General features: G+C 43.5%; 91 protein-coding genes, 10 tRNA genes, 1 pseudogene and 1 riboswitch (2 of these 103 only partly in view). Of the genes and pseudogenes, 64 read left to right on the top strand and 38 right to left on the bottom strand.

From position 1 onward, the window contains the following. The 10 genes and pseudogenes from AB3F25_RS06125 to rpsO form a co-directional block, all read left to right on the top strand. Positions 1-355: the 3' end of a TIGR01619 family protein gene (locus tag AB3F25_RS06125; protein ID WP_373602986.1), read on the top strand. 419 nt of this gene lie to the left of the window's left edge; 355 of the gene's 774 nt are visible here — the last part of the coding sequence; its start codon lies beyond the left edge, outside the window; it ends in the stop codon at positions 353-355. Positions 356-743: 388 nt separating this feature from the next. Further along, a pseudogene (gene modA, locus AB3F25_RS06120) lies at positions 744-1480 on the top strand (molybdate ABC transporter substrate-binding protein). Next, positions 1455-2267 (top strand): ABC transporter permease, encoded by an 813-nt coding sequence (locus AB3F25_RS06115; RefSeq protein WP_373602985.1) that lies wholly within the window; start codon positions 1455-1457, stop codon positions 2265-2267. The pseudogene modA and the gene AB3F25_RS06115 overlap by 26 nt, the downstream one beginning before the upstream one ends. After that, positions 2254-2853, top strand: coding sequence for an ATP-binding cassette domain-containing protein (locus tag AB3F25_RS06110; protein ID WP_373602984.1), 600 nt, complete (start codon positions 2254-2256; stop codon positions 2851-2853). Before AB3F25_RS06115 ends, AB3F25_RS06110 begins: the two co-directional genes overlap by 14 nt. 9 nt (positions 2854-2862) lie before the next feature. Continuing rightward, positions 2863-3708, top strand: coding sequence for a ModD protein (modD, locus tag AB3F25_RS06105; RefSeq protein WP_373602983.1), 846 nt, complete (start codon positions 2863-2865; stop codon positions 3706-3708). 67 nt (positions 3709-3775) lie between these two features. After that, positions 3776-4831 (top strand): ABC transporter substrate-binding protein, encoded by a 1056-nt coding sequence (locus tag AB3F25_RS06100; protein WP_373602982.1) that lies wholly within the window; start codon positions 3776-3778, stop codon positions 4829-4831. Further along, on the top strand, positions 4818-5831 hold the full coding sequence (molB, locus tag AB3F25_RS06095) for a molybdate ABC transporter permease MolB (protein ID WP_373602981.1): 1014 nt from the start codon (positions 4818-4820) through the stop codon (positions 5829-5831). Before AB3F25_RS06100 ends, molB begins: the two co-directional genes overlap by 14 nt. Next, positions 5824-6594 carry an ABC transporter ATP-binding protein gene (locus tag AB3F25_RS06090; protein ID WP_373602980.1) on the top strand — a complete coding sequence of 257 codons (771 nt, stop codon included), beginning with the start codon at positions 5824-5826 and terminating at the stop codon, positions 6592-6594. Before molB ends, AB3F25_RS06090 begins: the two co-directional genes overlap by 8 nt. Continuing rightward, positions 6594-7313 (top strand): substrate-binding domain-containing protein, encoded by a 720-nt coding sequence (locus tag AB3F25_RS06085; protein WP_373602979.1) that lies wholly within the window; start codon positions 6594-6596, stop codon positions 7311-7313. The genes AB3F25_RS06090 and AB3F25_RS06085 overlap by 1 nt, the downstream gene beginning before the upstream one ends. A 106-nt stretch (positions 7314-7419) precedes the next feature. Continuing rightward, positions 7420-7689 (top strand): 30S ribosomal protein S15, encoded by a 270-nt coding sequence (rpsO, locus tag AB3F25_RS06080; RefSeq protein WP_005628925.1) that lies wholly within the window; start codon positions 7420-7422, stop codon positions 7687-7689. A gap of 185 nt (positions 7690-7874) precedes the next feature. Here the strand turns inward: rpsO and AB3F25_RS06075 are convergent, their stop codons facing one another. The 4 genes from AB3F25_RS06075 to grpE form a co-directional block, all read right to left on the bottom strand. Next, the gene (locus AB3F25_RS06075) at positions 7875-8732 is read right to left on the bottom strand and encodes a ferritin-like domain-containing protein (protein WP_373602978.1); all 858 of its coding nucleotides are present in this window, start codon (positions 8730-8732) and stop codon (positions 7875-7877) included. Between the two features lie 20 nt (positions 8733-8752). Further along, positions 8753-9613, bottom strand: coding sequence for an acyl-CoA thioesterase II (gene tesB / locus AB3F25_RS06070; RefSeq protein WP_373602977.1), 861 nt, complete (start codon positions 9611-9613; stop codon positions 8753-8755). Between the two features lie 323 nt (positions 9614-9936). Further along, the gene (gene nrdD / locus AB3F25_RS06065; RefSeq protein ID WP_373602976.1) at positions 9937-12060 is read right to left on the bottom strand and encodes an anaerobic ribonucleoside-triphosphate reductase; all 2124 of its coding nucleotides are present in this window, start codon (positions 12058-12060) and stop codon (positions 9937-9939) included. A 402-nt stretch (positions 12061-12462) separates the two neighbouring features. Next, the gene (gene grpE / locus AB3F25_RS06060) at positions 12463-13041 is read right to left on the bottom strand and encodes a nucleotide exchange factor GrpE (protein ID WP_373602975.1); all 579 of its coding nucleotides are present in this window, start codon (positions 13039-13041) and stop codon (positions 12463-12465) included. A gap of 114 nt (positions 13042-13155) precedes the next feature. Between grpE and AB3F25_RS06055 the strand changes: the two genes are divergently transcribed. Both AB3F25_RS06055 and recN read left to right on the top strand, forming a co-directional pair. Continuing rightward, on the top strand, positions 13156-14046 hold the full coding sequence (locus AB3F25_RS06055; protein WP_373602974.1) for an NAD(+) kinase: 891 nt from the start codon (positions 13156-13158) through the stop codon (positions 14044-14046). A 74-nt stretch (positions 14047-14120) separates the two neighbouring features. Next, positions 14121-15797: a DNA repair protein RecN gene (recN, locus tag AB3F25_RS06050; protein ID WP_373602973.1), complete on the top strand. Its 1677-nt coding sequence runs from the start codon at positions 14121-14123 to the stop codon at positions 15795-15797. A 94-nt stretch (positions 15798-15891) separates the two neighbouring features. Here recN and AB3F25_RS06045 read toward each other — a convergent pair whose 3' ends face one another. Continuing rightward, on the bottom strand, positions 15892-17796 hold the full coding sequence (locus AB3F25_RS06045) for a monovalent cation:proton antiporter-2 (CPA2) family protein (RefSeq protein WP_373602972.1): 1905 nt from the start codon (positions 17794-17796) through the stop codon (positions 15892-15894). Positions 17797-18136: 340 nt separating this feature from the next. On the opposite strand from AB3F25_RS06045, the gene AB3F25_RS06040 reads away from it, so the two are divergent. From AB3F25_RS06040 to hrpA, 3 genes are read left to right on the top strand one after another with little or no spacing between them, the layout of a single operon-like run. Next, positions 18137-18589 carry a DUF441 domain-containing protein gene (locus AB3F25_RS06040; RefSeq protein ID WP_373602971.1) on the top strand — a complete coding sequence of 151 codons (453 nt, stop codon included), beginning with the start codon at positions 18137-18139 and terminating at the stop codon, positions 18587-18589. Next, positions 18590-18964, top strand: a complete 375-nt coding sequence (locus tag AB3F25_RS06035) for a DUF423 domain-containing protein (RefSeq protein ID WP_373602970.1) — start codon at positions 18590-18592, stop codon at positions 18962-18964. Further along, the gene (gene hrpA, locus AB3F25_RS06030) at positions 18961-22872 is read left to right on the top strand and encodes an ATP-dependent RNA helicase HrpA (protein ID WP_373602969.1); all 3912 of its coding nucleotides are present in this window, start codon (positions 18961-18963) and stop codon (positions 22870-22872) included. The genes AB3F25_RS06035 and hrpA overlap by 4 nt, the downstream gene beginning before the upstream one ends. A 585-nt stretch (positions 22873-23457) precedes the next feature. Here the strand turns inward: hrpA and AB3F25_RS06025 are convergent. Next, complete coding sequence (locus AB3F25_RS06025) at positions 23458-26136, bottom strand: MlaD family protein (protein ID WP_373602968.1); 2679 nt, start codon at positions 26134-26136, stop codon at positions 23458-23460. Next, positions 26111-27367, bottom strand: a complete 1257-nt coding sequence (locus AB3F25_RS06020) for a PqiA/YebS family transporter subunit (RefSeq protein WP_373602967.1) — start codon at positions 27365-27367, stop codon at positions 26111-26113. The genes AB3F25_RS06025 and AB3F25_RS06020 overlap by 26 nt, the downstream gene beginning before the upstream one ends. A gap of 205 nt (positions 27368-27572) precedes the next feature. On the opposite strand from AB3F25_RS06020, the gene proQ reads away from it, so the two are divergent. The 5 genes from proQ (at position 27573) to AB3F25_RS05995 (ending at position 33142) form a co-directional block, all read left to right on the top strand. Continuing rightward, a complete protein-coding gene (gene proQ, locus AB3F25_RS06015; protein ID WP_373602966.1) occupies positions 27573-28211 on the top strand; it encodes an RNA chaperone ProQ in 639 nt (212 codons plus the stop codon). Positions 28212-28289: 78 nt separating this feature from the next. Further along, positions 28290-30317, top strand: coding sequence for a carboxy terminal-processing peptidase (prc, locus tag AB3F25_RS06010; protein WP_373602965.1), 2028 nt, complete (start codon positions 28290-28292; stop codon positions 30315-30317). Positions 30318-30375: 58 nt separating this feature from the next. Then, a complete protein-coding gene (locus tag AB3F25_RS06005) occupies positions 30376-31830 on the top strand; it encodes a L,D-transpeptidase family protein (protein ID WP_373602964.1) in 1455 nt (484 codons plus the stop codon). Between the two features lie 70 nt (positions 31831-31900). Beyond that, positions 31901-32461, top strand: a complete 561-nt coding sequence (locus tag AB3F25_RS06000; RefSeq protein ID WP_373602963.1) for a DUF882 domain-containing protein — start codon at positions 31901-31903, stop codon at positions 32459-32461. A gap of 54 nt (positions 32462-32515) precedes the next feature. Continuing rightward, positions 32516-33142: an MBL fold metallo-hydrolase gene (locus AB3F25_RS05995; RefSeq protein ID WP_373602962.1), complete on the top strand. Its 627-nt coding sequence runs from the start codon at positions 32516-32518 to the stop codon at positions 33140-33142. A gap of 179 nt (positions 33143-33321) precedes the next feature. Here the strand turns inward: AB3F25_RS05995 and fbp are convergent, their stop codons facing one another. Further along, entirely contained in the window at positions 33322-34323 is a 1002-nt protein-coding gene (gene fbp / locus AB3F25_RS05990; RefSeq protein ID WP_373604343.1) for a class 1 fructose-bisphosphatase, read from the bottom strand. 283 nt (positions 34324-34606) lie between these two features. Between fbp and AB3F25_RS05985 the strand changes: the two genes are divergently transcribed. Then, complete coding sequence (locus AB3F25_RS05985; protein ID WP_373602961.1) at positions 34607-35752, top strand: 5-methyltetrahydropteroyltriglutamate--homocysteine S-methyltransferase; 1146 nt, start codon at positions 34607-34609, stop codon at positions 35750-35752. A gap of 60 nt (positions 35753-35812) precedes the next feature. On the opposite strand, the gene AB3F25_RS05980 is transcribed toward AB3F25_RS05985, so the two are convergent. The 4 genes from AB3F25_RS05980 to AB3F25_RS05965 all read right to left on the bottom strand — a co-directional run bounded on the left by AB3F25_RS05980 (position 35813) and on the right by AB3F25_RS05965 (position 40193). Beyond that, positions 35813-36487 (bottom strand): DUF484 family protein, encoded by a 675-nt coding sequence (locus AB3F25_RS05980; RefSeq protein ID WP_373602960.1) that lies wholly within the window; start codon positions 36485-36487, stop codon positions 35813-35815. Between the two features lie 61 nt (positions 36488-36548). Continuing rightward, entirely contained in the window at positions 36549-37847 is a 1299-nt protein-coding gene (gene purA, locus AB3F25_RS05975) for an adenylosuccinate synthase (RefSeq protein ID WP_373602959.1), read from the bottom strand. Between the two features lie 136 nt (positions 37848-37983). Then, positions 37984-39336, bottom strand: coding sequence for a lysine-sensitive aspartokinase 3 (gene lysC, locus AB3F25_RS05970; RefSeq protein WP_373602958.1), 1353 nt, complete (start codon positions 39334-39336; stop codon positions 37984-37986). 152 nt (positions 39337-39488) lie between these two features. Further along, a complete protein-coding gene (locus AB3F25_RS05965; RefSeq protein WP_373602957.1) occupies positions 39489-40193 on the bottom strand; it encodes a vancomycin high temperature exclusion protein in 705 nt (234 codons plus the stop codon). 158 nt (positions 40194-40351) lie between these two features. Between AB3F25_RS05965 and AB3F25_RS05960 the strand changes: the two genes are divergently transcribed. Continuing rightward, positions 40352-41449, top strand: coding sequence for a homoserine O-acetyltransferase (locus AB3F25_RS05960; RefSeq protein ID WP_373602956.1), 1098 nt, complete (start codon positions 40352-40354; stop codon positions 41447-41449). Positions 41450-41687: 238 nt separating this feature from the next. Here AB3F25_RS05960 and aspS read toward each other — a convergent pair whose 3' ends face one another. Next, complete coding sequence (gene aspS, locus AB3F25_RS05955) at positions 41688-43457, bottom strand: aspartate--tRNA ligase (RefSeq protein WP_373602955.1); 1770 nt, start codon at positions 43455-43457, stop codon at positions 41688-41690. A 151-nt stretch (positions 43458-43608) separates the two neighbouring features. On the opposite strand from aspS, the gene cmoA reads away from it, so the two are divergent. Next, positions 43609-44334: a carboxy-S-adenosyl-L-methionine synthase CmoA gene (gene cmoA / locus AB3F25_RS05950; RefSeq protein ID WP_373602954.1), complete on the top strand. Its 726-nt coding sequence runs from the start codon at positions 43609-43611 to the stop codon at positions 44332-44334. Between the two features lie 211 nt (positions 44335-44545). On the opposite strand, the gene AB3F25_RS05945 is transcribed toward cmoA, so the two are convergent. Together AB3F25_RS05945 and AB3F25_RS05940 are read right to left on the bottom strand one after the other, a co-directional pair. After that, the gene (locus AB3F25_RS05945; protein WP_373602953.1) at positions 44546-47107 is read right to left on the bottom strand and encodes a GDYXXLXY domain-containing protein; all 2562 of its coding nucleotides are present in this window, start codon (positions 47105-47107) and stop codon (positions 44546-44548) included. Between the two features lie 233 nt (positions 47108-47340). Further along, positions 47341-48399, bottom strand: coding sequence for a branched-chain amino acid aminotransferase (locus AB3F25_RS05940; RefSeq protein WP_373604342.1), 1059 nt, complete (start codon positions 48397-48399; stop codon positions 47341-47343). Between the two features lie 439 nt (positions 48400-48838). Between AB3F25_RS05940 and AB3F25_RS05935 the strand changes: the two genes are divergently transcribed. Beyond that, a complete protein-coding gene (locus AB3F25_RS05935) occupies positions 48839-49732 on the top strand; it encodes a transcriptional regulator GcvA (protein ID WP_373602952.1) in 894 nt (297 codons plus the stop codon). Then, positions 49725-50825, top strand: a complete 1101-nt coding sequence (gene rlmM, locus AB3F25_RS05930; protein ID WP_373602951.1) for a 23S rRNA (cytidine(2498)-2'-O)-methyltransferase RlmM — start codon at positions 49725-49727, stop codon at positions 50823-50825. Before AB3F25_RS05935 ends, rlmM begins: the two co-directional genes overlap by 8 nt. Positions 50826-50926: 101 nt before the next feature. Here rlmM and AB3F25_RS05925 read toward each other — a convergent pair. After that, positions 50927-51003 (bottom strand) — tRNA-Met (locus AB3F25_RS05925). A 193-nt stretch (positions 51004-51196) separates the two neighbouring features. On the opposite strand from AB3F25_RS05925, the gene mltA reads away from it, so the two are divergent. Further along, complete coding sequence (gene mltA, locus AB3F25_RS05920; protein WP_373602950.1) at positions 51197-52321, top strand: murein transglycosylase A; 1125 nt, start codon at positions 51197-51199, stop codon at positions 52319-52321. Then, positions 52321-53109, top strand: coding sequence for a tRNA cyclic N6-threonylcarbamoyladenosine(37) synthase TcdA (gene tcdA / locus AB3F25_RS05915; RefSeq protein WP_373602949.1), 789 nt, complete (start codon positions 52321-52323; stop codon positions 53107-53109). The genes mltA and tcdA overlap by 1 nt, the downstream gene beginning before the upstream one ends. A 77-nt stretch (positions 53110-53186) precedes the next feature. Here tcdA and AB3F25_RS05910 read toward each other — a convergent pair whose 3' ends face one another. Genes AB3F25_RS05910 through AB3F25_RS05895 form a run of 4 tightly spaced genes read right to left on the bottom strand, consistent with a single transcriptional unit; the run spans position 53187 to position 56785 of the window. Then, complete coding sequence (locus AB3F25_RS05910; protein ID WP_373602948.1) at positions 53187-53987, bottom strand: class I SAM-dependent methyltransferase; 801 nt, start codon at positions 53985-53987, stop codon at positions 53187-53189. A 22-nt stretch (positions 53988-54009) separates the two neighbouring features. Continuing rightward, positions 54010-54771 (bottom strand): ABC transporter ATP-binding protein, encoded by a 762-nt coding sequence (locus tag AB3F25_RS05905; RefSeq protein ID WP_373602947.1) that lies wholly within the window; start codon positions 54769-54771, stop codon positions 54010-54012. Continuing rightward, entirely contained in the window at positions 54768-55781 is a 1014-nt protein-coding gene (locus AB3F25_RS05900; RefSeq protein ID WP_373602946.1) for a FecCD family ABC transporter permease, read from the bottom strand. The genes AB3F25_RS05905 and AB3F25_RS05900 overlap by 4 nt, the downstream gene beginning before the upstream one ends. Beyond that, positions 55781-56785, bottom strand: coding sequence for an iron ABC transporter substrate-binding protein (locus AB3F25_RS05895; RefSeq protein WP_373602945.1), 1005 nt, complete (start codon positions 56783-56785; stop codon positions 55781-55783). The genes AB3F25_RS05900 and AB3F25_RS05895 overlap by 1 nt, the downstream gene beginning before the upstream one ends. Before the next feature lie 150 nt (positions 56786-56935). Between AB3F25_RS05895 and AB3F25_RS05890 the strand changes: the two genes are divergently transcribed. Together AB3F25_RS05890 and AB3F25_RS05885 are read left to right on the top strand one after the other, a co-directional pair. Beyond that, complete coding sequence (locus tag AB3F25_RS05890) at positions 56936-57409, top strand: hypothetical protein (protein ID WP_373602944.1); 474 nt, start codon at positions 56936-56938, stop codon at positions 57407-57409. Between the two features lie 23 nt (positions 57410-57432). Beyond that, positions 57433-59424, top strand: a complete 1992-nt coding sequence (locus AB3F25_RS05885; RefSeq protein ID WP_373602943.1) for a TonB-dependent receptor plug domain-containing protein — start codon at positions 57433-57435, stop codon at positions 59422-59424. 58 nt (positions 59425-59482) lie between these two features. Here AB3F25_RS05885 and ycaO read toward each other — a convergent pair whose 3' ends face one another. Both ycaO and AB3F25_RS05875 read right to left on the bottom strand, forming a co-directional pair. Continuing rightward, positions 59483-61246, bottom strand: a complete 1764-nt coding sequence (gene ycaO, locus AB3F25_RS05880) for a 30S ribosomal protein S12 methylthiotransferase accessory factor YcaO (RefSeq protein ID WP_373602942.1) — start codon at positions 61244-61246, stop codon at positions 59483-59485. A gap of 68 nt (positions 61247-61314) precedes the next feature. Continuing rightward, entirely contained in the window at positions 61315-62022 is a 708-nt protein-coding gene (locus tag AB3F25_RS05875) for a class I SAM-dependent methyltransferase (RefSeq protein WP_373602941.1), read from the bottom strand. A 25-nt stretch (positions 62023-62047) separates the two neighbouring features. Here AB3F25_RS05875 and gloB point away from each other — a divergent pair, with 25 nt between their 5' ends. From gloB to AB3F25_RS05840, 7 genes are all read left to right on the top strand, one after another. Continuing rightward, on the top strand, positions 62048-62749 hold the full coding sequence (gene gloB, locus AB3F25_RS05870; RefSeq protein WP_373602940.1) for a hydroxyacylglutathione hydrolase: 702 nt from the start codon (positions 62048-62050) through the stop codon (positions 62747-62749). 131 nt (positions 62750-62880) lie between these two features. Continuing rightward, positions 62881-64203 carry a glutamyl-tRNA reductase gene (hemA, locus tag AB3F25_RS05865; RefSeq protein WP_373602939.1) on the top strand — a complete coding sequence of 441 codons (1323 nt, stop codon included), beginning with the start codon at positions 62881-62883 and terminating at the stop codon, positions 64201-64203. A gap of 15 nt (positions 64204-64218) precedes the next feature. After that, positions 64219-64908, top strand: coding sequence for a phosphodiester glycosidase family protein (locus AB3F25_RS05860; RefSeq protein WP_373602938.1), 690 nt, complete (start codon positions 64219-64221; stop codon positions 64906-64908). 131 nt (positions 64909-65039) lie between these two features. Beyond that, positions 65040-65116 (top strand) — tRNA-Met (locus tag AB3F25_RS05855). Between the two features lie 3 nt (positions 65117-65119). Further along, positions 65120-65204: transfer RNA gene (locus tag AB3F25_RS05850), tRNA-Leu, on the top strand. A gap of 25 nt (positions 65205-65229) precedes the next feature. Then, positions 65230-65304 (top strand) — tRNA-Gln (locus AB3F25_RS05845). 46 nt (positions 65305-65350) lie between these two features. Continuing rightward, positions 65351-65425 (top strand) — tRNA-Gln (locus AB3F25_RS05840). A gap of 222 nt (positions 65426-65647) precedes the next feature. On the opposite strand, the gene hisC is transcribed toward AB3F25_RS05840, so the two are convergent. Both hisC and serC read right to left on the bottom strand, forming a co-directional pair. Then, positions 65648-66757, bottom strand: a complete 1110-nt coding sequence (gene hisC / locus AB3F25_RS05835; RefSeq protein ID WP_373602937.1) for a histidinol-phosphate transaminase — start codon at positions 66755-66757, stop codon at positions 65648-65650. Positions 66758-66814: 57 nt separating this feature from the next. Continuing rightward, a complete protein-coding gene (gene serC / locus AB3F25_RS05830) occupies positions 66815-67897 on the bottom strand; it encodes a 3-phosphoserine/phosphohydroxythreonine transaminase (RefSeq protein ID WP_373602936.1) in 1083 nt (360 codons plus the stop codon). Between the two features lie 185 nt (positions 67898-68082). On the opposite strand from serC, the gene AB3F25_RS05825 reads away from it, so the two are divergent. Beyond that, positions 68083-68436, top strand: a complete 354-nt coding sequence (locus AB3F25_RS05825; RefSeq protein ID WP_373602935.1) for a DUF496 family protein — start codon at positions 68083-68085, stop codon at positions 68434-68436. A 318-nt stretch (positions 68437-68754) separates the two neighbouring features. On the opposite strand, the gene AB3F25_RS05820 is transcribed toward AB3F25_RS05825, so the two are convergent. Next, positions 68755-69360: a TetR/AcrR family transcriptional regulator gene (locus AB3F25_RS05820; RefSeq protein ID WP_373602934.1), complete on the bottom strand. Its 606-nt coding sequence runs from the start codon at positions 69358-69360 to the stop codon at positions 68755-68757. Positions 69361-69515: 155 nt separating this feature from the next. Here AB3F25_RS05820 and AB3F25_RS05815 point away from each other — a divergent pair, with 155 nt between their 5' ends. The 4 genes from AB3F25_RS05815 to AB3F25_RS05800 are packed head-to-tail and all read left to right on the top strand — an operon-like array spanning position 69516 to position 76280. Next, on the top strand, positions 69516-71579 hold the full coding sequence (locus AB3F25_RS05815) for a TonB-dependent receptor (RefSeq protein WP_373602933.1): 2064 nt from the start codon (positions 69516-69518) through the stop codon (positions 71577-71579). A gap of 3 nt (positions 71580-71582) precedes the next feature. Further along, on the top strand, positions 71583-73307 hold the full coding sequence (locus tag AB3F25_RS05810; protein WP_373602932.1) for an ABC transporter ATP-binding protein: 1725 nt from the start codon (positions 71583-71585) through the stop codon (positions 73305-73307). Between the two features lie 8 nt (positions 73308-73315). After that, entirely contained in the window at positions 73316-75088 is a 1773-nt protein-coding gene (locus AB3F25_RS05805; RefSeq protein ID WP_373602931.1) for an ABC transporter ATP-binding protein, read from the top strand. Then, positions 75045-76280, top strand: coding sequence for an MFS transporter (locus AB3F25_RS05800; RefSeq protein WP_373602930.1), 1236 nt, complete (start codon positions 75045-75047; stop codon positions 76278-76280). The genes AB3F25_RS05805 and AB3F25_RS05800 overlap by 44 nt, the downstream gene beginning before the upstream one ends. Positions 76281-76410: 130 nt before the next feature. Here the strand turns inward: AB3F25_RS05800 and AB3F25_RS05795 are convergent, their stop codons facing one another. Continuing rightward, positions 76411-77886, bottom strand: a complete 1476-nt coding sequence (locus tag AB3F25_RS05795; RefSeq protein ID WP_373602929.1) for a leucyl aminopeptidase — start codon at positions 77884-77886, stop codon at positions 76411-76413. 108 nt (positions 77887-77994) lie between these two features. Here AB3F25_RS05795 and lptF point away from each other — a divergent pair, with 108 nt between their 5' ends. Next, positions 77995-79089 carry an LPS export ABC transporter permease LptF gene (gene lptF / locus AB3F25_RS05790; protein ID WP_373602928.1) on the top strand — a complete coding sequence of 365 codons (1095 nt, stop codon included), beginning with the start codon at positions 77995-77997 and terminating at the stop codon, positions 79087-79089. A 3-nt stretch (positions 79090-79092) separates the two neighbouring features. Further along, a complete protein-coding gene (lptG, locus tag AB3F25_RS05785; protein ID WP_373602927.1) occupies positions 79093-80169 on the top strand; it encodes an LPS export ABC transporter permease LptG in 1077 nt (358 codons plus the stop codon). A gap of 45 nt (positions 80170-80214) precedes the next feature. Here lptG and AB3F25_RS05780 read toward each other — a convergent pair whose 3' ends face one another. The 3 genes from AB3F25_RS05780 to ettA all read right to left on the bottom strand — a co-directional run bounded on the left by AB3F25_RS05780 (position 80215) and on the right by ettA (position 83251). After that, positions 80215-80556, bottom strand: coding sequence for a SirB2 family protein (locus AB3F25_RS05780; RefSeq protein ID WP_373602926.1), 342 nt, complete (start codon positions 80554-80556; stop codon positions 80215-80217). 132 nt (positions 80557-80688) lie between these two features. After that, positions 80689-81483: an FkbM family methyltransferase gene (locus AB3F25_RS05775; RefSeq protein ID WP_373602925.1), complete on the bottom strand. Its 795-nt coding sequence runs from the start codon at positions 81481-81483 to the stop codon at positions 80689-80691. A gap of 97 nt (positions 81484-81580) precedes the next feature. Then, positions 81581-83251, bottom strand: a complete 1671-nt coding sequence (ettA, locus tag AB3F25_RS05770; protein ID WP_373602924.1) for an energy-dependent translational throttle protein EttA — start codon at positions 83249-83251, stop codon at positions 81581-81583. A 354-nt stretch (positions 83252-83605) separates the two neighbouring features. Here ettA and zevA point away from each other — a divergent pair, with 354 nt between their 5' ends. Next, positions 83606-84232 (top strand): zinc transporter binding subunit ZevA, encoded by a 627-nt coding sequence (zevA, locus tag AB3F25_RS05765; protein WP_373602923.1) that lies wholly within the window; start codon positions 83606-83608, stop codon positions 84230-84232. 3 nt (positions 84233-84235) lie between these two features. Next, positions 84236-85207 (top strand): zinc transporter permease subunit ZevB, encoded by a 972-nt coding sequence (gene zevB, locus AB3F25_RS05760; protein WP_373602922.1) that lies wholly within the window; start codon positions 84236-84238, stop codon positions 85205-85207. Positions 85208-85320: 113 nt separating this feature from the next. Here the strand turns inward: zevB and AB3F25_RS05755 are convergent. Further along, positions 85321-85396, bottom strand: a tRNA-Asn gene (locus AB3F25_RS05755). Positions 85397-85807: 411 nt separating this feature from the next. On the opposite strand from AB3F25_RS05755, the gene uvrB reads away from it, so the two are divergent. Then, positions 85808-87844, top strand: coding sequence for an excinuclease ABC subunit UvrB (uvrB, locus tag AB3F25_RS05750; RefSeq protein WP_373602921.1), 2037 nt, complete (start codon positions 85808-85810; stop codon positions 87842-87844). 325 nt (positions 87845-88169) lie between these two features. Here the strand turns inward: uvrB and AB3F25_RS05745 are convergent. Next, a tRNA-Val gene (locus AB3F25_RS05745) sits at positions 88170-88246 on the bottom strand. Between the two features lie 226 nt (positions 88247-88472). Between AB3F25_RS05745 and pyk the strand changes: the two genes are divergently transcribed. The 5 genes from pyk (at position 88473) to pgi (ending at position 94544) form a co-directional block, all read left to right on the top strand. Further along, positions 88473-89909: a pyruvate kinase gene (gene pyk, locus AB3F25_RS05740; protein ID WP_373602920.1), complete on the top strand. Its 1437-nt coding sequence runs from the start codon at positions 88473-88475 to the stop codon at positions 89907-89909. 166 nt (positions 89910-90075) lie between these two features. Next, positions 90076-91479 (top strand): replicative DNA helicase, encoded by a 1404-nt coding sequence (locus AB3F25_RS05735; RefSeq protein WP_373602919.1) that lies wholly within the window; start codon positions 90076-90078, stop codon positions 91477-91479. 9 nt (positions 91480-91488) lie between these two features. Continuing rightward, positions 91489-92571 carry an alanine racemase gene (gene alr, locus AB3F25_RS05730; protein ID WP_373602918.1) on the top strand — a complete coding sequence of 361 codons (1083 nt, stop codon included), beginning with the start codon at positions 91489-91491 and terminating at the stop codon, positions 92569-92571. Between the two features lie 71 nt (positions 92572-92642). Then, the gene (locus AB3F25_RS05725) at positions 92643-92846 is read left to right on the top strand and encodes a hypothetical protein (RefSeq protein WP_373602917.1); all 204 of its coding nucleotides are present in this window, start codon (positions 92643-92645) and stop codon (positions 92844-92846) included. Between the two features lie 48 nt (positions 92847-92894). Beyond that, entirely contained in the window at positions 92895-94544 is a 1650-nt protein-coding gene (gene pgi / locus AB3F25_RS05720) for a glucose-6-phosphate isomerase (RefSeq protein WP_373602916.1), read from the top strand. A gap of 41 nt (positions 94545-94585) precedes the next feature. Here the strand turns inward: pgi and AB3F25_RS05715 are convergent, their stop codons facing one another. Further along, positions 94586-95749 carry an MFS transporter gene (locus AB3F25_RS05715; protein ID WP_373602915.1) on the bottom strand — a complete coding sequence of 388 codons (1164 nt, stop codon included), beginning with the start codon at positions 95747-95749 and terminating at the stop codon, positions 94586-94588. Between the two features lie 138 nt (positions 95750-95887). Then, positions 95888-98983 (bottom strand): FAD-binding and (Fe-S)-binding domain-containing protein, encoded by a 3096-nt coding sequence (locus tag AB3F25_RS05710; RefSeq protein WP_373602914.1) that lies wholly within the window; start codon positions 98981-98983, stop codon positions 95888-95890. A 385-nt stretch (positions 98984-99368) separates the two neighbouring features. Between AB3F25_RS05710 and ompA the strand changes: the two genes are divergently transcribed. The 6 genes from ompA (at position 99369) to bioB (ending at position 105542) form a co-directional block, all read left to right on the top strand. Beyond that, a complete protein-coding gene (ompA, locus tag AB3F25_RS05705) occupies positions 99369-100466 on the top strand; it encodes a porin OmpA (RefSeq protein WP_373602913.1) in 1098 nt (365 codons plus the stop codon). Between the two features lie 252 nt (positions 100467-100718). Next, positions 100719-101045 (top strand): Grx4 family monothiol glutaredoxin, encoded by a 327-nt coding sequence (gene grxD, locus AB3F25_RS05700; RefSeq protein WP_373602912.1) that lies wholly within the window; start codon positions 100719-100721, stop codon positions 101043-101045. A gap of 114 nt (positions 101046-101159) precedes the next feature. Further along, positions 101160-101258, top strand: a riboswitch (TPP riboswitch). A gap of 30 nt (positions 101259-101288) precedes the next feature. After that, the gene (gene thiB, locus AB3F25_RS05695) at positions 101289-102287 is read left to right on the top strand and encodes a thiamine ABC transporter substrate binding subunit (RefSeq protein ID WP_373602911.1); all 999 of its coding nucleotides are present in this window, start codon (positions 101289-101291) and stop codon (positions 102285-102287) included. Positions 102288-102293: 6 nt separating this feature from the next. Further along, entirely contained in the window at positions 102294-103898 is a 1605-nt protein-coding gene (gene thiP, locus AB3F25_RS05690; protein WP_373604341.1) for a thiamine/thiamine pyrophosphate ABC transporter permease ThiP, read from the top strand. Further along, positions 103891-104520, top strand: a complete 630-nt coding sequence (thiQ, locus tag AB3F25_RS05685; RefSeq protein WP_373602910.1) for a thiamine ABC transporter ATP-binding protein — start codon at positions 103891-103893, stop codon at positions 104518-104520. Before thiP ends, thiQ begins: the two co-directional genes overlap by 8 nt. A gap of 8 nt (positions 104521-104528) precedes the next feature. Then, the gene (gene bioB, locus AB3F25_RS05680) at positions 104529-105542 is read left to right on the top strand and encodes a biotin synthase BioB (RefSeq protein WP_373602909.1); all 1014 of its coding nucleotides are present in this window, start codon (positions 104529-104531) and stop codon (positions 105540-105542) included. 202 nt (positions 105543-105744) lie between these two features. Here the strand turns inward: bioB and trxA are convergent, their stop codons facing one another. From trxA to AB3F25_RS05665, 3 genes are all read right to left on the bottom strand, one after another. After that, the gene (trxA, locus tag AB3F25_RS05675; protein ID WP_373602908.1) at positions 105745-106068 is read right to left on the bottom strand and encodes a thioredoxin TrxA; all 324 of its coding nucleotides are present in this window, start codon (positions 106066-106068) and stop codon (positions 105745-105747) included. 118 nt (positions 106069-106186) lie between these two features. Next, complete coding sequence (locus AB3F25_RS05670; RefSeq protein WP_373602907.1) at positions 106187-107182, bottom strand: 2-hydroxyacid dehydrogenase; 996 nt, start codon at positions 107180-107182, stop codon at positions 106187-106189. 13 nt (positions 107183-107195) lie between these two features. Continuing rightward, positions 107196-108308, bottom strand: coding sequence for a methionine biosynthesis PLP-dependent protein (locus AB3F25_RS05665; RefSeq protein WP_373602906.1), 1113 nt, complete (start codon positions 108306-108308; stop codon positions 107196-107198). A 247-nt stretch (positions 108309-108555) separates the two neighbouring features. On the opposite strand from AB3F25_RS05665, the gene AB3F25_RS05660 reads away from it, so the two are divergent. From AB3F25_RS05660 to znuA, 4 genes are all read left to right on the top strand, one after another. Beyond that, a tRNA-Gly gene (locus tag AB3F25_RS05660) sits at positions 108556-108631 on the top strand. Between the two features lie 6 nt (positions 108632-108637). Beyond that, positions 108638-108711: transfer RNA gene (locus tag AB3F25_RS05655), tRNA-Cys, on the top strand. A 19-nt stretch (positions 108712-108730) separates the two neighbouring features. Continuing rightward, a tRNA-Leu gene (locus tag AB3F25_RS05650) sits at positions 108731-108817 on the top strand. A gap of 295 nt (positions 108818-109112) precedes the next feature. Continuing rightward, positions 109113-110078, top strand: a complete 966-nt coding sequence (gene znuA / locus AB3F25_RS05645; RefSeq protein ID WP_373602905.1) for a zinc ABC transporter substrate-binding protein ZnuA — start codon at positions 109113-109115, stop codon at positions 110076-110078. Here znuA and AB3F25_RS05640 read toward each other — a convergent pair. Then, positions 110067-110336, bottom strand: a complete 270-nt coding sequence (locus AB3F25_RS05640) for a hypothetical protein (RefSeq protein ID WP_373602904.1) — start codon at positions 110334-110336, stop codon at positions 110067-110069. The genes znuA and AB3F25_RS05640 overlap by 12 nt on opposite strands. Here AB3F25_RS05640 and AB3F25_RS05635 point away from each other — a divergent pair. From AB3F25_RS05635 to pntB, 3 genes are all read left to right on the top strand, one after another. Then, positions 110335-111117 carry an MmcQ/YjbR family DNA-binding protein gene (locus tag AB3F25_RS05635; protein WP_373602903.1) on the top strand — a complete coding sequence of 261 codons (783 nt, stop codon included), beginning with the start codon at positions 110335-110337 and terminating at the stop codon, positions 111115-111117. The genes AB3F25_RS05640 and AB3F25_RS05635 overlap by 2 nt on opposite strands. Before the next feature lie 369 nt (positions 111118-111486). Then, positions 111487-113019 carry a Re/Si-specific NAD(P)(+) transhydrogenase subunit alpha gene (pntA, locus tag AB3F25_RS05630; RefSeq protein ID WP_373602902.1) on the top strand — a complete coding sequence of 511 codons (1533 nt, stop codon included), beginning with the start codon at positions 111487-111489 and terminating at the stop codon, positions 113017-113019. A gap of 10 nt (positions 113020-113029) precedes the next feature. Continuing rightward, positions 113030-114454 (top strand): Re/Si-specific NAD(P)(+) transhydrogenase subunit beta, encoded by a 1425-nt coding sequence (gene pntB, locus AB3F25_RS05625; RefSeq protein ID WP_373602901.1) that lies wholly within the window; start codon positions 113030-113032, stop codon positions 114452-114454. 243 nt (positions 114455-114697) lie between these two features. Here the strand turns inward: pntB and AB3F25_RS05620 are convergent, their stop codons facing one another. Then, positions 114698-115343 carry the 3' portion of a trimeric intracellular cation channel family protein gene (locus AB3F25_RS05620; protein WP_373602900.1) on the bottom strand. It continues 17 nt past the right edge of the window, so the window shows 646 of its 663 coding nt (coding positions 18-663); its start codon lies off the right edge, out of view — the gene reads right to left on this strand; the stop codon is at positions 114698-114700.

Raw genomic sequence — 115343 nt, 5'->3', positions numbered from 1 at the left:
CGCCACCGAGGAGTTGCTGGGGCTGTTGCAAAGTAAAGGATGCGATTTAAGCCAGACTTATACGGTGGAACACAGTTTTCATTTTAATGACGAAGAAGACATGTTGCCTTTTATGGATGAGTTGAGTTTAGGCGATTATTTTTTCACCACGTTACAATATTCCGTGCAACCGGTTCAATTTGACGAAGAAGGCGACTTTTATTATTTAGTGAAACTTGAGCAGGAGATTTCTCTTGATAACGGTGAAATTTTCGAACAAGTGGAAAGATTTGAAAAATTGGCGAATCGATTTATGGGCGAGTATATCGGCTGGGAATGTGATGATTTAATGGGAGAAAGTAAGCAGTTAAATTAATTGAAGGCAAAAATGATGTGGTGTAGAAATGTACAAGCAGAAAAATTACTCTCATAAAATAGCACCGCATTGGAGTCAGTTCCAATGCGGTGCTATTTTTATCATTTAAAATTCTTTTGAGCATTGTATTTGTCTGGGCATCGTTGTTCAGTGTAAACGTAAGTTTATTCAATTCCATACCTCCACTTTTACGATAAAAATTCTGCACGTTGTAATTTTTGCCATGATATTGCTTCAACATATAAATTTGCCGAATTCCTAACAGACTTGGATTTTTAATTCTGTTTATTTTGCGCCTAGTAAAAGCTACAGAATGAAATTGAATAAAATTATTAAATCGTTCATTATATTGGACTCTATATAACCATCTCTTAAAAAAGGAAGAAAGATGAAAAAACTAGCAATTTTAACAACATTGACGTTTGCGGCATTTTCAGCGCAAGCTGCGGATTTATATCTTTATGCCGGAGCCGGATTAAAAGATCCGGTGGAAAAAATTATTCATCAATTTGAACAAGAAACCGGCAATAAAGTGACGGTAGAATATGGCGGGTCCGGCAAATTTTGGCACGTTATAACACGGTAAAAACCGGCGATCTTTTTTTATCGGGTTCTGAAGATTACGTCGAAAAATTACAAAAAACTAATGATGTGAAAGATGTTGGACATATTGTGTTACATATTCCGGTTTTAGCGGTACGTAAAGATAAAGCGCAAGGTATTGATTCCTTTAAAGCTTTAGCGGAAAGTTCACTTCGTTTAGGTATCGGTGATAGCAAAGCGATGGCGCTTGGCAAAGGCGCGGAGAAAATGTTTGAGCTTTCAGGCTATGGACAACAACTAAATGAAAAAGTCGTGGTGAAAGCTGCAACAGTGAAGCAATTAATGCTGTATTTGCTTAATGGTGATGTGGATGCCGCAGTGGTAGGACGCTCCGGCGCGTGGAAAGTACGAGACAAAGTCATATTATTGGAAAATCCTAAAGGCACACCGGAAGAAAAGGTAACAATTGGTTTGCTTTCTTCTTCAAAATCTCCTAAAGAAGCCCAGCAACTATTGGATTTCTTTAAATCTCCACAAGGCGTGAAGTATTTTACCGATGAAGGCTTTTTACCTATTAAATAAAAGTCTAAGTTTAAAGCTGGCACTGATTCCTTTGTTTATTTTGTTGTTGATCGTGGTAGGAACAGTGCTTTCTTTAATCATGAAATTGGATGCCTATTTTTTCCGAAAAGTGTTGTTCGATCCTGAATTGCATTTTGCTTTATGGATGTCTTTAGGTACGTCTATTCTTTCGCTATTTTTGGCATTGTGTATTGCCATTCCTTCCGCATGGGTTATGAGTCAAGTGCAGTTGCCTTTTCAAAAGATCTTTGACACTTTACTTGATTTGCCGATGGTATTGCCACCGCTTGTCACAGGATTGAGCCTACTATTATTGTTTAATTCGCAGGGCATATTAAGCCAGTTGATTCCTTCTATTGGAAAATGGGTTTTTAGTCCTGTCGGCATTATTGTTGCGCAAACTTATATCGCCGGTGCAATTCTACTACGTAGTGCGAAGGGAATATTTTCTGCCTTTGATGGTGGCTATCGGTTAGCCGCTTATAATTTAGGTTTATCACCTTTTCAAACGCTATTAAAAATTGAATTACCAATGTGTTGGAAACCGTTATTAGCCGGTACAATTTTGGCGTGGTCACGTGCTATCGGAGAGTTTGGCGCAACCTTAATGCTTGCCGGCGCCACACGATTTAAAACAGAAACTTTACCAATGGCGGTATATTTGAATATCGCTAGTGGTGATTTTGAAATTGCCATTGGTGCATCATTATGGTTGTTGTTTATTTCAGCCTGTTTGTTATTTGTGTTAAGAATAATGAATCGGAAACATGAAGATGTTGCAAATTGAACAGTTACAAGTAGGTATTTTAAAAAACATTTCTTTCTCGCTTGAAGAAGGCGAGTGTCTTGCCGTAATTGGGCACTCGGGAAGTGGAAAAACCACTTTACTCAATGCCATTGCCGGCTACACGGATTATGACGGTTCCATTTTATTAAACGAACAAAATTTGGCGTTATTACCACCTTGGAAACGAAATTGTCGTTATTTGAATCAGCGACTTTACTTATTTCCCCACAAAACGGTAGATGGTAATTTGAATTTGGCTAATTCCAAGGCAACGATGGAAGAAAAACGCCAATTATTGACCGCACTTCATATTGAACATTTAATTAAACGCTACCCTCATCAGCTTTCCGGCGGTGAGCAACAACGCGCAGCTTTGGCAAGAGCATTAATTCATTTGCCGGATTTGTTATTACTGGATGAACCTTTTTCGTCATTGGATTGGCAATCACGTGAAGCTATTTGGAAAGTATTGAAAAATTTTATTCAACGCTATCAAGTCACCACAATTTTAGTAACTCATGAACCGAGAGAAGCAGATTATTTTTCCGATAAACAAATTCGGCTACATCAAGGACAATTAATTTAAGGAGGCATTATGATCTATTTTTCCGACAAAGAATTAGATGATTTTTTACTGGAAGATATTTATCGCGGCGATTTAACTACGCATGCTCTTGGCATTGAAAGCGTGCCGGCAAAGATTCTGTTTAAACGCAAAAATGCCGGCATTGTGGCTGGAATTTCTGTAGCAGAGAAATTGCTAAAAAAGCTTAATCTTCAACCGCACTTATATGTAAAAGAAGGGGAGCAGGTTGAAACTGGTGCATTACTATTAAGTGCGGAGGGCCAGGCGGATAAACTTCATCAAGCTTGGAAAGTGGTGCAGCTAGTGCTGGAATGGTCGTGCGGTGTGGCTCAATATACATCGGATATGATTGTGAATGCAAAAGCCATTAACCCAAATGCGGTGGTGGCTTGTACGCGTAAAAGTATCCCTAATACACGCAAACTTGCCACCAATGCGGTGCTGGCTGCAGGGGGACATATTCATCGCCAAGGTCTTAGTGAAACTCTTTTAGTATTTACGAATCATCGTAATTTACTTTCTGATCCTAATGATTGGAAACATATCGTCGCAACATTACGCCGAGAAGCACCGGAAAATAAAATTACGCTGGAAGCGGATAATTTCCAACAATTTGAACAGATGATCGAAGCAGAGCCGGATATTATTCAGCTTGATAAGTGGTCGCCGGAACAGGTGAAACAAGCACTAGAATTAGTTGAGTTACAACAAAAAAGTATTTTGCTTTCCGTAGCAGGAGGCGTGAATAAAAACAATGTGGCGGATTATGCAAAATTGGGTATTCGTTTATTCATCACGTCCGCGCCTTACTATGCGCAACCGGAGGATATTAAAGTGCTAATCGAAAAAATCTAATATTATATTCTTGCTTTATATAACTTAATGTATAATGCAGGCTTCTTTTTTTAAGAAGGATATCAAAATGAAATTTAAATCACTCATTCTTGCCGGTTTACTCGGCACCCTTTCTTTTTCAGCTTTAGCTGATCGCGTAATTACCGACCAACTTGATCGCAAAGTTACCATTCCTGATCACATTAATCGCGCGGTGGTATTGCAGCACCAAACTCTAAATATCGCCGTACAATTAGATGCTACAAAACAAGTTGTAGGCGTGCTTTCTAACTGGAAAAAACAGCTAGGCAAAAATTATGTTCGTCTTGCGCCGGAATTAGAAAAAATGGCAATGCCGGGTGATTTAAATTCCGTAAATATTGAAAGCCTGTTGGCATTAAAACCGGATGTCGTGTTTGTGACTAACTACGCACCACCGGAAATGATTAAACAAATCACTGACGTGAATATTCCGGTAGTAGCAATTTCGTTGCGTACCGGCGAAGCGGGCGAAAAAGGCAAACTTAACCCAACCTTAAGCGATGAAGATAAAGCCTATAATGACGGCTTAAAACAGGGCATTGAACTGATCGCGGAAGTGTTTGAGAAAAAACAACAAGGTGATGAATTAGTGAAAGCTGCCTTTGCTAATCGTAAATTATTGGCAGATCGTCTAAGCGATATCCCTGCCGATAAACGCGTACGTACTTATATGGCAAATCCGGATTTAAATACTTATGGTTCAGGCAAATATACCGGTCTCATGTTAGAACACGCGGGCGCTTATAACGTCGCAGCAGCAACCATCAAAGGTTTCAAGCAGGTTTCTTTGGAAAATGTGTTGGAATGGAATCCTGCGGTAATTTTGGTGCAGGATCGTTATCCTGATGTGGTACCGCAAATTTTGAATGATCAGGGCTGGGCGAATATTCAGGCGGTAAAAGATAAAAAAGTTTTATTGATGCCGGAATACGCCAAAGCTTGGGGGTATCCAATGCCGGAAGCCTTAGCATTGGGTGAAGTGTGGTTGGCAAAAGCCCTTTATCCGCAACGTTTCCAAGACGTAGATTTAGATAAAATGGTGAACGATTATTATCAAAAATTCTACCGCACGTCTTACAAAGCCGACAATGCAGCTAAGTAACTATTCAAAAATCCTTATCGGTTTAACTTTATTGCTTGTGATTACCGCCTTGATTTCTTTGGGAATCGGGCGGTATTCCTTGTCTGTATCACAAATTGGACAAATTCTGTGGGCAAAAGCCACCGCACTTGAGATTGACCCGGTGCAACAGCAAGTGATTTTTCAAGTGCGTTTACCTCGAATTTTCACCGCACTTTGCGTGGGCGCCGGTTTGGCGTTGAGTGGAGTGGTATTACAAGGCATTTTTCGTAACCCATTGGTCGATCCGCATATTATCGGTGTGACCTCCGGTTCTGCTTTTGGTGGTACGTTGGCGATTTTTTTCGGGTTTAGTTTGTATGGCTTATTTGCTACCACGATTTTATTTGGCTTCGGCACACTTGCCTTAGTTTTTCTATTTAGTTTCAAATTTAATCAACGTAGCCTGTTGATGTTGATTCTCATCGGTATGATTTTAAGCGGGCTTTTTTCTGCGCTCGTTAGTTTATTGCAATACATTTCCGACACAGAAGAAAAATTGCCGAGCATTGTGTTTTGGTTAATGGGCAGCTTTGCTACCTCTAACTGGGAAAAATTCACTTTTTTCTTTGTCCCGTTTTTAGCGTGTAGCTCGATTTTGCTGGGCTTAAGCTGGCGCTTGAATTTACTGTCGTTAGACGACAAAGAAGCCAAAGCTTTAGGTGTGAAAGTGGCGCCATTACGTTGGTTAGTGATCTTTTTAAGCGGTTCGTTAGTGGCGTGTCAGGTGGCAATTAGTGGCAGTATTGGCTGGGTCGGACTCATTATTCCTCATCTTAGCCGTATGTTGGTCGGTGCCAATCATCAACGTTTATTGCCTTGCACTATGCTTGTCGGCGCGGTTTATATGTTGCTGGTGGACAATGTTGCGCGTTCGCTGTCCGATGCCGAAATTCCAATCAGTATTTTGACCGCACTTATCGGTGCGCCGTTGTTTGGCGTATTAGTGTATAAGCTAAAACGCGGAGGCATGAATGAATAACGCGCTTTTGGTGGAAAATCTGGGCTTTTATTACCAAGCAGAAAACTTTCTGTTTAAACAACTCAATTTTGCGCTGAAACAAGGCGATATTCTCGCGATTTTAGGGCAAAACGGTTGTGGCAAAAGTACCTTATTGGATTTGCTACTTGGTATTCATCGCCCGATTCAGGGCAAGATTGAGGTGCATCAATCCATCGGTTTTGTACCTCAATTTTTTTCTTCGCCTTTTGCTTATTCCGTGTTGGATATCGTGCTGATGGGGCGTTCTACCCACATTAATACGTTTGCCAAACCAAAATTGCATGATTACCAAATCGCTATGCAGGCGCTGGATTATTTGAACTTGAGTCATTTAGCAAATCGTGAATTTGCTTCACTTTCAGGCGGGCAGCGACAGCTGATTTTAATTGCCCGCGCCATTGCTTCCGAATGCAAATTAATGTTGTTGGATGAACCGACATCGGCACTGGATCTCGCCAATCAAGATGTGGTGTTGACTTTGTTAAAAGATCTTGTCAAAACGCGACAAATGACCATCGCTTTTACCACGCACCAACCTAATCATGCCGTCGCGGTAGCAAATAAAACCTTATTGATGATTAAACAGAATATTCAATTTGGTGAAACGAAAAAGGTGTTAACAACCAAAAATTTAACTGCACTTTTTCATTTGCCGATGTTAGAGCAGCCGGCACAATATCAACAATCCGCTTTTACACATTTTGTGCCTTTGTATAAAACCTTGCTTAATCAGGAGCCTTGATGGAATCCATCCGAATTTTTAGCGCCGGCAGTTTTCGGTATGCGTTGCAAGAATTGGCGGAAGTTTTTAAACAAACTTATTCGGTTAAAATTGAACTGATTTTGGGGCCGGCCGGATTATTGCGTCAACGTATCGAACAAGGCGAAACTTGCGATGTATTTATCAGCGCCAATCGTAACAACATAGAGATATTGGCGCGAAACAAAAGGCTTTATCAACAGGCTGTAACGGCCTTTAATCGGCTTGTTTTAACGACCTCCAATGCGGTGCTATTTCGTAACTCCGTTTTCAAGCTACTATTCGACCGTACTTTGCGGTTGGCTACTTCTACGCCGGTTTGCGATCCTTGCGGTGATTACACCTGGCAATTGTTTGACAAAATCGAAACGCTTTTTCCAACGCAAGGCGAATCTTTAAAACAACGGGCGTTACAGTTGGTGGGGGGCGATAAGCCAAGTGTTGTGCCGGCGGGGCAAATCGCATCTCATTATTTATTATCGAACGGTTATGCGGACATGATGATTGGCTACGCACATTATAAAACTCAATCAAAAACCGGCGAATTTTTAGTCTATGAATTTCCGCCTGAACTCGAGGTGAAAGCGGAATATGTCAGTGCCTTATTAAATCCAACAAAAAGTGCGATCGAATTTTTCCAACTTTTACATTCACAACGAGCTAAACAAGTCATTCAAAATCACGGCTTTTTACCGGAATAAATCTTGCATTTGGGCGTATTCACCGCTAGAATGCGGGCCTCTTGTCATCGCTGAGTTAGAGATCGGCGAATGATGTATCAACAACCCTACCTTTTAGGAGTAAAACATGTCTCTAAGTACTGAAAAAAAAGCAGCAATCGTTGCTGAATTTGGTCGTGATGCGAAAGATACCGGTTCATCTGAAGTTCAAATCGCATTATTAACCGCACAAATCAACCACTTACAAGCTCACTTTGCAGAGCACAAAAAAGACCACCATGGTCGCCGTGGTTTATTACGTATGGTTTCTCGTCGTCGTAAACTTTTAGACTACTTAAAACGCACTGATCTGGCTTTATACCAAAGCACCATCGCTCGTTTAGGTTTACGTCGTTAATTTTTATTACGATAAAAAATCAAGCCCTCGAAATTCGAGGGCTTTTTTGTGTCTGTTATTTGGAAAATAAAATCGTGCTCGACATTTGCAGGATGTTCTATTGCCGCCCAACACTAAAATGACCCCATAAAACAGCACCGCATCGGAGCCGGTTTCAATGCGGTGCTGTTTTGAGATCAGGACTTTTATTTTTTTATATAAGATTTTAAGGTCTGTTCCACTTCATAAATCCAATCGAGTTCGTGTTGGGTGAAGCCCGCTTGAATTCGTGCGTCCGTGTTAATCACGCCTTTAAAAATTACAATGCGATATTTGTGCAAAAGTTCGGTGAAACATTGCATCGCGTCGAGTCCGCATTTGGCCGAAAGGGCGTGATACCAATGATTACCGATGTACACATGGCCGATTTCGTCACGCAAAATGACATCCAAAATGCGCACCGCATTGAAATCTTTTCGTTGGGCGATTTTTTCTTGCAGTATGGGCGTGGCGTCCAGCCCGCGCGCTTCTAATACGCGCGGCACCAATGCCATACGTTCCCAAATATCATGGGCAGTGGCTTGCGCCATTTCCCAAAGCCCGGCGTGCGCTTCAAAGTCGCCGTATTGATAACCGAGGGTTTTTAAGTGTTCGTTCACCAAGGCAAAATGTGTGCTTTCTTCACGTGCCACGCGTAACCAATCTTTTACGAACATCATACCGTCTTCCAATTCGTTTTGCGCATTGCGTCCAAATCGCCAAGCGGCATCCAGACCTAAATTGATCGCGTTAAATTCGATATGGGCAATGGCGTGCAGCGTGGCGGCATAGCCTTCTGTCGTGGCAAAAGCGCGTTTCGGCACATCTTTCGGCGCGACTAAATGCGGTTTGGCGGGAAAGCCCGCAATATTTTCATGCGCCGCGACAATGGGGAAATCGTCGGGGCAGGTTAAATTGATGGTAGGCAAAACATCGTCGTAAAGCGTATTCACTAATGCGCATTTCTTTTGCGGATCGGTTTCCTGCAAGGCTTGCATGACTTTTTGCCAAAATTCGGTTTGCATATTTTTTCCTTAAAAGGCGATTATGATTGATAACGAATTAAACCTTCTTGTTGCGTAGTGGCAATCAGTTTGCCGTCTTGCGAGAAAATTTGCCCGCGCGCCAAACCGCGACCACCAAAGGCGTTATTGCTTTCGATGGCGTGTAAATGCCAGTGATTCAAATCGAACGGGCGGTGGAACCAAATGTTGTGATCGATGGTGGCCACTTTCATACCTTGCTGCAGGAAGCCTTTTTTGTGCGGGTGCAATGCAGTTAAGATACAGTGAAAATCGGAAAAATAGGCAAGTAAACATTGCTGAATTTTTTGTTCAAGAGGCGCCGTGCCGTGGGTTTTAAACCACGAATATTGTTGCGGCGGCAATGCGGTGCCGTTGAACGGGTTGTTTAGATATTTGGTGCGAATCTCGTAAGGACGTTCCGCCGCAAATTTTTCTTTTAATGGCGAAGGCAAACTTTGTGCGACTTTTTGCAGCATCGCATTTTCATCAATAAAACTTTCCGGCTGCCCGACATCAGGCATCACACTTTGATGCTCAAAGCCGTCCTCCGGCATTTGGAAGGATGCCGTTACATGGCAAATCGGATTTTTATGCTGAATTGCTTTCACGCGCAAGGCGGAGAAATTTCTGCCTTCGCGCAAAGTTTCTACATCGTAAATAATCGGATATTGGCTGTCGCCGGGCGCAAGAAAATAGGCATGACAAGAATGCAAAATGCGTTCCGTCGGCGCTACTTGCATGGCGGCGGATAAGGCTTGGGCGACGACTTGACCGCCGAAAACTTGGCGAAATCCTAAATCTTGGCTGGCGCCGCGGAAAATTAAATCGTCGATTTTTTCTAATTTTAACAATTCGATTAAATGGCTGAGTGTGTTTGACATGGCGTTCCTTAATTGGAGAAAAAATGCGGGTTATTTTAGCGGAATTTTAGTGATGCGCCAAAATGATGGCATGTTTTGGCATGCTGAGAGCATAACAAGCGCGGTATATTTTCAAAAACTTTCGGTGTGACCAAATGGAAAAACCATCTGAGCGATATATGCATTCGCATCCAAAAATAGCACCGCATTGAAGAGGCTTCCAATGCGGTGCTGTTTGGTGAGGTCATTTTAGCGTTGTGTCATCGCGACATAATTTCGAAAATTTTTTAAAAATGTACCGCACTTTTATTTGGGGTAGGATTTAGAACAAAGAATTTAGGAAATTAAAGATGTTTCACTCTCCGTTTAACTTCTTCCTGTTTTCCGGCATTGAACGGGCGGGCGTCCGGGCTGCCTAAATATCCGCACACACGGCGCGTAACGGACACTTTGGTGCTGTCGTGATTGCCGCATTTCGGGCAAACGAAGCCTTTGCTGGTGCATTCGAATTCGCCGGTGAAACCGCATTCGTAGCATTCGTCAATTGGCGTGTTGGTACCGTAGTAAGGGACGCGGTCGTAGCTGTAATCCCACACGTCTTCCAAGGCTTTTAAATTATGTTGAATGTTCGGATATTCGCCGTAGCAAATAAAACCGCCGCAAGCCAATGGTGGGTATGCCATTTCAAAATCCAGTTTGTCATAAGGATTGACTTTCTTTTCCACGTCTAAATGGTAGCTGTTGGTGTAATAACCTTTGTCGGTTACGCCTTCGATGATGCCAAATCGTTTGGTGTCGAGGCGGCAGAATCGGTCGCATAGGTTTTCACTTGGGGTGGAGTAAAGACTGAATGCGTAGCCGGTTTCTTTTTGCCAACGTTTTACTGCTTGGTTTAAATGGCGCACGATGGCGATGCCTTTTTCGCGCAGTTGTTCGTCGTCAAAAATGTGACCTCGGTGATAAAGCGCGTTAATCGTTTCGTGGATTCCGATGTAACCGAGGGAAATGGAAGCGCGGCCGTTTTTAAAAATCTGTGCGATCTTGTCGTCAGCCTTCAAGCGTACGCCACACGCGCCTTCCATATAAAGAATCGGCGCTACGCGCGCTTTCGTATTTTCTAGACGGGCAATACGAGTCATTAAGGCTTTTTTAGCAAGATTTAAACGTTCGTCTAAAATGCGGTAGAAATCAGCTTCGTTTTTAGATTCCAGAGCGATACGCGGAAGATTCAAACTTACTACACCTAAATTATTGCGTCCGTCATGAATTTCTTCACCGTTTTCTTCATAAGCCCCTAAGAAACTGCGACAGCCCATCGGTGCTTTGAAAGAACCGGTGACTTTCAGCACTTGGTCGTAATTGAGAATATCCGGATACATACGTTTAGATGCACATTCCAAAGCGAGTTGTTTGATGTCGTAATTCGGCTCGCCTTCTGCTTGGTTTAAGCCTTTTTTAATCGTGAACACGAGTTTTGGGAACACCGGTGTTTTGTGATTTTTACCCAAGCCGCGAATGCGATTTTTCAAAATGGCTTGTTGAATTAAGCGCGCTTGCCAACTCGTGCCTAGGCCGAAACCGAAGGTTACAAAAGGCGTTTGACCGTTGGATGTATGCAATGTATTGACTTCATATTCTAAAGATTGAAAGGCATCAAAACATTCTTTTTCAATGAGCGCTTTGGCGTAGCCCTCGGCATCGGGCACTTTCCAATCTTGTGCATTTTTTAAATGTTTTTCGTAGCTGATTTGCACGTAAGGTTCGAGCACTTCATCAATGCGGTTAATGGTGGTACCGCCGTAAATATGGCTTGCCACTTGTGCGATAATTTGCGCCGTAACCGCCGTTGCTGTGCCAATTGATTTCGGCGGTTCGATTTCCGCATTACCCATTTTGAAACCGCGAGAAAGCATGCCTTTTAGATCTACCAACATACAGTTAAACATTGGGAAAAACGGCGCGTAATCTAAATCGTGATAGTGAATTTCCCCTTTTTCGTGGGCTTCCACTACATCGCGCGGCAGAATGTAATGTTTGGCATAATGTTTCGCCACGATGCCGGCGAGCAAATCGCGCTGAGTTGGAATGACTTTGGCGTCTTTATTGGCATTTTCATTAAGTAATTCCACATTGCTTTGTTCAATCAAGCCCTCGATTTCTTTGGTGAGTTGGCTGCGTTTTTCGCGGGCCAAATCGCGGTCATGACGATATTCGATATAAGCGCGCGCTATCTGCGGATAGCAACTCGCCATGAGTTTATCTTCGACGATTTTTTGGATCTGATTGATATCGATTTCGCCTTGATAATGAGTAAAAATTTCGTTGCCGACATCTTGCCCGATTTGATGGCAATAAAATTCATCGGAAATATTGACCGCATTTGCGGCTTTTTTGACGGCGTTAATGATGCGTTGAATTTCAAAATCTGCACGTGAACCGTCACGCTTGATAATAGAAAATGTACTCATTGTATGCTCCCGATATATTGTGTTTTTGAAATATGGCAAACACTATATATAGATCAAAATGAATAATCAACACACAATATGTAGTGTTTTTGTGATGATTTTAAGATGAAAATAAGGCTGGATGATTGATATTATTGATGGGAGTAAAATTTATTGATGAGAATTAATCTCAAATAAAATATTATTTTTGTGATCTTGATCAAGGTTTTTATGAAAATAAAGAAAGTTGAAAATTTAGTGTCATGGCGCGAATGCATGGAACAATTGCTGAGTTGACACATAAATCGGCCTCATAAAATAGCACCGCATTGGAATGGGCTCCAATGCGGTGCTATTTTGTGAGGGTAATTTCGCTTTTTATAACGCTTTAATTTTGAAAAAATTGACCGGCTTTGTTCGGTATTATGCTGCAACCATTACCATCGCCGGACGAATTACGCGACCGTTCAAAATGTAGCCTTTTTGCAAAACGGCGGTAATATGATTGGATTCGACGCCTTCCGCCGGTTGCATGGAAATCGCTTGGTGCAAATCAGGATTAAAGATTTCGCCTACCGCACCGACTGGTTCCACTCCAAAATGGGCTACGGTGGAAAGCAATTCTTTTAAAGTCAGCTGCACGCCGTCAAATAATGCTTTTACACTTTCGTCTTCAGTATTCGCCGGGGTCGCAAGGGCGCGTTCTAAATTGTCGATGGTATTTAAAATATCTTTCGAGAATTTTTCTAAAGCGAATTTGTGGGCTTTTTCTATGTCTTGTTCAGTACGACGACGAATATTGTCGATTTCCGCACGCGTGCGAAGTAGCAAATCTTGCTCTTTTTTAGCGGTTTCTTCCACTTGCGCTTTAAGTTGTTCTTCTAATTCTTGAACCCGCGCAATAGCTTCTTCTAACGGATCCGCCGATTGTGGCTCATTTTCTTGCTGAATTTCTTCAACAGCTTTTTCATTTACGTTCGTTTTTTGCTCTTGTTCAGACATTTTGTTCTCCATTAATTTAAAAATTGGCGGCAATTTAGCAAAACTAAACTGCTCTGTAATATAATGGCGAAAATTTTGAATTCAAGGCGGCGGAATCCCGCTTATTTTACAAAGATGAACGAGTTATATCATTCCTTTAAAACCATTGGACTGGCGGGAAAACCGCGTAACGATGTGAATTTGCAAATGCATAAGAATGTGTATCACTGGCTGACCGAGCGCGGTTATCAAGTGCTGGTGGAAAAAGAGGGCACGGAAACGCTTGAACTCCCAAGCACCGCATTGGCAACGCTAGATGACATCGGGCAACGGGCGCAACTTGTGATTGTGATCGGGGGCGACGGAAATATGCTTGGGCGCGCTCGCATTCTGGCCAAATACAATATTCCGCTCGTCGGCATTAATCGAGGTAATCTTGGTTTTTTGACGGATATTGATCCGAAAAATGCTTATGCGCAGCTTGAAGCTTGTCTTGAGCGCGGAGAGTTTTTCGTGGAAGAACGTTTTCTGTTGGAAGCGAAAATCGAGCGAAACAATGAAATTATTGCACAAGGCATTGCCATCAACGAAGCGGTAATTCATCCGGCAAAAATCGCACATATGATTGATTTCCATGTGTATATTAACGATAAACTCGCATTTTCGCAGCGTTCCGATGGGCTAATTGTGGCTACGCCAACGGGGTCTACCGCCTATTCTCTTTCTGCCGGTGGGCCGATTTTAACGCCGAATTTGAACGCCATCGCTTTGGTGCCGATGTTTCCTCATACACTTTCTTCTCGTCCTTTGGTTGTGGATGGCGACAGTAAAATTTCTATCCGTTTTGCCGAACACAATACCTCTCAACTAGAAGTGGGCTGCGATAGCCAAATTGCTTTAAGTTTCTCGCCCGACGATGTTGTGCATATCGAAAAAAGCATGGATAAGTTGCGCTTACTTCATCTCAAAACCTACAATTATTACAATGTGTTAAGTGCCAAATTAGGCTGGTTAAAAAATTTCTGATAAATCATAAAAAATACTTTACTGTATATGAAATCAGTATTAATATAAAAATATACAGTAATAAAGGATTTTTTATGCTTACTCAACTTACCATTAATAATTTTGCCATTGTCCGCCAATTGGAAATTGAACTTGCTAAAGGAATGTCGGTGATCACAGGTGAAACCGGCGCGGGGAAATCTATTGCGATTGATGCGTTGGGATTATGTTTAGGACAACGTGTTGAAAGCTCAATGGTAAGGGATGGGCAGGAGCGCGCGGAAATTTGTGCGAGTTTTTATATTGAGCCGCATAATCCCGCTTACCAGTGGTTGCAAGAGCAAGAATTGCAAGATCCCGATAATCCTTCTGACTGTATTTTACGCCGCCTGATTAACGCGGATGGCCGTTCGAAAGCTTTTATTAATAGTACGCCTGTTTCTGCCGCGCAACTTAAAGAAATTGGGCAATACCTTATCCACATTAACGGGCAGCACGCCTCTCAGTTATTACTCAAAAACGACTATCAACTTCAACTCGTCGATAGCTTCGCGCAGCATTCAGACTTGTTAAATCAAATGCGTGAAGATTATCGCGCATGGAGAAATCTTCAAACCCAAGTCAAAACTTTCCGACAAAAAGTGACTGAGAATGAAGCAAAGAAACAGCTTTTACAGTATCAAGTGGAAGAGTTAGACGAATTTAATTTACGTCCGAATGAATATCTTGAATTGGAAGAAGATCAGCGTCGTTTATCCAATAGCGAGCAGTTAACCCAGCTTTCGCAATCGGCATTGCAGATTCTAAGCGAAAATGAAACGGTTAATGTCGACACGATGCTATATCGTGCAACGCAATATATTAATGAGCTTGTAGAGCTTGATCCACATTATGCAGGAGCGCAAGCCCTTCTTAATGACGCATTAATTCAAGTGCAAGAAGCAACAAATGAGATACAGAATTTATCTTCCGGTATCGAACAAGATCCGATGTTATTACAAGAAATCGAACAACGCATGGGACAGGCTTTACAGCTTGCCAAAAAGCATAATGTTAAACCGCAAGATTTGGTTGAATGCCATCACAAATTAAAAGCGGAATTGGCGACGCTTGTCGATTTTTCCGAAAGTGAAGAGACCTTGATCGCTCAAGAAAAAGTGGCTTTTACTCAAATGTTAGCGACGGCAACCGCATTAAGCGCAAGTCGTAAGAAGGCGGCGGATAAACTGGCGCAGCAGGTCACTAAATACATTAAGCAACTTGCTATGGAAAATGCGGAATTTTATATAGAAGTCGATGCCGATAATGACAATGTATCCGCAAATGGCGTGGATGCGGTGCTGTTTACTTTACGCAGTAACTTGGGACAACCCGCTCAGCCGTTAGCAAAAGTGGCGTCCGGCGGTGAACTTTCTCGTATTTCATTGGCTATTCAAGTGTTAACTTCGGATCAATCCGCTATTCCAACATTAATTTTCGATGAAGTAGATGTAGGGATTAGTGGCTCTACGGCGAGCGTTGTGGGTAAATTGCTACGCCAATTAGGTGATAAACGTCAAGTGCTGTGCGTAACGCATTTACCGCAAGTTGCATGCTGCGGACATAATCAATTCAACGTTGAAAAATTTATCATTGATAAAAAAACTGAGACAAAAATGACTGCTCTTTCACAAGAGGAACGCGTTCCTGCATTGGCACGTTTACTTGGCGGTAGTCAAATTACGGAGTTGGCATTAGCCAATGCAAGAGAAATGTTGGAGTCGGTTATTTAATAATTTCTCGGATAATTAAATCATCCGAGAAGTGACAGTTATTTATATTGTTCGCTAGACGGGTTGCTTGTTAGCATTATTGGCGGGGAAGAACTTACGAATCTTGTTTATTTTCTTCTTCTAAGCGAGGTTCGTTTATTTCTTGGCTCTTTTGTTTCTGGCTTTTTTGTTCTTCATCATTTGCCAGAATTTCAGCCGCTTCATCATTTAAGGCTTCGGCATTTAGATGCGGTTTAATAAAAGGTTGCGGTGTCCAATAACGACGAACGATATCCATTGAGAATCCATGTAACACTTCTTCGTTTAAGCGTTCTTGATCAAGACGACGAACTTCGGTAATCACTTCATCAGCTTCCATTTTGTTGACGCCTAGGCGCATTAAAGTGGCGTGGCCAAGGGTTAGTGCGGATTCAAAGGTTTCGCGAACGATATAGTCTACATCTTGTTTGATTAAATTAACGGTAGTTTGGCGATCATAAGTACGAGTTAAAATCGGCAAATCCGGATAAGCATGCTTAAGTTGCGTTACAATGCTTTCAATGCGGTCGGTATCGTTAATTCCGATTACTATGCATTTAGCTTTATTAATACCGGCGGCGTGTAACACGTCTAAGCGCACACCGTCACCATAATATACTTTAAAACCGAACTTCGCGGCGGCACGGATATTTTCAATATTACGATCAATAACTGATACGTTAATACCTCGGACAAGTAGGGTTTGGCATACGATTTGGCTGAAACGTCCGAAACCTAATACCAAAACGGAATCTTCTAAATTCGTTATCGAATCAAGATCCGAGATATCTTCCGTCGTAGGGTTTTTAACGGCTCGACGTTGGAGAATTTTGCGCACAGCTAAAGTAATTAACGGTGAGAAAAGCATTGAAATGATCACCGCGGCGGTAAGGGCTGCGCTTTGCTCTTTATTTAACACGCCGGCAGCTAATGCGGCGGAGAATAAGACGAAAGCAAATTCACCACCATGCGCCATCATGGCCATGCGACCGATAGATTCGGGACGACTTAATCTTGTTAAGCGTGCGACCAGATAAATGGAAATGGCTTTGCCAATCACATAAATACATACGATACCAAGCAACCAAAACGCATGATGGAACACAAGACTTAAATCTAGCGACATGCCAACGCCCATAAAGAATAAACCGAGCAACAAACCTCGGAAAGGCTCAATATCGGCTTCTAATTGATGGCGGAAAGCTGACTCCGACAGCATCACGCCGGCGACGAAAGCGCCCATTGCCATGGAAAGTCCACCGGCTTCCATTGCTAATGCAGCGCCCAGTACTACAAGCAAAGCCGCGGCGGTCATCATTTCGCGAATATGTACTTTGGAAATTAAACGGAAAATTGGGTTCATCAACCATTTACCGGCAACAATTAAACCAATCACAGCAGAAAGCGCAATGCCGATAGACGTCCAGTTTGTATTGTGTTCAATGTGTTTGGTTTCCGGCATTAAAAAAGCAATAGAGGCTAATAACGGCACGATGGAGAGATCTTCAAAAATCAACGTGGAAATGACCCGTTGGCCTTTCGGAGTATTGCTAATGCCTCGTTCTTCCAACACTTGCATAACGATAGCGGTGGACGAAAGTGTGAAACCCATTCCCGCAATAAATGCCACTTCCTTCGATAAATCTAAAACATAGATACCGGCAAGGGTGAGTAGCGTGCCGCACAGACCGACTTGCAGCAAGCCTCGACCGAAAATTGCTTTGCGCATTGCCCATAAGCGTTCGGGGTGCATTTCAAGTCCGATGATAAATAAGAACATCACCACACCTAATTCTGCCATGTGAACCACAGAAGAGGGATCTTCAATCACACCGAATACGAAAGGCCCGATTAAACAGCCGGCAACCAAATAACCTAATACGCTACCAAGCCCTAGACGTTTGAAAAGCGGCACGATGGTCACGCTGGTGGCAAGCAATACGACGGTTTTGATTAATTCGGGGCTGATAACATTCGACATTGGAAACCTATAAAAGATAAGTGAATTTGTCTTTTTCAACGAAATTTAGTGATTGTGCAAGGCTGAAGTTATGATTACGAAATTATTTCGGCGTTTATTAGGGTGTCGCCACGGCACCGCATTGGAAACGGTTTCAATGCGGTGCTGTAAACTGATGCTAAATTCCGCTTGATTCATGGTTAGATATGTTCGTCAATTGTTTTGTGCGCTTGTACCGTAACGCTGTTATTCTAGCTTTTTTCTATTAAATAAAAAACACAGAAAAGGCATAAATTGCTATAATTTAACGCACTTTAATTCTCAAAATCGTCATTTTTATGGCTGTACTTTAAGGCTTTTTATGTCATTGCAACTGAATATGATCGCCTTGTTATTGGTGGTTCTGATCATGCTCGGGCTACTCAGCCACAATAGCGCCATCACCATTTCTGCTGCTGTGTTACTGATCATGCAGCAGACGTTTCTCGCTCAATATATTCCCTATTTGGAAAAATACGGCTTGAGTATTGGTATCGTGATTTTAACGATTGGCGTTTTGAGCCCCTTGGTTTCCGGCAAAATTCAGCTGCCGGGCTTGTCGGCCTTTGTCAGTTGGAAAATGTTCGTTGCCATTGCAGTGGGTGTATTGGTCGCCTGGCTTGCGGGCAAAGGCGTTCCGCTAATGGGTGAACAACCGGTATTGGTGACAGGCTTGGTAATCGGCACCATTATCGGTGTCTCTTTTCTGGGCGGCATCCCGGTGGGACCGCTTATCGCTGCAGGTATTTTGGCATTACTCATAGGAAAATTTTAAATGAAAAACAAATGGTTATTGATTGCCGCCTTGAGCGGTTTTTTCTGTGTGGCACTCGGTGCGTTTGCCGCCCATGGGTTAAGTCATGTTTTAGACGAGAAAGCCCTCACCTGGATCGATACCGGCTTAAAATATCAAATCTTCCATACGCTTGCTGTTCTGGTTATTGCCTTATCCCCCTGGCATGAGGCTAAATTTGCACGATTAGCGATGCTTGCATGGTCATTGGGTATTTTATTATTCAGCGGCAGCTTATACACCCTTGCTTTCGGCGCCGGTAAATTTTTAGTCTGGATTACGCCGGTTGGCGGTACACTCTTTTTAGTCGGTTGGCTTTGCTTGGCTTACGGGAGTTTTAAAAGTAAATCAGTATGAAGAACAAAACTGTAAAACACGAATTGACCCCGCTACAACAATCCCTTTTTTCTCAATTAAATAACATCATGCTGGTGGATCAACGCCGTTTATCTGCCCGCATTCATGGCATCAGCAAGATTAAAAGCCAAGAAGCTCAGCAAGCCGTTGCCGCTGAAATCGAACAACAAATTGAACAAGCAAGATTACGTGTAGAAAGCCGTAAAAGTGCGGTAAAAAATCCCATTGTTTTTCCCGAAGGTTTGCCTGTCAGCCAACGCAAGGCTGAAATTGAAAAGTTGCTTGCTGAACATCAAGTGATCGTGGTGGCGGGGGAAACCGGTTCGGGGAAAACCACTCAGTTGCCGAAAATGTGTTTGGAACTTGGTTTAGGTAATCTCGGTACAATCGGACACACTCAACCGCGCCGCATTGCGGCCCGTTCGGTAGCGGCTCGAATCGCCGAAGAATTGCAAACAGAGCTTGGCGATTTAGTGGGGTATAAAGTCCGTTTTAACGATCAAATCAGTGACAATACCCAAATCAAGTTGATGACTGACGGGATTTTGCTGGCTGAAATTCAAACGGATCGTTTCCTCAATCAATATTCTTGCCTGATTATCGATGAGGCCCACGAACGCAGCTTGAACAACGATTTTATTCTCGGTTATCTGAAACAGCTGTTGCCATGCCGTCGTGATTTAAAACTCATCATCACTTCCGCGACCATTGACGTGGAACGTTTTTCCAAACATTTCAATAACGCGCCGATTATCGAAGTCTCGGGCAGAACTTATCCCGTGGAAGTGCGTTATCGTCCTGTTGCGGAAGAAGACGATCAAGATCAGCTACAAGGTATTCTCAATGCGGTGGACGAACTGCAAGCGGAAGGGCGCGGCGATATTTTGATTTTTATGAACGGTGAACGGGAAATTCGCGACACCGCCGAAGCCTTGCAAAAACAAAATCTAAAACACACGGAAATCCTACCGCTCTTTGCCCGCTTGTCTGCGCAAGAGCAAAATAAAATTTTCCATCCGAGTGGCTTAAACCGCATTGTGTTAGCCACCAATGTCGCGGAAACCTCGCTCACCGTGCCGGGCATTAAATATGTAATTGACCCCGGCACCGCGCGCATTTCTCGTTATAGTTACCGCACCAAAGTGCAACGCTTGCCGATTGAGCCAATTTCCCAAGCCTCCGCCAATCAGCGGAAAGGGCGTTGTGGACGAGTGAGTGAAGGCATTTGTATTCGCCTTTATTCGGAGGAGGATTTTAACAATCGCCCGGAATTTACCGATCCGGAAATTTTGCGTACCAATTTGGCTTCCGTCATTTTGCAAATGACGGCATTGGGTTTGGATGACATTGAAGCGTTTCCTTTTGTGGATGCGCCGGATAAACGGCATATCCAAGATGGCGTGAAGTTATTGGAAGAGCTGGGGGCGTTTGAAACCGTTCAAACCAAATCGGGTGAAAAACGTCGATTAACGACAATCGGTCGCCAACTTGCCCAACTCCCGGTCGATCCTCGCCTTGCCAAAATGCTTCTAAGTGCGGTCAATTTGGGTTGCGTTTATGAAGTGATGATCATCATCTCCGCGTTATCCATTCAAGATCCGCGTGAGCGCCCAACCGAAAAACAACAGGCTTCCGACGAAAAACATCGTCGCTTTGCCGATAAAAAATCGGATTTCTTAGCATTCTTGAACCTTTGGAATTACGTGCAAGAACAGCAAAAGGCATTGACGAAAAACCAATTCCGCCGCCAATGCCAAAAAGATTTTTTAAATTATTTGCGCATTCGTGAATGGCAGGATATTTATCAACAAATTCGTCTTGCCGTGCGTGAAATGGGCTTGTCGATTAATTCCGAAAAAGCCGAATATCAGCAAATTCACACCGCACTTTTAAGCGGTTTGCTGTCGCATATCGGATTAAAAGAAGCAGAAAAACAACAATATCTCGGCGCGCGCAATGCCCATTTTGCGATTTTCCCCAATTCCGTGCTTTTCAAAAAACAACCGAAATGGGTGATGGCGGCGGAGCTTGTCGAAACCTCCAAACTTTGGGGGCGTATGGTGGCGGAAATTGAGCCGGAATGGATTGAGCCGCTTGCCGAACACTTAACGAAAAAATCTTATTCTGAACCGCGCTGGTCGAAATCTCGCGGAGCGGTGATTGCTGATGAAAAGGTGAGCCTGTATGGCGTGCCGATTGTGGCAGCCCGACCGGTGAATTACGGCGCTATTGACCCAAGAGTGAGCCGTGAGATCTTTATTCAATCTGCCTTAGTGGAGGGGGATTGGAACACCAAGCATAAATTCTTCAAGCAAAATCAGCAGCTGATTCGTGAAGTTGAAGAATTGGAACACAAAAGCCGTCGCCGCGATATTTTGGTGGACGAGCGCACTTTATTTGAGTTTTACGATCAGCGTATCGGCATGGATGTGGTGTCGCAAAAGCATTTTGATACCTGGTGGAAAAAGGCGGAAAAACAAAATCCCGATCTGCTCAATTTTGAGCGTTCTTTCCTAATTAACGACGATGCGGAACAGGTTAGCAAGCTGGATTTCCCAAATTTCTGGCACCAAGGCAATCTGAAACTCAAACTGACCTATCAATTTGAACCTGGTACCGATGCGGATGGCGTGACCGTGCATATTCCGTTGCCGTTGCTCAACCAAGTGGAAATGACGGGTTTTGATTGGCAAATTCCGGGCTTACGGGAAGAACTGGTGATTGCACTGATTAAGTCTCTGCCGAAGTCTTATCGCCGTAATTTCGTGCCGGCACCGAATTATGCCCAAGCCTTTTTAGGGCGCGCCGTGCCGTTGGAAAAGCCTTTGTTGGATACGTTGATTTATGAATTGCGCCGCATGACAGGCGTGACGGTGGACGCGGAACATTGGAACTGGGAACAAATCCCAAGTCATTTGAAAATGACCTTTCGCGTAGTGGATGAACACGGCAAGAAAATTGCTGAATCCATGAGTTTGGACGAGCTGAAATTTGAGCTGAAAGATCGCGTGCAAGAAAGCATTTCCGCCGTGGCGGATGATGGCATTGAGCAAAGCGGACTGCACATTTGGAGTTTCGCCGAGCTACCGCAGTGTTATGAACAAAAACAGCGCGGTTTCAGTGTGAAAGCCTTTCCTGCTATTGTGGATGAAAAAGATTCCGTAGGCATCAAACTGTTTGAAACGGAATTTGAACAAGCGGTGGCAATGCAACAAGGTTTGCGTCGTTTGTTGTTGCTCAATGTGCCGTCACCGATTAAATATCTGCACGAAAAATTGCCGAATAAAGCTAAATTGGGGCTGTATTTCACGCCATTTGGCCGTGTGTTGGATTTGATTGACGACTGCATCGCCTGTGCCGTGGATAAACTGATTGCGGATTTCGGCGGCTTTGTGTGGAACGAAGAAGGCTTTGATAGGCTACGCGATTTCGTACGGGAAAATCTTAACGAAGTTACTGTGGATATTGCGCAAAAAGTAGAGCAGATTCTCACGCTCACACACCAACTCAACCAACGCCTCAAAGGTAAAATGGATTTCACCATGGCATTTGCGCTTTCCGATATAAAAAGCCAAATTGCCGGTTTGATTTATCAAGGCTTCGTGCAAAAAAGCGGCTACGCCCGTCTGCCGGATTTACTCCGCTATCTGCAAGCCATCGATAAACGCATGGATAAACTCGCTCAGGATGTGAATCGCGATCGCGCCGCCATGTTACGCGTGGAACAAGTGCAACAAGCCTACCAACAACTTCTTGCCAAGCTCCCGAAATCTAAACCGATTTCTGATGAGGTGGCGGAGATTCGTTATATGATTGAAGAATTGCGTGTGAGTTTATTTGCACAGCAGTTAGGGACGAAGTATCAGGTGTCGGAGAAAAGGATTTTGAATTTGATTGCTGAATATTAAAAATTAATTATAGGTTTATATATGACTAATAACATAGAGTATCAATTTGTACCTTTAATTTAAGAGGCACGCGTCTAGAGATGCGCGCCAGCGTGAGTAATAATCAAAATGCGGTTTTTTCCAACTTCAAAACATTCAGAAAGCAAGCGTATTTATTTAATTTAATTCCAACTTTAATTCCAACAATTGGACACCGCATTGTTGCGTTGAACGCATTGGTAGTACTTCGTAGTCTTTACCGGCTTCCGCTTTGGAAATAATGTGATTGAAGCGTTGATATGCATTTTTTCATTTTATTTTCTCCGTTTATTTTTAGATTAATTTCGAAATTATGTAGCAGTTGCACAACGCTAAAATTACCCTTGCAAAATAGCACCGCATTGGAGCCGCTTTCAATGCGGTGCTGTCGTTTGATGCAAATTCATGCTTAATTTAAATGGTTTTGTGCATTTGCTACATAATTACGATTAATTTTAATAAATTATGAGTTTTTTTATTATTGAGCGAGTTTTTTGTTTTTTATACTCCCGGCTATATTCGTTGCCAGCCATCGGCGAGTAGTCGCCTTCTCAATGCGGTGCTAATTTAAGGGGTCACCGGTAGGGCGCCCGAATTCCATGTTGGAGCCTCGTTTGGCCGTTTGGTTTGTAGCAAGAAACGTTGATTTTCCGAAGCTTGTTGTTGAACCGTCGTGCCTGATGGGGTGGAGAAGGAAATACCGCCTTTCAATAATTGTTGTACGCTGCCGGTGTTAAATTCGGCACCCTTCCAGCCTAAACTAAAGTTATAGCCTGATGAAATCCAAAATTCGGAGTTTTTACGCACTAAATGCCGGTATTTCGGGCTAATTGCAATATGAATCAATACCCGATCGCCAAGGGTGTTGAGTGCTAATTTGAGCACCGCACCCACTTCAATTCCTCGGTAAAACACCGGTGAGCCTTCGGTTAAATTTAAGGCATCGTTAGTTTCCAAAATAAATGGCACGCCATTAGTGAATTTGTTATGGCTTGGGGTTGTTTGCGCTAAATCAAATCGAGTGCTGGCTTTGCCATTGCCGATTTCCACATCAATGTAAGGTTGTAACAGGCTATCCAAGTTTTCGATTCCACCTGCCGAAATTTGCGGCGAAATGATCTTAAATAGCGAGCCCTCTTTGGCAATCATGCTCATATAATTCGGATTAACTAATGCTTTGGCTATAATTTTTTTTGATTTGGCATCCAGTGTTACGCTTTCGATTTCTCCAACGGATAAGCCTAAATAACGCAAGCTCATGCCTTTGGTTAAGTTCGTCGCATCATCGGCGAATAAAGTGATAATTTGTCCAGCCGATTTGGCGCGCAATTCGTTCGGATAAAGGGTTTTATTTTGGCCTGAACCGGAGTTATCAAAGCTAATTGCCCCTTTTAACGAACGCGCAATCGGTGTCGACTGAATGCTGATGCCTTTGGGCGTGATGTCGATTTGTGCGGCGCTTTCTACCCAGAACAAGCTTTTATCCGTGAGTAAATGTTTGTAGCGTGGATAAATATAGACATCCACATCAAAGTGGTCGGTTTTTGGTGTGATATTGATGATTTTACCTACTTCATATTGACGATAAAGTACTAAAGAGTCTTTGCTGATACTTGGTAAGTTTGAGGTTTTCAAGGTGATGCTAGGTTCGACTAAATTCCCCGTAATGCCGGATTCCGCATTTTGGGCGTCTTTATAAAGCGGATAGGTTTTTAGTGCATCGCCCAGCCCTTTTTTTGCGATAATGCGAATGCCGCCTTGCAGCCATTTTTCCGGATTCGCCGCATTAAAGCGAATGCCGTCGATGCCAAAGTTTACGTCGAAATTCGAGGCAGCGACAAACAGTGTATTTGGATTGATTAAGTTGCGATAGGCGGCGGCAATGGCGATTTCATATTCTACGCCATTGACATCAATATTTTGTTTTACAATTTCACCGATAGGAATATTGTTGTAATACACATTTTGTCCTTCGGCGATTCCGTAGCTTTCCGGTGCGGTGAGCTTAATTACGAGGGTATTTGGTGCTTTCAGCAGTAATTCATTTTCTTTAATTACATCGAATTGCAATTTTTCTTCGCCGTCGCCGGGGATAATTTCAAAATAGTCGCCACGGAAAAAGCGTTGCGGCTCGGTCAAATCAGCTAAATTCGGTTTTTTATTACGTAATACAATATGTGAACCGGTTTTTAATAAACTGGCTTGGTTGGGATCAATCAATAATCTACCTTTTAGAATTTTTTCATTGTTTTCAACAGTACTTAGCGCAGAAAGCACGCCGATTTTGTGTTCTTGATAATAGACGTCGCTACGTCCCGCTTCTAAACCGGCAACGGTCGGAATATTCACGTCCACTTCAATACCGCGTTTTGCCGCTTGCAGATTGGCATAAAGGGTGTAGTAGTCATTCTCCACTGCATTGGGGCTATCGGTTGGTGAGTCGAAAGAAACTGCACCTTGTACGATGGCATTTACGCTTTCCATATTAAAGTTTAAACCCGCCTGCGTGATGCTGGCGTTCACACCGCTGATATTCCAAAAGCGCGAATCTTTTTTTACAAAGCGAGCGTATTCTTTGTCGATGACGACGTCGATTTCCACCTTATTATTTTCATTAAAACGATAATCGTAAATTTTTCCCACCGGCAGTTTTTTAAAGTACACGGAAGCGCCGAGAGAGATGGAGCCTAAATCGTCGGATGTTAAATGAATCAGTAAATCACCCGGTGAGACTTGCGTAATCGGACCTTTTTCTTGCGCAATAAATTCATCGGCGCTGTTGCCGTCGCCCGGTTGTAGCGTGATGTAATTACCTGAAACTAACGAATCAAGGCCGGAAATGCCCGCGAGGGAAACACTTGGTTCGACTACCCAAAATCTTGTGTTTTGGCGCAATACGCCGGTGGCTTCCGGATAAATATTCGCGACGACTTCTACTTTTTGCATATTGTCAGTGAAGTTTACTTTTTTCACCACGCCGATTTGCAAGCCTTGATAGCGAATCGGCGTTTTATCGGCTACTAAGCCGGAACCGTTACTAAACGTAATTTTGATACTTTTACCTTGTTCTTTCACAATTTGAAAAAACAAAATCGCGCCGATACAGAGTGCAATAAAAGGCAACAGCCAAAATGGCGAAACCTTGCGATTTTTACGCAAAATACTTTGAATGCGGTTGTGTTGCGAGTTAATGCTTGGGGCATGTTTGATCGAATGTTCATTATTCGGTTGTTGTTTTCCGGTCATAAATTTTCCAAATAAGTCTGCTATCAAATTGAGCGGTTGAGATCATAGTAAGGAATACGGCAGCACCGAAATAAAAGGCAGCGGGGCCGACGGTAAAGTTAATAATTTGTCCACGGGTGACTAACGACATCATCAGTGCAAGCACAAATAAGTCAAGCATTGACCAACGTCCGACAAAATGCACGATATGCAATAAGCGCATTTGCCATTTTATCGAATGTCGCCATTTAAAATGCACGCTGGCAAGCAAATACAGCATGATGAAAATTTTACTAATCGGTACGAAAATACTGGCGAAGAATACGACAAAGGCGACAAAATAGCTTTTCATTTCAATAAAGGAAATTACGCCTGAGATGAGCGTATCTTCAGATAACGTACCGGTTAAATATACGCCGGAAATCGGTAATAAATTTGCCGGGAAAAGCATTATAATGCCGGCGATTAAGGCTGCCCAAGTACGTTGAAGTTTAATGGCATCGGATGTATCAAGGTATGAAACGCAGCGCGGGCAAATTGAATGTCCGTGTTCGTGTTTAGTTTTTTGTTCCGAAAAAGTGTAGTTGCATGCGGTACAAAGCCGAACTTTATCATTAGCGTCAATTTGTTGTTTTTCGGGATAAAAATCGTTCCACAATTCATTTAAATTCAGTTTAATAAAAAGTAGCGTAGTTAAAAGTGCGGTAAAAACGAAGGCGATTAAGTAGATATTAATTTCCAGTGTCGCATATTCGCGTACTTTGAACATGGATACGCCTAAGGCAACAAGATAAACGTCAAACATTACCCAAGGTTTAATGTAGCTTAAAAAGAGCAATACATTGCGCGGACGGATCCCAAGTAATTTGGAAAACCACAGCATCAATACCAAAATTGCGAAAGAGGTAGGCATCAATACCGCGCAAATAAAAATTAAAAAGCCGGTATAAGTGTAGCCGGCGGTCGCGATTTGCCAAATACCTTTCCAGACGGAAGCATCAATTTTCGTGCCGAGTAAATCGATACTTAGTAAAGGAAATCCTAACGCAAAGGGCATTAGGATTAAAATAGAGAGCGCAATCATTGCGCAACGATGTAGTGACCAACGGTTTATAGTAGTTAAAATATGATGGCAACGCGGACATTCGGCGTGTTTATCCGGCGGCAAAGGGAAAACAACAGAGACGACCGCATCGCATTCGCCACAACGGGCAATTTTATAGCGCGCTCGGGTAAAATCGGGAGGGGTCATATGTTATCATCTCTAAAAGCTCAGTCAGCAAAGTCGCGCATTTTAGCGCGATTCCCCTCCTTTTGTGAAGCTCAAATGAATGAACGTTTATTGGAATTGAATAGTGAGCGAATTCAGTTAGTCGGCAAGGGCGCTTGAAGCATTGTCAAGCCTTATCAAAGTGCGATACACTATGCAGGTTTTATTTTCAATCCTAGGACAAAAAATGACAGATTCCCAACTTGATGTTCAACTTAAAGAAACGTCATCAGATATTCAAAAATTGACAAGCAATAAGGAAATTATTGCTTATTTAGCAGAAAAATTTCCTCTTTGCTTTATCTTAGAAGGCGAGGCCAAACCGTTAAAAATCGGTTTATTCCAAGATTTGGCCAAAGCATTACAAGATGACGAGCGCGTGAGCAAAACCCAATTGCGTCATGCGCTTCGTCAATATACGTCGAATTGGCGTTATCTACACGGTTGCCGTGAAGGCGCGGTACGCGTCGATTTATACGGCGAGGCGGCAGGTGTAATCGAAGCGGAACATGCAACGCATGCAGCGGAGCAACTTGCGGAAGCTAAAGCGAAATTTGCCGAAAAACGTAAAGCAGAACTTGTGGCTAAAAAAGCACAACAAAAACGTCCAGCGCGTAAAGCGAATCAACAGAAATCCCCACGTAAGCCCAAAGTTGAGTTGAATGCGGTCGACTTTGCCGAGCTCACTGAAGGTTCAAAAGTGCGGGTAAAAGTGGGCGAATATGCGAAAAATGCAACTGTAGTAGAAGTGTTGAAAGATTCGGCGCGTATTCAACTTGAAAACGGTTTAGTGATGAATGTAACGGCAGATCGTTTATTCGCATAGTATTGATATTTTCTTATCGGGAAAGGTTAAATGAAATTGACAATAACCAAAAGTATTTTAGCAACGGCAATTTTTAGCATGTTGTTTTTTCAGTCCGGTACGACGTTTGCCGTTACGCCGAAGTTGAAGTTAAGCGATATTGGTATTCCTTCCGCAACGGAAGAACATAAGTTGGCAACTAAGCGAGCGACGACGCGCTTAACGCAGTCCCACTATCGTAAATTTCAACTAGACGATGCTTTTTCCGAAAAGATTTTTGATCGTTATATTAATAGCTTAGATTATAGCCGTAATACGTTTTTACAATCCGATGTTGATGAGCTTCGTCAGAAATTCGGTGCAAAACTAGATGATCAACTTAATGAAGGCGATCTTTCCGCTGCCTTTACAATGTATGATTTAATGATGAAGCGTCGTTATGAGCGTTATGTTTATGCACTTTCTTTATTAGACAAAGAGCCGAATTTAAACGGTAAAGATCAAATTGAAATTGATCGCGAAAAAGCTGCGTTCCCAAAAACTGAGGAAGAAGCGGACCGTCTTTGGCAAGAACGCGTAAAAAACGATGTTATCAATTTGAAGTTGAAAGATAAAAAATGGCCTGAGATTAAAGAGAAACTCATTAAACGTTATAACTTAGCCATTCGTCGTTTAACCCAAACTAAAGCGGATGATATCGTTCAAGCTTATCTGAATGCGTTTGCCCGTGAAATTGATCCGCATACCAGTTATCTGGCGCCACGTACCGCTAAAAGTTTTAACGAAAGTATGAACCTTTCTTTAGAAGGTATTGGTGCGACATTACAATCAGAAGACGATGAAACTAGCATCAAATCTCTTGTGCCGGGTGCGCCGGCCGAGCGTAGTAAAAAACTACAAGCCGGCGATAAAATTATCGGTGTGGGACAGGAGAAAGGCGAAATCGAAGACGTGATAGGCTGGCGTTTGGAAGATATCGTTGACAAAATCAAAGGCAAGAAAGGTACCAAAGTGCGTTTAGAGATTGAGCCGGCGAAGGGTGGAAAATCACGTATCGTAACTTTAGTGCGCGATAAAGTTCGTATTGAAGATCAAGCAGCAAAACTGACCATCGAAAAAGTGGATAGCGAAAATATCGGCGTGATTAAAATTCCAAGTTTTTATATCGGTTTGACGGATGATGTAAAAAAATTGTTGGTGCAAGCGGAGAAAAAACATATTAATGCCTTAATTATTGATTTACGCGAAAATGGTGGCGGAGCATTGACCGAGGCTGTGGCATTGAGTGGTTTATTTATTACTGATGGTCCTGTAGTTCAAGTGCGCGACGCTTATCAACGTATTCGTGTACACGAAGACGATGACCGCACAGAACAATATAAAGGGCCATTACTCGTTATGATTAACCGTTTCAGCGCATCGGCGTCAGAAATTTTTGCGGCAGCCATGCAAGATTATAATCGCGCAATCATTGTTGGGCAGAACACCTTTGGTAAGGGAACCGTGCAACAAAGTCGTTCCTTGAATTTTGTGTACGATTTGGATCAAACTCCGTTGGGAGTATTGCAGTACACTATACAAAAATTTTACCGCATTAACGGTGGTTCGACGCAGTTAAAAGGCGTCGCTGCAGATATTGATTTCCCGGCTATTATTGATGCAAAAGAAAATGGAGAAGAAAAAGAAGATAATGCGTTGCCTTGGGATAAAATTCCAGCGGCGACTTATTTCGAAATCGGTAATGCGCGTCAATATGTGCCCGAGCTCAATAAAAACCATCAAGCTCGCATGGCAAAAGATCCGGAATTTATTGCGTTAGGTGAAGAATTAAAAATCCGCGATGAACGGCGTGATCGCAAGTTTATGTCGTTGAATTATCAAGAGCGCAAAGCGGAAAATGATCAAGACGAGGCGAGACGCCTAAAAGATATTAATGATCGTTTTAAACGTGAAGGCAAGAAACCGTTAAAAAATATTGATGCGTTGCCGAAAGATTACGAAGCACCGGATTTTTATTTAAAAGAAGCGGAAAAGATGGCGGCGGACTTAGTGAAATTAAGCGGAAAAACACAAAAAGCGGATACTCAAGTTCAACAAGACCTGAGCAAAGCGGAAGCTAAGAAATAATAAATTTTGACCGCGCTTTTAAAAGGGCGGTTATTTTATTTTATCGCGCTTCGAAGGAATGTTTATGTTAAAAGGTACGATGAAATTAAACTCATTGGTGTTATCGCTGTCGATGATAACTTCAGGCTGTGCATTGGCGGATTGGTCGAAAAATATGACATTTTCGGTTCCAACGCAAATTGATATGGCAAAACTTTCGCCGCAAGAACGTGAGGAAATTGAACGAGAGCAAGCTCGTTTAATGGCAGAGAAACAAGCATTATTGGAAATGTCACTCACTCATGAAATTGGCGAACAAAATCTGCAATTTAAATCGCTGTTAGCCAAAATTTATGCCGATAATAAATACAACTTGTTTTGGCACGATAAAGCAGCGGAAAAACAATTTCTCCGCGAATATGCCGCAATGGTTGCAAGTGGCATTTCTAAAGGTTCCGCACAATCTTTGGAGAATTTAAGCCAAGCGGAGCAAATCGGTGGGTTGACTTATGATGTATTGTTAACCGATGCGTTCTTGGATTATTTATACTACAGTAGCAATCTAAATCAGCAAGCACAGCGCTGGCTGTACGGCGCAGGTGTTTATAAGCCGCAAGCGCCGAGCAAGGAACAGCTTCAGCAATGGTTCAATGCGGTGCTAAATGAAGAGCTCGTCGTCTATCTAGAGCGCTTATCTACGCATAATTCGCTATATCGACAAACTCTCGATGCATTGCCTTCCATGATTTCCACATCAGGCTTAACGCCGATAGGTAAAAAATTAGCGATTAATGCGCAACGTTTACGTGTGATTCCGGATTTTTATAATGGGATTTTTGTGAATATTCCAAGCTATCAGTTGCAATATTATCGTGACGGACACCTAGTATTGGAATCTCGCGTTATTGTCGGTAAAAATGGACGTCGAACGCCCGTTATGTCCAGTAAGTTAAGTAACGTCGTGGTAAATCCGCCTTGGAATGCACCGACACGTTTGGTTAATGAAGACATTGTACCGAAGTTAAGAAATGATCCGGGTTATGCGGCCTCGCATAACTACAGCATTTTAGACAGTAAAGGTAACGTGATTGATCCTTATTCTATTGACTGGAATACGATTGGGAAAAATTTTCCATATCGCATCCGTCAAGCGGCGGGGGATAGTGCGCTAGGTAATTATAAATTTAATATGCCGAGTTCCGATGCTATTTATTTACATGATACACCGAATCACAATCTTTTTTCCCGTAAGGATCGGGCGTTAAGTTCCGGTTGCGTACGTGTGGAAAAGTCGGCTCAACTTGCCGATATTTTATTAAAAGAAGCCGGCTGGTCGGACGAACGTAAGAAAAACGTGTTAGAAAGTAAGAAAACTGCCTCTGCAGCCATTCGTTCGGATAATCCGGTGTTTTTATATTACGTGACGGCCTGGGTGGATAACGGGCAGACGAATGTGTTACCGGATATCTATAAATACGATAACTTCACGGATGCGAACGATATCAATTGGGATACGGTGAAAAAATACTTATAATTATTGTTGTATTGATAAATATTGTGACGTTATTTCAAAAAAATGAACAGTAAAATAAGCGAGAATAAAAATGAATAAGATAAATCAAAGTCGTCGTAAGTGGTTGTCTCTTGGCGGCATCGTATTGAGCGCCGGTATGTTGCCGAATAGCGTGTTAGCCATGGTTTCTACGCCAAAGCCTCGCATTTTGGCATTTCGCAATCTTAATACCGGCGAACGCTTAAGCGGTGTATTTTCATTAAGCAGCGGTTTCAATGCTTCAATGCTGAAAAAATTAGATTACTTTATGCGCGATAAGCGTACGAATCAAGTGCATCAGATGGATCCAAATTTATTTATGAAATTTTACCGTATTCAAAGCAACCTCGGCTTACAAACGGCGGAAATTCAAATTATCTGCGGCTACCGCTCGGCGGCGACAAATGCCATGCGTCATCGTCAAAGTCGCGGCGTAGCAAGTAATAGTTTTCACGTAAAAGGTCAGGCCATCGATTTTCGCATTGATGGTACGCCGCTTGCTAAGATTAAGCACACTGCGGAAGGTTTAAACAATGGTGGCGTGGGCTTTTATCCGCGCAGTAATTTTATTCACGTCGATACCGGCCCGGTACGAACTTGGCAGGGTGTGTAACATTTTGCAAATTGACCGCACTTCGGTGCGGTTTTTGTTTATGAGGAAAATAAAATGAATATTGAAATTATCCCTGTTACCGCATTTCAACAAAATTGCTCTTTGATTTGGGATGATGAAAAAAATGCCGCAATTATTGACCCGGGCGGTGAAGCGGAAAAACTGATTGGGCGAATTGAAGAACTGGGTTTAAATTTAGAAGCGATTTTATTAACTCACGCTCATCTTGATCATGTAGGGGCGGCTGAGCAAGTGAAGCAACATTTCGGTGTAGAAATTTGGGGACCACAAGAAGAAGATCGTTTCTTATTTGACAGTTTACCTGAACAATCGCAACGTTTCGGTATGCCAACGATTCATGCTTTTTTACCTGATCGTTGGCTGCATGAAGGTGAAACAATTCATGCCGGTGGCGGCATATTTGAGATTTTGCATTTGCCCGGACATACGCCAGGGCATATTGGTTTCATCGAAAAACAGAAAAAGGCAGCGTTTACCGGCGATGTTCTTTTTCAAGGCAGTATTGGGCGTACGGATTTGCCGGGCGGCAATTATACGCAGTTGATTAGCGCGATTCGTGAAAAATTATTCAAACTTAACGGCGATATGATCATCATCGCGGGTCACGGACCTTATACGACGATCGAACATGAAAAGACGAACAATCCTTTCTTAAAATAACTACGAAACAATGTTTACTAAGCATTTATTGCGTCTTGCTGCTCTCTACTCAAAATAGCACCGCATTGGAAGCGGCTCCAATGCGGTGCTATTTTGAGATCCAAATGTATCTCTTGGCCGAAGCCCTTCTGGTAAGCAACGAACATTAAAAAGGCGCTTTTTACAGCGCCTTAGTTTTATTATTCTTTAAATTCTTCCATCATTTCTTGTGCTTTTTCGACCATTTCTTTTGAACCGATGAATAACGGCACACGTTCGTGTAATTCTTTCGGTTGAATATCTAAAATACGGCGATAGCCGTCTGTCGCCAAACCACCTGCTTGTTCCGCTAAGAACGCCATTGGATTACCTTCATAAAGCAAACGTAATTTACCTTTCGGGTAAGTCGTTGCGCTTGGATAAATATAGATACCACCTTTTAATAAATTACGATGGAAGTCGGCAACTAAAGAACCGATGTAGCGCGAAGCATAAGGGCGATTGGTTGCTTTGTCCTCTTCTTGGCAGTATTTAATGTATTTTTTTACGCCTTGCGGGAATTTAAGATATTGCCCTTCGTTAATGGAATAAATTCGACCATTTTTTGGCATTTGCATATTTTCATGGGAAAGGCAGAAAGTGCCGATAGACGGATCGTAAGTAAAACCGTTTACACCATGGCCGGTGGTGTAAACTAACATCGTGGAAGAACCGTAAACAATGTAGCCGGCTGCCACTTGTTTATTACCTGGTTGGAGGAAATCTTCCAACGTTACCGGTGTGCCGATTGGGGAAATGCGGCGATAAATGGAGAATATTGTACCGACCGAAACGTTCACATCAATATTGGATGAGCCATCAAGCGGATCGGTTAAAATCACATATTTGGCATTACGACCGTGTTCGGTATCAAATGCAATGAAACTTTCTTCTTCTTCTGAAGCAAAGCCAGCAACTTCTTCACGCGCCATTAATGCTGCTTTCATGGTGTTATGAGCGAACAAATCCAGTTTCATCTGACTTTCGCCTTGCACGTTTTCCACGCCGGATTGCCCCAAAATATTGGTTAAACCCGCTTTATTAATATCGCGGTGGATAATTTTCGCGAGTAAACGAATCGATGATAAAATGCCGCTTAATTCCCCTTTGGCATTCGGGTATTCCGCTTGGCGTTCAACGATAAATTCGCTTAATGTTTTCATCATGTTCCTCTTTTTTCTTTTAAATACATAACCGTCGAATTATATGCGATTTGATTTTTACTCGGAAAGTCAATTTCCAGTAATGAGAGCTTGATCACAAAAATTTTACAATTTATTTTTTAAATGGAGCAAATTTAAACGATTTAAACTTCATTATTTATCAATTCTTTTCATAAACATATCAAATAAAATTCACATCCGTCTAGACGTCTAAATCTTTTTTCAGTTAGGGATTTTTGATAGACTCTTCCGTAATTTAAACAAAGAACAATAGGAAAACACAATGAGTAAGCTTTTCCCTCAAGCCAAACTTCGTAACCGCGCACCTTATCGTTTTGATATTGTCGGCAGTTTTTTACGCCCGGAAAACTTAAAACTGGCGCGTCAGCAATGTGGTTGCGGTGAAATTTCTTGCGCGGATTTAACTCGAACAGAAGATGCGGAGATTGAAAAATTAGTGGCACATCAAAAAGCAGTCGGTTTGTCGGCGGTCACTGACGGTGAATTTCGTCGTACTTTTTGGCACTTGGATTTCTTAGCCGCATTAGACGGTGTGAACGAAGTGGATGCGGACAAATTCTCGGTGCAATTTAAACATCACAGTGTGCGTCCGAAAACCTTGAAAATCGTCGATAAAGTCGATTTTCCGGAAAATCATCCGTTCGTAGAACATTATCGCTCGCTACAAAAAATTGCCGCCGGAACGGAAGTAAAATTGACGATTCCTTCGCCATCCATGTTGCACTTAATTTGTACTGTGCGCGAAACGGATTATCAACCGATTGAACGTTACAAAAACAACAATCAATTATTGCTGGATGATATTGCCGCGGCTTATATCAAAGCAATGAAGATTTTCTATGCCTTAGGTTGTCGTAACTTGCAGTTGGACGACACCAGTTGGGGCGAATTTTGTGCGGAAGATAAACGCAAAGCTTATACCGAGCGCGGTTTGGACCTCGCTCAAATTGCGCAAGATTATGTTTATATGATCAATAAAATCGTAGCGGAAAAACCTGCGGATATGGCGATTACCATGCATATTTGCCGTGGCAATTTCCGTTCGACCTGGTTCTCAGCGGGCGGTTATGAGCCGGTGGCTGAAACATTGTTCGGTGGTTGCAATGTCGACGGCTTCTTTTTGGAATACGATAGCGATCGCGCCGGTGATTTCAAACCGTTACGCTTCATTAAAAATCAACAAGTAGTGCTTGGTTTGATTACGTCAAAATCCGGTGAGCTGGAAAATCGCGACGAAATCATCGCGCGAATTAAAGAAGCAACGCAGTATGTGGATATCAACCAGCTTTGTCTAAGTCCGCAATGTGGTTTTGCTTCTACTGAGGAAGGCAATATTTTAACGGAAGCGCAGCAATGGAAAAAACTTGAATTTATCCGTGGTATTGCAGAAGAAGTCTGGGGAAATTAAGAAAAGCCTTAATTTGAACACTTAAAATAGCACCGCATTGGAGCCGCTTCCAATGCGGTGCTATTTTTCTTGTAGCCAGCGGGTTAAATGAATTTCCACAATATCTGCCAAATGTTTGAGAAACGACACATCCTGTCCGTTGTGAAAACGCTGTGTATCGCGCGAACGGAACAGTAAAAGCGCGGTTGGTTTATGCGCATTTTTTGTGCCAAGCAAACAACAGGCGATGGAGCCAATCGGCAATTCTTCCGGCAAAAACATCAGTGCTTTTTCTTTATTGCTTAAATCGCCCAAATAAAACTGGCGCAAGCCTAAGCGTTCCAAACGAATGATTTCAAACGCATTGCGATCAATCCAGCCTTGCTCAGGCACATTTTCCCGTTTTTTCCAGCTGTCAGTAAAAAGCAGCATTTTCGCACCGTCTAATTCATAAGATTTCGCCCATTGCTCTAATTTCTTTTGTGCTGATTGAAAATCCGGCGCTTGAAATAATTTTTTTTGTAACGGTATTAAGGCGAAGAATATATCGGCTTCTTGTATGGCGAGTTGGTGGAGTTTTTCTAACTGAGCAGTAAGAGCGCTAATCTGTTTGCGTTGTTGTTTCAGTTGCGCTTCCGCCAAGGAAATCGTGCCTGTGTGCGTGTGGCATGATTTAAGTTTATTAAGTGAGACAGCGTGGCGGCTAAAAAAATCGGGATGAGATTGGAGATAGTCGAGGATGTCTTGTTCATTCATAGTTGTGAAAACTATCTAAAAAAAGACCGCACTTTAGGTGCGGTCAAAAACAGAAGGAAAATTATGCAGCGAACGGATCGCGTAGAATCATTGTTTCTACACGGTCTGGACCGGTTGAAAGAATATCGACGGGCACTCCGGTAATTTCTTCGATACGTTTGATGTAGTTAATGCAGTTTTGTGGTAGTTTGCTTACATCAGTTACGCGGAAGGTGTTTTCTTTCCAGCCCGGTAAGGTTTCATAAATCGGTTCTACGCCCTCCCAGTCTTTCGCTGCTAATGGTGCGTATTCCAGGATTTCGCCATTTGGCATTTTGTAGGCGACACAGATTTTCACTTCCTCGAAGCCGTCTAGCACGTCTAATTTGGTCATGCAAAAACCGGAAATGGAGTTCAGTTGAATAGCACGACGAATTGCCACGGCGTCAAACCAACCACAACGGCGCGGACGACCGGTTACCGCACCGAATTCATTGCCTTTACGGGCGATTTCCGCACCTGTTTCATCAAATAATTCGGTTGTGAATGGGCCACCGCCTACGCGGGTACAATAAGCTTTGATGATTCCCAACACATAATCCAAATTCCGTGGGCCGAAGCCGGAACCTGTCGCCACGCCGCCGGCGGTGGTGTTGGAACTGGTTACATATGGGTAAGTACCATGGTCGATGTCTAACATGGTGCCTTGTGCGCCCTCAAATAAAATGTTGTCACCGTTTTTTCGTGCGGTATCAAGGAGCGTTGTGATGTCGGCGACCATACCGGTGATAACGTCGGCAATTGCCATAACATCATCTAAGGTTTTTTGATAATCCACCGGTTCTGCTTTGTAATAATTTACTAATTGGAAATTATAGTATTCAAGGATGTTTTTAAGTTTTTCGGCAAAGAACGCTTTATCGAATAAATCGCCCACTCGTAAACCGCGACGCGCCACTTTATCTTCATAAGCCGGGCCGATACCGCGACCGGTGGTACCGATGGCTTTTTTGCCCAATGCGGTCTCGCGCGCGTGATCCATCGCCACGTGGTAAGGCAAGATTAACGGGCAAGCTTCGGAAATCAATAAACGATCGCGCACGTTAATACCGCGGCTTTCAAGTTCACCGATTTCTTTTAGTAAGGCTTCGGGCGAAAGTACCACGCCGTTACCAATTAAGCAGGTGACATTTGGGTGTAACATACCGGACGGAATTAAACGTAGAACAGTTTTTTCGCCATTGATGATAAGGGTATGTCCGGCGTTATGGCCGCCTTGGTAACGTACTACATATTTTACGCGATCCGTCAGTAGATCGACGATTTTGCCTTTACCTTCATCGCCCCATTGAGCGCCTAAGATAACAACACTTTTTCCCATAATTTCCGCCTTAAAATTCGGTTAATTAGCTTGAATGAACAGCCGAGTACTTTACTCTTTTTCGGCTTTGATCTCAATGACATAAAAGAAAAAAGTACGGCTATGTTTCACCGTACTTTTATGGTTTTAAAGGAAATTACTCAAATAATGATTTGTGTAACGAACGAACTGTTTCATCGGCATGCTCGCTTTGAACTAACATACAAAGATTATTAGTGCTTGCGCCGTAGCTGATCATACGCACATTGTAAGGCTCGAGCGTATCAAAAATGCGTTTTGCTACACCTGTTGCGATGTGTAAGTCATTGCCGATAAGTGCCACCAGAGATAAGCCCGTATCCACTTTAACCGTGCAATATTCGCGTAACTCTTCCAATAACGCCGAAGAAAGTAATTCCGCGCCGGATGAAGCGGAACCGGTTTTATCCAGAGTTAAAGCGATGCTCACTTCGGAAGTGGTGATGGTGTCCACGGAGATTTTGTGTTTCGCTAAAATACTAAACACATTCGCCAAGAAACCTTGCGCGTGAAGCATGCTTAAGCTTGAAAGCGTTAATAAGGTTTGGTCGCGACGTAACGCGATTGCTCGGAATGTTGGACGCGGTTGTGGATCGCGCGTGACCCAAGTGCCACCATCTTGTGGCGCTTTGCTGGAGCCTACATAAACCGGAATATTGCTGCGAACTGCAGGAAGAAGTGTTGCTGGATGTAATACTTTTGCACCGAAAGTCGCCATTTCGGCCGCTTCTGCGAAACTCATGGTATCGATGCGTTGAGCGCTTGGAACAATGCGAGGATCGGTGGTGTAAATGCCTGCTACATCGGTCCAAATCAGTACATCTTTGGCATTTAACACCTCCGCCAATAATGCCGCAGAATAATCGCTACCGCCGCGGCCTAATGTCGTCGTTTTACCGCTCGGTTCACGGCCGATAAAACCTTGCGTGATAACCAATTCACCGCGATCAATTAATGGTTTTAATATGCTGTCACTGTTGGCTTGGGTTTGTTCGTCATTTGGCACCGCTTTGCCGAAATGACTATTTGTTGCAACGATAGTACGCACATCGACCCAAGTTCCGGTGGCATTTTGTTCGCGTAATATTTCGATAAAAATTTGGGTGGACATCATTTCGCCGTGGCTGATGAGTTCGTCGGTAAGCGCGGGCGATGTGGCGAGGCTGGCAGCTTCAGAAAGGTATTCGATATTTTCGAGATATTTTTCAATGATTGGACGTACACGGCTGTCGTCTTTCAGTTCGGTTAAAATATTTTCTTGAATTTGACGTACTTCGCCGACTAATTGACGGCGTTCTTCCGGCTCCACACCGTTGGCTAACGCGACTAAAAGATTGGTTACGCCGGCAGAAGCTGAAAGCACGACGACACGAGTATTGGGATCGGCAATGATAATTTTTGCGCAAGCCGTCATCGCTGCGTAATTGGCTACCGAAGTCCCGCCGAATTTGGCGACAGAAAGATGAGACATAATTTTTCCTCTAGGTGAATGTTGTAAGATGTTGTGTGGAAAGTAGAAATAACGATTTCATAAAATGTTGTCAAATAAATTTTGTGAAATTTTAAGGATTCTTTATTTTAGATCTAATTTGCTAATTAAATCGTTAAAAAATTAGATAATTTTTAATCTTCGTTATCCGGCATTGGCAGAGGTTCCGGTTCGCCCAAGAAGTACGGTTTAATGCCGAGTAGTAAATCGAGCACCGCTTTGCTACGCGCGAAGATTTCCCGTAGGCGAGTGGAGAAGTTGATTTTTGGCTGTTTGGCAACGAAACAAATGGCGTCGATATCGTTAAATTCAGCGATGAACAGTGCACGTTCGCAATGGAATTTTTGGCTGACGATAGTAAATCCATTAATGTTGAATACTTTGTCGGCACGGATAACGGAATCCAGCGTGCGGAAACCGGCGAAATCACGGAACATTAAATTTTCCGATACGCCCATTTTGCGCAGATCGCGAAACATCATTTTCGGTTCATTATATTGAAGCGTGCGGTTATCGCCGCTTAGCAGTAAATAGCTGACTTTGCCGTGTTCTAGCAAAGATTTTGCTGCTTCAAGGCGGTTACTGTAGTAATCGTTAGTTTTGCCGGGGGCGACGAATTTAGAGGTGCCGAGCACGAGTGCGTAGGGGCGATAAGGCAGATCCTCGAGATTTTCGTACAAATTTTGTCGGACGGAAAAACTGATGTACCGGTCAATCGCAACGCTAAGTAAAATTAGCACCGCATTGAAAGCTATTATTGCGCGGATGATTTTGCCTAAATGAATGCGATGCCAAAGGAGCAGGCGTTCCGTTTTGAGCGGAGTCTTTAAAGTAAACATGAGCGTTAACATAATGAAAAACGCGTATGAGTTCAAGTTGAAATTTGCGAGCGCAAAGTCGGTTTTTATTTGGACGTTTAGACGTCTAAATTATCCTTGACAAAGGCAGCGAGCTGTTGATAATTGGTGCATTTTTTCCTTGATACGATAGGTTTTCAATGTCTGTCCAAAATGTCGTGCTGTTTCAAGACAAGCCATTAAAGTTGGTTATGGGCGGTGAACTTTCGCCCGTTCAAGTGGCTTATCAAACTTACGGAACCTTGAATGCGGACAAAACCAATGCGGTGCTGATTTGCCATGCGCTTACGGGCGATGCGGAACCTTATTTTTCCAACAAAGAAAAGGACGGTTGGTGGCAAAATTTTATGGGTGACGGTTCGGCGCTTGATACTTCGCGTTATTTTTTTATTTGCTCCAATGTGTTGGGGGGGTGCAAAGGCACCACCGGACCTTCTTCCCTCAATCCTCAAACCGGCAAACCTTACGGCAGCCTGTTCCCGAATATCACCGTGCAGGATATCGTACACGTGCAAAAAGCGCTGATTGATTTTTTAAACATTCCCCATTTGAATGCGGTGATCGGTGGCTCTTTCGGTGGCATGCAAGCAACGCAATGGGGTATTGAATACCCGGACTTTGTCGATAATATCGTCAATCTTTGCTCGTCGATTTTCTTTAGCGCTGAAGCTATCGGCTTTAACCATGTGATGCGTCAAGCGGTGATTAATGATCCGAATTTTAATGGTGGCGATTATTATGATGGCGTTCCGCCGGAGCAAGGGCTTTCTATTGCGCGCATGCTCGGTATGCTGACTTACCGCACTGATTCGCAACTTGCCAAAGCTTTCGGGCGCGCTACGAAATCCGAAGGGCAATTTTGGGGTGATTATTTCCAAGTAGAATCTTATTTGACTTACCAAGGCAAAAAATTTCTTGAACGCTTCGACGCCAACAGTTATTTACATCTTTTACGCGCATTGGATATGTATGATCCGAGCCTTGGATATGCCGATATTAAAACAGCACTTGCTCGGATTAAAGCGCGTTATACCTTGATTTCCGTCACGACGGATCAGCTTTTTAAATCTGTCGATTTACATAAAAGCAAGCAACTTTTAGAACAAAGTGGGGTTGCGCTGACTTTTCATGAATTTCCGTCAATTTACGGTCACGACGCTTTTTTGGTGGATTATGACGCCTTTGAACAGTGGATTCGGGAAGGCCTAAGCGGAAAGGCAGGGGCGGTTGAAATTTGAATGCCCTAGTTTGCATTAATAAATAAATATTGAATATGTGACATTGTACGGGCTTGTATTCCTTTCTTAATTTATTCCTTTCTATTCTTCGTATCCTTAATTTTGCGGGGATAAAGTCGTTTCGTACAAGTCAAGTCGCTTTTGGGCACCGCATTGAACGCGCATTCCTTGCGCATAAAAAAATCCGCACCTTTCAATTTTTAGGGCGGATTATTTTTATTTTCAAAACACTAAGAATTTATTCTGCTTTCGCTACGACTTGAACGCTTAATTCTGCCAAAGCTTGCGGGTTTGCCACGCTTGGCGCTTCCGTCATCAAGCACGCCGCTGCCGTGGTTTTCGGGAACGCAATCACATCGCGGATATTTTCAGTGCCGGTTAAAAGCATGGTTAAACGGTCTAAGCCGAAGGCTAAACCTGCGTGTGGCGGTGTGCCGAATTTCAAGGCATCCAACAGGAAACCAAATTTCTCGCGTTGTTCTTGTTCGTCAATGCCCAGAATGCGGAATACGGTTTGTTGCATTTTCGGATCGAAAATACGTACGGAACCGCCACCCACTTCGTAACCATTGATCACCATATCGTAAGCATTCGCCACGGCACTTGTCGGATCTGCTTCTAATTGTTCCGGGCTGAAATCTTTTGGTGAGGTGAATGGGTGGTGCATTGCCGCCAAGTTGCCTTCATCATCACGCTCAAACATAGGGAAATCAATGACCCAAAGCGGTTGCCATTCATCTAAACGGGTTAAACCGAGATCACGACCCAGTTTCAAACGTAATGCGCCCATGGCATCTGTGGTAGTTTGCCATTTGTCTGCGCCGAAGAACAAGATATCACCGTTTTGTACTTTTACACGTTCTGCTAACGATTTCCATACGTCTTCATTTAAGAATTTCGCAATCGGGCTTTGCACGCCTTCAAGGCCCGCATTGATATCATTCACTTTCGCCCAAGCTAAACCTTTCGCACCGTAGATACCAACAAATTGAGTGTATTCATCAATTTGTTTACGCGTAATTTCGCTGCCATTTGGTGTGCGAATGACCGCCACACGACCGTTCGGATCATTGGCCGGACCTTGGAATACTTTGAAATCGACATCTTTCACGATATCTGCTACATCCACCATTTCTAACGGGTTACGCAAATCCGGTTTATCGGAACCGAAACGGTGCATTGCTTCCTGCCAGGTCATCACTGGGAACTTGCCTAAATCCACGCCGATAATTTCTTGCCACAAACTGTGCACCATACGTTCCATAATTTCACGTACTTCAGGCGCAGTTAAGAAAGAGGTTTCCACATCGATTTGGGTAAATTCAGGTTGGCGGTCTGCACGTAAATCTTCATCGCGGAAACATTTCACGATTTGATAATAACGGTCAAAACCAGACATCATAAGAAGCTGTTTGAACAGCTGCGGAGATTGCGGCAAGGCGTAAAACTTGCCTTTATGGACACGGCTCGGCACGAGATAGTCACGCGCGCCTTCCGGAGTCGCTTTGGTGAGCATTGGGGTTTCAATATCTAAGAAACCGTTGTCATCCATAAAACGACGCACAAAACTGGTGATTTTCGCACGAGTTTTCAAACGTTGCGCCATTTCAGGACGGCGTAAATCCAAATAACGGTATTTTAAGCGTTGTTCTTCAGTGTTGTTTTGGTTGAAGTCGAGCGGCAATACATCAGACGCGTTGTAAATGCGCAATTCTTTCGCTAACACTTCCACTTCACCAGTCGCCATATTTTTGTTGATTTGATTTTCCGGGCGGGCAATCACTTTACCTTTGATTTGAATGCAAAATTCGTTACGCAAGCCTGCCGCAGCGGTTAGTGCTTCTTGGAATTTCGGATCGAAACACACTTGCACGATGCCATCACGGTCACGCATATCAATAAAAATCAAACCGCCTAAATCACGACGACGGTGCACCCAACCGCTTAATGTCACTTCTTGACCAATATTTGTACGGTTTAACGCACCGCAATAATGTGAACGCATCATTTTTATATTCCTTTTTTCTAATTCAGAGATAAATTAACCGCCTGATTATACGGAAATTGCCGGGGCTTTTGAATTGGAAAGCGAAATTTATTTGCGCAGTGAAAAACTTTCTCTAAAATGACCGCACTTTTTTGCGCAGTTTATAAAAACCATGAACAAAGACACTATTTTCTCCGCGCCCATTGAAAAATTGGGCGATTTTACCTTTGACGAAAGCGTAGCCGAAGTGTTTCCCGATATGATCCAACGCTCCGTGCCGGGCTATTCCAATATCATTACCGCCATCGGTATGCTTGCCGAACGCTTTGTGACCGCCAATAGCAATGTGTACGATCTTGGCTGTTCGCGCGGTGCAGCGACGCTTTCCGCACGTCGTCACATTCGCCGACCTAATGTGAAGATTATCGGCGTAGATAATTCCCAACCGATGGTAGAACGTTGCCGTCAGCACATCGCGGCTTATCACAGCGACATTCCGGTGGAAATTTTATGTGATGATATTCGTCAGATTGATATTCAGAACGCTTCCATGGTGATTTTAAATTTCACTTTGCAATTTTTGCCGCCGCAGGATCGAGTAGCGTTATTGGAAAAAATTTATCAGGGTTTGAAGCCGAACGGCGTATTGGTGCTTTCGGAAAAATTCCGTTTTGCAGACGAACAAATCGACGAATTGCTGATTGACTTACATCATCAGTTCAAGCGCGCCAACGGTTATAGCGAGTTAGAAGTGAGTCAAAAACGCACCGCATTGGAAAATGTGATGCGCACGGATAGCATCGACACCCATAAAACGCGGTTAAAAAATGTCGGATTTGCTCATGTGGAACTGTGGTTCCAGTGTTTTAATTTCGGTTCGATCATTGCGATCAAATAAAACAGAACTTGAGTGCGGTGACAAAAAAATGCTGCAGTATGATGCGGCTGTTGCATAAGGCTAAAATTCTCCTCACGAAATAGCGCCGCATTGAAACCGGCTTCAATGCGGTGCTATTCGGCGACATAAAATCTGACTTACAATCTTGATGCTTTTATGCATTTGTTGCGCCATATCATTTTTTGTCACCTCATTGTTTCATTAAACCTTTCTACAACGGTTTCAAATCCTTATCCAGCAAACGGGCGAGCAATAAGATGCCATCTTTAAAACGGTATTCGGCATATTCCGCCTGCGCGTAATACTGTCCCTTACCTTCTGCGAAGAAATATTCCTGACTTGGCAATTTTGGCATCCGGCCGGCATTATTTATCGGCAAATACACGTCCGGCACGCAATCAAAAAAATCTGTCGGAATACGGCTTTCCACGCGGCATAAGGTGGCAATGCCCTGTTCGTTCTGATGAATTAAGGCATAAAGCCGTTTCGGGCGTTGTTTTTGCATGACATCGTCATCGTCACTCGTTTCGACCTCTGTGTTAGATTCGTTTAGTTGCGCGCGAATATCCGTCAAGTCAGTCAAAATGGCGTAACTGAGCGACATATAATCGCCTTGTATGAGAGAACGCGGATCGACCGGCGCAATTTCCAGCACCACCGGTTTTCCCGTCACTAGCACATCTTCAAACTGCCAAACTTTATAATTTAGCGGCAATAGCATGAAAAAAAGCGTACAAAGGGCAATCATCGGTTTGATTTTAGAAACGCCGGCAAAATTGACCGCACTTTTTGTTTCCTCTTGATGTTTTCGATGTAAATAAATTGCGCTCAAAGCAAATATCACGCCGAAAAACAATAATAAAAAAGCCTTATAAAGTAATGGGATAGATAACCAATAATAGTAAATGGCTAAATTAATGATGAGCGCCGCTAAGGCGATAAAAAATAAATATCGGTTCGCCACAAAATAGGCGAGAAGCCATAATGAAGCGAAAAATAAAATCGTCGGCTGCGCAATAAAACCAACGGTAAATAACGCCAAGACGCCGGCAATCGTCCATTTTTCTGCCGGCGACAAGGAGAAAAATCGGTTCATCAGCCCATAAACGCCAAGTGGCGCCAAGCAAACTAAAAATGAAATCAACCATGTGGCGCTTAATTTAGCCTTTGTAAATACGCCGTGGGTGATCACATTAAAAAAATCCGCAAACGTATTCACCTGCGGCAATTCATCGGCAACACCGTTAAAATTATCAGACCACGTTGAAGCGAAATGATACACGGAAAAGCCCCACAAATCGAAGACAAGGGCACCGAGGCTAAAAAGCAAAAACGCCCAGGCCAATGGAATGATTTGTGCGCGCACATTATCGTTTATTGACGGCAATCGCTGCGCCAAGAAGGCAAACACGGCGCCGAGCATGGAAAGAAAAATGAGCGGCGTTTGCAAGATCATCTCGACGGCGCTTAATTGCCACATAATAAGTACGGCGACAAGACTTAAAGTTTGTAACCAAATTTCTTTGCGTACGAAGTAAAAAATCGCTACGACTAAGGTGAACCATGCCGGCGCGGAAAAATTGAATCGTTCGATGGAATCGTAAGCAAAACGATCGAGTAATAAATAGCCGCCGAGCAGGCCATATCCCATCAAAAATAAAATACCGACGACAATTGACATCGGGCTGCCGGATTGAGGGTTCGCGCGATGCAACATCAATGCGGTGCCCAAAACGACAACTGATAAACCGGGCAAGGCGTTCTCCGGCTCGGAAAGATTCAAGGCTAAAACGAGCCACACAAGTGCGGTCAAAATGCCGGTTAAAATAGCCAAAATCAGCAGAAAAGATAATGCCCAAGGAAGATTTTTACGTTCGGGATAATGGGCTTTATATAATTGATACAACCGGATAATCGCCCCGACGGTCAACGCAAAAATCAGTAAGCCGTTCAATAAGGCGATGTCGAGGGAATCGATCCGATTAAAAAGCAACAAACCGAAGGCTACAATCATTGCGGTGGTGGTTGTGATTAAATTGACAAAATCAAAACGGTATCGCTGATAAAAATAAAACAATGCGGCTGCGGGGAGGGCGATCAGTAAAAAGGAATGAAACGGATAAAGCTCGAAAGGGAAGATAAGGTCGTAATATTCGCCAACAAAACGACTGCCGAAAAGATGAAGCAAGAGGAAAACCACCAGTATTTTCGGGAGCACGCGCCAGCGTTGATCGTGCAACTGACGAATAAAAATTTCGCTTAAAAGAAGTCCGATTGCATTTAGCACGATGCCGTAAATTGTTGCGTGCTCATAAAATCCATCAACGTTAAGCAGATATAACGTCAGATTGGTGGTGACGATAAGTAACAAGGCGGATGCCACATTTGGCAACAATAATAACCAAGGAAGTTGGCATAACGACCAAACGGCGAATAATTGCCAGGTATCGGCGCCCGTTTGGTAGGTTTGCCCGACCAAGGCCAAGGTGGCGCCGATAAGTACGGCGGCAATAAAGAAAAATGAGACAGAAAGCAACTTTAATTTTTCCTGTTCCAATCGACGACTTTCCCGCATAAAAAAATAACTGCCCGAAATAACCGAAAAAGCAAATACCGTTTGCAGTCCGTAAATTTTGGTTAAATCGGAAAAATAATCCCAATTGGCGGCAATAAAGGTTACGCTGCCGCCGTTTAAAAAGCCGACGCTTAAAAGCAAAAAAAGTAAATTGAGATAGCGGTGCCAGGATAGGGTAAACAAAGGATGGTGATTCATGGCTTTGATTTTCCTTGATAATTATTATGAATAAAAATTGGAGCTATTTTGCCAATGCTAAGAACAAAATGAAAGGGAAAGCGAATCGTTATTTAGATTTGGCAAGATAAGTTTGCTGATGTGACATTTAATTCGGATTTAATATATTTAATCCATAAAAAATCTGCTCCTTAGTAAGTCGGTGAGTCCGACTTTTATGGAGCAGATCATTTTGCGTTCTTCTATGTAATCAATTATTCCACTTTTACAATCCAGCCTTCCGGTGCTTCGATATCGCCGAATTGAATGCCGGTGAGTTCGTTGTAAAGTTTGCGGGTTATCGGGCCAACATCAGTTTCGGAATAGAAAACATGGAATTTCCCTTTGTGTTGAATACCGCCCACCGGTGAGATGACGGCTGCGGTACCACATGCGCCGGCTTCAGCGAATTGATCAAGTTGATCGATATATACATCGCCTTCAATTGCTTCCATACCTAAACGCTCTTTGGCGATATAAAGTAAGGAATATTTAGTAATACTCGGTAAAATTGATTTGGATTTCGGCGTAACGAATTTGTTGTCTTTAGTGATACCAAAGAAGTTTGCCGCACCCACTTCTTCGATTTTGGTGTGAGTTTTGGGATCTAAATAGATTGCATCTGCAAATTTACGTTCTGCCGAGCCTTCTTCCGCAGCTAATATGTGTGGCAGTAGGCTTGCCGCGTAATTACCGCCTACTTTTACACCACCGGTACCCATTGGCGCAGCGCGGTCGTATTCGGTCGTGATGAAATTGGAAGGCGCTAAGCCACCTTTGAAGTAGGCACCGACCGGGCAACAAAATACGGAGAAAATAAATTCAGGAGCGGCTTTTACGCCGATATTTTCGCCTACACCGATTAAAAACGGTCGTAAATATAAGGTGGCGCCAGAGCCGTAAGGGCCAAGCCATTCCTCGTTAGCTTTTACTACTTCTTTACACGCGCGAATAAATAACTCCGTTGGCACTTGCGGCATTAAAAGGCGATCCGCGGTGTGTTGCATACGTTTGGCGTTTTCTTGCGGACGGAATAAATTGATAGAGCCGTCTTTACAACGATAAGCTTTTAAACCTTCAAAACATTGTTGGCCATAGTGAAGTGCGGTTGAGCCTTCGTGAATATGTAAAATGTTATCGGTGGTGAGTTTACCTTCATCCCATTTGCCTTCTTTCCAATGAGCAATGAAACGATAATCGGTCTTGATATAACTAAAACCGAGGTTGCTCCAATCTAAGTCTTTCATTTTGCTTCCCTTATATTTGTTTTGAATGAAATGCCGGTTAATCTACACCATAATTTTTGGCATTTAAACCTTTAAACGGAAATTTTTTGTGATTTCTCAAAATTTGTGCGGTTATAAAGTTAAGGAAGAAAAACAGTGCGAAATATGTTAAAATTCAACGAAAAAAAAACGCCACTCGTAATGAGTGGCGTTTAACCAAAAGGTTGAAACAATATTATACAGGAAGTAAATAAGTAACTTAATTCGTTACTCACGTTCGGTTTCCCGAACTATATGCAAACACAACATCATACTTAAGTCCGAAACTCATTAACTAGTAAGGAATTACCAATCTTTAAGTATGCGTGCATTGTAGAAATTAGGCTCAGGAAGGACAAGTGATGTTTTTTTATTTGTAGAATTAGAAAAACTAATGTGAATTAACTCCCGAGCATTATAGAAGAAAAAATTATTTCTGGAAAGAATTATGTATAAACGTTTGCCTCCCTTGAATTCACTGAAATCTTTCGAATCCGCCGCAAGGCATTTAAGTTTTACAAAAGCCGCCGATGAACTTTTTGTGACTCAAGCGGCGGTGAGTCATCAAATTAAATTATTGGAAGATTTTTTAGGCGTCGAATTGTTTAAACGAAAGAATCGCGCGCTCGAATTAACGGAATTCGGCAAAACTTACTTTGCCGATATTAATAAAATTCTGCGTAAACTCAATGAAGCTACCGAGCGATTGCTGACCTTAAAAAATGACCCCCACTTAAGCATCAGCGTGCCGCAAACATTCGGTATTCAATGGTTGGTACCGCATTTAAGCGATTTCAATCGGCTTCACCCCGAAATTGAAGTGCGTTTAAAAGGGGTGGATCAAGACGAAGGTTTATTGAGCAAAGAAATTGATCTTGCTGTTTATTACGGTAAAGGTAATTGGCAGAATTTGCAGGTGGATCGCCTCGGTAAAGAAAATTTACTGATTCTGGCATCGCCGGAACTGTTGGCGAAAAATCCGATTTACACTAAGGAAGATTTAAAACACCACACATTAATTCACACGCATACACGTGATAACTGGCGCGCAATGGCGGACTATTTAGCGATTGATGAATTGAATATTCAGCAAGGTCCGTTGTTTAGCCACACTTTTATGGCGCTACAAGCTGCCATTCACGGACAAGGCGTAGCATTGGCCAATCGTTTGCTGGCGTTACAGGAAATCGAACACGGTTTATTGAAGGAGGTGTTACCAACGGATTTTCCCGATCCGAAATCTTTCTATGTGGTGAACCATCTCGATCGCCTTGATGACGAACAAATCCAAGCTTTCCGCCGCTGGATTATTGCGGCAATAAGAAAAGAAGAACATGAATAAATTAGCGTTATATTGTCGCCCTGGCTTTGAAAAAGAAACAGCGGCGGAGATCTCCGCGTTTAGCACCGCATTGGGCGCGTTGGGTTTTGCTCGCGTGCAAGAAAATTCCGGTTATGTGATTTTTGAATGTTATCAGCCGAATGAAGCGGATCGCCTAGCGCGCGAAATTCCTTTCAATCGATTAATTTTCGCCCGCCAACTGTTGGTGGTGTCCGATTTGTTGGAAAATCTTGATTCGTCCGATCGTATCAGCCCGATTTTAACTGCGTTTAACGCGCTTTCGGCGCAAATCAATTTCAGCCAATCCGTTGAGCTTTTTGTTGAAACGGCGGATACCGACGAATCGAAAGAACTTTCTACCTTCTGTCGCAAATTCACCGTGCCATTAAGACGAGCTTTAAAAAAACAAGGTTGGCTTGCCGCAGCATCAAATGTGACACACACTCGGTTTTCGCAGTGTTTTTTACATTGCTTTTTCATTAAACCGAATTGTTGCTATGCGGGTTATTCTTATGCAGATAATCATTCGCCGCATTTTATGGGCATTCCGCGTTTGAAATTTCCGGCCGCAGCGCCGAGTCGTTCGACGTTAAAACTAGAAGAAGCAATTTTAACTTTTATTCCGCGCAAAGAAGAAAGCAAACGTCTCAATGAAACAATGATCGGTGTGGATCTCGGCGCTTGTCCGGGCGGTTGGACGTATCAACTGGTAAAACGTGGTTTGTTCGTTTATGCGGTAGATCACGGAAAAATGGCGGAAAGTTTGCATGAAACGGGGCGAATCGAGCATTGTTCGGAAGACGGTTTTAAATTTCAGCCGCCGAAGCGCAAACAAATTCATTGGCTCGTGTGCGATATGGTGGAACAACCGAGCCGCATCGTGAATTTGATTAGTAAATGGTTGGTAAACGGTTGGTGCCGTGAAGCTATTTTTAATTTGAAATTGCCGATGAAAAAACGTTATCAAGAAGTAATGCAATGCTTGGAAACGTTATCGGATAAACTAACCGCGCAAAACCTTCGTTTTACTCTTCAAGCTAAACATTTGTACCACGACAGGGAAGAAATCACCGTGCATATCGCCCTAAAATAGGCGCTTCAATGCGGTGCTGTTGGAGAAGTTCGTTGAACGCGGCGTAGTTTACAAAATTTCAAGTAAGAAAAAAGCATCGATTTCATCGATGCTTTAAAATTTGGTTGCGGGGGCCGGATTTGAACCGACGGCCTTCGGGTTATGAGCCCGACGAGCTACCAAGCTGCTCCACCCCGCGTCTGACGGCCGGCACTATACGCCGTTCAAAAAATTTTGCAAGCCTTAAACAAAATTAAAATGCTCGATTGTTAAGAAAATAAACAAGGCGTTTATTTCTTCATCGTTTTAACGAAATAGGGCTAGTCCTTTCGGATAAATTTTGATAGCGTATGCGCCCTTCAATAATCAGAATTTATCGTCTTGGACGCGTTATGAAATCCCGTAAAAATTTTATTTTAAAAATCTTTTCCATCGTGGCGGTTGTCTCGATTTTGGCAGCTTGCGGCGGTTCGTCGAATAGCCGCGTATTGCATGGCAGCTCGCCTCTCTTAACGCCGACGGGCGACGATCCGCAAAAATTCGGCGCCAAATACGGTGGTCGTCATTATCAACAAGCGATGCTCGCACCGGTTTCCCGCGTAGAAAATCAAAGTGCGGTGATTAATCAAGGCGATTTTTTAACCCAACTTTCTAATGTGAAAGGTTATTCGGCCAAATTGGCCGAGCGTTTTTACGGCAATTACGAAAAAATTATCGGCTGGGTGCTTTCCGGTGCTGATGTTAATCAATTATCGCAATTTGGTATTCAGCCGCAAATTATGAAAGGTTTCGATGGTTATCAAAACGTTTTGATGACCGGTTATTATTCACCCGTGCTCCACGCGCGTCGTTCACCGCAAGGCAAATATCAACATCCGATTTACGCCATGCCGGTCAATAAGCGTTTCACTCGCCAGCAAATTTATAACGGCGCCTTGGCGGGGAAAGGCTTAGAACTGGCGTACAGCGATTCTATGTTGGATAACTTTTTACTCGGCGTGCAAGGTAGCGGTTACGTGGATTTTGGCAACGGCAATTTAAATTACTTTGCCTACGCCGGTCAAAACGGCTTTAAATATCAAGCGGTTGGCCGCTTATTAGTAGAAGACGGCGAAATTCCAAAGGAAAAAATGTCGATTCAGGCGATCCGTGATTGGGGCAAAGCCAATCCGTCGCGCGTACAAGGTTTGTTGGAACGCAATCCGTCTTACGTATTCTTCAAAAATGATCCGAGCGGTAAAGTAAAAGGCTCGGCCGGTGTGCCACTCGTGCCGATGGCGGCGGTGGCGTCTGATCGCAACCTTATTCCTTCCGGCACGGTGTTGTTAGTGGAAGTTCCGGATATTGACAATGATGGCAATTGGAAAGGCACGCATAAACTTCACTTAATGGTGGCGTTAGACGTGGGTGGTGCGGTGAACGGCCACCATTTCGACTTATACCGCGGCATCGGTGATGAGGCCGGCCATATTGCCGGACTTTCCAAGCATTACGGACGCGTTTGGGTGTTAAATTAATGGCTCGTGCAGATAATTACGAACAACGTTTTGGCGGTATCGGACGGCTTTATACGCCGGCAGGACTTGAACGCTTACGCCGCGCGCATATTTGCGTGGTCGGCATCGGCGGTGTTGGCTCGTGGGCAGTAGAGGCTTTGGCGCGTTCCGGGGTCGGTCAGCTTACTTTGATCGATATGGATGACATTTGCGTCACCAATATTAATCGCCAATTACCGGCGTTAAGCGGTAATATCGGCAAACTCAAAACGGAAGTGATGGCGGAACGCGTGAAGTTAATTAACCCGCAGTGTACGGTGAATATTATTGATGACTTTATTTCGCCCGAAAATCAAGCGGATTATTTAATTCGCGGTTACGATTACGTGATCGATGCTATCGACAATGTGAAAACCAAAGCTGCAATGATTGCTTATTGTAAGCGCCATAAAATCAAAATCATCAGTGTCGGCGGGGCAGGTGGACAAACGGATCCGAGTCAAATTCAAATTGCTGACTTAAGTAAAACCATTCAAGATCCGTTGTTAGCAAAAGTGCGCTCGGTTTTACGCAAGGATTTTAATTTTAGTCAAAACCCGCAACGCAAATTCGGCGTGGATGCGGTGTTCTCCACGCAACCGCTGATTTTTCCAAAAATGGCTGAAGGTTGTGCAGTTTCCGCGACCATGAATTGCGCCAACGGCTTCGGCGCTGCAACCATGATCACCGCCACTTTCGGTTTTTTCGCCGTGTCGCGCGTGATTGATAAAATATTGAAAAATTACCTCTCCGATAAAAACAACGTCTGATCAACCTCAAAAAAAAACAGTATTGACGATCGTTTTCAGCACCGCATTGAAAGCCCGTCAATCTTGGCTTGACGGCATTAATCGAGTTCCCACCAAATCAACGCCCATTTTTTCTGCCCGTGTGAAATTGGTTCGCCATTCGCTTGTTTTTGAACGTAAAAATGTTTTAATCCGGATTTTTCTTTTTCGGTTAGCGCGCCGAGGGAAAATTCGACGGAAGCCAATAAATCCTCGAAGGTTTCACCTTGAAAATGGCCGGATTGGGTTTCGATAAAGTTTAGGTTCGCTTGGAGGCCTTTTTGATATAAGCGGTTGAGTAAATAAATATAAGTGGGAAAGCCGATATCTTCGCGTTCAATGGCGGTAAAAACGCCTTCATCCAAAAAGTGGCGCTGTGTAACGGAAGTTAAAAAGACGCGTTTTTTCGCTTTGGCGCAAAGTTTGTCAATCATATCGTCTAAATCGTCAACTAAGGTCGAGCGCGATGCCAATACTACGTCCGCTTGTGGAATATCGTCCCAATTTTCTGACCAGGCGCGGTGAAATGTGGTGAGATTTAGCAAATTCAGTTCTTGTTTAAAGCGCGCCACACAGTCCAACATTCCTTGACTATAATCCAGCGCATAGACGGCTTGGCATTGTTGCGCCAGCGGTATTGCGAGGGTTCCCGGTCCGCAGCCAATATCAAACACGGTTTCATTGGCCTGTATATTGATGGCTTGTAACAATCGTTCGTTGTACACACTCGGTTTTCCCACTAAATTTTCTGCCATTTTCGCCGCCTTTTTATCCCATTTGGTGGGCGGTAGATTGAAATGATTACAGGCAATTAAATGCTGTCGATAAAGTTCGGCGAAGTCGATGTCGTAAATAGTCATTTGATTTCCTCTTATTTTACTCTTATTGTTTGGGGCGATGATTTAAGTGGCGGTGTAAAAGATCAGGCGAAATACGGTAGATTTTTGCCAAATTTTTTAGAGTTAGTAATTCTTCCTTTGGACCTTGTCGAAAGCCTAGCGTTTTATCTAGCACGACCACATTTTCAGCCAAATAAGCGGCTTGCTGCGGATTGTGCGTTGTGATAATTAAGGCAATTTGTTGTTTTTGTAGCTGTTTGATTTTTTCCAACACACGAATTTGATTGCCGAAATCGAGGCTAGAGGTCGGTTCGTCCATAATCAGTAATTTTGCCTGTTGGGCGATTGCTCGTGCGATCAGTACCAACTGTTTTTCGCCGCCGCTTAATTGATGGTAGTAGCGTTCAGCGAGATATTCGATTTCTAACTCTTTTAACGCGTTTAAGGCAACTTCCAAATCAATTTTTTTCGGTGTTTGATACCATTTTAAAAACGCTGAACGCCCCATTAATACTACGTCTTGCACTGAAAACGGAAATAAATGCTGATGGGCTTGTGGCACATAAGCCATGTGGCGGGCAAGTTCCGTCGCGCAGTAATGGGATAAAGCTTTTCCCCGCCAATAAATATTACCGGCAAGTGGCGGTTGCAAGCCGAGCAGAGTTTTCAAAAAGGTACTTTTGCCCGCACCGTTGGCGCCAAGCAAACAACAAATCTGGTTTTCCGCAAGGGTAAAATGAATATCTGAAATCAAGGTTTTCCCTTGATAGCCGATAGCCAAGTTTTGGGTTTCCAGCAGTGTCATTTTTGCCCTCGTATTAATAAATAAAGGAAAAATGGTGCACCGCAAGCAGAAGTTAAAATACCGAGCGGTAATTCAATGGTGGCAATAGTGCGGGCGAGTGTATCGGTGAGTAATAAGAATGTTGCGCCAAGTAGCAGAGAAGCGGGTAATAGCTGTATAAAATTCGCACCGACTAGTAAACGGGCGATATGTGGTATCAATAGTCCAACCCAGCCTATAATACCGGTCATTGCCACCGCACCGGCAGTACAAAGCGTGCTGAAAATAATCAAAATATAACGGGTACGCTTGATCGGCACGCCAAGGGTTTGCGCTTCTTCTTCATCCAAAGAGAGTAGATTTAACCGCCAGCGAAGCAAGAATAGCGGAATAATACCGAGTAACAGTATCGGAATGAGTTGCGCGAGATCTTGTTGGTTGATGGCGGTAAGACTTCCGAGCAGCCAAAACGTGATGGAGGGTAATTGTGTGAACGGATCGGCAAGAATTTTTAGTAACGAAATGCCGGCACCGAGTAAAGAACCGATGGCAATACCCGACAAAACCAGCACCAAAATCGGATCTTGAGTACGCCCGCGTGAAGCGATGAGAGAAACACAAAACACCGCTAAAATGCCGCCACTGAAGGCAAAAAGTTGGACGTAAATTATCGGCAAATTGTAGAAAATCGCCAAACTTGCACCGAAGCCTGCGCCCGCTGAAACACCCAAAATATCGGGGGAAACCAGCGGATTCTTAAACATACCTTGGTAAGTTGCGCCGGCACAAGCCAGCGCGGCACCAATTAAACAGGCAGCTACAATGCGCGGCAAACGAATTTGCCATAATATGATTTGTTCTGGCGAGCTTTGGCATTGTCGATTAAACGCACAAACAAGCATATCCCACAGTTGGTTGGGCGAAAGAGGATATTTTCCCGCATTTAAAGCCAATAAAATGCTGCTGAGCAATAGACCCGACAGCAATAGTAAAAAAAGATGCGGTGAACGCCTGATAAAGGAAATTTTCATTATTGTGGTTGAAACAGCTGCAAAGCTTGTTCTGTCGATAAATCAATGTGGTAGAACAGTTTGTAGAAATGTTGAATTTCCGGCACAAAACTTGCGTTATCTTTGCCACTTAATATGTGTTGTAACCAACGCACGCCTAATAAGCGGTTCAAACTTGGCGGAGAATCAATCCAACCAAATGGCGTATGCGGTACGAAAAAAATTTGTCGATTTTTGACTGCACTTAATTGCTGCCACTGCGGATTTTGCGCCACTTTTTTATAGAATTCGTCATATTGAGTGAAAATAATCTGTGGATCCCATAGCAAAAGTTGCTCCATGGAAACTTGCGTTAAACCTTTTTGTTCGCCCTCTGCTACATTTTTTAAGCCAACTAATTCTATTGCTTCGGTGTGAATTGAATTTTTCTGCCCGGTTTGTAATCCGTTGGCATTACGCGCTAAATAAGCGGTTTTTCTATGTTGTTTAGCAAAATCAACGGCTTGCCGCAATGTTTCTTCAGCATAGCGCGCTTGTTCTTCCGCCTGTTTTTCATTACCCAGCAATTTGCCCAAATAACGCAGTAAGTTCGGTGTTTCGCTTAGTTTGCCATCTAATAATAAATACGGCACTTGGGTTTGTGCGAAAGTGCGATCAGCTTGATCTTGATAATTTGCGGTAAGGTTGCCTACGTCAATAATCAAATCGGGCTTTAAGGCGACAATTTTTTCGCTAGAAAGTGTGCTGCCTTTGCCGGCAATTTTGCCTAAAGTCGGTAAATTTTTTAGTTCGCCGCTAAATAACACACCGGCTTTCGATTCCATGTTAAAGCCCGCAAAACCGGCTAATTTATTGGGGGCGATGGAAAGCAATAATACATCGCTTGGATTGCCCGCGCTGAGTACTTTTTCAATTTTATAGGATTCAGGCAAATTGCCTGCCCAATAACTTTGTTCCTGTGCGCTCACGATGCCCGTCAATAGGGCGCTCAATGCGGTGCTCAAAAGGATAAGCATTTTTTTCATTTTAGCTCCTTAAAAATACAGAACGGAGGAATTTTATAATAACGCTATATTTTTTTAAATATAGCGTAGAGAAAACCTCAGTTTTTTATTTATAATAGCGTTCATTATATATTTATTTATATTGCCTATTTACTGAAAAGAGATGATGTAATGAAGTTTGATGTGATTTATAAATTTGTACTGGTGTGGGGACTGGCCTTGAGTATTGCAATGTTGATTATTAGCGGAATGGCATTGTGGCAAGGTTTTGCTTTTCCTTATGCGTTAACGATTCACTTGTTTTTTGCCGGTTGTGCGGTGGCGGGCGTTGGGCTACATCTTTATAGTCGTAGGAAAAAATGGGTAAAAATTAATACGCAATTTATTGATTTTATTACTAAAAACCGTTATCCATCTTACTGCAATCTTGACCGCTTAATTATGACTTTTGAGCATTGTTCAATTCAACAAATTGCCGAACGGCTCAATCTTTCTCCACAAGTGTTATTGGCTGAACTTGCGCAAGCCAATATAACCTTTGCCGATTCTCATTGCACTTTGCGCGAAAATTTTCCCCTTAATGATGAAAAGATTTTTACGGTGATTACTATTGCGCTCAAAATGCGATTTAATCCTAACCTTTAAATTAACTGAAAAAGGATTTACTTATGAAAAAAACGCTGCTTTGCATTGCTATCGGACTAGCCTGTCACTCCGCCTATGCCGACGTTTTCGAACTCGGACAAATCGAGGTGATTGGCGATAAATCGACGAGTTTAAGTGCTGTCCGTATTGAACAGGCGGATTTGCAAAAAAATAATCAAACCCGCGTATCCGACACTGCGAAGACTACGCCGGGTGTGTTTTTAGATCGTAGCGGTGCACGTAATGAACATAATTTACTGGTTCGTGGCTTTGATTCCCGTCGTGTACCGGTTTTTATCGATGGTATTCCGGTGTATGTGCCTTACGACGGTAATATGGACATCGGTCGTTTCACCACCTTTGATTTATCCCGTATTGATATATCTAAAGGTGCCAGCTCCGTGCTATACGGTGCAAATACGTTAGGTGGTGCGGTTAATTTGATTACACAGAAACCCACTCAAGCTTTTGAAGGTGCCATCGGTTACGGTTTTGCTCACGGTAGAAGCGGTGGTACTGGCAGCAATCAAACTTATTTTAATTTAGGCACGAAACAAGACTATTTTTACGCTCAATTAAGTGGCTCTTTCCTTGAAAAACAAGGTCTGCAACTTTCTCGTCATTATCACCAAGTCAACCCGAACGGTGATAACGGCGGCCGTGCAGAAAATTCCGTACAACGGGATAAAAAATTGAGTTTGAAAGTCGCCTTTATGCCGAATAAAACCGATGAATACGCACTCGTACTTGCCACTCAAAAAGGTGCAAAACAATCTCCCCTCTATTCAGGTGAAGGTAGCTTTGCAAGATACTGGCGTTGGCCGATGTGGGATAAGGACAGTATTTACTTCTTATCCGGCACCGCATTCAACAGCCATAATCTCTACTTGAATACTAAGATCTTCTATGACTCATTCAAAAATGATTTGCGCGCTTTTGATAACGCCTCTTTTAACACGCAAAACAGACGTTCGAGTTTCAATAGCTATTACCGTGATTATTCTTATGGCGCTGGCTTTGATTTAGGCGGCGATTTAACGGAAAAAGATAGTTTGAAATTCTCCACAATCATTAAGTATGACGTGCACCGTGAACACGATAACAATGATCCGGTCGCGGTAGATAAAGACCGCACTTACAGCTTTGGTTTGGAAAATATTTATCGTTTTACGGAACGAACTAAATTGATTAGTGGTGTCAGTTACGATTATCGTCAATCTAACCGTGCGGAAAAATTTGAAAGTCGATGTGTTTCAAGTGGCCAAAATAATGTTATCTGCCCGTTTGATATCGGTAATAAACACGCGTTTAATTACCAAATTAAATTAGCACATAGTTTTGATCAGAATGACGAATTTGCCGTTGGTTTTGCTAAGAAGACCCGTTTTGCCACAATGAAAGAACGTTATTCCCGCGGTTTAGGCAGAAGTCCTAAAGTACCGAATCCGTTTTTAAGTCCGGAAACCGCCTATCACTATGAAGCCAGTTATATGCGGACTTTTGGTGATTGGTTAAGATTAGATGGAGCTTTATTCTATTCCGAAGTAAAAGATGCGATTAATGAAGCCAGCATTGCCCGTAACACGAATCAATTCCAAAACGTAGGCAAAGAAACTTTTAAAGGGGTTGAGCTTGCTGCAGCAATTTTTGCCACAGAAAATGTGACTCTGGGCGCAAACTACACTTATATGCGGGCAAAAAATAAAACCCAAAATAGTATCGTCACCGATATTCCGAAACATAAATTCTTTGCTTATATGGATTGGAAAATCGTACCAAATGTGTCGTTTTATGTTAGTCAGGAAGCGGAACACGGACGTTATTATCTAGATAGTGGCGATGCGGTCAAGCTTTCAGGCTTTGGCAATACTAATGCGAAAGTTACCTATAACGTGACCGATCGATTCACCGTGGAAGCAGGCGTTTCCAACCTGTTTGATAAAAACTACTATTATGAAGCGGGCTATCCGGAAGAAGGTCGTATGTTCTTTTCTAACCTTCGCTATAAATTCTAAAAAGTACAGTCAAAAAAGGCGAGTTTTACTCGCCTTTGCTTTTGGTTCAAATTAAAGTTTATTTCCAATTTTCCCGTTTAGCTTTTTGCAATTTTGCATAAGCGTTTAACAAGGCTTGATGTTCTTTAAAATTTTTCAGTTCTTCATCGCTTGATGGAAGGTTGTAGAACGGATTGCCGCCTTCGACGACCGCATTCCAAGCTTGCGCCACGGCCTCTTTACCGTACATTTTTTCAAATACGGTGCGATATTGTTTCGGAGTGCGTTTATCATCTAAATGCAATTCAATGATTGAAATTAATGCACGATAATAATTTACGCGTTCAGCACTGAATACGGAGCTGTTCATATTTAACGTCCAGTTCGCCCAATCAAGTGCAGGTTCCAATTCGCCTAAGGCAAGATACAGCATAGATTTTAATTCGCCCACGCGAAGCGTTGTCCAACCGCTGGTTTTTGGTGCAACAATACCGATAAATTCACGTATGCGAGTAGCGTCGTCAATATTTTGCGCATCAAGTTCTTCCAACAATTCCGCGTAAGTTTCAGCATTGTGATGCCAGTTTGGTAAATCCAGCAAAATTTCACGCCAATCCATGCCCATATTATTGTTGGCGTAAATAAGATCGTCTGCAGGATAAATATCAGACATCCCCGGCACGATAATACGGCAGGCGTATACGTCTAAATGGTTGTAATCCATAATGTACACTTCTTTATTTTCTGTACGGAAAATCGCCATTAAGTTTTCGTATTCTTGTTGCGTCGTACCGCTGAAATCCCAATCGGTAAATTCATAATCCGGCACTTGTTTGAACAGATCCCAAGATATTAAACCGCTGGAGTCGATAAAGTGGGTTTCAAGATTAGCATGATCAGCGACGTCTTCATTATTGAAAGAAGGTGGTGAAAACACATCCAGATCTTTCAAGCTACGGCCTTGTAAAAGCTCGGTTACGGTGCGTTCTAATGCCACTTGGAAATTCGGATGCGCGCCGAAAGAAGCAAAGCACGTACCGTTATTCGGGTTCAGTAATACCACGCAAATTACCGGATATTTGCCGCCGAGCGACGCATCAAAAGCATAAATCGGGAAACCTTCTTCTTCTAATTTTGTGATGGAAGCTTGAATAGACGGATAACGTGCCATCACCTCTGCAGGAATTTGCGGCAAGCTAGTAGCTTCAGCGATAATTTTGTTTTTCACATAACGTTCAAACACTTCCGAAAGCCCTTGCACACGCGCTTCGAATTTGGTGTTGCCGGCAGACATCCCGTTCGACACATAAAGATTGGCAATAATGCTTTGTGGAATATAAATGGTTTGCTCGTCCGATTGGCGCACATAAGGCATCGCCACAATGCCACGAGCATAATTGCCGGATTGCAAATCAACCAATAATTCCGGCGTAAGTTCTTGATTCGGATCGAAATAGTCAAGCAAATAATCGTCTAAAATGCCTTTCGGTAATAAAGCGTCGTCTTCAATCGGAAACCATTTTTCGTTTGGATAATGTACGAAATCACCGTTGGCGATTGCTTTTCCCAAATAAAAATCCGCAAAGAAATAGTTAGTGGATAAACGCTCAAAATATTCGCCAAGCGCCGAGGCCAGCGCCGCTTTTTTGCTTGCGCCTTTGCCGTTGGAAAAACACTGCGGACAATCTTTATCGCGAATATGCACTGACCATACATTCGGTACCGGATTTAACCATGAGGCTTCTTCAATATGAAAACCCAGAGCGGTTAATTTTTGTTGAAATTTTGCAATGCTATCCTCTAATGCCGCGTCTTTGCCGGGAATAAAAGTTTGTGCTGTCATAGCGAATCCTTAAACAGAGAAAAAAGTGCGCCGCATAATAGGGGAGAATGGAAGGTGAGGCAAGGCAATTATGCATTTGTCTTAAAGGCTTCCGTAGGTTGTAAAAATATCGGTATTGTTGTTCGCTCTTTTTCAGTGTTAAAGGTAAGCGGATAAGTGCGTTTTTGTGCCACGATAAGGATTAAAGGCGAAAATAAGTGGGCGCGTCGGCCTGTAATAGACAGATTTTGTCGCTCAAGAATTTCAAAATTAAGCAACTCCAACCAATCGATAATGCGCCAAGTCGAATATCTGCGGAATGGAAACTCGCCAAGTTTATTTTTGCAAATCAGTAAACTTAACGGATTGAACAAGGAGAGAAATAACCAACCGTCATCAGCGAGTACACGATGAACCTCGCGCAAAACCTGATGAGGATCTTGGGTGAAATTTAAGCAATTTGTCAAAAAGACTGCATTTATTTCTTGTTGAATAAAAGGTAAGGCGGTAAGTTCGGCTTGTATGAAAGAATCGTTCGGGGTCAATGCGGTGCTATTTGGCAATGTCTTTTCACTTAACAAAATTTGATGGCGCATCGGTAAGTTTGTCGTCACTTCCGTGCTTAAGGCGCCGAGTTTTAAAATTTGATATCCGCCGATTTTTGCCAGCCAAGGCGCTAAAGCGACTTCCAATGCGCTACAATAGGCTTTGCCTTGCGGTAACTGTCGCCAGCTTTGCGGGGCACAGAAAGGCTTGGCCGATTTTGCGTGCCATTTTACATTCCATCGAATCATCATTTCATTTCCAAACAAAAGAGGATTTATGTTAGTTGCTTTGCCAGCCTTGAACGATAATTACATTTGGCTTTATCAACGTGAAAATTTACCGCTTATTATTGTCGATTTGCCCGAAACGGACAAGCTGTTTGCATGGCTTGATGCGCATGATTATGCCGTCAATGCGGTGCTGTTGACGCACCTGCATGACGATCACACTCAAGGGGTGGCGGCTTTTCGCGCGCGTTATCCTGATGTGCCGATTTATGGTCCTGAAGAATGTGCCGAAAAAGGCGCGACAGTGATTGTTAATAAGGGCGAGATCATTACGGAAAACTACCGCATTGAAGTTTTGCCTACCGGCGGGCATACGGCGCAGCACTTGAGTTTTTTAGTGGACGGGCATCTATTTTGCGGAGACGCGTTATTTTCTGCCGGTTGCGGCCGTGTGTTTAGCGGCGATTACGCGCAAATGTTTGAAACTTTGCAACGTCTTAAAATGTTACCGGACGATACCGTCATTTGTCCCGCGCATGAATATACTTTAGCGAATTTAGCGTTTGCGAAAATGGTGATGCCGGACAATGACGCAGTCAAAAATCAGATAATTCGGGTGGAAACCTTGCGTGCTCAAGGCAAACCGAGTTTACCGACTACGCTACAGCTGGAAAAAATGATCAATCCATTCTTACGGGCAAAAACGCTTGAAGCGTTTATTGCACTTCGTAAAGCGAAAGATGTGTTTTAATTTTTTTACCTTATTCTGCCACAATTATGGCGTGGTATTTGCTCAACGCGCCATAATTCATTAGAATGGCGCCAATTTTTTATCGGATATTTCTGCCGCACTTTTTAGATGCGGTTATTTTTACATCAACCATGACCCTTCTTGTTCTCGGCATTAATCATAAAACGGCATCGGTTTCGGTGCGTGAAAGAGTCGCTTTTTCAGCAGAAAAGCGTCTGTTTGCCTTGCAACAAATTCAGCAACAAAACCTTGCCGAAGGCGCGGTGATTCTTTCTACTTGCAATCGCACAGAAGTATATTTGCACCATCGACAAATTTCGCCACAAGAATGCGATAAATGGCGTGAAAATATCGAACGGTGGTTTGCGGAGATTCACCGGATTCCTTTGGCAGAATTGATGCCGAGTATTTATGCGCATCAAAATCAACACGCGGCGAATCATTTAATGCGCGTAGCGTGCGGATTGGATTCGTTGATTTTGGGCGAACCGCAAATTTTGGGGCAAGTGAAACAAGCTTTTCAAATTACCGAAGAATTTTACCAAAACGCCCAAGTACCGCTTTCTACCGAGCTTTCGCGCTTATTCCAAAAAACCTTTTCGACAGCCAAACGTGTACGTACCGAAACCAATATTGGCGAGAGTGCCGTTTCTGTGGCATATGCGGCTTGCAGTTTGGCGCGTCAGATTTTCGAATCTTTACGCACGCTGAATATTTTACTGCTGGGCGCGGGTGAAACCATTGAATTGGTGAGCCGTCATTTATTGCGTCATGGTGTAAAAAAATTAATGATAGCCAACCGTACTTTAAGTCGGGCGGAGCGATTAGCTGAAAAATTGGCTTCCGATACGCCGATTGAGGTGTTTGGTTTAGATGATTTTAGCACCGCATTGGAGCAAGCTGATATCGTAATTAGTTCTACCGCCAGTCCGAATGTGTTGATTAGCCGAGAAATGGTGAAAGTCGCACAAAAGAAACGCCACAACGCGCCGATGTTGTTAGTAGACATTGCGGTGCCGCGCGATATTGAGGAAAGCGTGGAAAGTCTCGACAGTGTGTATCATTATACGGTGGATGATTTACAGGATATTATTCAATCTAATTTAAACCGCCGCGAACAAGCAGCAGAGCACGCTCAATCCATTATTACAGAAGAGTGTCGGGATTTTTTTGAGTGGATCAAAGTGCGCCAATTTTCCAATTTGATCAAAAATTATCGTCAAAATGCGGAAGCGATACGCCAAGATTTACTGAAAAATGCGCTGCAACACTTGCAACAAAGCGATAATGCAGAGGCGGTATTGCAAGAATTGAGTTATAAATTGATGAACAAACTTATTCACGCACCAACGCAAACTTTACAATCTATGATGAAAACGGGTAACGCAGAAGGCTTACATTCGTTTTCTAATGCCCTAAAGCTTTCCCATCCTTTAGATGAAAAAACTCTTTAAAATTCTAACCGTACTTTGCTGTGGTCTTTCTTCAACAGTCTATGGGGCGAATATCGTTCTTTTACCGATTCCAATATCACTTACGGCATTTTTCAAGCCAAACCTGAAGACGTACGTCTGCATTGGCGTGACAGCGAGGGTAAAGATTATCAATCTTTACCTAACTTAAAACATGCGTTGGAAAAAAATTTTCAAGTGAAAATGCTCATGAATGCCGGGATTTATAGTAAGAATAATGTGCCGGCGGGCTTATGGGTTGAAAACGGCAAAGAATTGAATGCGCTTAATACCAAACGTGGTACGGGCAATTTTCATGTCCAACCGAATGGCGTTTTTGCATTGGTAGGCGCGCAACCTTATATTTTGACAACGAAGGCTTATCAACAGAAAAGGCTAAAACCTACCTTTGCCACGCAATCCGGTCCGATGTTATTAATTGAGGGGGAAATTAACCGTCAATTTAAACCGACGTTAGAAAGTTATCACAAGCGCAATGCGGTATGTTTGGATAAACAACATCGTCTTTTCTTTATTATGACCACGAAAGGTGAGCCGAATCTTTATACTTTCAGTCGAGGTTTGCTAAAAGTAGGCTGTTACAATGCGCTTTATTTAGATGGCACGATTTCCGATTGGTATATTCCGAATAGATTTAATAGTTTTCACTGGCGTCATTTTGTCGGTATGATTTCCGTGGCGGAATGAATAAAAAATAACAAAAGCGTTTTTTTTATAATCAACTAAGCTTAAAAAACGGATTTTTTACAAAAAGTGATTGACGCGATAGGGGCAAATCAGCATAATACGCCCCGCAAAGCTAATATGGTTAAGCAGATGGCTACATAGCTCAGTTGGTTAGAGCACAACACTCATAATGTTGGGGTCGCAAGTTCGAATCTCGCTGTAGCCACCATTTGCGGGACTGGCGAAATTGGTAGACGCACCAGATTTAGGTTCTGGCGCCGTGAGGTGTGTGGGTTCAAGTCCCTCGTCCCGCACCATCGCTTTGTAAGTCAAAATAGTGATTGGGGTATCGCCAAGCGGTAAGGCACCGGGTTTTGATCTCGGCATTCCTAGGTTCGAATCCTAGTACCCCAGCCATATTATCCTAAAAGTTTCCTTATATTCTTGTTTTAAGAGTTTCCATTGGGGTATCGCCAAGCGGTAAGGCACCGGGTTTTGATCTCGGCATTCCTAGGTTCGAATCCTAGTACCCCAGCCATACTATCTTTTCTTATTTCAAACTTCAAAAATTGAAATTCCTTTTCTTGGGCGCATTTAGCGCACATAAAAATGCGCTAAATGAGTTACCTATTTTAATATTGCCTAATCCATTGCCCATTTTTAATTCTTTGCCGTAACATTCTTTTTAATATCTTGTATTTGCGGAAAATTACCTTTCACTTCAATGGGCTCAATCATAGTTAGGATTGTTATAAAGCCTCTATTTTGCTTGCGTTAAATCCAATACCTTAATTAGTGCGGCAAAAAATTTGTCATTTTCTTGCGGCAAGCCGATACTCACGCGTAAATGATTTGGCATACCGTAACCGGCAATCGGACGCACGATTACGCCTTCGCGTAATAACGCCTCATAAATCGGCGCAGCGGGTCGTTTGAAATCGATAGTGATAAAGTTACCTTTCGATGGAATATAATCCAAATCGTATTGTTGGCAAAATTGCTCGTAACGAGCCATTTCAATGCGGTTGTTTTTCGCAACCTTAGTTACGAATTCATCGTCGTTCATTACCGCAATGGCGGAAGCCAGCGCCAAACTGTTGCAGTTAAACGGTTGACGCACGCGATTTAATAAATCCGCAATTTCCGGGTTAGACACCGCATAACCGATACGTAAGCCCGCCAATCCATAGGCTTTGGAAAGAGAGCGTGAAATAATCAGATTAGGGTATTTTTTCAATAACCCGAATGAATCTACGCGTTCTTCCGGAAGGGTAAATTCAGTATAGGCTTCATCAAGCACCACAATGACGCTTTCTAGTACTTTCGCTAAAAATGCGTCAAGTTCTTGCTCAGTTAAGAAATTACCGGTCGGATTGTTCGGGTTGGCGATAAAAATCAGTTTAGTTTTGTGGGAAAGTTCGGTTAAAAATCCGGCTAAATCATGCCCCCAGTTTTTCGCCGGAATCTCTTTGTCGACCGCATTGATAGCTTTACTGACAAGCGGATAAACAATAAAGGCATATTGCGAATAAATCACTTCGTCGCCTTCGCCGGCAAAGGTGTGAGCGAATAATTCCAATAAATCATTGGAACCGTTGCCGAGAGTGATTTGGTTCGGTTGTATGTCGAATTTTTTTGCGATCGCTTGTTTGAGCTCAAAACCGTTGGCGTCAGGATAGCGCGTAAGATTGTCTAATTGGTTGCGGATTGCTTGTTTGGCGCTTTCCGGAAAGCCAAACGGATTTTCGTTAGAGGCTAGTTTGACGATGTCGGAAATGCCGAGTTCGCGTTCGAGTTCTTCAATTGGTTTACCGGCTTGGTAAGGAGAGAGGGATTTTACGCCTTGGTTGGCAATGTCGATGTACTGCATGAATGATCCTATAAGAAAACGGACACGCTAGGGTGCCCGTTATGATAAAACGAATAATTAAGCGTTTTCAGCTTCAAATTTTTTCATAAATTCGATGAGTGCTAGCACACCTTCTAACGGCATGGCGTTATAAATAGAGGCACGCATTCCGCCCAGTACTTTATGTCCTTTTAAGGCTTGCAAGCCGGCTGCGGTGGATTCTGCCACGAACTTCGCATCAAGTTCAGGACTGCCGGTTACGAACGTTACATTCATGGTTGAACGGTTTTCTTTTGCTATCACGTTGCGATAAAGTTTACTAGAATCAATGTAATCGTAAAGAGTTTGCGCTTTACGTTCGTTACGTTTTGCAATAACCGGTAAACCACCAATGGCTTTGATATGTTTGAATACAAGAGAACATAAATACCACGCAAACGTTGGTGGCGTGTTGATCATAGAATCTGCATCACGTTGCGTTGCATAGTTCCAAATTGACGGAGTTTCTTTGCGGGCATGGCCGATTAAATCATCGCGAATAATCACTAAAGTAATGCCGGCTGGGCCTAAGTTTTTTTGGGCGCCAGCGTAAATTACCCCGAATCGATTAATATCAATTTCGCGTGAAAGAATGTTAGAAGACATGTCTGCTACCAGCACCGCATTGCCCACGTTCGGCACATCAAAAATTTCTACGCCGCTAATGGTTTCATTCGGGCAGTAGTGAACGTAATCGTATTGTTCGGTGATATCGCTAAAATCAAGTTTGGTAACACGGGTTTTATCGCCGTTTTCGACGATGCTAATTTCATCGATTTCGGCAAAGTTGCGTGCCTCTTTGGCGGCGGTCGCTGACCAATGTCCACTGTTCAAATAAAGGGCTTTGCCTTTTTTACCGATTAAGTTCATCGGCAATGCGGCGAATTGACCGCGCGCGCCACCTTGTAAGAAAAGCACGCGATAGTTGTCGGGAATGTTGTACACTTCGCGTAGATCTTTTTCCGCTTCTTTAATTAAATCCATAAAGTATTTACCGCGATGACTCACTTCCATCACGGAAACGCCTTGACCTAACCAATCGGTGAGTTCGGCTTGCGCTTTGTGTAACACTTCGGGGAAAATCATGGCCGGGCCGGCACTAAAATTGAAGACTTGAGACATTGTGTTTCCTTATTTTTTAGAAAAATAGTGGTTACGTTTTATCACTACGAAAGCGTGGAATCAACGCTTTTTATGTAAATTCTCACTTTTTTTGATATAGCCTACAAATCTGATTTTAAGGTTTTGACGAATTGACAAAAAAAGGCTAAATTACGGCCACTTTTTGTCTAGTTAAGAGAACAATTATGGAAACTGTAAATAAACAATCGTTTCAAGATGTGTTGGAATATGTGCGTATGTATCGTTTAAAAAATAAACTAAAACGTGATATTGAAGATATTGGTCGTAAAATTCGTGATAACCAAAAACGGGTGTTATTGCTTGATAACTTAAATCAATATATTCGCGACGATATGGATATTGAAGAGGTGCGCGCGATTATCGAAAGTATGCGCGATGATTATGAAGCGCGTGTGGATGACTACACTATCCGCAGCGCGGAACTTTCTTCTGAGCGTCGCGAAATCAGCGCTAAAATGAAAGAGCAAAAACGCGTTCACGCGGATTTGGCGAAAAAGGTTAATAAAGTCACTATATAATTGAAGATATTGGTGGTCGATTACATGTTAAGATTTTAAGATGCAGTGCGCACTGCTCTTAATAATTAAATCTAGCTTACATATAAGGCTTTTTATTGTATAGCGCTTAAATTTAGTCTGTTCCTCACCGTAATATTCAGATTCCTTCACTGAAATTTTAATGTCCTGAGAATTGTCATAGATGGAATGTTTAGGTTTTGACATTCCTATTTTTTCGCTTGTCGTATTGAGTACTATAAGTTTGAAGATGTAGTGCTTAAGTTCCAGTAATATTTGCCTATAAAAAATCTGTACCTTAAATAGATTGGGGTTTAGTGTTCAGGTTTTGGAGGGGAGAACATTTTCATCTTTTCTCTTTTGATAGGCGATCCCATGCATAAAAAATTGCAAAATGTCTTTTAATAATTGTTGTTCGTTGCCGATATAATGCTGTTGCAACGTCGGTGTATTTAACATTTCGTCGATTTTTTGGATGATTACATCGATTAAGGTTATGGGAAAATCATCACGAATCACTTTGCGTTGTTGTAACGTGCCAAAAAAATGATGCATATAGTGGTATTTTTCTTGTGCCATTTTATGAAAGAACTGCTGTAATTCTTCGTTGCGGTGCGCATTTAAATCTGCTAATACCGACGGAGAATAAAGCGTCGCCATAGCCTCCTGCTGCATATCCAAAATGCGTTGAATAACTGTCTCCAAATTCGCTTGATTATGCAATAACCGTTCAAATTCAGCGCGCATTTTATTTTTTTGTTCTTCAAACAAGCTTTCTACCAACGCTTCTTTTGTTGCAAAGTGTTTGTAAAATGTGACTCTGCTAACTCCTGCCAACTGACAGATTTCCGTAATAGATGTAGCAATCCAACCTTGTTTATAAAAAAGCCTCATGGCGGCTTGCTTTAATACAGAATCTTTTTTCATTTTTACTCCTTAAACGGTCAATAAAATAATCGAACACTTTAAATTGTCAAATATTATATTTGAGAAGAATTCTTATTTACTTTTTGTTTTAGATTATGTTATGTTTACAATAATTGATGTTAAATCTTAAAAATGTAAACCTAAAAGGTGTTCTTATGAAAAAAACTAATATGCCATTAAATTTAATCGCGCTATGCATAACAGGGACCTATTCTCTTGCAGTTTATGCGGACAAAATACGTGATATGAATATGTTAGACGAAATCACTGTGACCGGTGAAAAATTCGAACGTAGTCAATCATCTACTGGTTCAAGCACATCCGTGGTAACCGCCGATCAACTCAAACGAGAAGCCAATTTACTGTCTGCGACCCAATTATTAAAACGCGATGTGAATATTTTAGACACCGGCTTGGGCAATGACTTACCCACTGTGCGTGGCGTTGACGGATCCGGCCCGGCGGTAGGTGCGGTGGCATTTTTTGCCGGTTCTCGCCCAAGACTAAATATGCAAATTGACGGCAGAACCTCCAGCTATAACGAACTGGCGTTCGGTACAAAATCCCTCTGGGATATGAAACAAGTGGAAATCTATCGTGGGGCGCAAAGCTATGCCCAAGGGCGTAACGCCATTGCTGGTGCGGTGGTCATGACCAGCAATGACCCAACGCAAGAATGGGAAGGTGCCGCGAAATTAAATATGGGGAATCATCGATTGGCGCAAACAGCCGCCCTGATTTCAGGTCCGGTGGTGAAAGACGAATTAGCGTTTCGTTTAAGCGTAGATCATCAACAACGCGAAACTTCTGTGGATTTACCGCATTATGATCCCGTTGGTAACCCACGTTGGTTTAAAGCCACCAATACCCGCGCCAAATTACTGTGGACGCCGTCTGCATTGCCGGATCTCTATAGCCGTTTAACGTTCAATCATTTAAACGCAAGAGCGCCACAAAGCGAAACAGAGTTACAACCTAATTCACCACGTTACACGCCGGAACGCCCGGTATTCCAAACTCGCTCTGCCAGCACCATTTGGGACATTGGCTATCAACTCTCAGATCGTTGGAAATGGGAAAATAAATTGGTTTATACCCACTTTATTCACGATAGAAAAACGACTTCGCCATTCAACACCGCATTGCCGCCAAATCGTCGAGGTGTTCCGGCTCGCGTTGATGGCAATGAATTCCAAATTGAACCCATTGTAAAATACGAAAGCGAAAAATACCGTGGTTTATTCGGTTTGTTCTATTTCAATGCGAAACAAGATGAAAGTGTTACGATGCTCAACGGACGCATTGCTCGCACGCCGATTACAACAAATTTTAATGATAAAACGAAAACCAAGGCGGCCTTTGGTGAAATTACCTTTACGCCGGATATTCCGTTTGAATTAACGCTTTCTGCTCGCTATGAACAGGAACATCATCAGCGTAAAGGAAAAAGTGCGATGTTTTCCATCAACCGGGATAAAAAATACAATGTCTTCCTGCCAAAAGCAGATATTGCATGGAAGATTAACGATGATCAACGCTTAGGCTTTAAAGTAGGCAAAGGTTACAATCCGGGTGGTGCCGGTGTGACCTTCGGTGTCCCATACACCAGCTATGAATATGACGCGGAATATGTCTGGAACTACGAACTTTATCATCGTTGGACATCCGCAGATAAACGCCTACGCATTAACAGCAACCTATTCTATAACGACTATAAAGACATGCAGTTACCGTTCACCCTTGGTCCAAATTCCATCGTGATCCGCAATGCCGATAAAGTCATTACCTATGGTGCGGAAATCAATACCGAATGGCAGGCTACGGAGAAACTGGCACTCAATGCGGGCATCGGGATGTTAAAAACCGATATTAAACGTTATCCAAACAGCGGCATTGAAGGGAATAAACTTGCTCGCGCACCGAGTTTCAGCGGAAAAGTGGGGGCCAATTATCGTCTTCTTGACCACCTAGAAATTGGCACCAATTACAGCTACAACAGCAGTTATTATTCCACTGCCGACAACTTAGCCAATGGTAAAGTAGGGCATTATGACCAACTTGATGTTTATTTAGCGTACGACTTTAAGCATGCCAGAATCACGCTTTATGCCGACAACGTGCTTAACTCACGCAAAGATATCTTACTCGTACCGCGCTCTGGCGACATTACCCGTCAGCCGGAACGCCAAATTGGGCTTTCTACCGAGTTAAGATTCTAAGCAATGAGTAAGCAGCACCAACAAATTTGCCAACCAGTTGCCGCGCAATTACGCGCCTCAATGTGGTTGGCAACCTTCGCACAAGGCTTAAAAATCGGGATTTGGCTTTTGATGATCCACATTGTGTTCACCGTCAGCCAATCTCTTACATTTCCTTATTGGCAGATTTTTGCGCTGCTTGCCATTTCCATTTTGTATTACACTTGCAAAATTAAAGCGCACGACAAATCTCATTATGCGGCCTTTGAATTGGAAAAAATGCTACGCCAACAGCTTGCGAAAAAAATCAGTCAATTATCGTTAGGCAAAGTCAATGAAATCGGTTCAGGCGGTTTAACCAAAGTGCTGTGTGATGACGTAAATGAATTGCACACCTTTGTTGCCGATGCACCGCCTCTTAAAGCGGAGGCTTATTCCACACCGATTTTTGTGTTGGCGGCATTGTTTTGGTTAAATTGGCAAATGGCATTGGCTGTGGTGATTTTCCTTGTCGTGTTGTTTACGATTCTGCAACGTTTAATGCAAAAAAGTCGCTTGAATTATCGTGATTACGGTGCTGCTGTGAGCCGAATCAATAGCGCGATTATTGAATATATTCAAGGCATGAGCACGATTCGCACCTTTGATGCGGGACAAAGTTCGTACAGCCGTTTTAGCACCGCATTGGAAAATTTTAATCAGGTCATCTTCGCTTTTTTAGCCAAAGTGGGCGCGCCAACACGTCTTGCCCGTTCGCTCTTTACGCCAATGCCGATCATGCTGTTTTTGATCGTGTTAGGCGTGTATTTACACTCGCTTGCGCTGCTTTCCACCTTTGGCTTTTTTGCCTTTTTAGTATTAGCCGCCGGGTTAATTGAAACCATGCATCCTTACATGGGGCTGTTTCATTTGTTGGAACGCTCCCGTGCCGCCATTGAACGCATTAACGAAATAAAAACGTTGGAAAATGCCACCGCACTTTTACCGCTACAAACGCCAAAGGGGTATGCGGTTCAATTTGAACAGGTCAATTTCAGCTATGATGCCGACAAAGCAACACTGAAAAATATCGACTTCAGCGTGTCGCAAAATAGTTTTACCGCCATTATTGGCACTTCAGGCTCCGGCAAAACTACCTTACTCAATTTGCTGTTGCGCTTTTGGGATGTCGATAGCGGAAAAATTACCTTAGGTGGTGCGGATATTCGTCATATGGAACAAGATCAACTCATGAAATATTGTTCGGTCGTATTTCAGGATAATTTCTTATTTTCTTGCTCTATTGCCGAGAACATTGCTTACGGTATAGAAAATGTGACGGAGGAAGCGATTATCAATGCCGCCAAACAAGCCCGCATTCACGACTTTATTATGACTTTGCCGGAGCAATATCAAACAAAAGTGGGGGAACGCGGACAATTATTGTCAGGCGGACAAAAACAACGTATCAGTATAGCCCGCGCCTTTTTACAAAATCGCCCGATTTTATTGTTAGACGAACCCACTGCCTTTTCCGATGCAAAAAACGAGGCGGATTTAATGCAGGCATTTCATGCGCTGATGCAAAATAAAACAGTGATCATGGTAGCGCATCGCCTGTCTAGCATTACCCAAGCCGATCAAATTATTTATTTAGAGAACGGCAAAATCATCGCTCAAGGCAATCACCAAGCCTTGTTGCAAACCAATGTTGCCTATCAAACCCTTTGGGCGGAATATCAACAGGCAAAATCTTGGACTCTACATTAGAGAATGTTATGCAATCTTACTTTAATCCTGAAACTCAACGTGTAAAAAGCCTGTGGCAAACTTATCACGCCTTGTTTACCGCCGCCCAACAGCAACAAAGCGCATTCTTACGCTGTCTCGCTTTTGCGGCACTGTCTGCAACCTTATTCGGCGTGGCTATCGGCCTGCTGTATCCGCTGCTTTTGGCATTAGAACAAACTGAAGCAGGACAAAGTGCGGTCATTTTTTGGAGTGTTTTGTGTGGCGTGCTTTTAATCGCCAGCCTCCTTTTCCGTATTTGGGCGGAATATTATGACACCAAAGGTGATTCATTTTTGGCGACATATCAATTAAGACGTCAACTAGGCGAAAAACTTCGCCGCGTATCTCTTGCCGTCCTCAGTGGATTTCGTGCAGGCGAACTCAGTGCCGTTGCCATCCAAAGTATTAATGAAGCCACAAATTACGCATTCAGTTTAATTAGTATTCTAATTTACGGCATCGTAACACCTGTGTCTGCCGCCCTTTGTCTTTGTTTCTTTGATTACCGCTTTGGGCTGCTGATCTTCATTATTTTCCCGCTTATCGTGCCACTTTATTTATGGCGGAGAAAAGCTTTCCGTCGTGGATTCAGTATTTTGGCAGAAGCTAATCAGCGACTTAAAGGCGAAACTATTGAGTTTGTGCAAGGTTTGGAAATTCTGAAATCAACAGGGCAAACTGAAAACAAACAACATATTTTCAACCGTGTGATTGAAGATGTCGCCAACATTCAACGCATCGGCACTAAAAAAGGCGAACGCCCGAATTTGATTATTACCTCAAGCATTCAATTCAGCCTGATTGCGGTATTAATTGTTGGCACATTTTGGGTGATTTCCGGTAGCGCTCATTGGGTATTGTTAGCCACAGTGCTGATTTTAATTGCGCGAATTTCAGATGTATTGAACTTCTTTGTGCAAATGTCTTCGCTCTTAGAAATTTTTGTGATCAGCTGTGAAAAATTTGAAAAACTGATGGCATTGCCTGAATTGGCGGAAAATCATGGCAGCAGATTACCCACCGATTATCGCATTCGCTATGAGCATGTCCGCTTTGGTTACAATGCCGAAAAAAACATCCTAAACGACATTAATCTGGACATAAAACCTAATAGCCTCAATGCTTTTGTGGGCACCAGCGGTTGTGGTAAAACAACATTACTCCGCTTGTTGTTGCGTTATGCTGATCCGCAATCAGGGCGAATTACGATCGGCGGTATCGATATTCGGGATGTTAGCCAAGAACAGCTCATGCGCTTAATTTCTGTGGTGTTTCAAGACGTGTATTTATTCCAAGACAGCGTATTAAATAACATCCGAATGGCAAAACCCAATGCCACCGATGAAGAGGTGATTCACGCCTGCAAACTTGCCCAATGCCATGATTTTATTCAGGCATTACCACAAGGCTATCAAACGCAAGTTAATGAAATTGGGAGTAATTTTTCCGGCGGTGAAAAGCAACGACTTGCGATTGCCCGAGCGATTTTAAAAGACGCGCCGATTCTCATTTTAGATGAACCGACAGCATCGTTGGATACCCGAAATGAGCTGGCAGTACAAAAAGCGCTGGATCAGCTGGTTAAAGACAAAACCGTGTTGATTATCGCTCACCGACTTTCCACCATTGTGGGCTCGCATTGCATTTATGTGTTAGAAAACGGCAACATTGCCGAACAAGGCACGCATCAAACACTCTTAGAACAAAAAGGACGTTATGCAGCGTTTTGGCAATGCCAACAAGGCAACATCACTCACTAAACAGGATTGGGCGATCCTTGCCACGACCGCCGGCTTTAAATTTTGCGTAGTGGCGTTTTATATGATTGGCCTCATCACCATGTTAAAAGAGATGGGGTTCGATCTTAAACAGCTTAGTTGGTTCTATTTGCTTGGTGGAATGGAAATGGCGAAATTCATCGTTTCACCGTTAATTGAACGCTATCGTCTCAAGCGTATCGGGCAATTTCGCGGCTGGTTATGCCTTTCCTCGCTAATCATTTTTATTGCCCTATTCATGTTGCATTTCATCCAACCGCAACAAGATTTTATACTGCTTATGGTGGCATGTGTGCTATTGAACCTAAGCAGTCTATTTTTCGGTTGTGCGGCGCTAGGATTAACCTGTGTCATCCTGCCTTTTGAGCAACGTGGCTTTGGCGGTGTCATTCAGGTGATCGCAGGACGCGTGGGTAAAATGCTTGGCGGCGGTTTGGTGTTACTGATTTATCATCATTACGGCTGGCAAAGTGCGGTGGATTTAATCAGTGTTTTTGCGCTACTGCTGCTCCTACAAATCAGCCTATATTCAGAACCTACAGTTACGGCTGAATCGCAAAATCCGCCATTGCATTTTTTATTCACACGGTTTTTCCACTTTTGGCAACAACCGCACATTTCATTTCGTTGGTTGATTTTATTGTTATTTGTGTTTATTCCCAGCGGCATGGTGGTCAGTAGTTTCATTCCGCGTCTAAATGCCTTGGGCTGGAGCAGCCAACACATTGGGCTATTACTTTCCGTATTCGAACCCCTTTGTGCTATCGCCTTTGCGCCGCTAAGTGGTCTATTACTCAAAAAATATTCTCGGGTTTCTGTCACCCAATGGGTATTATTTAGCCAAATCTTTGCCTTCTGCTTATTTATTTTATTTGAATATGTCGGCACGGATTTTCCTTATCTTATCGCCGCGCCGATTTTATTGTTAAGCATCACATACGCGTTGCTGGTGCCGTGCTTGCTCGTCATGATTATGGATAAATCCAATCAAACTTACGCCACGCTCGACAGCGCATTGCAATTCTCTGTCGCCCTCTTCGGCGCCTACCTAGCAGGCTTTGTCTCCCTACGCCTCGCGCATGCCTTTGGCTATCTCACAGTTTACCTCACCGCCACCTTCATTGCCGTTGGAATATGGCGATTTTTTGGATGCCGAAAAGAAGCACTGTCTTAATTTCAAGATAATTTTCTACGGCATACTGCATATAAAAAAAACTGCACCTTAAATACATTGGTTTGATACTCATGTTTAAGGTGCAGTTCATTGAAATCAGTTTCAATGCGGTGCTGTTACGCCACTTGATTTATTTCGTTTGGTTTATCAAGAACTGAGTCAATAAGGCCACAGGGCGACCGGTTGCGCCTTTGTTGGCGCCTTGCAGCCAAGCCGTGCCCGCAATGTCTAAATGTGCCCAGCGATATTTTTTTGTGAAGTTAGCGAGGAATGCGCCGGCAGTGCTGGCACCACCCCAACGGCCGCCGATGTTGGCCAGATCGGCAAACGGCGATTTGAGTTGTTCTTGGTATTCTTCGCTTAACGGCAAGCGCCACGCTTTGTCTGTGGTTTGCTGAGCAGCGTGCAGTAAATCGGCGGCTAAGTTCTCATCTTCGCAAATCAAGCCACTATTGTGTTGCCCTAAGGCTACGACGCAAGCGCCGGTAAGCGTCGCTACATCGATCAGTAATTGTGGCTCAAAACGTTCCGCGTAAGTCAGCGCATCGCAAAGCACGAGGCGACCTTCCGCATCGGTATTCAATACTTCCACGGTCAAGCCGTTCATGGTGGTGAGAATATCGCCCGGACGGTACGCGTTGCCATCCGGCAAATTTTCACAGCCGGCAAGTACACCGATAACGTTTAACGGTAAATCAAGTTGCGCAACGGCTGCCATGACACCGAATACGGAGGCCGCGCCGCCCATATCGTATTTCATTTCGTCCATATCCGCCGCCGGTTTAAGGGAAATGCCGCCCGCGTCAAACGTTAAACCTTTACCTACCAACACAATTGGTTTGGCGTTTTTATCGGGCGCGTTGTTGAAATGCAAAATCGACATATACGCCGGATTGGCCGACCCGCGTGAAACCGCTAAATAAGCGTTCATTCCTAGCTCCGCCATTTGCGTTTCATCAATCACTTCCAGAGAAAGTGCGCCGAATTCCGCAGCTAAATGCTTGGCTTGTTCGGCAAGATAGGCAGGATTACAGATATTCGGCGGCATATTGGCGATATCGCGTGCCGCTTTCACGCCGGCACTAACGGCTTGTGCGTGAGCGATAGCGCGTTGTGCTTGCGGACAGTCGGTATTGAAAATAAGGCTTTCCAATGCGGTGCTCTCAGGCTTTTCCGATTTGAAGCGATCAAAACGATAGTTTGTGTGCTCAATGATTTCGATGGCAAAACGCACGTTCCAATAAAGATCGCGATCTTTAATTTCGATTTCCGTTAAATAAGATACGACTTCGCGAATATTTGCGTTGTTTAGCGCTTTTAGCATGCTTTGAATCAGTTGGTTGTAGCGGCGCTCGGTTAGTTCGCCTTTTTTGCCACAGCCAACGATCAGCACACGTTTTGTGGCAACACCCGGCAAATCGCGTAGTAACAGGGTTTGACCTAATTTGCCGGTAAGCTCACCGGATTGGATTAAGCGGTTTAAATAACCTTGTGCAGCAAGGTCGATTTCATTGAAACTTTTAGAAAATTCGTTGTTCTCATACAGGCCTAAAACGATGCCGTCGGCGGCTTGAGAAAAGGCCTGGTTTTTTGCTTGATATTTCATAGGATTTCCTTAAATCGCTGTCTAATTTAGCGAAAATAAGGTATCATACGCGCCCGATTTTATCCAGATTCCCTCCTGTTTTTTAGCAACAAAGCATAACGAAATAAGATGATTTTAACTCGATATTTAGCGAAAGAAGTGTTTAAAAGCCAAACGGCGATTTTATTCATTTTGCTATTGATTTTTTTCTGCCAACAACTGGTACGCGTGTTGGGATCTGCGGCAAACGGTAATGTACCGGCGGATTTGGTGTTTTCTTTGCTCGGACTCGGGATGCCGACCATGGCACAGTTAATGTTGCCGCTGTGTTTGTTTATCGCTATTTTGCTCACTTTCGGGCGTTTGTATGCGGAAAGCGAAATTACCGTAATGCGCGCTTGCGGTGTTGGCTCGCGTATTTTGGTGCGCGTGGCGTTGTTGCTTTCTTTGTTCACCGCGGGACTCGCCGCCTATAATGCGTTATGGCTTTCGCCTTGGGCAATCGAAAAGCAAAGCACACTGGTGGAAAATGCCAAAGCCAATCCGACCATGGGCGCGCTCTCTTCCGGTCAATTTATGTCTGCGGGCAATAATGATTTCGTATTGTTTATCGACGATATTCAAGGCGATCAAATTCATGATGTGTATCTTTTCCAAACCGTACCGAAAGGGCAGAGCAAGCCTTCTGTAGTGATGGCGGAAAAAGGCGAATTGAAGGCTTTACCGAACGGCGACCAAGTGTTGAATTTGCAAAACGTGCAACGTGTGGAAGGCACAGCAATGTTGTCGGATTTTCGCATTACACATTTCGACGATTACCAAGCCTATTTGGGCTATCAAGTCGGCGATAACAAATCGGAGGAAGCCGCAGCGCTTTCTTCGGCGCAATTGTTGTCGCAAAATGGCACCGCATTGAAAGCCGAATTACACTGGCGAATCAGTTTGATTTTAGCAGTGCCGCTGATGGCGCTTATCGCCGTACCGCTTAGCCGCGTGAATCCGCGCCAAGGTCGTTTTGCAAAAATTTTGCCGGCATTGTTGTTGTATCTTATTTATTTTTTGTTACAAAGTTCTTTCAAATCCGCCGGTTCTGCCGGTAAATTGGATGCCGCGATTTTTATGCCGATAACGAACCTGGCGTTCTTGTTACTCGGAATTTTATTAAATGCTTGGGACAGTGCGCCGATGTATAAATTCCGCCGTCTTTTAAACCGAAAAGGGTAAGCGATGATGAATACGTTAGACCGTTACATCGGTAAAAGCATTTTGGGGGCGATTTTTGCTACGTTGCTGACGCTCGTAGGGCTTTCGGCGATTATTAAATTCGTGGAACAATTTCGCAGCGTGGGTAAGGGCACGTATGACGTGCTGCAAGCAGTGGCGTTCACCGTTTTAACCGTGCCGAAAGATGTGGAAACGTTTTTCCCAATGGCGGCCTTACTCGGCGCGTTAATTGCGCTCGGCAATCTTGCCAGCCGCAGTGAATTGGTGGTGATGCAAGCCGCCGGTTTTTCTCGTTTTAACATCGGCATAGCGGTGATGAAAACTGCGTTGCCGTTGGTTGTGTTAACCATGGTTATCGGTGAATGGGGTATTCCGCAAACGGAGCAATTTGCTCGCGATATGCGCGCTCGTGCCATTTCCGGTGGTTCCGTACTTTCGGTGAAAAACGGCATATGGGCAAAAGATGGCAATAATTTTGTGTTTGTCCGTCGCGTAGGCAACGAGTCGCAGTTAAACGACGTATATATTTACAGCTTTGATAACAGCCGTAATTTAAGTGAATTAAAACACGCTAAACAAGCGACTTATTCCTCCGCTGAAAATCAATGGCAATTGCATCAAGTGAATCATTCAGTGCTCCAAAAAGACACGGTTGCGACCACTCATCGCGTAACGGAAGAATGGCAAACCAATTTAACGCCCGACAAACTCGGTGCAGTGTCCTTACGCCCTACCTCTTTATCGCTCAGTGGCTTGTATGAATATATTGCGTTTTTAAAAGAAACCGGGCAAGACGCTCGCCGTTTCGAACTCACCTTCTGGCGGAAAATTTTCCAACCGCTTTCTGTCGGTGTGATGATGTTGTTGGCGCTGTCCTTTATTTTTGGCTCGTTACGCAGCGTAACCGCCGGCGCACGAATCGTAACGGGAATTTGTTTCGGATTCTTATTTTATGTAGTGAATGAGATTTTTGGTCAAATGAGCGTCGTTTACGATATGCCGGCTGTGTTTGGCGCTTTAATTCCGAGCCTGTTGTTTATTGTCATTATCTGGTGGTTGTTAAGCCGAAAACGGGATTAGGCATGATAAGTAAAAAGGGCAATCCATTGTGGTTGCCCTTATTTTTTAGTGAAAATACGCGATGCTAATTGCGCCGATAAGACTCAATAATGAGAGCGTAAAGAAAATATTTTTTGGTTGAGACGCTTTTTTACTAAAAAATTTCGCCGCAAAAATGATGTATAAAATGAGTAATGCAAATTTAGCAATAAGCCATGGTTCAAGCCCAACTGGGAAAAGATATAAGATTGCTGAACCGGAAATAATCAATAATGTATCCGATAAATGCGGTAGAATTTTTAATAGTTTTACCGCGCGCCAGTTTTTTCCATTTAATTGCATCATCCCACGAAGTAGTAAAAGTCCTAAACTTAAAAACGCACAAAAAACGTGTAGAGAAATTAACATGATCACTCCTAATTTGATTCAAAAGAAAAGTGCGGCGTTGGTTTGGCCGCACTTTTCAGTTTCCATTTGCTGTTAGCGTTTCCAATGCGGTGCTCAAATGCCCTTTAGATAATCAAAGATGGCATTGCTAAATTAGCTATTTATATTGGCAAGGCATGGATCGTTTTGGTGTACAGCTAAGATATTCAGATCATAAACAAAAAGCTGATAACCTAATGCAGCAAGGAACTGTGCGACGGGTTCATAGCCGCTTTTTAAGAATTCCACCGTTAAAATCGGTTTATATTTTTCAATAGTATTTAAGGCCCCTTTTAAGGCGTCCACTTCCATACCTTCCACATCAATTTTGATAAAATCAACACGATCTAATTCAAGGCTATCGACAGAAACGAGCGGTACTTTTTGAGTTTTTTGGTAGTCGATTTGTTGCCCAATAAACTCATTATATTGGTTTGGACGGAGTTCTAAGCTGCCAAAAGAAGAAGGTATTGTGTAGTCGATGATAGGAATATCAAGATATTCTTGGCCGACAGGGTTGCCGATGGCTGAATAGATGGCTTTGACATTAAAGCAGTTATTAATTGCAACATTACCTGCTAAGGCATAGTAAATCCGCTCTTGCGCTTCAAAAGAGATAACCTTTCCCCAACCTGTCATTTCAATCCCTGCGGGAATGGTTACCGCACCGATATTCGCACCACAATCAAGCATTACCACTCCGTCACCGAAGTATTGACGGCGTAAATTAAGTAAAGCAAGGATTCGCTGAATTTCTTCCGGTTCGAATCGTCCTTGGGTTAGGAATTGATAACCGACGCCATAAGTTAGGCCGGCTTGATTAGTTTGTCTATCCAGATAATTAACGATCATTGAGCCGGTGTTAGCGGACACAACGACAAAGGGATTGGGTCTTGGATTAAGAGCCATGATGTTTCTCCTATAAATAATGGTAGTGGGTTGCTGAACCAATGCGGTGCTATTTTGAATACTCAATACAGTACTTATTGACAGCGGTAAAAAAAGATTATTTTGCAATGCGCTTGTATTTCATGCGGTGCGGTTGTAGCGCATCGGCACCGAAGGTTTTCTTCTTCCATTCTTCATAGTCGGAGAAGTTGCCTTCATAGAAGGTTACCTTGCCTTCATCACCGTAGTCTAGAATATGAGTAGCGATACGGTCTAAGAACCAGCGGTCATGGGAAATCACCATGGCACAACCCGGGAATTCTAAGATGGCATTTTCCAGTGCGCGCAGGGTTTCTACGTCAAGGTCGTTGGTCGGTTCGTCCAGTAACAATACGTTGCCGCCGGCTTGTAACAATTTTGCTAGATGCAAACGGCCGCGTTCACCGCCGGAAAGTTCCCCTACGCGTTTTTGTTGATCCACGCCTTTAAAGTTAAAGCGTCCTACATAAGCGCGACTAGGAATTTCAAAGTTGCCGATCGTTAAAATATCTTGTCCGTTAGAGACTTCTTCCCACACGGTTTTCTTGTCGTCCATGGCATCGCGGAATTGATCCACGGAAGCCAACACGACCGTTTCGCCTAAGGTGATAGAACCGGAATCCGGTTGTTCTTTGCCGGAAAGCATGCGGAATAGAGTGGATTTACCCGCACCGTTGGCCCCGATAATCCCGACGATAGCACCTTTCGGAATGCTGAAGGACAAGTCATCGATTAACGTGCGGTCGCCGTAGGATTTGCTTAAATGTTGCACCTCAATCACTTTGTCGCCTAAGCGTGGACCAGGTGGAATAAAGAGTTCGTTGGTTTCATTGCGTTTTTGATATTCGCCGGAATTAAGTTCTTCAAAGCGAGCCATACGTGCTTTGCTTTTCGCTTGACGACCTTTCGGATTTTGGCGCACCCATTCCAATTCTTTCTCAATGGATTTTTGGCGGGCAGATTCTTGCGCTTGTTCTTGTGCCAGGCGTTTTTCTTTTTGTTCTAACCAAGAAGAGTAGTTACCTTCCCAAGGAATACCTTCACCACGGTCAAGTTCTAAAATCCAGCCGGCAACGTTATCTAAGAAATAACGGTCGTGGGTAATTGCCACTACAGTGCCTTCGTAGTCGTGCAAGAAGCGCTCTAACCAAGCCACGGATTCTGCATCTAAGTGGTTGGTCGGTTCGTCTAACAATAACATATCCGGTTTTTCTAGCAGTAAACGGCAAAGCGCCACACGGCGACGTTCGCCACCGGATAAATGCTCGATTTTGGCATCCCAGTCCGGCAAACGTAATGCATCAGCCGCGCGTTCTAATTGGTTGTCTAAATTATGCCCATCATGTGCTTGAATGACCGCTTCTAACTCAGCTTGCTCGGCGGCGAGTTTGTCGAAATCCGCATCGGGATCGGCATACAGCGCATAAACTTCATCCAAACGGGTTAAGGCATGTTTGACTTCACCCACCGCTTCTTCAATGGCTTCGCGCACGGTTTGTTGCGGTTCAAGTTTCGGTTCTTGCGGTAGATAGCCAATTTTAATGCCGGGTTGCGGACGGGCTTCCCCTTCGATTTCTTTATCAATGCCCGCCATAATGCGCAACAACGTGGATTTACCTGCACCATTTAAGCCGAGCACGCCGATTTTGGCACCGGGGAAAAAGCTCAACGAGATATCTTTCAAGATATGACGCTTCGGCGGCACCACTTTGCCGACGCGATGCATCGTATAAACGAATTGTGTTGACATAATTTGCTCTTGATTTGAGGTTAAAAAAACGGGCTTATTTTACTTGAAGTTTTGGGATTTGCCTAACCTTCGGCAAATGAAAGGCGAAAAAAAACCACCCGAATTGGGTGGTAGGAAAGTAGTTTAGCTATATTTATGATTATTTTATTTAGGAACTTTATGAATATCAAGCAAGCGCTTGACGTGGAGGATAGTACCGAAAATTCCGCTCCAAATAAAATCCAATCTCATTATTCTTTGATATAAGTCAATAAATTTTATCCATTTAATTATTATTGATGAGCAAATAAACGTTTTTAAGGATTTTTCGCGCTATGTTAAAATGACAACCTCATTTTATTAAGGATAATCGTTGTGAAAAAAAAACTCGTTTTACTCGTCACTATGCTATCGAGCACCGCATTGGCGCACCCACACGCCTTTATTGAAATGCAAAGCAAACCATTAGTGGAGGAAAATCAATTGATCGGTTTTTCGATGCGATGGACGCTTGACGAACCGAGTTCTGCGGCGGTGCTATACGATATGGCACAAGCGAAAGGCGATTCCGTGAAGCAACAAAAGCTTATTGACGATGTGATGGAAAATATCGTCAATGAACATTATTTCAGCTATTTATTTGATAAAAATAACGAAAAAATTAAATACAAAGCTCAGGCGCGGAATTACGGTATCAATCTGCTTGGTTCACATATTCAATATTATTTCGATTTGCTTCTTACTCGTCCGCAGCCGTTAAAAGATAACCTGTTCACGTTAATGACTTATGATCGCACTTATTATGTTTCCATGTTTTATCCGGAAAATAAAAACGCGGTGAATTTTTCCGCTCTGCCGACCAATTGCAAGGGCGAAGTGGTGGCGCCGAACGTGGATGAAAAAATGAAATCTTACGCTTCTTCTCTGGATAAAACGCAAAAAGACGAAGATGATTCCTTGGGCGTGATTTTTGCGCAAAAAGTGAAAATTCGGTGTGACTAAATCATGAAAAAAGCATTCCCTTTTAAATGGCTATTTGTCTTGGTTGCCTTACTTGGCGCAATTTTTTGGTTCTTGCCTTGGCTTTTTGTGAAAGCTGTGGCTTGGCAACAAGTCTTTAATCAACTCACTTCGGAAAATCTTCACGCCATTCAACAAAATCCCGTTTCCGCCGGTTTAATTTTAATTGGTGTCAGTTTTCTTTACGGTGTGTTACATGCCCTTGGGCCGGGACACGGCAAATTTATTATCGCCGGTTATTTATCAACTCATCAAAGCGAACTTAAACCCAGCGTGAAGTTAAGTTTGCTTGCTTCCTTGATGCAAGGTGTCGTGGCGATTGTGGCGACATCCGTGATTGTGGTGGTTTTAAATTTGTCATCGCGTTATTTCAAACTAAGCCAATTATGGCTGGAACGCGGTGCTTGGGTGTTATTACTCGGGCTTGGCATTTATTGGATTTATCAAGGCGTCAGAAAGCCGAAAAAAGCGTTTCGGATAAAATCTGCGCGCTTCAATGCGGTGCCGAAATTGAGTGCCGTGAAAGCCGATCATGTTTTTTCCGCTGAATGTTCCTGCGGCCATCAACACTTGCCCAATGCGGTGCTGTTGCGATATGCCAATACTTGGCGAAGTCAATTTTTCATCATTTTGAGCATCGGACTGCGCCCTTGTAGCGGCGCAATTTTTGTACTTTTTCTGGCTTATATGTCGGATCTTTTTCTTTGGGGTGTTTTCGCCGTTCTTGCTATGTCATTCGGCACCGGTTTAACGCTTTCTTTATTTGCCATCATGGTGCGTTATGCCAAACAAATGGCAATTCGTTTAGGACGATGGTACGGCGGTAAAACCTTAAATCAATATGGAGGACGGGCGGTTAAAATATTTGCCGGCGGCGTGATGATCTTTTTCGCCACGAGTTTGCTTTATGGCACAACGCTTGAAGCTAGCGGTGGGGCGGTGTTGTTTGGAAAATAACGACGAAATACCGATAAAAATAAAGCCCATCAAATTGATGGGCTTAAAATCTTCTGGTTGCTAATTTAGAATTCGTAAAAGGAGACAAACGAAAACCAAACCAAAAGAGAAATTGGCTCCTCCTGCGGGACTCGAACCTGCGACATATGGATTAACAGTCCACCGTTCTACCGACTGAACTAAGGAGGAATTGATTCGGTATCACAAAGATAGGTCGCGCATTCTAATGATCCGTCAATAGTTTGTCAACAGTAAAAATAAAAAAATTTTAAAAAATTTAAGTGTGCTTTTTACGGCAATTTTTCTATCCACAAAGGCTGTGGATAACTTTGTGGATTAAATCGACTTAAGATCGAGGAATCCCGATAAATACTAGGGTTGTACGATTTCAAGTAAAAATTGGTTGTAAAATGACATTTCCTTATTTATCAATATGTTAAGTAAAGTCCAGAAAAAAATATAAAAATTTTTTATGATTTTTTGACTTGTTTCGCTTGACATCTCGCACACTGTGCAAAACTTGCTTTCACGCTGATTTTGGCGTGTGAAATATGATAGAATCGCGCCAACAAAAGTTCTTAGAAAATTGGCTGTACATATATGTCAGAAAAAATTCATAGCAAACCATTTATTCTTCATTCCGGTTATCAGCCTTCCGGTGATCAGCCGCAAGCGATTGAAAAACTCGCTGAAAATTTAGACGACGGATTAGCGCATCAAACTTTGCTCGGCGTAACCGGATCGGGCAAAACTTTCACCATCGCCAATGTGATTGCCAAGCTTAATCGCCCGGCCATGTTGCTTGCGCCAAATAAAACTCTCGCCGCCCAGCTTTATGCGGAAATGAAAGACTTTTTTCCGGAAAATGCGGTGGAATATTTCGTTTCTTATTATGATTATTACCAGCCGGAAGCCTATGTTCCGAGCAGTGATACTTTTATTGAAAAAGATTCTGCGGTGAACGAGCAAATTGACCAAATGCGCCTTTCTGCGGTGAAATCTTTTTTGGAGCGCCGCGATACCATTGTTGTGGCGTCGGTTTCCGCAATTTATGGTTTGGGCGATCCGGAAGCTTATTTAAAAATGCGTTTGATTTTGCGTGTCGGCTCACCGGCTAATCAGCGCGAGATTTTAAGTCAACTTGCGGGCATGCAATATACGCGTAACGATCAGGCGTTTCAGCGCGGCACATTTCGTGTGCGTGGCGATGTAATCGACATTTTTCCGGCGGAATCGGACGATCAAGCCATTCGTATCGAATTATTTGATGAGGAAGTAGAACGATTAAGTTTCTTTGATCCGCTTACGGGAAGCAATCTCGGTGCGGTGCCACGTATCACGGTGTACCCGAAAACCAACTATGCGACGCCGCGCGAGCGCATTTTGGAATCCATCGATAAAATTAAAGATGAACTGGCGCAGCGCCGTGAATATTTCATTAAAGAAAATAAATTATTGGAAGAACAACGTATTACGCAGCGCACGTTGTTCGATATTGAAATGATGAATGAGCTGGGGTATTGCTCGGGCATTGAAAACTACTCACGCTACCTTTCCGGTCGAAACGAGGGTGAACCGCCGCCGACCTTATTTGATTATATGCCGTCTGATGCGGTGCTAATTATTGATGAGTCGCACGTAACGGTGCCGCAAATCGGTGGTATGTATCGCGGCGACCGTTCGCGTAAAGAAACCTTGGTGGAATATGGTTTTCGTTTGCCGTCCGCATTAGATAACCGCCCGTTGCGCTTTGAAGAATTTGAGCGCTTGGCGCCACAGACTATTTATGTTTCCGCCACACCGGGGCCTTATGAATTGGAAAAATCCGGCAGTGAAATTATCGATCAAGTGGTGCGTCCGACCGGTTTGCTTGATCCGGAAATTGAAATTCGTCCGGTTGCGATTCAAGTGGATGATTTACTGTCAGAAGCGCGCCAAAGAGCGGACCGAAACGAACGGGTTTTAGTCACCACGTTGACCAAAAAAATGGCGGAAGATCTCACCGATTATTTAGACGAACACGGTGTGCGCGTACGTTATTTGCATTCCGACATTGACACCGTGGAACGGGTAGAAATTATTCGTGACTTGCGTTTGGGCGAATTTGACGTGTTGGTCGGCATCAACTTATTGCGTGAAGGTTTGGATATTCCGGAAGTGTCCTTAGTGGCGATTTTAGATGCGGATAAAGAAGGCTTTTTGCGTTCGGAACGTTCGCTGATTCAAACCATCGGTCGCGCCGCGCGTAATTTGCACGGTAAAGCAATTTTGTATGCGGATCGCATTACCGATTCGATGAAAAAAGCGATGACGGAAACCAATCGCCGACGCGAAAAACAAATGGCATATAACGCCGAGCGCGGCATTATTCCGCAAGCCTTAAATAAAAAGGTGGGCGAGTTGCTTGATATTGGACAAGGCACGCTCAATAAAGGAAGAGGAAAATCGCGCGGAAAAACCGTTGCGGAACCGGCCGCACTTTATAACGCGCCAAAAAACGCCAAAGAGTACCAACAACAAGTTAAAAAATTGGAACAGCAAATGTATAAATTCGCCCAAGACTTAGAATTTGAAAAAGCCGCCGCTGTACGCGATCAGCTTCATCAATTGAGAGAAAAGTTTGTGATGGCGGAATAAGCGCCAATAAAAACGATACCGAAAATGTACAAATGCATAAGATGACAAAGAAAACGGATGAATGATTGCTAGGCTTATCTGTTCACTATGCTCAACAGCACCGCATTGGAACCCTTTTCAATGCGGTGCTGTTTTAAGAGCAGACGGTAGGTTTCGGCATGATTAACATTTCAACGGCTTCGACCGGTTAAACAGTTACTATCGGTGTTAAAAAACTAAGATTAGATGTGTTTAAACAGGCTGAATAAACGAGCGATAAAGCCTTGTAAAATCCCGATAAAACAAAGCCCCGCGTTAAATTACGCGGGGCTTTGTTTAGGGTAAATGGTGCGACTAGCTGGACTCGAACCAGTGACCCCCACCATGTCAAGGTGGTGCTCTAACCAACTGAGCTATAGTCGCGTGAGTGCCGCGCATAATAGACGGTTTTTAACAGGAAGACAAGAAATTTTCTACAACGCCGGTGCGGGTGATAAAATTTTAACCAAAACGAGCTCAGAGCGTCGCGAACTCTTTTTTGATTTCGGCGGTTTTTGAGCGTATAATGCGCGCCGGTTTATTTCGGCCGAAAAGCTTCGGCCTAATCAGGTTTATTCAAAATATAAATATTGACTGACGGAGTAGAATGATGTCTAGAAGACTAAGAAGAACGAAGATTGTATGTACTATGGGTCCGGCGACCGACCGCGATAACAATCTTGAGAAAATTATTGCGGCAGGCGCAAACGTAGTTCGTATGAACTTCTCGCATGGTACGCCTGATGATCATATTGAGCGTGCGGAACGCGTTCGTTCTATTGCGAAAAAATTAGGCAAGACTGTAGCGATTTTAGGTGATTTACAAGGGCCTAAAATCCGCGTTTCTACTTTCAAAGATGGCAAAATTTTCTTAAATGTCGGCGATAAGTTCGTTCTTGATGCGGAATTGCCAAAAGGTGAAGGCAATCAAGAGGCAGTCGGTTTAGACTACAAAACCTTACCGCAAGATGTTGTTCCCGGGGATATTCTTTTGTTAGATGACGGCCGCGTACAATTAAAAGTATTGTCCACCGAAAATGCAAAAGTGTTTACTGAAGTCACTGTTGGCGGCCCGTTATCAAATAATAAAGGGATCAATAAATTAGGCGGCGGTTTATCAGCTGACGCATTAACTGAAAAAGATAAAGCAGACATCATTACGGCAGCGCGTATCGGCGTTGATTTCTTGGCAGTCTCTTTCCCGCGTTCCAGCGCAGACTTAAATTACGCGCGTGAATTGGCGCAGAAAGCCGGTTTAAATGCGAAAATTGTGGCGAAAGTTGAACGTGCTGAAACGGTAGTCGATGACGAATCAATGGACGACATTATTTTAGCATCGGACGTGATCATGGTCGCTCGCGGTGATTTAGGCGTGGAAATCGGCGATCCTGAATTGGTAGGCGTGCAGAAAAAATTAATCCGTCGTTCGCGTCAGTTAAACCGCGCGGTAATTACCGCGACACAAATGATGGAATCTATGATCAGTAATCCGATGCCGACTCGTGCGGAAGTGATGGACGTAGCCAATGCGGTGCTGGATGGCACAGATGCGGTAATGCTTTCGGCCGAAACGGCTGCCGGTCAATATCCGGCTGAAACCGTCGCAGCGATGGCGCGCGTGTGTTTAGGCGCGGAAAAAATGCCAAGTATTAATGTTTCCCGTCACCGTATGGACAAAGAGTTCGGCGATATCGAAGAAGCGGTAGCCATGTCGGCAATGTATTCCGCAAACCATATGAAAGGCGTTGCGGCGATTATTACATTGACACATACCGGGCGCACCGCATTGTTAATGTCCCGCATCAGCTCGGGTTTACCGATTTTTGCCTTATCCCGCAACCAAGAAACGTTAAATCTTTGTTCTTTATACCGTGGCGTGACACCGGTATTCAGCGATGCGGAAACGCGCAGTGCAAGCGGCGCGCAAGAAGCGGTGCAATTATTAAAAGAAAAAGGTTACTTAAATTCAGGTGATTTGGTGTTATTAACGCAAGGAGATGAGTCAATCAAGCATACGAATGTATGCCGTGTGCTTATCGTTGAATAATCACGAAAAAATAAAAAACGGTGGATTTTTCCACCGTTTTTTATTTTTACTTTCAGTGCAACAAAAACGATTAAAAGCTCAGTCCAAATCGACCGTAGTTTTCGCTTAAACCGCCCCCTCATTTGCGGTATCATAAGCACCAATTCTTTTGTATCTTAAAATTCTTATGGCATCTCAACCGCAAATCAAATCATCCGACAAACAAACCACACAAGTGAGCGTTCCGCCTCATTCTCTTGAAGCCGAGCAAGCCGTGTTGGGCGGCATTATGTTAAGCAATCAGCATTGGGACGGTATTGCCGAACGTGTAATTGCGGAGGATTTTTACACTTTTGCTCACCGTGCAATTTTCCAGGCCATGGAAGATTTAATACGTAACCGGTCACCGATCGATCTCATCACTTTGGATCAAGCTTTAAAAAATAAAGGTATCAGCGAAGAAGTAGGCGGTTTTGCTTATCTTGCCGAACTTTCCAACAATACACCAAATGCGATTAATATTTTGGCTTATGCCGACATCGTGCGTGAAAAAGCGATTCTGCGCGAATTGATTTCTGTAGGCAACCGCATTGCGGAAAACAGTTACTCACCGAAAGGGCAAGACATCAAACTGATTTTGGACGAAGCCGAACGTGAAGTGTTCGCCATTGCGGAGAAACGCAGCACTTCCGGCGAAGGCCCACAAAACGTGATTAGCGTGTTGCAAAGCACCATCGAACGGATTGATGCTTTAAGCAAATTGAAAAATAATTCCGGTGTGACCGGCGTTACCACCGGTTTTACGGATCTTGACCGAAAAACGGCAGGTTTACAGCCTTCGGATTTAATTATCGTCGCTGCGCGTCCGTCCATGGGAAAAACCACCTTTGCCATGAATCTGTGTGAAAATGCGATGATGGCAAGCGATAAACCGGTATTGGTGTTCAGTTTAGAAATGCCTGCCGAACAAATTATGATGCGTATGATTGCTTCATTGGCGCGCGTGGATCAAACCAAAATCCGTACCGGTCAAGGCTTAGACGAAATTGAATGGAACAAAATCAGTAGCATATTCGGTATGTTTAAGCAGAAAAATAACCTTTACATTGACGATTCTTCCGGATTAACACCGACCGAGCTGCGTTCCCGCGCCAGACGGGTTTATCGTGAAAATAACGGGTTAAGTTTAATCATGGTGGATTATCTTCAATTAATGCGCGCCCCAGCATTTTCCGATAACCGAACCTTGGAAATTGCGGAAATTTCCCGTTCACTGAAAGCGCTCGCGAAGGAGTTGGAAGTGCCTGTCATCGCCCTTTCCCAGTTAAATCGCACTTTGGAGCAACGCGCTGATAAGCGTCCGGTAAATTCGGATTTACGTGAATCCGGCTCTATCGAGCAAGATGCTGACTTGATTATGTTTATTTATCGCGACGAAGTTTATAACGACAATTCGGAAGATAAAGGCGTGGCGGAAATTATTATCGGTAAACAACGTAACGGCCCGATTGGTCGCGTGCGTTTGAAATTTAACGGGCAATTTTCGCGTTTTGACAATCTCGCTGAACAACGCGAATATCATGATTATTAAGGAAAAATAATGAACGTAAAACCGGCGACCGCGAAAATTAGCTCGCGCGCCTTAAAACATAATTTGGACGTGATTAAACAAAAAGCGCCGAATAGTAAAATTATTGCCGTAGTAAAAGCGAATGCTTATGGTCATGGCGTAGTGTTTGTGGCCTCTACTTTAGAAAAAAACGTGGATTGCTTCGGTGTGGCGCGTTTGGAAGAGGCGCTAGCGTTGCGTTCTAACGGCATTACCAAGCCGATTCTATTATTGGAAGGCTTTTTTAACGAAAAAGATCTGCCAATTTTAGCGGTGAATAATATCGAAACCATCGTGCATAATCGTGAACAACTTGAAGCGTTAAAGCGCGCGGATGTGACCGGTCCGATTAAAGTGTGGCTGAAAATTGATACAGGCATGCATCGTTTAGGTGTTTCTTTGGAGGAAGTGGATACATTTTATCAAGAGTTGAAAAGACTTCCGCAAGTGCAACCGCATTTCGGCTTCGTCAGCCATTTCAGCCGCGCGGACGAACTTGAATCCGATTACACGTCGTTACAAATTCAACGTTTTTTATGCGCAACGCAAGACAAACCGGGCGAGCGCAGTATCGCCGCATCGGGCGGTATTTTATTTTGGCCGCAATCTCATTTGGACTGGGTGCGCCCCGGCATTATTATGTACGGCATTTCGCCGACGGATACCATTGGTAGCGAATTCGGTTTAACGCCGGTAATGAATTTGACTTCTTCATTAATCGCCGTGCGCCATCATAAAAAAGGCGAGCCGGTCGGCTACGGCGGTATATGGAGCAGCCCGCGCGACACTAAAATTGGCGTGGTTGCCATCGGCTACGGCGATGGTTATCCGCGTGATGCGGCGGAAGGCACTCCGGTGTATTTAAACGGCAGAATTGTGCCGATCGTTGGGCGCGTGTCTATGGATATGCTCACTGTTGATTTAGGGCCGGACAGTCAAGATCAAGTAGGCGATGAAGTGATTTTATGGGGTAAGGAATTGCCTATTGAAACCGTCGCTAAATACACCGGAGTTTTAAGTTACGAATTGATTACAAAATTAACGCCGCGTGTTATAAACGAATACGTGGATTAACCGCGCGATTTTATAATGCAATGAATTTCGTTCCAGATGCAAAGCTATCGCAATAACGAGGCAGAAATTTAATGAAGCTACAAAATAGCACCGCATTGAACACTCAAAATAGCACCGCATTGAACACTCAAAATAGCACCGCATTGAACGCTCAAAATCGCACCGCATTGAACATTCAAAATAGCACCGCATTGAACATTCAAAACAGCACCGCATTGAACACTCAAAACAGCACCGCACTGAGCATTCAAAACAGCACCGCATTGAATGCTTAAATGCGCACAGGGCCACAACATTTATTTTATCTAACGGAAGGAAACATTATGAAAAATATCAACCCAACCAGCACGAATGCGTGGAAAGCGCTTGAAATTCATCAAACTGAATTGGCTAATGTCAGTATTCAAGATTTATTCCGACAAGAAAAAGATCGTTTCAAGAATTATTCTTTAACCTTTGATAACCAAATTTTGGTGGATTTTTCCAAAAATAATCTGACCCGAGAAACCCTCGGCTTGTTGCGTCAGCTCACTGAAGAATGTGGCTTGACACAAGCCAAAGAAGCCATGTTCAATGGGGAAAAAATTAACCGCACGGAAAATCGTGCCGTATTACATACTGCACTTCGTAATCGTGCCAATACGCCGGTTTTCGTGGATGGCAAAGATGTGATGCCGGAAGTCAATGCGGTATTGGCAAAAATGAAATCTTTTTGTGAGCGTGTGATTTCCGGTGAATGGAAAGGTTATACCGGCAAAGCCATTACCGATGTGATCAATATCGGTATCGGCGGTTCTGATCTTGGGCCTTACATGGTAACCGAAGCGTTGCGTCCGTATAAAAATCATTTAACCATGCACTTTGTGTCTAACGTGGACGGCACTCACATTGCGGAAACCCTGAAAAAAGTGAATCCGGAAACGACGCTGGTTTTAGTTGCCTCCAAAACATTTACTACGCAAGAAACTATGACCAACGCTAATTCCGCACGTGATTGGTTCTTAGCAACGGCAAAAGATGAAAAACACGTGGCAAAACACTTTGCAGCGCTTTCAACCAACGCGAAAGAAGTGGAAAAATTCGGTATCGATACCAACAATATGTTCGGTTTCTGGGATTGGGTCGGCGGTCGTTATTCTTTGTGGTCGGCTATCGGTTTATCTATTGCCCTTTCTATCGGTTTTGAAAACTTTGAAGCCTTATTAAGCGGTGCCCATGAAATGGATAAACACTTCCGCCATGCGCCATTGGAACAAAATATTCCGACCACGCTGGCTTTAGTAGGCTTGTGGAACACTAACTTCTTGGGCGCACAAACGGAAGCGATTTTACCGTACGACCAATATTTACACCGTTTTGCCGCTTATTTCCAACAAGGCAATATGGAATCTAACGGAAAATACGTTGATCGCAACGGCAAAGTGATCGACAACTACCAAACCGGCCCGATTATTTGGGGCGAGCCGGGCACGAACGGTCAGCACGCGTTCTATCAATTGATCCATCAAGGCACCACATTGATTCCTTGTGATTTTATCGCGCCGGCACAAAGCCATAATCCGTTGTCCGATCATCACAACAAATTGCTGTCCAACTTCTTCGCGCAAACGGAAGCGTTGGCATTCGGCAAAAGCAAAGAACAAGTGGAAGCCGAATTTTTGAAAGCGGGCAAAACGCTGACGGAAGTGGAAGAGATTGTGCCATTTAAAGTATTCACCGGTAATAAACCGACTAATTCCATTTTGTTGCAAAAAATTACTCCATTTAGTTTGGGCGCATTGATTGCCATGTACGAACATAAAATTTTCGTACAAGGCGTGTTGTTCAACATTTATAGCTTCGATCAATGGGGCGTGGAATTGGGCAAACAACTTGCCAACCGAATTCTGCCTGAATTGCTGAACGACGAAAAAGTGGAAAGCCACGACAGCTCAACCAATGGCTTGATTAATCAATTCAAAGCCTGGCGTTAAAGGGCTAAACAAAAAAATACGGTCAATACGACCGTATTTTTTTATACCGATTTCACCTGATTTAAACAGCCGATGCTGACTAAAATCAGCACTACCGCCAGATAAAACACTGAATGATAATGCCAGATTTCCGCAATTGCGCCGGCAATCGGGCCGCCGATAATCCAACTTGCCTTGGAGGCGTTGCTAAATAGCGTGGTGGCGCTACCCATCTGATTCGGCATTAAATCTTGGAAATACAGCATACCGATAGTGGCGACAATGCCGATGAGCACCGCATTGAAGCCTTGTAAAATCAGCAATTGCCAAGTTTGTGTGGCGAAGAGCATGCCTATATAAAAGATGAAGCCGGCGAACATCGCCAACAACATGAGTGATTTTTTGCCGAAATATTGGGTTAAATAGCCCGCAATAATCATCACCGGGATTTCAAGTCCCGCTGCGGTTCCCATCAATGTGCCGGCCAATTCTTTGTCTAGATGCAATTCATTAATCACAAATAACGGCATATTAATCAAATACATACTGTTGCACGTCCACAATAACAAATTGGCGATGAACAAATAAATCACGCTTTGGCGCGGCGCTGTATTGGCTAAAACTTGCAATTTTTGCGCCGCGCGTTGAGGCGAGATTTTCGGCAATAAACGACTCACCCCAGCACATAACAAAAATGCCGAGCCGGCCACCAGATACATATAATCGAACCCCCAGTTTAGGGCGATAAAAAACGATAGCGGCGGCCCCACAATCCAGGCTAACGATATTTGGGTGCGCATAATGGTGGTGAACATTACTGCTTCTTTACCGTTGCTTTCCGCATATTCGCGCGCGAGGGCGAAAGATTGTGGATTCGACGCCGAACCCAAACCGAGCAAGGTGGTGCCGAGCAAAATCAAGACGTAATAATTGCGGTTATAAGCGAATAGCAGGCATCCGGTAACAGCGATAAGGCAACAATAAATCATGATTTTACGGCGATCATCATGACGATCGGAATATTTCGCTAAAATCTGACTTAAGATAATGCCGATGATCGCATTGGCAGAGTAAAACAGTCCGACGAAAAATGGTGAAGCGTTAATTTCTTGCGACAGAAATAAACTCAATGTCGGCGTTTGGAAAGCGGAGGCGATGCCGGTGAGGAAGGCGATCAAAAGGAAATTGAAAGCGATGAGATTTTGAGGTGTTTTGTTTTTTATCATAATAACGGTAATTAGATTATTTGGTTTTATTTACATTCGGCTCGCCTAATGGGAGGCGTACACGAGAGGGCAAAATAGCACCGCATTGGAGGCTTGTGCGACGGGGCTCCAATGCGGTGCTATTTGAGCCGTTCAGCGTTACCGTTCGGCTGAAGATAAAACTTCTAACAATGCTTGCACCGGATGTTTTAACGTTACCTGTTCATAACGTTTTACTTGACTGCGGCAGGAATAGCCGGTCGCGAGGCAAAAGCGCGAGTCTTTTCCGTGCAATTTTTTGCTCCAGGAAAGATCGTAAATATCACGGCTCATGGTTTGGTTTTGCACCTCATGACCGAATACGCCCGCCATACCGCAGCAGCCGACTTTTTCTACCGTTAATTGTTGCCCGAATCGGGTAAAAATTTGTTGCCATTCTTTCGGACTGTTTGGCATACATGCGGATTCCGTGCAATGCGGGAATAAATACCATTCAAAAGCATGGTCGGTTTTTAGCGCATTTTTTAAGCGCTCAAGCAGGGCCGTATCTTGCAATTGTTGGGTGAGCCATTCGTGCGCGGTTAACACGTGAAAATTGCCGCGTTTTTCTTGTAGCGCTTCTTTATATTCATCACGATAAGACAACACGATGGCGGGATCCACGCCGACGAGCGGTAAACCCAATTTCGCCACACGGTTGAGAAATTCCGCTTGGGTTGCGGCGGTTTTGCTGAAGCGAGTTAAGAAACCTTTGATGTGCATCGCTTTGCCGTTCGGTTTAAACGGTAGCACGATAGGTTTGAAACCGAGTTTTTGGGCAAGCACGACGAAATCACGTACCACTTTAGCGTCGTAGTAAGAGGTGTAAGGATCTTGCACGATGAAAATCATGTCTTGTTTGAGCACCGCATTGAGACCTTCTAATTCCTCAAGAGATTGGCCTTGATAGCCGATTTCCACCAGTTGTTGTTGTAAATTTGGTTGCGAAAGTAAAGGCAAATCCGTCATCCCGAGAATTTTTTCCACAACCGTTTGGGTCGCTTTCAGCTTGGTAAAATAATTGAAAAATTTTGCCTGTTTCGCCATATAAGGTGCCGCGATTTCTAAATTTGCCACGATGTGATCTTTTGCCGGACGCAAATAGCGGCTGTGATAAAAATGGAAGAATTTGGCGCGAAAACTCGGCACGTCGATTTTAATCGGACATTGGCTGGCGCAGGCTTTGCAGGCGAGACAGGTGTCCATTGCGGCTTTGACTTCGTGAGAAAAATCGTATTCGCCACGCCATTTTTGTACGCTGTTGCGAATTCGTTCGACCAATGTGCTAAGTGTGATTTCCGTTTTTTGGAACGCTAACTGTTCCGGTGACACATTTTCATTTGCTAGCAAACGTAGCCATTCGCGAATCATTGCCGCTCGTCCTTTGGGCGAAAAGACGCGGTTTTTACTCACTTTCATGGAGGGACACATAATGCTGTGCTGATCGAAGTTAAAGCACAAACCGTTGCCGTTACAATTCATCGCACCTTTAAATTCGTCGCGTATTTGAATCGGAATTTGGCGATCGTTATCAGCGCGCATCGGCGAAAGAATTGAATAAAGCGCCTCTTGAGAATTTAATGGCGTACAGATTTTGCCCGGATTAAGGCGATTGTTCGGATCAAACAAGGTTTTGATGTAGCGCAGTTCATGCCACAATTCCGGCGTGAAGAATTTTTCGCCATAATGTGAACGCATGCCTTTGCCGTGTTCGCCCCACAGCAAACCGCCGTATTTAGCGGTGAGTTCGGCTACCTCATCGGAAATACGTTTGAACAGTTTGACTTGTTCTTTATCACATAAATCCAGTGCCGGGCGCACGTGCAACACGCCTGCATCGACGTGGCCGAACATTCCATATTGTAAATTGTGGCTATCTAGCAGGGCGCGAAATTCGCTGATGTAATCGGCCAGATGCTGCGGTGGTACGCAAGTGTCTTCCACGAATGGAATCGGTTTAGCCGCACCTTTGGCGTTGCCGAGTAAGCCCACGGCTTTTTTGCGCATGGCGTAAATACGTTCGATAGACGGCAAATCGGAACAAACTTGATAGCCGATAATCAAATCTTGCCGTTGTGCGATTTTTTCATCCAGCGCACGACAAAGTGTGTTCACTTGGCGTTCGATTTTTTCTTTATTGTTGCCGGCATATTCCACAATGTTAAGGCCTAAAATCGGATTGCTTTCATCTTCGGTTAAAAGTTCGTTGACGGAGTGCCAAATGATGTCTTGTTTGGCGAGGTTAAGCACCTTTGAGTCAATCGTTTCGACAGACAACGCATTGGCTTTCACCATAAATGGCGCGTTGCGTAACGCCGCATCAAAGGAACTGTATTTAATGTTAATTAGCGTGCGATATTGCGGAATCGGCAAAAGATTGAGTTTGGCTTCGCAAATAAAAGCAAGGGAGCCTTCGGAGCCGGTAAGAATGCGTGTGAGGTTAAATTCGCTTTCGTCTTCGTTGAAGACATTTTTGAGATCGTAACCGGTGAGAAAGCGGTTGAGTTGCGGTAAATCATTAATAATGGCAGCGCGTTTTTTTTGGCAACGTTGCGCGATTTCTTGATGAAGTTTTTTGCTGCTTTGATTTAAGTCAAGCGTGTCAATGTTTTCTAAAACGTCGGCAGAATCAAGTGCACGGGTATCCAAAATATCGCCGTTCATTAACACCGAGCGTAGGGCCAATACATGATTGGAGGTTTTGCCATATTGTAATGAGCCTTGGCCGGACGCATCGGTATTAATCATTCCGCCTAAGGTGGCGCGGTTACTGGTGGAAAGTTCCGGTGCAAAGAATAGACCGTGCGGCTTTAAAAATTGGTTGAGTTGGTCTTTCACTACGCCGGCTTGCACACGCACCCAACGTTCTTCTTTGTTGAGTTCTAAAATCGTCGTCATATGACGTGACAAATCGACAATAATGTTGTTATTAATTGATTGGCCGTTGGTGCCGGTGCCACCGCCGCGCGGGGTAAAGGTGAGCGATTGAAATTCCGGACGATTCGCCAGCTTGCTTAAGCGCACTACATCCGCCACATTTTTGGGGAACAAAATCGCTTGCGGTAGTTGTTGATACACGCTGTTATCGGTGGCAAGACTTAAGCGATCGGCATAACTCGTGGCGATATCGCCTTCAAAATGCTGTTTTTTAAGTTCATTGAGATAATGTTGAACGGTTGCGTCCGATTGCGGAACGTTGGAAAGACGGGGTAGCATGATATTACTCACAAGAATTTAGTAGAAATAATGAGAAAAAATGATATATGAAGCGACGGACAATGTCGATTTTAAGAAAAAAGAATCAAAGTAAATGTGTGAAAAAATACTGAATAATCGTTTATATTATGTATTATTTGATTATAAAATAGCCAGAGGAGGCAAAAAAACTTTGACCTTTGGGATTTTTGTAGCATAATGACGGTACTTTTGAACGTTCCTTTGGCGATACAAAGGAATTGAATTTGTCAAAAGGATGAATAGGGCAAATTCAAAACCCTAGTTAAGCAAACGTTTAGTGCGTAACTTTATGAAAAAGTTCACAATAAACGAGGAAACTTTTCTTACTTACCAATCGATGACTAACTAAATAGAGGACATCAAAATGAAAAAAACTGCAATCGCATTAGTAGTTGCCGGTTTAGCCGCAGCTTCTGTAGCTCAAGCAGCTCCGCAAGAAAATACTTTCTATGCGGGTTTTAAAGCTGGTCAAGCTTCTTTCCACGATGGTATCAAATCAAATACCGATGGTTATAACGCACATAGCCAAGAGTTTGGTACAGGTTATCACCGTAACTCATTCACTTACGGTGTATTCGGCGGTTACCAAATTTTAAATCGTGATAACTTCGGTTTAGCAACTGAATTAGGTTACGATGACTTTGGTCGTGTTAAATATACTCGTAATGATTTAACTTCATTCAAACATACTAACCATGGTGCTCACTTAAGCTTAAAAGGTAGCTACAACCTTGGTGGTTTAGTTTCTAGCTTAGATGGTTTGGATCTTTACGGTAAAGCCGGTGTTGCATTAGTTCGTTCTGACTACAAAGTTTATGACAACGGCAATCGTGATCATGCCGAAGGTCGTCATAGTTTACGTACTTCCGGTTTATTCGCAGCTGGTTTCGAATACGCATTGCCTTCATTACCAGAGTTAGCATTGCGTGTTGAATATCAATGGTTAACTCGTGTAGGTAAATTCCGCACTCAAGAAACTGCAGATAGCTCTGTAGATTATAACCCATGGATCGGTTCTATCAACGCTGGTTTATCTTACCGTTTCGGTCAAGGTGCTGCGCCAGTTGTTGCACCTGAAGTTGTAAGCAAAACTTTCAACTTAAACTCTGATGTAACTTTTGCTTTCGGTAAAGCAAACTTAAAACCAGAAGCTAAAACTACTTTAGATGGTATTTACGGTGAAATCGCACAAATCAACAACTCTAAAGTTGCTGTGGCTGGTTACACTGACCGTATCGGTTCCGATGCATCTAACTTAAAACTTTCACAACGTCGTGCAGATACCGTAGCTAACTACTTAGTATCTAAAGGTGTGGCTGCGCAAAATATCTCTGCAACTGGTTACGGTAAAGCGAACCCAGTTACTGGTGCAACTTGTGACGCGGTTAAAGGTCGTAAAGCGCTTATCGCTTGTTTAGCACCGGATCGTCGTGTTGAAATCGCAGTTAATGGTACTAAATAATAGTTTAATTTAGTTTCCTTTAGCGGATTAAATGGAGAAAGACCTAAACTTTGGTTTAGGTCTTTTTTTTGTTTTTTACGGTATATTTAAAAAAGAAGCTTTAGCGCTCTAAATTAGCACCGCATTGGAAGTTTATTTGCATTTCCATATCGTGACGGAAAATATAAATCTGACATTATTACTCTGGCTTTACCTTGCTCTGTTTATTACTTGTGCTACAATGCGCAGCATGTTTTATTCATGGGAAACATTATGGAAACTTTAGATAAAATTAAAAAACAAATTAGCGAAAATCCGATTTTAATTTATATGAAAGGATCGCCGAAATTGCCTTCTTGCGGGTTTTCTGCGCGTGCGGTCGAAGCCCTAATGAACTGCAAAGTACCTTTTGGTTATGTGGATATTCTTCAGCATCCTGATATTCGCGCGGAATTGCCCGCCTACGCAAATTGGCCAACTTTTCCCCAATTATGGGTTGATGGGGAATTAATTGGTGGTTGTGATATTATTTTAGAAATGTATCAAGCTGGCGAATTACAAACTTTATTAAGCGAAACGGCAGCAAAACATCAAGCTTAATTCATCGAATAAAACCCGCTCAAAGCGGGTTTTGTTTTACCCAAAATTCGTGAGCAGACGAACGGTTTCACACTAAAGTGCTTGTATATTTGAGTCAGTTTTTATAAACTTTCGCCCCATTAGTCGGGGTGCCAATACCGTTACGATTGGCTGAGAAATACCCGTGAACCTGAAACAGATAATGCTGGCGTAGGAAACTAATTCTTTTCATTAAGCTGTTTCGCATTTTGTAAGGACAGTACAATGAAAAAAACGTTTCCGATACTCTTCACACTTTTGGCTACAAGCGCATTTGTGCAAGCCGTTCCTCAACCGCTCACCGTTTATACTTATGATTCTTTCAGTGCCGATTGGAGTGCTGGTCCAAAAGTCAAAGCCGGGTTTGAGCAACAGTTCCCTCAATGTCAGCTAACTTACGTCGCGTTCGATAACAACGGCACGCTTTTTAACCGTGTGCGTTTAGAAGGCAAAAAAATTAAAGCTGATGTAGTGTTGGGTTTAGATCATCATCAAATCGATGAAGCGAAAAAATTGGCGATATTTGAACCCAATAAAGCGGATTTGTCCAAGTTGGTCCTGCCGTTAAAATGGGAAGACCGTATTTTCTTACCTTTTGATTTCGCTGAATACGCGTTTATTTACGATAAAAATAAACTTGCTAATCCGCCAAAAAGCTTAAAAGAACTGGTGGAACGCAAAGATTTAAAAGTACTTTATCAAGATCCGCGCACCAGTAGTATTGGGCGCGGTTTATTGCTTTGGGTGAATGCGCTTTACCCGCAAGCGGAAGCGCAAAATATCTGGAAAAACTTATCCGAACATACGGTCACTGTCACAAAAGGTTGGACAGAAGCCTACGGCGCCTTTTTGAAAGGCGAGGCCGATTTGGTATTGAGCACCAATACTTCGCCGCTTTATCATCTTTTGGCCGAACAAAAAGAAAATTATGCGGCAACGGATTTTACCGAGGGTGGTGTATTACAAATTGAAGTGGCGGCGAAAGTTGCTAATCGTAATAATGTTTGCGCTGATTATTTTCTTGACTATTTGCTTTCGCCGCAAGCCCAAGCAGATATCGCGAAAAATAACGTAATGTTGCCGGTGATTGATACGCCGATTGAAAGCCATATCGACGCGTTGAAACGTCAAACTCAAAATATGCCGGTGTTAGATACTTCAAAAGTAAGCGGCGAACAGCTTAAAACTTGGATTAATGAGTGGCAAAAAGCCCTCTCCAACTAATTGATGATGTTGTTGTTTTCTCATCCGCATTTCCGCCCGCGCCATTATCTTGGCGGAAGTGCGGTTATTTTTTTCATTCTCTTTCTTTATGTTTCGTCTTTGTCGGCGGTGTTTTCCGTAGGCGGTAGTTATTCATGGACGGCTTTCAAACAAGACGATTATTTGCATCAAATTATTGCGTTCAGTTTCCTACAGGCTTTTTTGTCTGCACTGCTTTCCGTATCAATTGGTGTGCTATTCGGTCGCGCATTTTTTTATCACTCTTTCCCCGCAAAAGCGCTGATTCGGCAACTTCTTTCGCTAACTTTTGTTTTACCGGCATTATTAACCATTTTCGGTTTGCTCGGCATTTATGGTTCCTCCGGTTGGTTAAGCCGGTTTGTTCAATTTTGTGGAATTGACTGGAAACCATCGATTTATGGTTTGAGCGGAATTTTACTCGCTCATCTTTTCTTTAATATTCCTCTTGCTGCCAGAATGACTGAACAAGCGTTGCAAGCCATTCCTTTCGAACAACACCAATTGGCGGCACAGTTAAATATCCGCGGTTGGCAATTTTTCCGTTTAATTGAATGGCCATATTTGAAAAATCAGCTTATTCCGGCTTTTACGTTGATTTTTATGCTGTGTTTCACCAGCTTTACCATTGTACTTTCTCTTGGCGGCGGGCCGCAAAACAGCACATTGGAAGTGGCGATTTATCAAGCGATTCTCTTTGAATTTGATTTTCCGAAAGCGGCAGCTTTCGCACTGATTCAATTTGCCTTCTGCGTTGTATTGTTCGGTTTGTCGCAATTTTTCGCTGAACCGCCGGAAACAACGCCTTCGCAGCATTATCTCCGGCATTTTAACTCTTCCAATGCGGTGCTAAATTTGAATGTCATTATTGTGTTCATCGGCTGTTGTTTTATTTTCACGCCACTACTGCATATTGTAATTGAAGGATTGAGTGCGCCACATTGGTCAAGTTTTTTGCAAGATCCGCAACTATGGAAAGCTTTTGGTTATTCTCTTGCCATAGCACCGAGTTCGGGCGCACTGGCTGTGTTGTTTTCTTTTGCCCTTTTGCTGTTATCTCGTCAGTTGCAATGGCTGCATTTTCCCATTCTCGCTAGCTTAATTCAAAGCGGCGGGATGACGATTTTGGCTGTTCCGACACTCATTTTGGCTGTCGGATTATTTTTGCTTTTACAGGGAATCGATTTCACCAATATTCATTTATTTTTGGTTGTGGTGATTTGTAACGCCTTAACCGCAATGCCCTTTGTGATCCGAATTTTGAATGGGCCGATGACACAAGCGATGCAATATTATGAAAAATTATGTTTGTCGCTTAATTTAAAAGGCTGGCAACGCTTTAAATTAATTGAATATCCGTTATTAAAAGCGCCGCTAAATTATGCTCTGGCACTAGCGAGCACTCTTTCGTTGGGCGATTTTACCGCGATCGCATTGTTCGGTAGTCCGGATTTTACTTCCCTGCCTCATTTGCTTTATCAACAAATCGGCCAATATCGCAGTCAAGAGGCCGCAATTACCGCATTGATTTTATTAAGTTTATGTGTCGGGTTATTTATGTTTATCGAACGCTATAAAGGACGTTATGATTAAGTTAAAACAGCTGCGTTTCGCTTATCAAAAGATGCCAATGTGCTTTGATTTGCACGTATATGCTCAAGAAAAAGTTGCCGTTATCGGCGAAAGCGGAGCCGGAAAAAGCACCTTATTAAATCTTATTGCCGGTTTCACCTATGCTGATGCAGGCGAAATTTGGCTCAACGGTGAAAATCATACTCGTAGTGCACCTTATGAACGGCCGGTTTCGATGTTATTTCAAGAAAATAATTTGTTTACGCATTTGACCGTGATGCAAAATATCGCGTTGGGGTTAAAACCGAGTTTATCATTGAACGCACAGGAAAAAAGTCAGATAGAACAGGCAGCGGAAGCGGTCAATTTACAAGATTTTTTAGCCCAAAAACCGGGCGTTCTTTCCGGCGGGCAAAAACAACGGGTTGCATTGGCGCGTTGTTTGTTGCGCGATAAGCCCATTTTATTGCTTGACGAACCTTTTTCTGCGCTCCATCCGCAATTACGAGCCGAAATGCTACAGTTGATCGACCAGTTATGTGTTGAAAAAATGTTAACCTTACTGCTTGTAACTCATCAGCCACAGGAACTTGAAGGGCATATTGATCGCATTATTCGGATTCATCAAGGACAAAATTTATAGGAATAATTATGACTATCGCACAACCTTTACAGCTAAACAGCATTACGCCGCATCCTTCCGTCGAATATTGGTCGGTTTGCAAGATTGAAGCATTGTTTGAAACGCCATTTTTGGAGCTTATCTATCGCGCGGCGCAAGTTCACCGCGAATATTTTAATCCGCAAGCGATTCAACTTTCTACGCTGATGTCGATTAAAACCGGCGGTTGTCCGGAGGATTGTGGCTATTGCCCACAGTCGGCGCGTTATCAAACAGGCGTACAAAATCAGCAATTATTGGATGTAGAGGAAATTGTCGCCAAAGCAAAAATCGCCAAAGAGCGTGGCGCGGGGCGCTTTTGCATGGGGGCAGCGTGGCGCGGACCGAAGCCAAAAGACATCGCCAAAGTGACGGAAATCATTAAAGCGGTGAAAGATCTCGGCATGGAAACTTGTGGCACTTTCGGTTTATTGCAAGATGGCATGGCGGAAGAATTAAAAGACGCCGGTTTGGATTATTACAACCATAACATCGACACTGCGCCGGAACATTACGACGAAGTTATCGGCACACGCCGCTTCGACGACCGCATCAGCACGCTCGGTAAAGTGCGCAAAGCGGGCTTGAAAGTCTGTTGCGGCGGAATTGTGGGCATGAATGAAACCCGCAAAGAACGTGCCGGGCTGATTGCTAGTCTCGCTAATTTGGATCCGCAACCGGAATCCGTGCCGATTAACCAACTAGTCAAAATTGAAGGTACGCCGTTGGCTGACGCGGCGGAATTAGATTGGACGGAATTCGTACGTACCATCGCTGTGGCACGTATCACCATGCCGAAAAGTTATGTACGCTTGTCTGCCGGTCGCCAAGGTATGAGTGAAGAAATGCAGGCAATGTGCTTTATGGCAGGGGCGAATTCCATTTTCTATGGTGACAAACTACTCGTCACAGGCAATCCGGAAGAAGATGGTGATCAGCTGTTAATGGCAAAACTCGATCTTGAACCGGAAACGGAAGAAAATCGAAAAACGATTAAACGTTAGAAAAGACGAAAATAAATGTTTCAATGAGGTCGTCAAATAGCACCGCATTGAAGCTTTGATATTCGCCGTTTTGATTTATTTTCCTTGGCGGCAGCGAGGTCGCTTATTAGCACCGCATTGAAAGTCCTTTCGGTGGAAGAAATCAGACGATCCGGGAAAGAAAAAACCTCTTATTAAGATAAGAGGTTTTTTTAGAATAAAATTAAAGATGTTGATTAATGAAAGCGGCTAATTGACCTTTTGGTAACGCGCCTACTTGTGTTCCCACTACTTGGCCGTTTTTCACTAAAAGTAACGTTGGAATGCTACGCACGCCATATTGTGCGGCCACGCCTTGGTTTTCATCCACGTTAATTTTCACGATTTTCGCTTTGCCGTCAAATGCCGGAGCAAGCTCGTCTAAGACCGGCGCAATCATTTTGCAAGGGCCACACCATGGCGCCCAGAAATCAACTAAGACGGGAAGATCGGATTTTAATACGTCCGCTTCAAAGGTTGCGTCTGTGGTATGTAGTACTTGGCTCATTTTTTATTTCCTTTGTTAGTAAATATTGCACCCTATTTGGGCAATTTGCTGAATTGTAAGCGTGCTCAGAATAGCACGCGCTTTTTTAAAGTACAGTTATTAATTTAATCGCTTAAAACTAAGAGGCTAAAACGACATTTTCGCAAGGTTTGCCGGATTTGAGTTTATAAATGTTGGAAAGTGTAACATCAGCGATGCTGGTCAGGGCTTCCTCCGTTAAAAAGGCTTGGTGACCGGTTAATAACACGTTATGGCATGAAGACAAACGACGGAATACGTCATCTTGAATCACTTCGTTTGATTTGTCTTCGAAGAATAAATCCCGTTCGTTTTCATAAACGTCCATGCCGAGTGCGCCGATTTTGCGTTGTTTTAACGCATCGATAGCGGCCGGTGTATCAATTAATGATCCGCGGCTGGTGTTAATGATCATTACGCCGTCGCGCATTTTGGCGAAAGCTTCACGGTTCAACAAATGATAGTTTTCTGGTGTGGCGGGACAGTGCAACGTGATCACGTGCGATTTGGCGTAAAGCTCGTCCAATTCTACATAGTTGGCACCAAGCTCTTCCGCTTGCGGATTTTTGAATGGATCGTAAGCCAAAATATGCATGCCAAATCCCTTCAAAATTCGCATTACCGCGATGCCGATTTTGCCTGTTCCAATCACCCCCACGGTGCGGCCGTGCATATTGAAACCGATTAGCCCTTCAAGAGAGAAATTGGCTTCGCGGGTACGTTGATAGGCGCGGTGAATACGGCGGTTTAACGTCATCATTAAACCGACTGTATGTTCTGCCACCGCTTCCGGCGAATAAGCAGGGACACGTACCACTTGAATACCGAGATCCTGTGCTGCTTTTAAGTCGACGTTGTTAAAACCGGCGCAGCGTAAGGCGATAATTTTTACGCCGAGAGCAGCCAGTTTTTCCAATACTTTTCGGCTGCCATCGTCATTCACGAAAATGCACACTACTTCGCAATGTTCCGCCAAACGCGCGGTACTTTCGTTCAACATAAAATCGAAAAATTCAAGCTCGAAACTGTATTTTGCGTTGATTAATTCAAAATATTTACGGTCGTAACTTTTTGTGCTGTAAACCGCAATTTTCATATCGCCTCCGAGACTATTTCAAGTGAGTAAAAGCCTGTAGTAAGTCCGCTTTAATGTCTTCCGCGTTTTCGATACCTACCGAAAAACGTAGCAAAGTATTGGTAATACCGCGTGCTATGCGCTCGTTTTCCGGAATATCCATGTGGGTTTGAGTCGCTGGATATGTAATGAAACTTTCTGTTCCGCCGAGGCTTTCCGCGAAAGTAATCAGTTTGATGGATTTTAGAAAGGTATTCACCCAATTTTCATTTTTCAAACGGAAAGAAAGCATTCCACCTTTATTTGGGTAAAGTACGGAATCCACTTGCGGTTGCATTTTTAAAAATTCGGCAATTTCCTGAGCGTTATCTTGATGGCGTTGCATACGTAACGAAAGGGTTTTCATTCCGCGTATGGTAAGCCAAGAATCAAATGGAGAGAGCACCGCACCCGCACCGTTTTGAATATAGGCAATGCGTTCGCACAGTTCTTGTCCCTTAGCCACAATTAAACCGACCAACGCATCGTTATGGCCGGCGATATATTTAGTGCCGCTATGGATTACGATATCTGCACCTAAATCTAATGGACGGGAAAGTACGGGCGTAAGGAACGTATTATCGACGATTAACAATAGGTGGTGTTTTTTCGCGAGTTTGGCGATTTCTGCTACGTCGCATTCTTCCATTAACGGGTTAGACGGGGTTTCGATGAAAATCGCTTTGGTATTTTGCGTGATTGCCGCTTCAATTTCAGCCTTCGATGCGGTGTTCACATAAACCGGTTTTACGCTGTTATTATTTTTATAAGAGAAATCAAGTAAACGATAAGTGCCACCATATACATCACTGGAAACGATCCATTCGTCCGGTGCGCTGAATAATGTCATTAAAACTTGGATCGCGGCCATACCGGAAGAAAAGGCGAAACCGCGATCGCCGTTTTCTAATTGCGCGATTGTGTCTTCCAATACGCTGCGCGTCGGGTTTTTGGTGCGTGTGTAGTCAAAACCGGTGCTTTCGCCAATGCCGCGGTGGCCGTAGGCAGTGGAAAGATAAATTGGGGTTGAAACCGCGCCGGTATGTTGGTCACTGCGGTTACCGGCCTGCGCGAGTAGAGTATCGATAGCGTATCGTGGTGTTGTCATAATGCCCTCTGAAAATAACTGAAAAGTAAGCATACTTTTGTGGAAAAAATACAGTCGGCATTTTGGCACAAAGGCCAAAGTGATAAAAGAAGAAATTAAAAAATAGCGGGGAAATTAGCCACTTCGTTATTTGCTGTTAATAATTTAAACAAAATGCAGTTTTTTTAAACGCTTAAAAATAATTTTCAAATCGTCGATTGACAGATTTTCAAATTTCCGTAAAATGCGCACCACCAAAAAGGTAGATGCGGGAATAGCTCAGTTGGTAGAGCACGACCTTGCCAAGGTCGGGGTCGCGAGTTCGAGCCTCGTTTCCCGCTCCATTCAACGGCGTGTTAGCAAAGCGGTTATGCACTGGATTGCAAATCCATGTAGCTCGGTTCGACTCCGGGACACGCCTCCATCAAATATCAGTTGTCTATGCCCGAGTGGTGGAATCGGTAGACACAAGGGATTTAAAATCCCTCGCCTTTCGAGGCGTGCCAGTTCAAGTCTGGCTTCGGGCACCATTTAATAGCCACAAAATTAAAAATAGCGGTCTATAATTCTCTCCTCTCAAAAGTTATTCTTATCTTAAGTTTAATCAAATTCTTGAAATACGTCCACGAATAGTGTTTTTTGGCAATGTTTTTCGCCAACTTTGTCAGAAACAGATCGGCAAATTTTCTTTTTTATGAAATTTAATTCGTTTTTTAATGAAAAAGTCTCATCAAATCTTTCCATAAAATCATTGCAATTTAGTTAAAAAAGCGTAGTCTTTTACGCCGATTTGAGAATCATTCACAACTAAAGTTAGGATACAAAATGAAAACAGCATTAAAAATCAGTGCAATTTCTACTGCACTTTTGGCTTTGCCGATGTTGGCAAATGCCGAAGTATTGGCTTCCGTCAAGCCTCTTGGCTTTATTGCCTCTTCCATCGCCGACGGTGTAACCGACACCCAAGTTTTAGTTCCGGCCGGTGCATCGCCGCATGATTACAGCTTGAAATTGTCCGATATTCAAAAAGTGAAAGCGGCTGATCTGGTACTTTGGGTGGGCGAAGATATTGATTCGTTCTTGGATAAACCGGTGAGCCAAATCGATCGCAAAAAAGTGATTACTATTGCTGATTTGGCAGATGTGGAACCATTATTAACAAAAGCCCACCACGAACATTTTCATGAAGAAGGCGAGCATGCTCATAAGCACGAACATAAGCATGAACATAAACACGAGCATGAACATCATCATGATCACGGTGATGAAGGGTTAACCACTAATTGGCATGTGTGGTATTCGCCGGCAATTAGCCAAATTGTGGCGCAAAAAGTCGCGGATAAATTAACCGAGCAGTTCCCCGATAAAAAAGCGCTCATCGCACAAAATTTAGCGAATTTCAACCGTACATTGGCAGAACAAAGCGATAAAATCAAAGCGCAACTTGCACCGTTTGCCGATAAAGGCTTTTTTGTTTTTCATGATGCCTACGGTTATTTCAATGATGCCTACGGCTTAAAACAAAGCGGCTATTTCACCATTAACCCGCTTGTCGCCCCCGGCGCGAAAACGATTGCGCACATTAAAGAGGAAATCGAAGAGCATCGCGTAAACTGCCTTTTCGCCGAACCGCAATTTACGCCGAAAGTGATTGAATCTCTTGCGCAAAGCACCAAAGTGAATGTCGGAAAACTTGATCCGATTGGTGATAGCGTGGCGCTAGGTGCGGGATCTTATGCGAATTTCTTGCAGGCAACGGCGGAAAGCTATGCGCAATGTTTAGCAAAATAGTTTATTGGTGATTTTTAAGAAATGGCGGATTTTATCCGCCATTTTTTGTAGGATGATGGAAAGAAGGAAAACAGGTGCGCATTGAACTACTGAAATAGCACCGCATTGAAGTCTCCAAACAACACCGCATTGGGGGCGCAGATAAAGCGGCTTCAATGCGGTGCTATTTTGGCAGGGCGGCTTTATCGGCATTTTTATCGAACATCGCCCCATTTTCAGCGTAGAATTAAACCACTGCAATAAACAGGAGGTTAACATGGCAAAACAAGATTTAGCTAAACAGGTATTCGATTATGTCTTGAAACAATACGGCACTCAGCCCGAATATCTTTGGAAGTCCTACCCGGATTATGCGGTGTTGCGTCATGCCGATAATCGAAAATGGTATGCCATTGTGATGAATGTTGAGAAGACGTCATTAGGGCTAAGCGGCACGGGGAAATTGGCGGTGATGAACGTGAAATGTTCCCCTGAAATGCTAAGCGTATTTTTGCCGCAAGCCGGTTTTTTACCGGCGTACCACATGAATAAAAATCATTGGATGACGGTGTTGCTAGATGGCTCTGTAGATAACGACAGCATACTGTTTTTATTAAATGCCAGTTTTGATCTCACTGCTACCCGACAAGTGAAAAAGCAACTTGGGATCGCCCGTTATACAGAATGGATCGTGCCGGCTAACCCGAAATATTACGATGTGGAGAAAGACTTGCGCGAAGGTGGTGAAATTTATTGGAAGCAGAGCAACAATATTGCCTTGGATGACATTGTGTATATGTACATCACTGAACCTACGGGGGCTATTCGCTATAAATGCCTGGTGTTGGAGGTAAACATTCCGTATCGGCAAAAACGCACGGATGATTTACAGGTGAAGCGGGTGATGAAAATTCGTTGCTTGAAAGAATATGATAAAAATCTCATTCCACGCGCAAAAATGGCTCAATTCGGTGTCACTTCCGTACGCAGCCCACGGCATATGCCTTATGCATTAAAACAGGAAATTGCACTGTTGACTGGTGATGCTAGCGAAAAGTAAAAACACATTAAAAAACATCGCACTTTGATTTCTCAAAGTGCGATGTTTTTTTATGGAATTTTTTCGCTGCTTCACCGGCTTCAAAATTCAATGGTTTGTTTTCAGCTCGGAATTTATCAAAACGCGGCATGGCAACGCGATTGGCACCGCATTGAAACGAATAAATTGGCCCGGGACAATGTTGTTTGCCGCATTTTCCTTCATTTTTATGCAACCTATCGCAATATCTTGTAAAACCAGTTAAAAAAGCCTACCTCTTTTAAAGGGAACAGTGATAGAGTGAATGTCGCTTGACGTTTGTCATTTACAGGAAAATGGGGCAGCCCATTTCGCAATCATCAACCCAATCATCAAACAGAGGGAAACAGTATGTTAATTGGTGTACCAAGAGAGCTGCTTGATAATGAAAGCCGTGTGGCGGCGACGCCGAAAACGGTTCAGCAGATCTTGAAATTGGGCTTTGACGTGATCGTAGAACACGATGCAGGTTTTAAAGCGAGTTTTGAGGATCAAGCATTTTTAGACGCGGGCGCGAAAATTGGCACGGCAGCTGAAATTTGGCAATCGGATATTATCTTTAAGGTGAATCCGCCAACGGATGAAGAAATTGCCCAAATGAAAGAGGGCGCGACGCTTGTGAGCTTCATTTGGCGTATGCAAAATCCGGAGCTCATGAAAAAACTGACCGCGAAGAAAATCAATGTGCTTGCGATGGATGCGGTGCCTCGTATTTCACGTGCGCAAGCTTTGGATGCGCTTTCCTCTATGGCGAATATTTCCGGTTATCGTGCGGTGATTGAAGCCGCCCACGAGTTTGGCAGTTTCTTCACCGGTCAAATTACCGCGGCAGGTAAAGTTCCGCCGGCTAAAGTGTTGGTGATTGGTGCTGGCGTCGCGGGCTTGGCGGCAATCGGTGCGGCAAACAGCCTTGGTGCGATTGTGCGTGCTTTTGACTCTCGTCCTGAAGTGAAAGAGCAAGTGCAAAGTATGGGTGCAAGCTTCTTAGAAATTGATTTCAAAGAAGAAGGCGGCAGTGGCGATGGTTATGCGAAAGTGATGTCGGAAGAATTCAACCGCCGTGCGATGGCGCTTTATGCAGAACAAGCCAAAGAAGTAGATATTATCATCACTACGGCAGCGATTCCGGGTAAACCGGCGCCACGCTTAATCACCAAAGAAATGGTGGATTCCATGAAACCGGGTTCGGTGATTGTGGATTTGGCGGCAGCAACGGGTGGTAACTGCGAATATACCGAAGCCGGTAAAGTGGTGACCACAGAAAACCAAGTGAAAATTATTGGTTACACCGATTTCCCAAGCCGTTTGCCAACTCAATCTTCTCAACTTTACGGCACAAACTTAGTGAACTTATTGAAACTGTTGTGCAAAGAGAAAGACGGCAACATCAATATTGATTTTGACGACGTAGTATTGCGCGGCGTAACTGTGGTACGCGACGGGGAAGAAATTCCGCCGGCACAAATCCAAGTATCCGCTCAACCAAAACAAGAAGCAAAAGCAGCACCGGCAGCCGAGAAAAAAGAAGCAAAACCGACCGATCCTCGCGTGAAATACGGCGTAATGGCAGGTGTCGGCGTGTTGTTTCTGTGGTTAGCTTCCGTGGCACCGGCAGCCTTCTTATCACACTTCACCGTGTTCGTATTGGCTTGTGTGGTGGGTTATTACGTAGTTTGGAACGTCAGCCATGCACTTCACACCCCATTAATGGCGGTGACCAATGCGATTTCCGGCATTATTATTGTGGGGGCGTTGTTACAAATCGGTCAAGGCAACTTCTTTATTAGCGCACTTGCCTTTGTGGCAATTTTGGTGGCAAGCATCAATATTTTTGGTGGTTTCCGCGTGACACAACGTATGTTAGCAATGTTTAGAAAAGGTTAAGGAGCGCACAATGTCTGAAGGTTTAGTACAGGCTGCGTATATTTTAGCAGCATTACTTTTCATCATGAGTTTGGCCGGTCTTTCTAAACATGAAACCGCCAAAGCAGGTTGCTGGTTCGGGATTGTCGGGATGACAATCGCCCTTATCGCTACCATTTTCGGGCCGCATTCAGAAGGCACATTTTGGATCATCATTGCAATGATTATCGGTGGGGCAATCGGCGTACAACGCGCATTAAAAGTTGAAATGACCGAAATGCCGGAACTGGTGGCGATTCTTCACAGTTTCGTGGGTTTGGCTGCGGTGCTTGTCGGCTTTAACAGCTACGGTTTACATCACAATGCGGTGCTGCCGGAAGGGTTGGATGCGGTGGCGCAAGCGGCGTTTTTCGCCGAACAAGCGGTGTTGAGCAACATCCACAATGTAGAAGTGTTCCTCGGCATCTTTATCGGTGCGGTCACCTTTACCGGTTCCGTAGTCGCGTTCGGTAAACTTAGCGGCAAAATCAATTCAAAAGCGCTCATGTTGCCACATCGTCATAAACTCAATTTAGCGGCATTAGTGGTGTCTGCTTTATTGATGGTGGCGTTCTTAAACAATCCGGACAACATTTTCCCGGTATTACTAATGACGGCGATTGCCCTTGCATTCGGCTGGCATTTAGTGGCATCTATCGGTGGTGCGGATATGCCGGTGGTGGTGTCAATGCTTAACTCCTATTCCGGTTGGGCAGCGGCCGCGGCGGGTTTTATGTTGAACAACGACTTGCTTATCGTGACCGGTGCGCTGGTCGGTTCTTCCGGTGCGATTCTTTCTTACATTATGTGTAAAGCGATGAACCGTTCATTTATCAGTGTCATCGCCGGTGGTTTTGGTAACGATGTTCAAGTATCTTCCGATGAAGAACAAGGCGAGCATCGCGAAACTACGGCAGAAGAGGTGGCGGAATTGTTGAAAAATGCCAATTCTGTCATTATCACACCAGGATACGGTATGGCGGTCGCACAAGCGCAATATCCGGTTGCCGATCTAACCGCGAAATTACGCGAACGCGGCGTGAATGTACGTTTCGGTATTCACCCAGTTGCCGGCCGTTTACCGGGCCATATGAACGTACTGTTAGCGGAAGCGAAAGTGCCTTACGACGTGGTGCTTGAAATGGACGAAATCAATGACGATTTCGCCGATACCGATGTGGTATTGGTTATTGGCGCCAACGACACGGTAAACCCGGCGGCGATGGAAGATCCGAACAGCCCAATCGCCGGCATGCCGGTATTGGAAGTGTGGAAAGCTCAAAATGTAATCGTCTTCAAGCGTTCAATGGCGGTGGGCTATGCCGGCGTACAAAATCCGTTGTTCTTCAAAGAAAACACGCAAATGCTCTTTGGTGATGCGAAAGAACGGGTAGAGGATATTTTAAAAGCGCTGTAAAACGCGCTAAAAACAACCGCACTTTAGGAGACTGAAGTGCGGTTTTTTTGTGTCCGATTGAACGCAGGATTTTTCATCAAATCGATCTGTTATTTCCAATACGCTGAGATCGCTCAACAGCACCGCATTGGAACCGCTTTGAATGCGGTGCTGTTTCGAATAAAGAAAAATAAAACGACTTAAGCTTTAGATAAATTCCACAGCCGCGCGGCACGCCGTAATTTCGGTTTTGTGTCATTACCGCTATTTCTTTTTTTTAGGTAATTTATCTTGTTCTTGCGGCGTGAGATCTTGATAGTTAAACACCGGTAAGCCCCATTCGAAACGAATCGCCAAAATGCGTAAGGTAAAGCTGCTTATTAAGGTGAGGAGTACAGCGAGATTGTGTTCCATCTGCAGCATACTGAAAGCGTAATAAATGAGTGTGGCGAACAAGGCAACGCTGGCGTAGAGTTCTTTTTGGAATACGAGAGGAATACGGTTGCAAAGCAAATCGCGTAATACACCACCGAAAGCTCCGGTGATACAGCCGGCGATACAGACGATTGTTAAGCTGTATCCCATATCCATGGCGATTTGTGCGCCGATGATGGAATATACCACCAAACCCATGGCGTCCAACACTAAGAAAATGGTGCGAAAATAGCGCATAAAGTGATTAATAAACGGCGCCACATATACAGTAACGACGGCTGCGGTCGCCACCATTAAAAAATATTCGGGGTGTTTCACCCAGCCGAGCGGGTAGTGCCCAAGTAACACATCGCGCACCGAGCCGCCACCGATGGCGGTTACCGAAGCAATGATAATTACGCCGAAAATATCCATTTTTTCTCTACCGGCGGCTAAAGCGCCCGTCATTCCTTCGGCGGTGATACCGATAATGTAT

Source organism: Aggregatibacter sp. HMT-949 (genome assembly GCF_041734645.1).
GTDB lineage: Bacteria > Pseudomonadota > Gammaproteobacteria > Enterobacterales > Pasteurellaceae > Rodentibacter.
This window is presented reverse-complemented; position numbering and strand designations above follow the sequence as displayed.

What these genes read in the sequence shown, in the direction of transcription:
- AB3F25_RS06115 (WP_373602985.1), top strand. Translation starts at nt 1,455, where the DNA reads ATGAAGGCTTTTTACCTATTAAATAAAAGTCTAAGTTTAAAGCTGGCA.
- AB3F25_RS06110 (WP_373602984.1), top strand. Translation starts at nt 2,254, where the DNA reads ATGTTGCAAATTGAACAGTTACAAGTAGGTATTTTAAAAAACATTTCT.
- modD (WP_373602983.1), top strand. Translation starts at nt 2,863, where the DNA reads ATGATCTATTTTTCCGACAAAGAATTAGATGATTTTTTACTGGAAGAT.
- AB3F25_RS06100 (WP_373602982.1), top strand. Translation starts at nt 3,776, where the DNA reads ATGAAATTTAAATCACTCATTCTTGCCGGTTTACTCGGCACCCTTTCT.
- molB (WP_373602981.1), top strand. Translation starts at nt 4,818, where the DNA reads ATGCAGCTAAGTAACTATTCAAAAATCCTTATCGGTTTAACTTTATTG.
- AB3F25_RS06090 (WP_373602980.1), top strand. Translation starts at nt 5,824, where the DNA reads ATGAATAACGCGCTTTTGGTGGAAAATCTGGGCTTTTATTACCAAGCA.
- AB3F25_RS06085 (WP_373602979.1), top strand. Translation starts at nt 6,594, where the DNA reads ATGGAATCCATCCGAATTTTTAGCGCCGGCAGTTTTCGGTATGCGTTG.
- rpsO (WP_005628925.1), top strand. Translation starts at nt 7,420, where the DNA reads ATGTCTCTAAGTACTGAAAAAAAAGCAGCAATCGTTGCTGAATTTGGT.
- AB3F25_RS06075 (WP_373602978.1), bottom strand. Translation starts at nt 8,732, where the DNA reads ATGCAAACCGAATTTTGGCAAAAAGTCATGCAAGCCTTGCAGGAAACC.
- tesB (WP_373602977.1), bottom strand. Translation starts at nt 9,613, where the DNA reads ATGTCAAACACACTCAGCCATTTAATCGAATTGTTAAAATTAGAAAAA.
- nrdD (WP_373602976.1), bottom strand. Translation starts at nt 12,060, where the DNA reads ATGAGTACATTTTCTATTATCAAGCGTGACGGTTCACGTGCAGATTTT.
- grpE (WP_373602975.1), bottom strand. Translation starts at nt 13,041, where the DNA reads ATGTCTGAACAAGAGCAAAAAACGAACGTAAATGAAAAAGCTGTTGAA.
- AB3F25_RS06055 (WP_373602974.1), top strand. Translation starts at nt 13,156, where the DNA reads ATGAACGAGTTATATCATTCCTTTAAAACCATTGGACTGGCGGGAAAA.
- recN (WP_373602973.1), top strand. Translation starts at nt 14,121, where the DNA reads ATGCTTACTCAACTTACCATTAATAATTTTGCCATTGTCCGCCAATTG.
- AB3F25_RS06045 (WP_373602972.1), bottom strand. Translation starts at nt 17,796, where the DNA reads ATGTCGAATGTTATCAGCCCCGAATTAATCAAAACCGTCGTATTGCTT.
- AB3F25_RS06040 (WP_373602971.1), top strand. Translation starts at nt 18,137, where the DNA reads ATGTCATTGCAACTGAATATGATCGCCTTGTTATTGGTGGTTCTGATC.
- AB3F25_RS06035 (WP_373602970.1), top strand. Translation starts at nt 18,590, where the DNA reads ATGAAAAACAAATGGTTATTGATTGCCGCCTTGAGCGGTTTTTTCTGT.
- hrpA (WP_373602969.1), top strand. Translation starts at nt 18,961, where the DNA reads ATGAAGAACAAAACTGTAAAACACGAATTGACCCCGCTACAACAATCC.
- AB3F25_RS06025 (WP_373602968.1), bottom strand. Translation starts at nt 26,136, where the DNA reads ATGACCGGAAAACAACAACCGAATAATGAACATTCGATCAAACATGCC.
- AB3F25_RS06020 (WP_373602967.1), bottom strand. Translation starts at nt 27,367, where the DNA reads ATGACCCCTCCCGATTTTACCCGAGCGCGCTATAAAATTGCCCGTTGT.
- proQ (WP_373602966.1), top strand. Translation starts at nt 27,573, where the DNA reads ATGACAGATTCCCAACTTGATGTTCAACTTAAAGAAACGTCATCAGAT.
- prc (WP_373602965.1), top strand. Translation starts at nt 28,290, where the DNA reads ATGTTGTTTTTTCAGTCCGGTACGACGTTTGCCGTTACGCCGAAGTTG.
- AB3F25_RS06005 (WP_373602964.1), top strand. Translation starts at nt 30,376, where the DNA reads ATGTTTATGTTAAAAGGTACGATGAAATTAAACTCATTGGTGTTATCG.
- AB3F25_RS06000 (WP_373602963.1), top strand. Translation starts at nt 31,901, where the DNA reads ATGAATAAGATAAATCAAAGTCGTCGTAAGTGGTTGTCTCTTGGCGGC.
- AB3F25_RS05995 (WP_373602962.1), top strand. Translation starts at nt 32,516, where the DNA reads ATGAATATTGAAATTATCCCTGTTACCGCATTTCAACAAAATTGCTCT.
- fbp (WP_373604343.1), bottom strand. Translation starts at nt 34,323, where the DNA reads ATGAAAACATTAAGCGAATTTATCGTTGAACGCCAAGCGGAATACCCG.
- AB3F25_RS05985 (WP_373602961.1), top strand. Translation starts at nt 34,607, where the DNA reads ATGAGTAAGCTTTTCCCTCAAGCCAAACTTCGTAACCGCGCACCTTAT.
- AB3F25_RS05980 (WP_373602960.1), bottom strand. Translation starts at nt 36,487, where the DNA reads ATGAATGAACAAGACATCCTCGACTATCTCCAATCTCATCCCGATTTT.
- purA (WP_373602959.1), bottom strand. Translation starts at nt 37,847, where the DNA reads ATGGGAAAAAGTGTTGTTATCTTAGGCGCTCAATGGGGCGATGAAGGT.
- lysC (WP_373602958.1), bottom strand. Translation starts at nt 39,336, where the DNA reads ATGTCTCATCTTTCTGTCGCCAAATTCGGCGGGACTTCGGTAGCCAAT.
- AB3F25_RS05965 (WP_373602957.1), bottom strand. Translation starts at nt 40,193, where the DNA reads ATGTTTACTTTAAAGACTCCGCTCAAAACGGAACGCCTGCTCCTTTGG.
- AB3F25_RS05960 (WP_373602956.1), top strand. Translation starts at nt 40,352, where the DNA reads ATGTCTGTCCAAAATGTCGTGCTGTTTCAAGACAAGCCATTAAAGTTG.
- aspS (WP_373602955.1), bottom strand. Translation starts at nt 43,457, where the DNA reads ATGATGCGTTCACATTATTGCGGTGCGTTAAACCGTACAAATATTGGT.
- cmoA (WP_373602954.1), top strand. Translation starts at nt 43,609, where the DNA reads ATGAACAAAGACACTATTTTCTCCGCGCCCATTGAAAAATTGGGCGAT.
- AB3F25_RS05945 (WP_373602953.1), bottom strand. Translation starts at nt 47,107, where the DNA reads ATGAATCACCATCCTTTGTTTACCCTATCCTGGCACCGCTATCTCAAT.
- AB3F25_RS05935 (WP_373602952.1), top strand. Translation starts at nt 48,839, where the DNA reads ATGTATAAACGTTTGCCTCCCTTGAATTCACTGAAATCTTTCGAATCC.
- rlmM (WP_373602951.1), top strand. Translation starts at nt 49,725, where the DNA reads ATGAATAAATTAGCGTTATATTGTCGCCCTGGCTTTGAAAAAGAAACA.
- mltA (WP_373602950.1), top strand. Translation starts at nt 51,197, where the DNA reads ATGAAATCCCGTAAAAATTTTATTTTAAAAATCTTTTCCATCGTGGCG.
- tcdA (WP_373602949.1), top strand. Translation starts at nt 52,321, where the DNA reads ATGGCTCGTGCAGATAATTACGAACAACGTTTTGGCGGTATCGGACGG.
- AB3F25_RS05910 (WP_373602948.1), bottom strand. Translation starts at nt 53,987, where the DNA reads ATGACTATTTACGACATCGACTTCGCCGAACTTTATCGACAGCATTTA.
- AB3F25_RS05905 (WP_373602947.1), bottom strand. Translation starts at nt 54,771, where the DNA reads ATGACACTGCTGGAAACCCAAAACTTGGCTATCGGCTATCAAGGGAAA.
- AB3F25_RS05900 (WP_373602946.1), bottom strand. Translation starts at nt 55,781, where the DNA reads ATGAAAATTTCCTTTATCAGGCGTTCACCGCATCTTTTTTTACTATTG.
- AB3F25_RS05895 (WP_373602945.1), bottom strand. Translation starts at nt 56,785, where the DNA reads ATGAAAAAAATGCTTATCCTTTTGAGCACCGCATTGAGCGCCCTATTG.
- AB3F25_RS05890 (WP_373602944.1), top strand. Translation starts at nt 56,936, where the DNA reads ATGAAGTTTGATGTGATTTATAAATTTGTACTGGTGTGGGGACTGGCC.
- AB3F25_RS05885 (WP_373602943.1), top strand. Translation starts at nt 57,433, where the DNA reads ATGAAAAAAACGCTGCTTTGCATTGCTATCGGACTAGCCTGTCACTCC.
- ycaO (WP_373602942.1), bottom strand. Translation starts at nt 61,246, where the DNA reads ATGACAGCACAAACTTTTATTCCCGGCAAAGACGCGGCATTAGAGGAT.
- AB3F25_RS05875 (WP_373602941.1), bottom strand. Translation starts at nt 62,022, where the DNA reads ATGATGATTCGATGGAATGTAAAATGGCACGCAAAATCGGCCAAGCCT.
- gloB (WP_373602940.1), top strand. Translation starts at nt 62,048, where the DNA reads ATGTTAGTTGCTTTGCCAGCCTTGAACGATAATTACATTTGGCTTTAT.
- hemA (WP_373602939.1), top strand. Translation starts at nt 62,881, where the DNA reads ATGACCCTTCTTGTTCTCGGCATTAATCATAAAACGGCATCGGTTTCG.
- hisC (WP_373602937.1), bottom strand. Translation starts at nt 66,757, where the DNA reads ATGCAGTACATCGACATTGCCAACCAAGGCGTAAAATCCCTCTCTCCT.
- serC (WP_373602936.1), bottom strand. Translation starts at nt 67,897, where the DNA reads ATGTCTCAAGTCTTCAATTTTAGTGCCGGCCCGGCCATGATTTTCCCC.
- AB3F25_RS05825 (WP_373602935.1), top strand. Translation starts at nt 68,083, where the DNA reads ATGGAAACTGTAAATAAACAATCGTTTCAAGATGTGTTGGAATATGTG.
- AB3F25_RS05820 (WP_373602934.1), bottom strand. Translation starts at nt 69,360, where the DNA reads ATGAAAAAAGATTCTGTATTAAAGCAAGCCGCCATGAGGCTTTTTTAT.
- AB3F25_RS05815 (WP_373602933.1), top strand. Translation starts at nt 69,516, where the DNA reads ATGAAAAAAACTAATATGCCATTAAATTTAATCGCGCTATGCATAACA.
- AB3F25_RS05810 (WP_373602932.1), top strand. Translation starts at nt 71,583, where the DNA reads ATGAGTAAGCAGCACCAACAAATTTGCCAACCAGTTGCCGCGCAATTA.
- AB3F25_RS05805 (WP_373602931.1), top strand. Translation starts at nt 73,316, where the DNA reads ATGCAATCTTACTTTAATCCTGAAACTCAACGTGTAAAAAGCCTGTGG.
- AB3F25_RS05800 (WP_373602930.1), top strand. Translation starts at nt 75,045, where the DNA reads ATGCAGCGTTTTGGCAATGCCAACAAGGCAACATCACTCACTAAACAG.
- AB3F25_RS05795 (WP_373602929.1), bottom strand. Translation starts at nt 77,886, where the DNA reads ATGAAATATCAAGCAAAAAACCAGGCCTTTTCTCAAGCCGCCGACGGC.
- lptF (WP_373602928.1), top strand. Translation starts at nt 77,995, where the DNA reads ATGATTTTAACTCGATATTTAGCGAAAGAAGTGTTTAAAAGCCAAACG.
- lptG (WP_373602927.1), top strand. Translation starts at nt 79,093, where the DNA reads ATGATGAATACGTTAGACCGTTACATCGGTAAAAGCATTTTGGGGGCG.
- AB3F25_RS05780 (WP_373602926.1), bottom strand. Translation starts at nt 80,556, where the DNA reads ATGTTAATTTCTCTACACGTTTTTTGTGCGTTTTTAAGTTTAGGACTT.
- AB3F25_RS05775 (WP_373602925.1), bottom strand. Translation starts at nt 81,483, where the DNA reads ATGGCTCTTAATCCAAGACCCAATCCCTTTGTCGTTGTGTCCGCTAAC.
- ettA (WP_373602924.1), bottom strand. Translation starts at nt 83,251, where the DNA reads ATGTCAACACAATTCGTTTATACGATGCATCGCGTCGGCAAAGTGGTG.
- zevB (WP_373602922.1), top strand. Translation starts at nt 84,236, where the DNA reads ATGAAAAAAGCATTCCCTTTTAAATGGCTATTTGTCTTGGTTGCCTTA.
- uvrB (WP_373602921.1), top strand. Translation starts at nt 85,808, where the DNA reads ATGTCAGAAAAAATTCATAGCAAACCATTTATTCTTCATTCCGGTTAT.
- pyk (WP_373602920.1), top strand. Translation starts at nt 88,473, where the DNA reads ATGTCTAGAAGACTAAGAAGAACGAAGATTGTATGTACTATGGGTCCG.
- AB3F25_RS05735 (WP_373602919.1), top strand. Translation starts at nt 90,076, where the DNA reads ATGGCATCTCAACCGCAAATCAAATCATCCGACAAACAAACCACACAA.
- alr (WP_373602918.1), top strand. Translation starts at nt 91,489, where the DNA reads ATGAACGTAAAACCGGCGACCGCGAAAATTAGCTCGCGCGCCTTAAAA.
- AB3F25_RS05725 (WP_373602917.1), top strand. Translation starts at nt 92,643, where the DNA reads ATGAAGCTACAAAATAGCACCGCATTGAACACTCAAAATAGCACCGCA.
- pgi (WP_373602916.1), top strand. Translation starts at nt 92,895, where the DNA reads ATGAAAAATATCAACCCAACCAGCACGAATGCGTGGAAAGCGCTTGAA.
- AB3F25_RS05715 (WP_373602915.1), bottom strand. Translation starts at nt 95,749, where the DNA reads ATGATAAAAAACAAAACACCTCAAAATCTCATCGCTTTCAATTTCCTT.
- AB3F25_RS05710 (WP_373602914.1), bottom strand. Translation starts at nt 98,983, where the DNA reads ATGCTACCCCGTCTTTCCAACGTTCCGCAATCGGACGCAACCGTTCAA.
- ompA (WP_373602913.1), top strand. Translation starts at nt 99,369, where the DNA reads ATGAAAAAAACTGCAATCGCATTAGTAGTTGCCGGTTTAGCCGCAGCT.
- grxD (WP_373602912.1), top strand. Translation starts at nt 100,719, where the DNA reads ATGGAAACTTTAGATAAAATTAAAAAACAAATTAGCGAAAATCCGATT.
- thiB (WP_373602911.1), top strand. Translation starts at nt 101,289, where the DNA reads ATGAAAAAAACGTTTCCGATACTCTTCACACTTTTGGCTACAAGCGCA.
- thiP (WP_373604341.1), top strand. Translation starts at nt 102,294, where the DNA reads ATGTTGTTGTTTTCTCATCCGCATTTCCGCCCGCGCCATTATCTTGGC.
- thiQ (WP_373602910.1), top strand. Translation starts at nt 103,891, where the DNA reads ATGATTAAGTTAAAACAGCTGCGTTTCGCTTATCAAAAGATGCCAATG.
- bioB (WP_373602909.1), top strand. Translation starts at nt 104,529, where the DNA reads ATGACTATCGCACAACCTTTACAGCTAAACAGCATTACGCCGCATCCT.
- trxA (WP_373602908.1), bottom strand. Translation starts at nt 106,068, where the DNA reads ATGAGCCAAGTACTACATACCACAGACGCAACCTTTGAAGCGGACGTA.
- AB3F25_RS05670 (WP_373602907.1), bottom strand. Translation starts at nt 107,182, where the DNA reads ATGAAAATTGCGGTTTACAGCACAAAAAGTTACGACCGTAAATATTTT.
- AB3F25_RS05665 (WP_373602906.1), bottom strand. Translation starts at nt 108,308, where the DNA reads ATGACAACACCACGATACGCTATCGATACTCTACTCGCGCAGGCCGGT.
- znuA (WP_373602905.1), top strand. Translation starts at nt 109,113, where the DNA reads ATGAAAACAGCATTAAAAATCAGTGCAATTTCTACTGCACTTTTGGCT.
- AB3F25_RS05635 (WP_373602903.1), top strand. Translation starts at nt 110,335, where the DNA reads ATGGCAAAACAAGATTTAGCTAAACAGGTATTCGATTATGTCTTGAAA.
- AB3F25_RS05640 (WP_373602904.1), bottom strand. Translation starts at nt 110,336, where the DNA reads ATGTTAACCTCCTGTTTATTGCAGTGGTTTAATTCTACGCTGAAAATG.
- pntA (WP_373602902.1), top strand. Translation starts at nt 111,487, where the DNA reads ATGTTAATTGGTGTACCAAGAGAGCTGCTTGATAATGAAAGCCGTGTG.
- pntB (WP_373602901.1), top strand. Translation starts at nt 113,030, where the DNA reads ATGTCTGAAGGTTTAGTACAGGCTGCGTATATTTTAGCAGCATTACTT.